A 109,122-nucleotide genomic window follows, 5' to 3' on the forward strand; every position below is an offset into this window, starting at 1 on the left:
CAGACCAACGGCCTGGTGGAGCGCTTCAATGGCCGCATCAGCGAGGTCGTGCAGCAGACCCGATTCAATTCGGGCGCCGAGTTGGAAGCCACGCTCACGGCGTACTGCAAGACCTACAACCACCACACATCCCGCAACGCTCGCTCGACCACCGCTCACCCGTGCAAGCCCTTCAAGCTTGGCAGGTCGCCAAGCCCCATTTGTTCAAGCGCGCTGTATACAAACAGGCGGGTCTTGACACATAGCCTCAACGTGCAAGCCGTCCGCTGAGCAAAAGGTTGAACCGTAGGGTTTCATTCATACGAGACCGCAACTCCGTCTGCGGTCTTCTCTTGCTTGAATATCTTCGCGCCCTGATGGCCTGTGACAACTAGCTCAGACTCCGAAATCCACCGAACTCTTAGTGCCAGCGATCCATCGGCAATAAACGTGTTTCCCGCTTCGCTGGGAAATATGTCGCCTTTTGCCAGAACCGATAGCTGCGTATTGAAGCCGGCAGTCGCCCCGCAATTGCGATTGAAGATCACTGCAACGCGCCCGCCCTGAGGTGACTCAACGGTTGAAGCGACCTCGTTGCCGCAGCCAGCGTCGCAGCCGTTCAGCGCAGCCAGAATTCCAATGCCGATGAGAACTGTGCCTAGCCGCATTGCCGCTGTTCAACGTTGAAGCTGAGCCGCGAGCGGCGATTTGCCGACGCGAGTCGGCTCGATCGCCTGGTTAGCTATCTCGGTCACCGGATCAAGCTCATTGACGAAGTACGGATCGAATTCAAAACCATGGTCTCGGATGAGTGCCATCGCCAAGATCTGAATTTCTCGCAGCGACGGAACAATCAGATCCTTACACCGTACAAAGCCAACCGTCTCCGAACCACGATCGGACGCAGAAACTTCCTCGGTGTCCAGCACTACGTGGCCGCGTGAAACACAACTCGACCACCGATTTCTCTCAGTATCAACGGCGAGGTCGCCAACCGAGAACCGCCAGCGCCTATGACTCCAGAAGTCTGCAGGCCCATAAATTCGGAGGAACAGGCAGCATGCCGCTGTGGCCATTCCATTCGAACGGTGCCGAACATCCACCCGGATCTCTGTCGCGTGCGCACTAAATCGCATGGATGGCTAACAAATGAATGGGACTTCCCCGTCCCGAACCTGCCGCGCTGCGGTCGACGCCAATCAGGTACCACGAGGGGAAGTGAGATCTGTCATCAACTCATTCAGACGGGGATCCATGACGATTTTGACCGCGGGCATCCAACCTCGCCAAGAACGTTTTCGCGGCCCGCGGCGTGAACGAGGCGGGCGAGGCGGGAGCTGGGTGGCACCGCCGTGCCTCGCAAAAGCTGCATGAGTTGATCGCGTTCGGGTTCAGCCCGCTAGCAACCGCTCCAGCCGCTGCTCCCTGAGTCCGTAGAAGCGCTTGATCTCGGCGATCTGCGCCAGCAGCTCGGGCCGGCGCGCGGCCAGCACCTCGGCCGCGGCACCCTGCGCCTTCACGGCCAGAATCATCTTGTTCTTGCTGGTGTGCTCCAGCGCGATGAACTCGAACACCTGCGTGCGGTAGCCCTGGGTCTCCAGCAGCAATGCGCGCAGCGAGTCGGTCACCATCTCGGCTTCCTGGCCCAGGTGGATGCCGTGTTGCAGCATGGGCCGCAGCACAGCGGGCAACGTCATCTGCGGCCGCAGCTCCTTGTGGCAGCAGGGCGAGCTCATGATGATGCGCGCGCCGCTTTTCAGCCCGACGTGCAGCGCGTGGTCGGTCGCGATGTCGCAGGCGTGCAGCGCGATCATCACGTCCAGCGGCTGCACGGCCTGGGTGCGCACGTCGCCCTGGTCGAAGCGGATGCCGGCGAGCTGTTCGCCGTCGATGACCGCGTTGCACAGCCTGACCATGTCGTCGCGCAGCTCGATGCCGGTGACGCGCGGCTGCAAGCCGCGCGCCTGCAGCCACTCGTGCACGGCAAAGGTCAGGTAGCCCTTGCCCGAGCCGAAGTCGGCCACCCTGATGGGCCCAGGCACGGGGCTCTGCAGTTGCGCCTCGTCGACGGCGGACGACAGGATTTCGACGAAGCGGTTGATCTGCTTCCACTTGCGCGCCATCGCCGGCACCAGTGAGGGCTCGCCTTTCACCAAGTGCGTCAGGCCCAGCGCCGACCAGACCGGGTTCGCCATCTCCAGCGGGCGCTGCTTGGCCTTGTCGTGCGCGGCCGGTGCAGGCGCGGCCTCGGCGCTGTCCAGGCGCGTCACGCGCAACGTCTCGCGGCCCTTGCGGCTGACGGCGAACTGCACCTCTTCGGCCGCCGTGTGCAGGTGCGCGTTGCGAAACCGCGCGCCCAGCAGCGTGGCGATCTCGGCCAAGCCGGCGCCGGGCGCATGATTCTTCGTGACGTCCTTGGTCCGGTACTTCCACAGAAAGCTCAATGCCGGCTCGCTGCGCAGGTCGATGGCGCGCACGGTCAGCCGCTCCACGTCTTCGTCGTCGCCCACCGGGCCCGACAGCAGCAGCTTGCCGAACTGACCGCCGGCCAGCGCCAGCCGCACCAGATGCAGGAAGCGCTCGTGCGCAGGCGCGGTGGCGGCGGGGGGCGGGGTGACGAGGGAGGTGAACAGCGGCGAGGACATCGGTGGGATTGTCGGAGATCCGGCATATCGGCCTGACCGGACAATCCGCGCATGCCCCACGCCGTGTCCCGTCTTCGCGCCGCCCGTCTGGCGCGCGCCACCAAGCCTTTCATGGTCCGCGGCGGCTTCAAGCGGGAGCGCTGCGAGAGCTGCCGGCTGCTGCCCTCGCACTGCATGTGCGCGCTGCGCACGCCGTTGGATACGCAGGCCGCGGTGTGCCTGCTGATGGCGGACATCGAGCCGCTGAAGCCGACCAACACGGGCTGGCTGATCGCGGACCTGGTGGCGGACACCTTCGCGTTCGGCTGGTCGCGCACCGAGGTTGACCCCGCCCTCATCGCGCTGCTGAGCGATCCCGTCTGGGAGGGCTATGTCGTGTTTCCCGGCGAGTACACGGCGCCCGAGCGTGTGGTGAACGCTCTTCCGCCGCGCACGCCGGGCCCCGGCGGCACGTCCCGGCGGCCGCTGTTCATCCTGCTGGACGGCACCTGGGCGGAGGCGCGCAAGATGTTCAGCCGCAGCCCCTACCTGAACCACCTGCCGGTGCTCAGCCTGGCGCCCGCCGACGCGTCGCAGTACCGGCTGCGCCGCTCCTGGTGCAGCGACCACCTGTGCACCAGCGAGGTTGCCGCGCGCTGCCTGGGCCTGGCCGGAGACGCTCGCGCCGAGGAAACGCTGCAGGCCTACCTGGGCGTGTTCATGCACCACTACTTGCAAGCGCGCAACCAGTTGCCGGTCGACGGGAACAGCGCCGAGCACCAGCGCCTGCACCGCGCGCTGTCCCCGCAGGCGTGAGCGACGCGCGCCGCGCCGCCGCGGGCCTCAGGCGTGCGTGATGAGCGCCCGCGTCTCGGCCGTGTCCAGATGCGGCAGCGTGTTGAACGTGACGAGGTGGAAGCGCTCGCGGTTGTAAGCCAGCTCGGTCAGCGACGCATTGCGCAGGCGCAGATTCAGCTCCACCAAGCTTTCGGGCGGCGCCTGCAGCACATGCGCCACCGCGGTAGCGATGGGGCCGCCGCTGCTGACCATCAGCACCTGCTTGCCCACGCCCGCCGCCAGCACGCGCGCCAGCGCGTCGACGATTCCGGCATGGAAGTCCACATGCGCGGGCATGCCCTGCGGCTGCGTCTCGCCACGCATCCAGGCCAGCAGCCCGGTGCGCAGCAGCCGGAAGTGCTGCTTGACGGTCTCGGGGTCGGTGGGCCTGGCCAGCGGCGCCGGGTGGATGGCGCGCACGACCGCCTCGCTGTCGTACTCGTTGAGGCCCGGCAGCGCAACCGTGGGCAGGTCTTCGCCGTAGCCCTCGACGATGCCGGCCAGCGACTGCGCGTGCCGCCGCAACGTGCCGGTGAACACCGCGTCGAAGCGCTGGCGGCGCTCGCGCCAGTAGGCGCCGAGCAGCCGGCATTGCTCATGGCCCCGGGCACTTAGCTGGTCGTAGTCGGCCGCGCCGAAGCTGGCTTGGCCGTGGCGGACGAGATAAAGGCTTCCCATGGCAGCCATCATGGCGCGCCGCAGCGCCACAGACTGTCGCGACAATGACGGCCATGCTGATCCGACAGGCCACCCTCGCCGACACCGCCGAACTCTGGCGCGTGCGCTACGCCGTCACCGAAAACAAGCTGACGCCTGGCCGTATCAAGGACGATGAACTGCACGCCTACCTGAACGACTACGGCCGCGGCTGGGTGGTTGAACTGGAGAACGGACGCATCGCCGGCTTCGCCATCGCCGACAACCGCGACGGCCATATCTGGGCCATGTTCGTGGACCCGCCGCTGCATGGCCGGGGCTATGGGCGCCAGTTGCACGACGTGATGGTGGACTGGTTGTTCGCGCAGGGCCACGAAAGGCTGGACCTGGGCACCGAGCCCGACTCCCGCGCCGAGGCCTTCTACCGCCGCGCCGGCTGGCAACCCACCGCTGAAGGCCTGGACGCCTATGGCGACAAGCACTTTGAACTGCTGAAGAAAAACTGGACCCGACATGCTTGAGACCCACGTCATCGAGACCGCTCCCAACCCGCGCACGACGATCATCGTGCTACACGGCCTGGGTGCCGACGGCCACGACTTCGTGCCCATCTGCGGCGAGCTGGACCTGGCGGCCATCGGCCCGGTGCGCTACGTGTTCCCGCACGCGCCGCAGCGGCCCGTGACCATCAACAACGGCTACGTGATGCGCGCCTGGTACGACATCCTCGTCACCGACCTCGTGCGCCGCGAGGACGAGGCCGGCCTGCGCGAGTCGCAGCGGCAGATCGCCGAGCTCATCGACGCCGAACGCGCAAGCGGCGTGCCGGCGAACCGCATCGTGTTGATGGGCTTCTCCCAAGGCTGCGCGATGACGCTGATGACCGCGCTGCGCTACCCGCACCGGCTGGGCGGCGCGGTAGGTCTGTCGGGCTATGTGCCGCTGGCCGCCACCACCGCAGCGGAGCGCACCGACGCTAACGCCGACCTGCCGATCTTCCTGGCCCACGGCACGCAGGACCCCATCGTCGCGCCGGCGCGCGGCACCGCCGCCCGCGATGCGTTGCGCGCGCTGGGCCACGACGTCGAGTGGCACGACTACCCGATGCCGCACTCGGTCTGCGCCGAAGAGATCGCCGACCTGAACGCCTGGCTGCTGAAGCAACTGGGCTGACTTCGGGGCGCTGTTCCGGCGGCAGCCAGAGCCGCATCTCGGGGAAGATCAAGCCGTCATGGAGCGTCTTGCCGAACAGATCGTCGACTGGCACAACCGCCACCCCCTCGCACGCCGCATCGGCGTGGCGGACGTGCACACCATCGGCGTGGTGGCCCTGCCCTTCGTGCGCGCGTCGGCGCAGGCAGGCGGGCTTGTCGAGCCGGTGCTGACTGACGCGGTCAGCGCGTTCGACGAACTGCACGGCTCGCCGCCGGTGTCGCGCGGCGCGGTCTGGCTGCAGCGGCTGAAGGCGGTGCCGGGACTGCTGTCGCGGCTATTGGGCCGGGCGCCGCGCACGCAGTGGCGGGCTTTCAACGAAAAATTCCTGCCCGGCCTCAGCCCGACGCGCATCGAGCGCTTCGCGCTGGCGCACGGCTACGCGGAGCCGCCGGCCACGCCCGAGACGCGGCCCTGGCGTGTCATCGTCATCGACGAGCAGCAGGCCGCAAAACATGGCGGCTGGCCGTTCGAGCTGTACCTGATGAGCGCCGGCGCGGACCAGGGCGAGGCCCGCACCCGCGTGCTGCTGGGGCGCGGCATCCCGTCGCAGATCATCGGCCGGCGGCTGTGGGACCCGCGCCGTGTGGCCGCGGCGGGCGTCACGCTGCTGTTGCTGGGGGCGCTGGCGGTCTGGCAACTGTGGCCACGGCCGGCGCCACCACCAGCCATGCCAGCTGCACCTGCCGCACCTGCGCAGGCCAGCGCCGCCTCGATGGCCTTGATGGCCCCTGCGCCGGCGAGCGTGCCGGTGGTCGCACCAGCCGCCTCGGTGCCGGGCGCCGAGGCCTCGGCGCCCGCCGAAGCCGCGTCCGACATCGCGCCACTGCCGGAAACAGGCGCCAGCGATGCGCCGGTGCCCGACATCCGCCCGCGCCTGGTTACGCGAACGGACGGCAAGCAGCTGCCGCCGCTGGGGGGCGGTAAGGCGCCCGAGAAGGCCGCTGAGAAGGGCGGCGACAAGGCCGCCGACAAGGCCCCGGCCCCCGCGGCCAGTTCACCGACGCCCACGCCTGCACCCGCAGCGGCGCCCTCGCCCGCCACGCCCGAACCTGCGAAGGCCGAGCCGCCGGACCCGCGGCTGGCGCAGATGGCGGGCTCGCCGGCCAAGGTGGCCGTTGCGCTGGTCGGCCCGCCCGGCAGCAAAGCGCAGGCCGAAGCGCTGCTGGCCCGCATGAAGGCCGGTCTGGTGGGCGTGCACAGCAACCCCGAGGCGCTGCAGTCCGACGTCATCCAAACGCCCGAGGGCTGGCGCGCGACGATCTGGCCGTTCGCCAGCCGCGAGCAGGCCCAGCTCATCAACGCGACGCTGGTGGCGCGTGGGCTGAAGACGAAGGCCGTGAACTTCTAGGCGCCCGCGCCGCTGAAGCGCTGGGCCAGGAAGTCCAGCAGCAGGCGCAGCGCCAGCGGCTGATACTGGCGCGACAGGTAGACGCCGTGGATGCCGTGCGATTCGGGCTCGTGCCCGGTCAGCACCCGCCGCAAGCGCCCGAGTTGCAGGTCTTCCTCGACCAGATAGTCGGGCAGGATGGCCAGGCCCGCACCCGCCAGCACCGCGCTGCGCATGACGCCGGCATCGTTGCTCTGCAGTACCGAACGCACCGGCACGCGCAGCCACCGCCCCTCACGGTCCTGCAGCGCGTAGTCGTCGCGGTTGACGTAGGCATGCGTCACACAGCGGTGCTGGGCCAGGTCTTGCGGCTGCACCAGAGGCGGCGCGGCATCCAGATAGGCCGGCGCGGCGCACAGCACGGAGCTGAAACGCCCCAGCGGGCGGGCGACGAGGTGGGCATCGAGCTGGTTGCTGATGCGCACGGCCAAGTCGATGCGCTCCTCGACGAGATTCACCGCGCGCTCCAGCACCACCAGTTCCACCTCGCAGTCGGGGTGCAGCGCCAGGAACGCCGCCATCGCGGCGGCCAACTTAGCCTGGGCCAGCGAGGCGCTGGCCGTCACGCGCAACCGCCCGCGCGGGGCCAGGCGTTGCGCGCCGGCGGCAGCCTCCGTCTCGCGCACCAGCTCCAGCATCTGGCGACAGCGCTGCAGCGCGGCAGCACCCGCCTCGGTGAGGCTGACGCGCCGTGTCGTGCGCTGCAGCAGCCGCGCGCCCAGCCACCGCTCGGCGCTCTCCAGGTAGCGCGACACCATGGCGCGGGACATCTCCAGCGCGTCGCCGGCCTGCGTGAGGCTGCCGCGCTCGGCCACTTCGACGAACACCTGCATCGCGGTCAGCCGGTCCATGATTTGCCCGATTGAATTGACAAACCATTGACTCTATCGTTATTTATCAACCAAAACAGCTTTAATAGAGTGGCGGCATTCTGTTCAACCCGAGACGACGCACGATGACCGCCTTTCAAAAGATCCTGACCCGCCTGCTGCCGCTCGCTGCGCTGACCCTGCACGCCGTGGATGCCAGTGCGCAGGCCAATGCCACCGCACCGCTGACGCTGCAGGTGTACAACGCCGACGCCGCCAGCTTTCACGTCAACGCGGTGCTGGTGTCCGGTAAGACCGACGCCGTGCTGCTGGACACCGGCTTCACGCGCGCCGATGCACTGCGGATCGCCAGCATGGTGCTGGACAGCAAGAAGACGCTGAAAACCATTTACATCAGCCAGGCCGACCCGGACTTCTACTTCGGCATCGGCGTGCTGAAGACCTTCTTCCCGCAGGCACGCGTGGTCGCGACGGCGCCGACGCTGAAGAAGATCGAAGCCACGCTGGCGACCAAGCTGCAGGTCTGGGGCCCGCGCCTGGGCGCCAACGCGCCGCAGGCCGTGCCGCTGCCTGAGGCGCTGGCCACGCCGGTGATCGAGCTGGAAGGCGAGAAGCTGGAGATCCGCGGCCTGGACGACACACTGCCGCACCGCAGCTATGTGTGGATCCCGTCGCTGCGCACCATCGCGGGCGGCGTCAACGTGTTCGCCGGCCTGCATGTGTGGACGGCCGACACGCAGACCGCGCAGGAACGCGCAGCCTGGAGCGCCAAACTGGGCACGATGGTCACACTGCAGCCGCTGCGCGTCATCCCCGGCCACAGCCGCGCCGGCGCATCGCACGACGCGACACAGCTGCGCTACACGCAGGACTACCTGGCCCGCTTCGAGACCGAGCTGCCCAAGGCCGCCAACGCCGCCGCACTGATCCAGGCTATGCAGCAGGCCTACCCGGACGCGGGCCTGGGCATCGCGCTGGACATCGGCGCGAAGGTCAACAAGGGCGAGATGAAGTGGTGAGCCTCAGTTGCGCCGGATGACGAAGGCGCGCTTGTCGCCGGGGTCGAAGCCGCAGCGCTCGTAGAACGCCCACACCGCCGGATCCTGGCGGCTGGTGGTCAGCAGCACCTTGTAGGCACCCATCGCCCAGGCCTGGTCAATGGCATGGCGGATGACGGCTTGGCCGTGGCCGCGGTTGCGGCGGTCCTCGCGCGTGACCACGTTTTCGATGACGCCGTAGCTGCGTCCACCGCGCGTCAGGTTGGGAATGACGGCAAGGTTGCAGGTGGCCACCAGCGTGTCGCCGTCGAACAAACCGAAGTGGCGCAGGCCAGGATGCGTGAACGCGGCGCGCACCGACTCGGGCGGCGGCGGTGCATCGCCCTCGTTCAACTGCTGGTAGAGCGCCAGCAGGGCGTCGACATCGCCGACGCCCAGGTCGCGGATGGCGACCGTCTCCGTCACTTGACTTCGAGCTTCATCGTATTGGCGATGAAGGCCAGCACATCGCTGCGCTCCTCGATGATCTTCGACGTGGGCTTGCCTGCACCATGGCCGGCGTTGACCTCGATGCGGATCAGCTTGGGCGCCGGGCCGGTGTCCGCAGCTTGCAGCGCAGCCGTGTACTTGAAGCTGTGCGCCGGCACGACGCGGTCGTCGTGGTCGGCTGTCGTGACCAGCACGGCCGGGTACTTCGCGCCGCTCTTGATGTTGTGCAGCGGCGAGTACGCGTGAAGCGCCTTGAACATCTCGGGGCTGTCGGCGCTGGTGCCGTAGTCCGACGCCCAGGCCCAGCCGATAGTGAAGTGCTGGTAGCGCAGCATGTCCATCACACCCACCTGCGGCACGGCAGCGGCGAACAAGTCGGGGCGTTGGTTGGTGACCGCGCCCACGAGCAGGCCGCCGTTGGAGCCGCCGTTGATGGCGAGCGTTGCCGGGCTGGCGATCTTCTGCTTGACCAGCCATTCGCCAGCGGCGATGAAGTCGTCGAACACGTTCTGCTTGCGCAGCTGGGTGCCGGCGTCATGCCACGCCGAGCCGTACTCGCCGCCGCCGCGCAGCGACGCGCTGACGTAGACCCCGCCCATGCGCAGCCAGGTCGCGGCCGTGACGCCGTAGCCTGGCGTGATGTTGATGTTGAAGCCGCCGTAGCCGTACAGCAGCGTGGGGTTGCTGCCGTCCAGCTTCAAGCCCTTCTTCGCGGCGATGAAGATGGGAAAGCGCGTACCGTCCTTGCTGGTGACGAACTCGCGGCGCGTCTCGAACTCGTCGGCGTTGAAGGCGGTCTTGGGCTTCTTGAACAGCGTGGTCTGGCCGGTCTTCACGTCATAGCGATGGATCTCGGACGGCGTGGTCAGGCTGGTGTAGCTGAAGAAGGTCTCGGTGTCGCTCCAGCGCCCGCCGAAGCCACCCGCCGTACCGATGCCGGGCAGCTTGACCTCGCTGAGGCGCTTGCCATCGGCCGCGTGCACGCGCACCAGCGTGGCCGCGTCGTTCAGGTAGCTCAGCAGCAAGCGGCCACCGACGCCCGAGGCCTGCGTCATCGCGTCCGGACCTTCGGCCACCAGCGTCTTCCAGCCGGCCGGCGCGGGGTTTTTCAGGTCCACGGTGATGATCTTGCCGCGCGGTGCGCCCTTGTCGGTGCGCAGCACCAGCCGCCCGCCGGTGACGGCGACGGGGCTGTACATCGCGTCGAAATCCAGCGTGATGGGCTGCGGCTTGCCGCCCGCGAAGGCACCCTTGGGCAACGGCAGTACCAGCAGGCCGTTCTTGCTGCCGGCGCTCTTCCAAACGTTGATGAGCAGCAGCTGGCCGTCGTCGGACACCTCGGCGCCGAAGCCCCACTCCTTGTCGTCGCGGTTCTCGGCGACGAGCACGTCATCGCTTTGCGGCGTGCCCAGACGGTGGTAATAGAGCTTCTGGAAGTAGTTGGCGCCCTTGAGCTTCTCGCCGTCCTTGGGTGCGTCGTAGCGCGAGTAGAAGAAGCCTTTGCCGTCAGCAGTCCAGGACGCGCTGCTGAACTTGACCCAGTCGATCTTGTCGTCCAGGTCCTTGCCGGTGGCGAGGTCGCGCACGCGCCAAGTCTGCCAGTCGGAGCCGGCGCCAGCGACGCCGTAAGCCAGCAGCTTGCCGTCGCGCGAGGGCACCAGGCCGCTGAGCGCCACCGTGCCATCCTTGGAGAAGCCGTTGGGGTCCAGCGCGACCTGCGGCGCGTCCTTCAGCGACGGCGCCCAGTAGATGACGTTCTGCTGCTGCAGGCCGTCGTTGCGGCTCCAGAAGTAGCGGTCACCCTCCCGGAACGGGATGCCGAAGCGCTCGAAGTTGTAAAGCTCGGTGTAGATGCGGCGCGCCGGCAGGCGCTGCGGCATGGCTTCGAGAAACTTGTCGGTGACGGCGTTCTGCGCCGTCACCCAGGCCTTGGTCTCGGCGCTGTTGTCGTCTTCCAGCCAGCGGTAGGGGTCGGTGACGGTGGTGCCGTGGTACGCATCGACCTGGTCGACCTGGCGGGTGACGGGGTAGGTCAGCGTCTGGGCGTGGGCAGCGGGGGTCAGCATGGCCGCGAGGGTAACGGCGGTCAGGGCGAGCTTCATCGTGCGAAGTCCTGGGGTCAAGAAGGCGCGGATTGTCCCGCCCTCCATCGGCGCCGCCGATGGTCATGCGATGAAGCCCTGACAGCACAAACCCCAGGGCGCAGCGCCATCAGCTCCGATAGTCGGCGTTGATGGTCACGTAGTCGTGGCTAAGGTCGCAGGTCCAGACGGTGGCGCTGGCCGCACCGCGGTTCAGGCCGATGCGGATCGTGATCTCGCTCTGCTTCATGACGCGCTGGCCGTCTTCCTCGCGGTACTCGGGCCGGCGGCCGCCGCGCGTCACCACGTGCACATCGTCCAGGTGCAGGTCGATCAGGCCCTGGTCCAGGTCGCCGATGCCGGCATAGCCGACGGCGGCCAGGATGCGGCCCAGGTTCGGGTCGCTGGCGAAGAACGCCGTCTTGACCAGCGGCGAGTGCGCGATGGCGTAGGCCGCCAGCCTGCATTCGGCCTCGTCGCGCCCGCCTTCCACCGTGATCGTGATGAACTTGGTGGCGCCCTCGCCGTCGCGCACGATGGCCTGGGCCAGCTCCTGGCTCAGCGCGATCAGCGCTTCGCGCAGCGCCTTTGCGTCGGCGCTGTCCAGCGACGTGATCTCGGTGTGTTGCGCCTTGCGGCTGGCGATCAGCAGGAAGCAGTCGTTGGTCGACGTGTCGCCGTCGATGGTGATGCGGTTGAACGACGCATCGGCGGCCTCCTTCACCAGGGGCTGCAGCAGCGCAGGCGCGATGTTGGCGTCGGTGGCGACGAAGCCAAGCATCGTCGCCATGTTGGGCCGGATCATTCCGGCGCCCTTGGAGATGCCTGACAACGTGACCGGCACGCCGCCGAGCGTGATGCGGCGCGACGCGGCCTTGGGCAGCGTGTCCGTTGTCATGATGCCCAGTGCAGCCTCGCCCCAGCCGTCGTCCCGCAGCGCAGCCAGCGCGGCCGGCAGGCCGGCGGTGATGCGGTCCACCGGCAGCGTCTCCATGATGACGCCGGTGGAGAACGGTAGCACCTGCTCGGGTGCGCAGCCGATCAGGCCAGCCAGCGCCTGGCAGGTCTCGCGGGCACGGGCCAGGCCATCGGCACCAGTGCCGGCATTGGCGTTGCCGGTGTTGATTAGCAGCGCGCGCACGGCAGCGCCGCCGGCCAGGTGCTCGCGGCACACCTGCACCGGCGCGGCACAAAAGCGGTTGGTCGTGAACACACCGGCCACGGCCGCGCCCTCGTCCAGCACGATGACGTTGAGGTCGCGCCGGTTGGCCTTGCGCACGCCGGCCATCGTCACGCCGAGGCGCACGCCCGGCACGGGCAACAGGGTGGCGGGATCGGGGGCGGTGAGATTGACAGGCATGGCGCGCTCGGTGGGTTCAGGGAAAGCGCGCGGATTGTAGAAAGCTAAAACAACAAAGACTCCCGAAGGAGCCTTGGCAAGCGGGCGACCGGTCCGGTCAGCGCGGCAGGCGCCTGCGGGCGATCATGCCGATGGCTCCCAGTCCGGCCAGGAACAGCGCGTAGGTCCCGGGTTCCGGCACAGCGGTGGCGAACACCAGATCCTGGTAGTCGCCACTGGTCAGCTTGGTGACCTGGTAGCTGCTGGTGCCCGAGAAGCTCAGCGCGGCGGCCAGGTAGCTGTCCGCCAGTGTCGTCACGGCCGACGGGCCCTGGGAAACGAAGGCGCCCGTCTGCGTGCCAAAAGTCGAGGACTCCTGCGTGAACTCCCAGACGGCGAGCTGGAAGGCCGCCTGCTGCGTGGCATTCATGCTGGTGCTGAACGACGTCTGGTACAGCGCGGCCAGGTGGCTGGCTTCGACGCCGGAGAACGACGACACCGAGTAGGTGGCAGGCAGCACGGAGTTGCCGGCCAGCGGCTCGATGCAGAAGGCTGCGAAGCTGGTGCCGCTGGTCAGGTTGGTGTACTGCAACTGGAGCGCGTAGTCGTCGAACACCGCCTCAGTGGTGCTCAGGCGCGTGTCAAACGCCTGCAGCGCCACGCCGGCCTGGGCCGCGTTGCCTTGCCAAGCGATGGAGATGTCGCTGGCGTGGGCAGCCTGCGCGCCGGCCAGCATGAACACGGCGGCGATGATCGTCGAGAGTTGCTTCTTCATGAGGATTCCTTGAGGCAGGCTGCGGCGTTCAGGCCGACTTGCGGCGACGGGAGGCGAACAGTGCGCCACACACGGCCACGAAGGCCAGACCGACGCTGCCGGGCTCGGGCAGTTCCATGGCCACGGTGTAGCCGTTGCCTTGCTTGTTGGCGTAGCTGGTGCCACTGACGCTCAGGACCCAGGTACCCGCATCCAGTTCGCGCGGCGACAGCGACCATTGCTCGAGACCGACGCGAGTCGTGGTCCAGCTGATGGCCACCAGCTCCGACCAACTGATCGTCTCGCCGGTGGTCAGGTTGGACAGCGTCACCGACTTGATGTCGGTGGCCGGGTTGGACGTCAGCGCACCCTTGGTCTTCAGCAGGCCGTTGAACCAGGTGTCCTCGGTCAGCGTGAACGTGTAGACGTTGCTGTCGGTGAAGGCGGTGCCGAACCCCGTCGGGTCCTTGTGGGTCGTGTTGCTAACCGTGACGGGGCCGGCCGACGCGCTGGTGGCCAGGACAAGTGCTGCGGCGGCTGCGAACAGGGCTTTCATGACGAGCTTTCTGGAACTTCTATCGGGCAAACCCCAGTGGCGGGGCTCTCTGGGACTGCACTCTAGGGGGGCGATGCCGGGGGGAGCACCCCCCATGCGCGTGGCGCTTGGGGCTCTATGTGCTCAAACGCACGCTTTTCCCCCCACATGGGTGGGCTCGCGGCGCGGGTCGCCCCAATCGGGATAGGGGCGGCCAGACATTCTGACCGAGCCCCTCCCACACCACCCGGCATGCGGGTCCGCACCGGGCGGTTCGAGAGTTTGAGGTCAAGAGAGCCGGGGAAGCCCCAGCCGGTCGAAGTAGCTGATGGTCAGGACCGTCTTGAGTAGCCCGTCGCTGTTTCTCCACCCGCATCGGCTGTTGCTCGCCACCCGCTTTGCCGCAGTGTCCGTGGCGCCAAGAGCTTTGAGCGCCCGGTAGATCGCGTGCGACCCACGCCAGTGTTTGAGCTGGATGGCCCGCAACCGGTGCCGCAGCCACTGGTCTAGCTTGCGCCAGACGCTCGGTGTCTGTGCCAACCCGAAGTACGCCTTCCAGCCCAGCATGTAGGGTCGCAGCGCCTGCACCACTTGCGCCATGCTGCGTCCGCCTGAGCGGCCCGTGAGTTCCCGGATGCGCGCCTTGAAGTTGTCCAGCGCCTTGTGGGCCACCGCGCATTTCACTTCGCGCCCCTTGGATACCCACAGCTCGTAGCCCAGGAATTTGCGCCCGAAGGCGCTGCACACGGCACTCTTGGCTTCATTGATCTGAAGCCTCAGCTTGCCGTACAGCGTCCTGAGCCACGCCATCACCCGCTCGCCGGCTCGTCGGCTGCCCACATAGACGTTGCTGTCGTCGGCATAGCGCGCGAAGCAGTAGCCCCGCGCCTCCATCGCCTTGTCCACTTCGTCCAGCAGCACGTTGGCCAGCAGCGGGCTCAGCGGCCCACCTTGCGGTGTGCCCTGTTGGCGCTCCACCACCACCCCGCCATCCATGATCCCAGCGTTCAGGTACGCACGGATGAGCCGCAGGACGGCCGTATCCGCGATGCGTTTCTTGAGCCTGTCAACAAGAATGTCGTGATTGACCCGGTCGAAGAACTTCGCCAGGTCCACGTCCACCACCACGCGCTTGCCCGATTGGACGTACGCCCGCGCGGCTTTGACCGCGTCGTGCGCACTTCGGCCCGGCCGGAACCCGTGGCTGTGGTCGCTGAAGGTGGGGTCGATCAGCGGTTGCAGCACTTGCAGCAGTGCCTGCTGGATCAGTCGGTCCGTCACCGTCGGGATACCCAGCTCGCGCTGGCTTCCGTCCGGTTTGGGAATCATCACCCTGCGCACCGGCGCAGGGCGGTACCGCCCTCCCAGCAGCTCTTGGCGGATCTGCGGCCATGTCGTTTGCAGCAGGCGCTGTGTGTGCTCGATGTCGAGCCCGTCCACGCCCGCCGCGCCCTTGTTGGCCTTGACCCGCTTCCAAGCCGCTTGCAGGTTCTCTCTCGTCAGCGCCGCCTCCAGCAGGGTGCCAGCCCCCGCCTCTGGCATTGCTGACCCTGTGCCCTGGTGCTCCTGGGACGGGTCGCAGGCTTCGTCGCTGGCCGGTTGGAACGCGGCTTCACCGCGCCCTTCCCCCGCCCGCCCGGCTGCCTCCGGCATCTGACGCATGGCCTTTGACATTCCCAGCTCCTCGGTCACTTGCTCTCGTTCGGTCCTTCACCTCTCGCTGGCGGCCTCGGCGGCCCCGCTACCCGGCTACTACGACCTCTGCTGAGACCTCGCTCCGGCATGGCCGTCGCCCTTTCAGGCACAAGACGAGGCGTCCCCAGGTAAGAACGCACTCCTTCATCGCACAACCGCCGCATTTACGCCGCTTCGCCTTGATCACGAGAGCTTCGTGGAATCATGCCCACTCGCCCTGCTCGGCAGCGCCTTCGATGCGGTTCTTGTTCATCGGCTCGCGATTTACGCTCCACGCTTCCTTCCCACGCTCGGTCGCCCTCACGCAGTTGCGCTTCGCTTCGTTCGTCGTGATCAACTTACGACGGGACTTGCACCCGTAAGAGTGCGCCCATGCTGGGCGCACATGAAAACGGGCCGGCAGAGCCGGCCCGTCATGGCTTGGCGTGCGGACGCTCAGGCCAGCTTGCCGTGGCAGCTCTTGAACTTCTTGCCGCTGCCGCAGGGGCACGGGTCGTTGCGGCCGACATGGCCGTACTGCTGCAGCAGCGTGGCGGGGTCGACCTCCTTGGACACCGAGCCGTCCTCGTTGGGATGCTCGTAGGTCACGTTGGACACGGCCTCGGCGCGCCGCTCGATGGCCTCGGCGGCTTGGTCAGCCTCTTCTTGGCTCTGAATGCGCACGTTCAGCAGCGTGCGGGTGACTTCCATCTTCACGACGTCCAGCAGCTGCGAGAACAGCTCGAAGGCCTCGCGCTTGTACTCCTGCTTGGGATTCTTCTGGGCGTAGCCGCGCAGGTGGATGCCCTGGCGCAGGTAGTCCAGCGCTGCCAGGTGCTCGCGCCAGCGCTGGTCGATGCTCTGCAGCAGCACCATGCGCATGAAGGGGTTGAACTGCTCGATGCCGACACGGTCCAGCTTGGTCTGGAACAGCGCGTCGCCGGCCTTGATGACGGCTTCCAGCAGGTCGTCGTCGGTAATGGAGTCGCTCTTCCTGACCAGCTCCGACAGCCCGACGTCCAGCTGCCACTCGTCCTTCAGCACCTGCTCCAGGCCGGGCAGGTCCCACTGTTCCTCGACGCTCTCGGCCGGCACGTAGGTGCGCACGACGTCGGTCAGCGTGGACGCGCGCAGCGAGGCGATCTGCGCCACGAGCTGCTCAGCCTCGAGGATGTCGTTGCGCTGCTGGTAGATGACCTTGCGCTGGTCGTTCGACACGTCGTCGTACTCCAGCAGCTGCTTGCGGATGTCGAAGTTGCGGGCCTCGACCTTGCGCTGCGCGCCTTCGATGGAACGCGTGACGATGCCGGCCTCGATGGCCTCGCCCTCGGGCATCTTCAGCCGGTCCATGATGGCGCGCACGCGCTCGCCGGCGAAGATGCGCATCAGCTGGTCGTCAAGCGACAGGTAGAAGCGCGAGCTGCCCGGGTCGCCCTGCCGGCCGGCACGGCCGCGCAGCTGGTTGTCGATGCGGCGGCTCTCGTGGCGCTCGGTCGCAATGATGCGCAGGCCGCCCTCGGCCTTCACCTTGTCGTGCAGGCCCTGCCACTCGTCCTTCAGCTGTTGGATGCGCGCGGCCTTCTCGCCCTCGGGGATGGACTCATCGGCCTCCAGGAACTTGACCTGGTTCTCGACGTTGCCACCCAGCACGATGTCGGTGCCGCGGCCGGCCATGTTGGTGGCGATGGTGATGACGCCCGGGCGGCCGGCCTGGGCGACGATCTGCGCTTCCTTCTCGTGCTGCTTGGCGTTCAGCACGTTGTGCGGCAGCTTGGCCTGGTTCAACAGGTTGGAGATCAGCTCCGAGTTCTCGATGGACGTGGTGCCCACAAGCACCGGCTGGCCACGCGTGTGGCAGGCGCGGATGTCCTCGATGACCGCGGCGTACTTTTCCTTGTCGGTCTTGTAGACCAGGTCAAGCTCGTCCTTGCGGATGGTCGGGCGGTTCGGCGGGATGACGACCGTCTCCAGGCCGTAGATCTCCTGGAACTCGTAGGCCTCGGTGTCAGCCGTGCCCGTCATGCCGGACAGCTTGCCGTACATGCGGAAGTAGTTCTGGAACGTGATGGACGCCAGCGTCTGGTTCTCGGCCTGGATCTGCACGCCTTCCTTGGCCTCGACGGCCTGGTGCAGGCCGTCGCTCCAGCGGCGACCCGACATCAGGCGGCCGGTGAACTCGTCGACGATGATGACCTCGCCGTTTTGCACGACGTAGCTCTGGTCCTTGTGATAGACGTGATGGGCCCGCAGCGCTGCATTCAAGTGATGCATCAGCGTGATGTTGGCCGCGTCGTACAGGCTGGCGCCCTCGGCGATCAGGCCGGCCTCGGTCAGCAGGCGCTCGGCGTTCTCGTGGCCGTCTTCGGTCAGATGGATCTGGTGTGACTTCTCGTCCACCGTGAAGTCGCCCGGCTCGATGACGCCCTCGCCCGTGCGCGGGTCCAGCTCGCCGATCTGCTTCTTCAGGCCCGGAACGATGCTGTTGATCTTCAGGTAGACGTCGGTGTGGTCGTCGGCCTGCCCCGAGATGATCAGCGGTGTGCGCGCCTCGTCGATCAGGATGGAGTCCACCTCGTCGACGATGGCGTAGGACGTGCCGCGCTGCACGCGGTCGGCCGTCTCGTAGACCATGTTGTCGCGCAGGTAGTCGAAGCCGTACTCGTTGTTGGTGCCGTAGGTGACGTCGGCGGCGTAGGCGGCCTGCTTCTGCTCGCGCGGCATCTGCGGCAGGTTGATGCCCACCGACAGGCCCAGGAACGTGTACAGCTTGCCCATCCACTCGGCGTCGCGGCGCGCGAGGTAGTCGTTCACCGTCACGACGTGGACGCCCTTGCCCGTCAGTGCGTTCAAGTACACGGGCAGCGTAGCCATCAGCGTCTTGCCCTCGCCGGTGCGCATTTCGGCCACCTTGCCGGCGTTGAGCACCATGCCACCGATCAGCTGCACGTCGAAGTGACGCATCTTCAACGCCCGCTTGCTGCCTTCTCGGCAGACGGCGAAGGCCTCGGGCAGGATCTGGTCGACGGTGGCGCCGTTGGCGATGCGCTGCTTGAACTCGGCCGTCTGGGCGCGCAGCTCGTCGTCGCTCAAGGCCTCGTACTTCGGCTCCAGCGCATTGATCTGCGCCACGGTGCGGCGGTATTCCTTGAGCAGGCGCTCGTTGCGGCTACCGAAAATCGACGTGAGAAGCTTGGGCAACATGCTGATTGGGGGCTGGGCGAGGGACGGCGGCGTCGACGCGGTTCGGTCGGAGGCGCGAATCTGGGGGCGCATGGGGCCAATGCAAGCAGGACTTGCCTGGCCGCGCAAAACGGTGCAGTTTAGCAGCGGGCCTCTGCAGCCTTTGACGCCTGACTACACTGCCGCGATGCCCGCGCCCCGCTACCTCACCGCCAAAGGTCGGCGCCCCAGCGTCCCCGATCCGATGCCGGTTGCACAGGCCCTGCGCGCCCACGAGAGCTTGGCCCGTCTGAGTGAACGGCTGGAGGCGTCCAAGCGCCGGTTGCGCGTCATTGCGCCGGCGCTGCCTGGCCCGCTGCTGGTCAGCATCCAGTCCGGCCCACTGGACGAGGAAGGTTGGAGCCTGCTGGTGGCCAATGCTGCCGTGGCCGCCAAACTGCGCCACCTGCTGCCGCGGCTGGAGGGGCTGCTCGCACAGGCCGGCCTGCCCGGGCGCATCCGCATCAAGCTGGCGCAGAAATAGAAAAACCCACGGTCGCAAGACCGTGGGTTTTCGTTGGTGCCGGCTATCGGATTCGAACTGATGACCTACCGCTTACAAGGCGGTTGCTCTACCAACTGAGCTAAGCCGGCGAAAACTGGGAGCGCGATTCTAGACGCTCGCAGCACGCGCCTCGCGAGAGGCGAGCGCTATTTCACGCGCTTGAGCGCCGGTCGAGGAGCGCCGCTCGGTGCGTCCGGCGACGGTGGCGTGTCGTCACCCTCGTCGTCCCCCGTCTCGCTGGCCAGCCGCAGGCCACTGCGACGCGGCTCGGCAGCGACCGGCGCGGGCTGCGGTGGCGCAGCGCCTTCGACCAGCGGCTCGGGGGCCGGGAAGGCCATGCCCTGACCGTTCTCGCGCGCATAGATTGCGACCACATGGTCCACGGGCACGACGATCTCGCGCGCCACACCGCCGAAGCGGGCCTTGAACTGGATGAACTCGTTGCCCAGGTCCAGCCCGCTGGTCGCATCGAAGCCGACGTTCAGCACGATCTCGTTGTTGGACACATACTCCATCGGCACCTGCACCGAGCGGTCGACGTGGACCGCGATGTAGGGCGTGAAGCCGTTGTCCGTGCACCAGTCGTGCAGCGCGCGGATCAGGTACGGGCGGGTGGACGTGCCGTTGCCCGCACCGCCGGGAGCGGGGGTCTGGTCCATCAGCGGCGCATGACCTTTTCAGACGGCGTCAGTGCCTCGATGTAGGCCGGGCGGCTGAAGATGCGCTCGGCGTACTTCAGCAGCGGCAGCGCGTTCTTGGACATGTCGATGCCGTAGTAGTCCAGGCGCCACAGCAGCGGGGCGATGGCCACGTCGAGCATCGAGAAGTCGTCGCCCAGCATGTACTTGTTCTTCAGGAAGATCGGGGCGAGCTGGGTCAGGCGGTCGCGGATCTGCGAGCGGGCCTTCTCCAGTTGCTTGTCGGTCGCCTTGACGGTCGTGCCACGGCCTTCGAGGACGTTCACGTGGGCGAACAGCTCCTTCTCGAAGTTCAGCAGGAACAGGCGCACGCGGGCGCGAGCCACCGGGTCGCCGGGCATCAGCTGCGGGTGCGGGAAGCGCTCGTCGATGTACTCGTTGATGATGTGCGACTCGTACAGGATGAGGTCGCGCTCGACGAGGATGGGCACCTCGTTGTACGGGTTCATCAGGGCGATGTCTTCCGGCTTCGCGAACAGGTCGACGTCACGGATTTCGAAGTCCATGCCTTTCTCGAACAGCACGAAACGGCAGCGGTGCGAGTAGGGGTCGGTGGTACCGGAGTAGAGGACCATCATGGCTTGGGCTCCCGAGGGGTCAGTCAATCAAAACGCGCGGCGGTGAGGCTGCGCTGAAAAAGCAAACGCAGTGGGTGGCTGGTTGTCCGCCCCACTGCGTGTTTGGCACCACCGTCGGGCGGTGCCGGGACTCGAAGATTTACTTCACGTCCTTCCAGTACGAGGCGTTCAGACGCCACGCAAAGATGGTCAGGAAGCCGAGGAAGATCAGCACGATCACACCCAGCTGGAAGCGCTGGCCCTGTGCGGGCTCACCCATCCACTGCAGGTAGGCGACGAGGTCGGCGACGGCCTCGTCGTACTGGCGCTCGGTCATCTTGCCGGGCGTCAGCTGCTCGTAGCCGGCGAAGACGTGGATCTTCTTGGCGTGGTCATGCGGGTCGGTGACCTCGTCAAACTTGGCGGCGCGCTGGCCCTGCAGCTCCCACATCACGTGCGGCATCGCGACGCTGGGGAAAGCCAGGTTGTTCCAGCCCGTCGCCTTGGTGTCGTCGCGGTAGAAGCTCCGCATGTAGGTGTAGAGGTAGTCCGCACCCGAGCCCTTGGACGCATCGGCGCGCGACCGCGCAATGACGGTCAGGTCCGGCGGGTTGGCGCCGAACCAGTCCTTGGCGTCCTGCGGGTTCAGGCTCACCTTCATCGTGTCGCCCACCTTGTCGGCGGCAAACAGCAGGTTGTTCTTGATCTCGGCTTCGGAGAGGCCGAGATCGCGCATGCGGTTGTAGCGGTTGAACGCCGCGGCATGGCAGTTCAGGCAGTAGTTGACGAACAGCTTGGCGCCGTTCTGCAACGCCGCCATGTCGGACATCTTCTCCTTGGGGAACTTGTCCCACTCGATGCCGCCACCGGCAGCATGGACGGCACCGCTCAGGCTCAGCGAAGCCAGCAGGATCGCAATCAGCTTTTTCATTGGTGTTCTGCTCCGCGGCTCAGTGGGCGTGGAAGGTCACGCGATCAGGCACAGGCTTGGGCGTGCCGAGCCGGCTCCACCACGGCATCAGCAGGAAGAAGCCGAAATAGAACAGCGTCCCGGCTTGCGCCACCAGCGTGCCCATGTCGCTCGGCGGCTGGATGCCCAGATAGCCCAGCACCAGGAAGAACACGACGAACACCGTGTAGACCCACTTGTGCCAGTCCGGGCGGTAACGGATGGACTTGACCGGGCTGTGGTCCAGCCAGGGCAGGAAGAACAGGATGATGACCGCGCCGCCCATGACGACCACGCCCCAGAACTTCGCGTCGAAGATCTTCAGCAGGAAGATCATCACGGCCGCGCCGACCAGCAGCGCGATCTTGGCCGGGCCACCGAACTTGCCCTTCAGGAAGCTCACGATGGCGGCGGCGCCGATCAGTGCGCACAACACGTTGACCATCGGATCGGTCGTCGCGCGGAGCATCGAGTAGAACGGCGTGAAGTACCAGACAGGTGCGATGTGCGCCGGTGTCTTCAGCGGGTCGGCCGGGATGAAGTTGTTGTACTCCAGGAAGTAGCCGCCCATCTCCGGGGCAAAGAAGATGATGGCAGTGAACACCATCAGGAACAGGCAGACACCGTACAGGTCGTGCACCGAATAGAACGGATGGAAGGGCACGCCGTCCAGCGGCTTGCCGTTCGCGTCCTTCGGGCCCTTTTTGATCTCGACGCCGTCCGGGTTGTTCGAGCCGACATCGTGCAGCGCCAGCAGGTGGGCCACCACCAGGCCCAGCAACACCAGCGGCACGGCGATGACGTGGAAGCTGAAGAAGCGGTTCAGCGTCGCGTCGCCGACGACATAGTCGCCGCGGATCATCAGCGCCAGATCCTCACCGACGAACGGCACGGCGGCGAACAGGTTCACGATGACCTGGGCGCCCCAGTAGGACATCTGGCCCCAGGGCAGCAGGTAGCCCATGAAGGCTTCGGCCATCAGGCACAGGAAGATCGCGCAGCCGAAGATCCACACCAGCTCGCGCGGCTGGCGGTAGCTGCCGTAGATCAGGCCGCGGAACATGTGCAGATAGACGACAACGAAGAAGGCCGAGGCGCCCGTGCTGTGCATGTAGCGGATCAGCCAGCCCCAGGGCACATCGCGCATGATGTACTCGACAGACGCGAAGGCCAGCGCCGCGTCCGGCTTGTAGTGCATCACCAGGAAGATGCCGGTGACGATCTGGATCACCAGCACCAGCAGTGCCAGCGAGCCGAAGATGTACCACCAGTTGAAATTCTTCGGAGCGTAGTACTCCGACATGTGGACCTTGTACGCATCGAACGCGGTCGGGAACCGGTTCTCCAGCCAGGTCATCGTCTTCACACCCACCGAGGCGCCGGCAGGGGCTTCCTTGAATTCAGCCATGTGTCGTCCCGTTTGTTCTCGTTAGGCCTTCTTGTCGTCACCGATCAGCAGACGGGTGTCGGACAGATACATGTACGGCGGGACTTCGAGGTTGTCCGGCGCAGGCTTGTTCTTGAAGACGCGGCCAGCCATGTCGAAGGTCGAGCCATGGCAGGGGCACAGGAAGCCGCCAGCCCAGTCGTTGGGCAGCGAGGGCTGGGCGCCGGTGGCGAACTTGTCGCTCGGCGAGCAACCCAGATGCGAGCAAATGCCGACCGCCACGAAGAACTCGGGCTTGATCGAGCGGTATTCGTTCTTGGCGTACGCCGGCGTCGGGTAGGCCTTGCGGTCCGAGTTGGGATCCGCCAGTTCGCCGTCGTGCTTCTTCAGGGCTTCAAGCTGCTCGGGCGTGCGGCGCACGATCCAGACCGGCTTGCCGCGCCACTCCACCGTCAGCTTCTCGCCGGGCTTGATGTTGGAGATGTCCACCTCGACCGGCGCGCCGGCCGCCTTGGCTCGCTCGCTGGGCGCGAAGGTGCTGACGAAGGGAACGGCGGTTGCAACACCACCCACGGCACCGGCACAGCCGGTCGCGATCAACCAGGTGCGCTTGCCTTGGTCCACTTGCTGGTCACTCATGAGGGTCCTCTGAAGAGACTTCTATTCGGGGCAGCCGAGGATTCTAGCGGACGCTGGTTTGCACTCCGCGGGACCGACGCCACCACGACCCACAGGTTTACCCGCCTTCTGCGGCCCGGGGCCTGCGGTCAACATCGCTGCGTACACTTCGGCCCGCCCCAAGGAGCCCCATTCATGAGTTTCTTTTCCGAGTTCAAGGAGTTCGCCGTCAAAGGCAACGTCGTCGACCTGGCGGTCGGCGTGATCATCGGCGGCGCCTTCGGCAAGATCGTCGACTCGCTGGTCGGCGACGTCATCATGCCGGTCGTCAGCAAGATCTTCGGCGGGCTGGACTTCAGCAACTACTTCATCCCGCTGGCGGGCCAAACGGCCACGACGCTGGCCGACGCCAAGAAGGAAGGTGCCGTACTTGCCTATGGCAGCTTCATCACCGTCTCGCTGAACTTCATCATCCTGGCCTTCGTCATCTTCCTGATGATCAAGCAGGTCAACCGTCTGCGCAGCGCACCGGCGCCGGCACCCGCGCCGGCCGAGCCGCCGCCCACGCCCGAAGACATCCAGCTGCTGCGAGAGATCCGCGATTCGCTGAAGCGCTAGGCCCCGACGTTCCGCCCGCCCGGTAAGCAATAGTTACCGGGCTTTTTTTTGCCAGGAAATTGGCACCTGCCGAAAACCCCTATGGGTGGCAGGCGCGATACTTTCGCAACTTCGTGCCTCATTGTTGATGACCGCGCCCGAGATCCGTCTGAATCCGCACCTCGAAGCCTCGCTGACCCGCATCCGACTGGCGGGCGAGCAGGCGGCAGAGCGCTGCGCGGAAGGTCTGGGTCTGTCGGCGCTGTCCGCAGGGCAGATCAAGCGGCGCGACGCGCTGCTGGCAGCTCAGTTCGTGTTCCGCCAGCAACAGGGCACGTTCATGCAGCGCTTCCTGCAGAGCCTGCGGCGCCAGATCACTGCCGAACAGAGCGAGACCAAGCCGGTCGCTGCTCCGTTGAAGAAGGACTGGGGCGAGTTGTCGTTGATGGACGACGACCAGGTCAACAACCTCGTCGCGGCGGACCGCATCGGGCTGGCCATCAGCCACCACTGCGAGTGGGAGTTGCGCGAGGTGGAGTCTTATGTGGCCAGCATCCAGGTCGGTGAGCGCAATCCGCTGCGCCCGGAACTGGTGGGCCAGGCACTGCTGGACGCCGTGCAGTCCATCACCGACGACGCGCTGAGCCGCCAGACCCTGACCGACGAGTTGACGCGCGCCCTGGCGCAGGAGATGCGCGCCTGCTATGGCGACATCGCCGAGCTGCTGCGTTCCCGCGGGCTGCGCCCTCAGGACCTGCGTGTCCGGGCCGCGCCCGATGGCAGCGTGTCGCGGCACGGCGGACTGGGCGCCCCGACCCAGCCCGGTGATCTCGATTCGAGCCACGGCGGCTTTTCGACGCGCGGCGGCAACTACGGTGGCTCGGGTCACGGCGGCCTCGGCCGCAGCGGCTTTGGCGCGGGCGGTTTCGGCGGAGGCTACGGCGGACGGAGCGGCGGCATGGGGAATGTCGACCCGCAGATGATGGACCTGCTGCGTCGCCTGGCCCAAACGCCGGCGGGCCACGAAAGCAGCACCGACGCCAACGCCCCGTCCAGCCGCATGGGCCTGGACACGCTCAGCAGCGAGCCCAGCGCCTGGGGGCAGATGCCGCTGCCGACCAACGTCATCCAGCAGCACCGCGACGAGCTTCGCCAGGCGGCCACGGGTCGTCTGGACCACATGGTCATCGATGTGGTCAGCAGCCTGTTCGACCAGATCCTCTCCGACCCCAAGGTGCCGCCGCAGATGGCGCGCCTGATCGCCCGGCTGCAACTGCCCGTGCTGCGCGCGGCGCTGGGCGACGAGACCTTTTTCTCGTCGCGCCGTCACCCGGTGCGCCAGTTCGTCAACCGCATGGCGTCGCTCGCCTGCGCCTTCGACGATTTCAGCGACGACCCCGGGCGCTCGTTCCTCGCGCATGTGCGCGACCTGATCCAGGACGTGGCCCAAGGTGATTTCGACCGCATGGACGTGTACACGGCCAAGCTGGACGACCTGGAAGCCTTCATCGCCGAGCAGGCGCGCAACACGCTGAAGGCGACCGGCGACGCCGCCGCCGTCGTCGAGCGGCGCGAGACCGACCTGCGTCTGCAGCAGCGCTATGCGCTGCAACTGCAGCAGCAGCTGGCACGGGTGCCGATGCAGGAGTTCCTGCGCAGTTTCCTGTCGGGCGTGTGGAGCCAGGCCATCGTGCTGGCCTCGCGCGAGGGCGCGCCGGAGCGCGCGCTGCGCCTGCGCACACTAGGCCGCAGCCTGGTCATGAGTGTGCAGCCCAAGGGCGGCACGGCAGCGCGCGCGGACTTCCTGCGCGAGTTGCCCAACCTGATGCGCACGCTCAACGAGGGGCTGGACCTGATCCGCTGGCCGGATGGCCCGCGTAAGGACTTCTTCGGCGCGCTGCTGCCGGCCCATGCCGAGTCGCTGAAGGGCCAGGCCCCCAGTGCGCTGGACACCAACCTGCTGATCAAGCAGCTGGACCAGATCTTCGGCGTCCCGCCGCCGGCCGAGGCCGACCTGAGCAAGCCCATCGCCGGCGAGTCGCAACCCGGCGAGCTGGACGCCAGCCAGCGCCTGACGCCGGCCGAGGCCAAGAGCCTGGGCCTCGTCGAGGACGCCGCCGTGGATTGGAACGGCGAACTGGATCTCGACCTGTCCGGCAACGACGCACAAGCCGAGCCGCTGCAGGCGGTAGATATTTCCATCGACGGCCTGCCCGCCGCCGAGGCCGCACCCGAGGCCGCCAGCGGGGCCACGCTGATGGACAACATGCAATTGGGCTTCGCATATCAGATGCACACCGGCACCGAGTGGCAGAAGATGCGCCTGGCCCATGTCAGCGCCGGTCGCAGCTTCTTCATCTTCACGCGCGGCAACCGCCACCAGGAAACGGTGACGATGACGGCCCGCATGCTTCGCAAGCTGTGCGAGGCCGACCGCATGCGCGCCTTCGAGCCCGCGCTGCTGCTGGAACGCGCGACAGCCCGGGCGCGCGCGCAGCTTGCGGCGCTCAGTCCGGCGCGCTAAGTCCTGGCGCCGCCGCCCAGCACGCGGGCCGGCAGCATGACGATGGCGCGCAGCAGCGCGAACACGCCGTCTACCGCGACACCCAGCAGCCGGAATGGCAGCGTGATGAACCACACCAGCGGCCACAGCAGCAGCGCGATCAGGGCCAGCGGCCAGCAAAGCACGAACAGCACACACCACAGCAGAAAACCGAACATCTCGGAACTCCAGACTTGGAAGCCCGCCTCGGGCGACAGCATCAGACTCTAGGGACGACCGCATGCGGCCGCCCTCGCCATGCGACGAAACCGCGATCCCGCGGCATGACCCGCTCAGACGCGGCGCTGGCCGGCCACATAACAGGCCGCCAGGTTGCGCTCGTCGGCCAGCGTCATCCACGCGAAAACGCGCTCATGCAGCTCGCGGGCGACGGCGTCGCGCGCCTCGGCCACCGGCCCCTTCGCCCAGTCCCACACGCAGATGTCGGCCGCCTGCCCGACCGACAGGCCGCCGATCTCGTCGCCCAGCCGCAGCGCCTCGGCCGCGCCGCGGGTGGCGGCATGCAGCGCGGTCCAGGCGGTCAGCCGCTCGCCGCGCATCGCCTGCACCTTGTAGGCATCGCCCATGTTGCGAATCAGGCTCAGCGAGGTGCCGCCGCCCACGTCGGACGCCAGGCTGACATTGAACGGCGCACCCGACCAATCGAACAGCCCGCTGCCCAGGAACAGGTTGCTGGACGGGCAATGCGCGACCTGCGCGCCGCGGTCGGCCAGCAGTCGGCGGTCGGCGTCGTCCAGCCAGATGCCGTGCGCCAGCACCGCGCGCTCATGCACCAGACCCACGCGGGCGTAGACGTCCAGGTAGCTGCGCGCATCCGGGAACAGCTGCGCCACCCACTCGACCTCGGCCCGGTTCTCGGCCACATGAGTCTGCATATAGAGGCTGGCGTCGCCCCGGCACAGCGCGCCGGCCATGGCCAGCTGCTCGGGGGTGCTGGTGGGCGCAAAGCGAACTGTCACGGCAAAGGCATTGCGGCCCCGGCCGTGGAAGCGGTCGATGAGGTCGATGCAGTCGCGCTGGGCCTGCACCACGTCGTCACGCAGCCCGTCGGGCGCATGGCGGTCCATCAGCACCTTGCCGGTGACGAGCCGCATGGCGCGCGCCGCCGCGCCCTCGAACAGCGCCTCGGCGGAGACCTTGTGCACCGTCGGGAACACGACGGCCGAGGTCGTGCCACTGGTCAGCAGCGCGTCCAGGAACACCTCGGCGCCGCGTTTGGACCGGGTCGGGTCGGCAAACGCGCACTCGGCCGGGAAGGTGTAGCGCTGCAGCCAGTCCAGCAGTTCCGTGCCGTAGGAGGCGATGACGTCCAGCTGCGGGCAGTGCACATGCGTGTCGATGAAGCCCGGCAGCACCAGCTTGCCGGCATGGTCCTTGCGCACCCAGGTGTCATCCGGCTCGGCGGCCTGGCGCCCGACGATGCGGCCGTCCTCGATCAGCAGCCAGTGGTCGCGGTCGAACCGCACCGCCGTGGCATCCACGTCGCCCCAGGCCGGTGCGGCCGTGAAGTCCAGCAGATCGCCTCGCAAGGCCCATCGGCGCGGGGCGTCGAATGATTTTTCCTGGTTAGTAAAACTCATATGGCAATTCTGAAGCAAGGCGGGAGAATCGAGGCCAGCATGAATACCCGCCCCATCCGTTTCTTCCACCGCGGCGAGGTCGTCGAGGTGGACGGTTTGCCCACGACGACCACGGTCCTGCAATACCTGCGCGAGCACGCCGCCTGCATCGGCACCAAGGAAGGCTGCGCCGAGGGCGACTGCGGCGCCTGCACCGTCATCCAGGGCGAGCTGGACGCGTCAGGGCAGTTGCAGCTACGCAATGTCAATGCCTGCACGCAGTTCCTGCCCACGCTGGACGGCCGCGCGCTGCTGACGGTGGAGGATGTGGGCGGCCCGCAGAACCTCAACCCCGCGCAGCAGGCCCTGGTGGACTGCCACGGTTCTCAGTGCGGTTTCTGCACGCCCGGTTTCGTCATGACGATGACCGCCTGCTACGAGGCCCACCAGGCTGCCGGCACGCGGCCCACGCGCCAACAACTGGCCGACGACCTGGCCGGCAACCTGTGCCGCTGCACGGGCTACCGGCCCATCCTGGATGCCGGCGAGGCCATGTTCGACGCGCCGGCGCGCTGCCTGGACCGCGCGCCCCTCATCGCAGCGCTGCAGGACCTGCGGGCCGACGGGCCGCTGGATTACACGCACGCCGGCGCGTGCTTCAACGCGCCGCAGACCGTGCCCGACCTGGCCCTGCTTTGCGAGACCTACCCCGCCGCCACGCTGCTGGCCGGCTCCACCGACATCGGCTTGTGGGTCAACAAGCAGTTCCGCGAACTGCCGCACCTGATCTACACCGGCCGCGTCGACGCGCTGCGCGAGATCCGCGACGAGTCCTTCCACGGCCAGCCCGGCCTGTGGATTGGCGCCGCCGCGTCGCTGGAGGAAGCGTGGGCCAAGCTCACCGAACTGACGCCGTCGCTGGCCGAACTGTGGCGCCGCTTCGCGTCGCCGCCGGTGCGGCATGCCGGCACGCTGGGCGGCAACATCGCCAACGGCTCGCCCATCGGGGATGGCGCGCCGGCGTTGATCGCGCTGGGTGCCGAGGTCGTGCTGCGCCGCGGTTCACAGCAACGCCGTCAGCCGCTGGAAGCCTTCTACCTGGATTACATGAAGAAGGACCTGCAGCCCGGCGAGTTTGTCGAGGCGCTGCACCTGCCCCGGCCGGACATGAGTTGGGCCATCTCGGCGCACAAGATATCCAAGCGGCACGACAGCGACATCTCCGCTGTCTGCGCCGTGCTGGCGCTGCAGCTGCGCAACGGCACGGTGCAGCAGGCGCGCTTCGTGTTCGGCGGCATGGCGGGCATCGTCAAGCGCGCCGCCCTGGCCGAGGCCGCCGTCGTGGGCCAGCGATGGGTCGAGGCCACCGCCGAAGCGGCCGCGCTGGCGCTGCCGAGGGACTTCCAGCCACTGACCGACATGCGCGCAAGCGACAGCTATCGCCTCAAGGTCGCGCAGAACCTGCTTCGCAAGCTGTGGCTGGAAACGCTCGACCGCCGCACGATCACCGTCTGGCGCTCGGGGAGGCTGGCGGCATGAACAAGCCCGACGCGCTGTTGATGCCTGCGCCCGTGGTCGGCACATCGCGGCCGCACGAGTCCGCGCACCTGCATGTCAGCGGCGCCGCACCTTACACGGACGACCTGCCCGAGCCCGCCGGCACGCTGCATGCGGCGCTGGGCCTTTCGCCCATCGCGCACGGCCGGCTGACGAGCCTCGACCTCGATCGCATCCGCCGCATGCCCGGCGTCGTCGCCGTGCTGAGCGCGGCCGACATCCCGGCCGAGAACAACTGCGGCCCGCTGCTGCACGACGACCCCATCTTGGCGGGTGACGAATTGCGCTACGTCGGCCAGCCGGTGTTCGCCGTCATCGCAACGAACCGCGAGTTGGCACGTCGCGCGGCGGCGCTCGCCAAGCAGGTCATCCAGGCCGAGCCGCTGCCGCCCGTCCTGACCGCGCTCGAAGCGCATGCGGCGGGCCAATACGTGCTGCCGCCCATGCACTTGACGCGCGGCGAGCCGGCCGCCCACCTCGCCACCGCGCTGCACCGCCTGCAAGGCACGTGGAGCCTGGGCGGCCAGGAGCAGTTCTACCTAGAGGGCCAGATCAGCCTGGCCGTGCCGCAGGAAGGCGGCGAAGGCCTGCTCGTGCACTGCTCCACGCAGCACCCGAGCGAGATGCAGCAGCTCGTCGCGCATGCCTTGGGCTGGCACGCGCACCGCGTGGCCGTGCAGTGCCGACGCATGGGTGGCGGTTTCGGCGGCAAGGAGTCGCAGTCGGCGCTGTTTGCCTGCGTCGCGTCCATCGCCGCGCTGAAGCTGGGCAAGCCGGTCAAGCTGCGCGTGGACCGCGACGACGACTTCCTCATCACCGGCCGCCGCCATGGCTTCGACTACCGCTGGGACGTGGGATTCGACGATGAGGGCCGCATCCTCGCCGTGGACATCGCCCTGATCTCCAACGCCGGCCACAGCGCCGACCTGTCCGCGCCGGTCATGGCCCGCGCGCTGTGCCACTTTGACAACGCCTACTGGCTGCCCCACCTGGCCATGCACGGCTACTGCGCCAAAACCAACACGCAGAGCAACACCGCCTTCCGCGGTTTCGGCGGCCCGCAGGGCGCCATCGCGATCGAGATGATCCTGGACGGCGTCGCGCGCCGTCTGGGACTGGACGGCACCACCGTGCGCGAACGCAACTTCTACGCGGCTGGTCAGGACACGACGCCCTACGGCCAGCAGGTCGAGGAGCTGCATGCCCAGCCGCTGACGGCGCGACTGCTGGCCAGCAGCCGCTACGCCGAACGCCGCGCGGAGATCGCCGCGTTCAACGCCGGCAGCCGCGTGTTGAAGAAGGGCCTGGCCTTCACGCCCGTCAAGTTCGGCATCTCCTTCAACGTGGCCCACCTGAACCAGGCCGGCGCGCTGGTGCATGTCTACACCGACGGCTCCGTCCTGGTGAACCACGGTGGCACGGAGATGGGTCAGGGACTGAACACCAAGGTCGCACAGGTCGTGGCGCACGAACTGGGCCTGCCGTTCTCGGCGGTGCGCTGCTCGGCCACCGACACCAGCAAGGTCGCCAACACATCGGCCACCGCAGCGTCCACCGGCAGCGACCTGAACGGCAAGGCCGCGCAGGATGCGGCGCGCAAGATCAAGGCGCGGCTGGCGGCGCTCGCGGCCGAGCGCTTCGGCTGCGCGGTGGAGCTGGTCGCGTTCGCCGACGGCCAAGTCAGCGGCGGAGGGCACAGCCTGCCTTTCACTGAGCTGGTCGCCGCGGCGTATCTGAAGCGCATCCAGCTGTGGAGCGACGGCTTCTACGCGACGCCTGGACTGCACTGGGACAGAGCCAAGCTGCAAGGCCACCCGTTCTACTACTACGCCTGGGGCGGCGCCGTCTGCGAGGCGCTGATCGACACGCTGACCGGCGAGAGCCGCATCACGCGCGCCGACCTGCTGCATGACGTGGGCACAAGCCTGAACCCGGCGCTGGACATCGGCCAGATCGAAGGCGGCTTCATCCAGGGCATGGGCTGGCTGACGATGGAAGAGCTGGTGTGGCATCCGAACACCGGCAAGCTGACCACGCACGCGCCGAGCACCTACAAGATCCCGACGGCCAACGACTGCCCCACAGAGTTCCGCACCGAGCTGTTCGGCATTGCGAACGCCAGTGAGACCATCCACCGCAGCAAGGCCGTCGGCGAGCCGCCGCTGCTGCTGGGTTTTGCGGCGCTGCTGGCCATCAAGGACGCCTGCGCGGCCTGCGGGCCCGAGCACTGCGACCCGCCGCTGCAGGCACCGGCCACGGCCGAGGCGGTGCTGGCCGCCATAGACTCCATGCGATGAAATTCATCGCCAGCCTTTGCGCCGCCCTGTTGATGGCCGGCTGCGCCAGCGTCGAGCCGCCCGCCCCGCAGATCGTCAGCGTCGAGGCCTGGGGCGGCACGCCGGCCAGCGCACCGGCGCCCGCGCAGCAGATCAGCAAGATCACCCTCCACCACCAGGGCGAGATCTGGAAGGACGGCACCGATGTGCAGAACTACCTGCGCCGGCTGCAGCAGTGGTCGCGCCTGACCAAGCGCTGGGCCGACATCCCCTACCACTACGTCATCGCGCCCGATGGCCGCATCTACGCGGCACGGCCGCTGCAGCAGGCCGGCGACACCAACACCGAGTACGACCCCCGCGGCCACGCGCTGGTCATGCTGGTCGGCAACTTCGAGGAACAGCAGCCCACGCCCGCGCAGCTGAACGCCGCCGTCGACCTGACCGCCTGGCTGGCGCGCGAAAACAAGCTGGGGCTGGACGACATCGCCAGCCACAAGGACTACAGCCGGCAGACAGTCTGCCCGGGGAAGAACCTGTACGCCTATCTGGAATCGGGCTGGTTCAAGGGCGAGGTGGGACGGCGGCTGGAGGCGAGGTGATCTGCGCGTTGCACGCAACGGCAGCGTGGTGACCCGGCGCGACCGAGCATCATGACGGCGCAACCAGCCGGGGGAAGTCGACCGCAGGCCACGTCAGACGCGACTCAATCGACGTACCAACGGAGAGTGATGACGCTCAGCTGCTCGCGAGCTGTCTGGACGCATGGAACAAATGCTGAGCGGGATTGTTGAAAATCCACACACATCAAGGTTGATCGCACAAATCACCCATGGACTGGCTCGCTGACAGCCTCAAAAAGCTGGCGCTCTCGAAAACCCTTGTCATGGCAGTCTTCGCGACCGCATCAGCGATGTACTTCGGGCCAATGCTTGCGCCCGCACACGTCCCAGCGGTGCAAAAGGAGTTCACTCCATCCTTGTTTGCGGCCATGGTGCTGACACGCTGCCTGTTGGCATTCTGGTCAATTGTTGGCGGCTGGCATCTATGCAGAGCTGGCTAAAAAAAGGCGACGGCGCTCACGAGTTCGAAGCTCATCGACGCAGAACGTGCAATCCTGTTTCTTTTGGGCCAAGAACCCCACTCAGCCGATCAACCTCGAGAACATCGACTACAGCCGCGCCCCCGGCACGAAGCTGGAGTTTCATGAACTTGCCAAGGGCCTTGAGAGCAAGGTTTTGGTGAGCATCAACGCCTGGGACGACAACCTGATCTCACTCACAGAGAAGGGCCGCGAACGTGCACTTGCCATGCGGCGCCAAGCCACGCGCACAAGTGCTGCTTAGCGACTCAAGCTGAGCCTCAACCGCGCGACTCGACCGTTGAGCCACCGCTCCCAGGCATCAACTAAGCCACGCCGCTGTCCCTCCGGGCGACAAACGACATCGGCCGCACCCAGCCCGTAGCCCCTCACCGCCCCCGCTTCTGCGTCGCAATCAGCACCGCCTGCGTCCGCGAGCTGGCGCCCAGCGCCTTCAGCACCGCGGCCACATGGTCCTTGACCGTGTCCACGCCGATGTTCAGCTCGCGGGCAATCTCCTTGTTGGACAGGCCGCGGGCCAGCAGGTCCAGCACGCCCTTCTGGCGCGGCGTCAGCGGCAGCTCGGCCCAGGCCTGCGACATGGCCGGCGCGGCGGATGCCTGCATCTGCGCCAGCGGCTTCAGCGGCGGCACGTATGTGCCGCCGGCCAGCACCAGCTGCAGGGCCTGCACCATGGTGCTCAAGTCGCTGCGCTGCGGCAGATAGCCCATCGCCCCGGCGCCCAGCGCCTGCAGCGCGTCCTCGGTGTCGTCGGTGCCCGAGATGACCACCACCGGCAGCAGCAGATGCTCACGGTGGATCTGCTGCAGCAGCTCGAAGCCGCCCTCCACCTGCAGGTCCAGCAGCACCAGGCGAGGCATGTCTTCGATCAGTGCGGCGCGCGCGGCGACGACGGTGTCGACGCCATTCACCTGGGCGCCGGCGAAGTGCTGCTCGATCAACCCGGTGAGCGCGGCGCGCACCATCGGGAACGCATCGACCAGCAAGACCTTCATTGTTGTGCTCCCTTGTGAGCACGGATGATAGTCAACGCAGGGCGGCGGCCAGCAGCGGCTTGGCCCAGGCGGGCACGCTGCGCAGCGGGGCGTGCGTGACGACGCGGCCGGCCTGCATCTGCAGCAGCAGCACCGGCTGGGGCCGCTTGCCGGCGAGCGGATCAGCCTCGAAGCTGTTGTCGTAGACGCGCAGGCTGGCGAGATGCGGCATCAGCTTGACGAGGTTGCTGCGGCTGGCGTCGAAGCGCTCGCGCACCTTGGCCTCGGGAATGTCACGCCCGCCCGCGGCCACGCGAGCGGCGATGCGGCGCAGGTGCAGTTCCGGCGTTGCCAGGCCGGCGAACCAGACGTGCACCTCGGCACCGTTGCGCGCCCCCTCCATCAGCAGCCGAGCGATGCTGTTGCCGCCCAAGGTGGTCTCGAAGGCGTAGGTCAAGCTCTCCGCCAGCGCCCGCTCCAGGCCGTGCCGGCCCAAGGTCCAGGCCAGGCCGTTGGCTTGGCTCGCCGACAGCGCCGGCTGCTGCTCGCGCAGGCGCGCCGCGGCGATGTCGGGGTTGAAAAACTCGGCGCCACTGGCATGGAGGGCGGCACCGCCCAGCGAGCTTTTGCCGGCGCCGTTGACACCCGCCAGCACAAAGAGGCGGGGCGGCACTCAGCGGGCCTTGCGGCGGGGCTTGGCCACCTTGACGGCGGAAGCGCCCATCGCCTCGGGCTTCATGTCAAAGGCGGCGGACATCGCCTCGCCCTGGCCCTGCATGCGCGCAAGCATCGCGTCGAACTCACCACTCAACGCGCCCAGGTCGGGCTCTGCCGCACGCTGCAGCTCGCGGTAGCGCGCCACCGACATCAGCACGTAGGCCGGCTGGTCATGCTTGGTGATGAGCACCGCGCCATGGGCGTCCACGGCGCGGCCGACCTTCTGGATGCCCGCCACGAGCTGCGTGGCCGACACGCTGGGCAGCTGGTCGGCGAGGGCTTGTTCGAGAACGGCGGACATGGCGACTCCTGGTCAGATGCACCTATTTTGCCCATTTTCTGAAAAATGGGGATTCAATGGGCTTCTTCCCAATTCGAGCCCACGCCCACCTCGGCCAGCAGCGGCACCTTCAACTGCGCCACGCCGGCCATCAGGCGCGGCACCTCGATGCGCATCCAGTCCAGCTCGGCCTCGGGCACCTCGAACACCAGTTCGTCGTGCACCTGCATGACGATGGTCGATTGCTTGCCGGCGCGCTCCAGCTCTGCCTGCACGGCCAGCATGGCCAGCTTGATGAGGTCGGCCGCCGTGCCCTGCATGGGCGCGTTGATGGCCTGGCGCTCGGCACCCGCACGGCGCTGACCGTTGCCGCCGCGGATTTCGGGCAGATAGATACGGCGCCCGAACAGCGTCTCCACAAACCCCTTCTCCGCGGCGCTCGCCTTGGTCTCGTCCATGTAGCGCTTCACGCCAGCAAAGCGGGTGAAGTAGCGCTCGATGTAGTCCTTGGCGGCCTTCTGTTCGATGCCCAAGGCAGCGGCCAGGCCGAACGCGCCCATGCCGTAGATCAGGCCGAAGTTGATGGTCTTGGCGTAACGGCGCTGCTCGCTCGACACGTCGGCCAGCGCCACGCCGAACACCTCGGACGCGGTCGCGCGGTGCACGTCCTGGCCCTCCTGGAACGCCTTCAGCAGGCCCGGGTCCTCGCTGATGTGGGCCATGATGCGCAGCTCGATCTGCGAGTAGTCGGCACTGACGATCTTGAAGCCCGCGGGCGCCACGAACGCCTCGCGCACGCGCCGGCCTTCCGCGGTGCGGATGGGGATGTTCTGCAGGTTGGGCTCGTTGCTGGACAGCCGCCCGGTGATCGCCACGGCCTGCGCGTAGTTGGTGTGCACCCGGCCGGTGTGGGCGTTGATCTGCAGCGGCAGCTTGTCCGTGTAGGTGCTCTTCAGCTTGGAAAGGCCGCGGTACTCCAGGATCTTGGCCGGTAGCGGGAAGTCGGCGGCCAGCTCGGTCAGCACCTCTTCGTCGGTAGAGGGCGCACCCGTCGCCGTCTTCTTGACGACGGGCAGGCCCAGCTTGCCGAACAGGATCTCGCCGATCTGCTTCGGGCTGCCGATGTTGAACGGCTGGCCGGCGATGTCGTAACACTGCTGCTCCAGCAGCACCAGGCGCTGGCCGATCTCGTGGCTCTGCGCCTGCAGCCGCTCCGAATCGATCAGCACGCCATGACGCTCGATGCGCGCCAGCAGGTCGGCCGTCGGCATCTCGATGTCACGGTAGATGCGCATCAGCCCCGCATCGGCCTCGATCTGTGGCCACAGAACGCTGTGCAGGTGCAGGCACATCTCGCTGTCCTCGCCCGAATAGGTGGTCGCCTTGTCGACCGCCACCTGCGCGAACGGGATCTGGTGCGCGCCCTTGCCGCACAGGTCCTCGTAGCTCAGGCCCTTGCGGCCCAAGTGGCGCTCGGCCAGCGCTTCGAGGTTGTGGGTCTTGTGGGCCTCCAGCACATAGCTCTGCAGCAACGTGTCGTGCTGCACGCCGGCCAGAGCGATGCCATGGTTCAGCAGCGCATGGCGGTCGTATTTCAGGTTCTGGCCGATCTTCTTGGCGGACTCGTCCTCCAGCCACGGCTTGAGCCTGGCCACCACCTCGTCGAACGGCAGTTGCTCGGGTGCGTCGGGGCCGCTGTGGTGCAGCGGGATGTAGGCCGCCTCGCCGGGCTTGTCGGCGAACGAGATGCCCACGATCTGTGCGGCCATCGGATCCAGCGAATCGGTCTCGGTGTCCAGCGCGCACAGCGGCGCGGCGCGCAGGCGGGCGATCCAGGCGTCCAACTGCTCGAAGGTCAGGATGGTGTCGTACTGGCGGGCCACATCTGTCGCGCCGGCCGGCGGCTCGGGTTCGTCGAAAAGCCCGGGGGTCGCCGCCGCGTCACCGGCCCGGGGCCTGGCCTTCGGCGCGGGCGCCTCGCCGGTCAGCTCCTCCAGCCAGGCCTTGAAGCCATTGCGCTTGTAAAACTCGGCCAGCGGCGCCTTGTCGGGCTCGCGGAAGGCCAGTTCGTCCAGCGTGGGCCAGCCAGTCACATGCTCGGCCAGCTCGCAGTCCACCTTCACCGTGACCAGCTTGCGGCCCATCGGCAGCCAGTCCAGCGCGGCGCGCAGGTTCTCGCCGGCCTTGCCCTTGATGGCGGGTGCCGCAGCGATGACACCGTCCAGCGAGCCGTACTCGGCGATCCACTTCGCCGCGGTCTTCGGGCCGACGCCGGTCACGCCCGGCACGTTGTCCACCGTGTCGCCCATCAGTGTCAGGTAGTCGACGATGCGATGGGGGGGCACGCCGAACTTCGCCAGCACGCCGACCTCGTCCAGCCGCTCGCCGCTCATCGTGTTGATGAGTTCCACGTCCGGGTTCACCAGCTGCGACAAGTCCTTGTCGCCGGTGGACACGATCATGCGGTGGCCCTGCGCGGCGCCGATGCAGCACAGCGTGCCGATGACATCGTCCGCCTCCACGCCGGGCACCGTCAGCGTGGGCCAGCCCAGCAGCTTGACGACCTCGTGGATGGGTTCGATCTGCGCGCGCAGCTCCGGCGGCATCGGCGATCGCTGGGCCTTGTACTCGGGGTACCACTCATCGCGGAAGGTCGGGCCGGAGGCGTCGAACACGCAGACGGCATGTTCCGCGCCCACATCGCTCTGCAGCTTCTTCAGCATCGCAACCATGCCGCGCACGGCGCCGGTGGGCTGCCCTTCAGGCCCGCGCAGGTCGGGCATGGCGTGAAAGGCGCGGTACAGGTAGCTGGAGCCGTCGACCAGCAGCAGGATGGGTTTGCTCATGGCGACGGATTGTCCAGGAGGCAGGACTGCGTCGCCGCCTAGAATCGGCAGCATCATGCTTCGCCCCACCGCCTTGCTGCTGCTCGCAGCCGTCGCCACCAGCGCCCTGGCCGACCCGCCGCCCGAACCCAAGGTCGAGCGCACCGTGGCCGAGGACGACCAGGTCCGCATCGAAGAGCTGAGGGTGCGGGGCGAGACCAAGAAGGTCACGGTGAAGAACAAGCTCACCAAGGCCCCCGACTACGAGATCGTCGTCAACGACGCGGGCCGCGAGTCGGCCGGCGGCACCGGCACGGGCCTGCCCAAGAGCGGCTCGGGCACGCGGGTCTGGCGCGTCTTCAAGTTCTGATCAATCGCGGCCCGCGCGGTCGCTGCCTGCACCCAATGGCCGTTTTCACCGAAGTCAGCCCCGCGCAGGCACAAGCCCTGCTGGACCACCTCCAACTCGGGACTCTCAGCTCGCTGCGCGGCATCGGTGCCGGCATCGAGAACACCAACTATTTCGTCGACTGCACGCAGAGTGATGGCCACAACGGCGGCCACCTGCACCGCTATGTGCTGACGCTGTTCGAGCGCCTGACAGCCGCGCAGCTGCCCTTCTACCTGCGGCTGATGCAGCACCTGGCGCAGCGCGGCGTGCCGGTGCCCGAGCCGCACGCGGACGCGAGCGGCCAGATCCTGTTCGAGGTGGCCGGCAAGCCGGCGGCCATCGTCGACCGGCTGCACGGCGGCCACCAGCTGGCGCCCGATGCCTTCCACTGCGAGCAGGTCGGCGCCACGCTGGCGCAGATGCACCTGGCCGGGCGCGACTACCCGCTGCAGCAGCCCAACCTGCGCGGGCTGGCCTGGTGGGAAGAGGTCGTGCCGCAGATCCTGCCGTTCCTCGACGCCCCGCAGGCGGATCTGCTTCAAAGCGAGCTGGCCTACCAGCAGCAGCTGGCCGCATCGGCCGGCTACGCCGAGCTGACGGCCCGGTGCTTCGGCCCCATCCACGCTGACCTGTTCCGCGACAACGTCATGTTCGAGCCCGGCGAGGGACCCGGCCGCGAGCGGCTGACGGGATTCTTCGACTTCTATTTCGCCGGCTGTGACACCTGGCTGTTCGACCTGGCCGTGTGCCTGAACGACTGGTGCATCGACCTCGCCGACGGCCGCCTCATCGAGGAGCGCGCCGCCGTGTTCGTGGCGGCCTACGAAAGTGTGCGACCGCTGTCCGGGACCGAGCACCGCCTGCTGCCCGCGCTGCTGCGCGCCGCGGCGCTGCGCTTCTGGGTGTCGCGGCTGTACGACCTGCACCTGCCACGCGACGCGTCGCTGCTGAAGGCACACGACCCGCGGCACTTCGAGCGCGTGCTGCGCGAGCGCATCGCCCAGCCGTGGCATGCAATGAAGGAGACCACATGAGCCGCGCCGCGCCGGGCCGCCCCAAGCAAGCGGCCATCCCTTCGGGGGATCGGATGACGTACTCGTCAGACGAGGGGCTGAAATGACCATGCAGCTGCATTTGCAGGACGTGCCGGCCCGCAACGGCCGGCTGTGGGTGCGCCACGGCTTCAAGGTGTTCCAGCGACAGCCGCTGGCGCTGGCCGGGCTGTTCGGCCTGTACCTGTTCGCGTCCTTCGTCGCGATGCTGATCCCGGGCATCGGGTCGCTGCTGATGGTCGCGTCGCTGCCGCTGCTGTCGCTGGGCTTCATGCTGGCCACGCATCTCGTGCTGCAGCAGAAGACGCCCACGGCAAGCGTCTTCATCGCGCCATTGAAGTTGACCCCCGAGCGCCGCCGCAGCCAGCTGATGCTGTGTTTTGGCTATGCGGGTGCGCTGCTGGTCGTCAGCCTGCTGGCCGACTGGGTGGACGGCGGCGCGATGGGCGCCATGCTGCGCCAGATCGGTGAGCAGGCCGACGCCGAGGCGATGGCCCAGGCGTTCGCCGACCCCCGGCTGTTCTGGGGGATGGTCACGCGTCTGGGCCTGGTGGGCCTGTTGTCCGTGCCCTACTGGCACGCGCCAGCCCTGGTGCATTGGGGCGGCCAGGGTGTGGCACAGGCGCTGTTCTCCAGCACGCTGGCGCTGTGGCGCAACCGCGCCGCCTTCGCGCTGAACATGCTCGTCTGGGGGGCGCTGATGCTGGCCATCACCAGTGCCGTCAGCCTGGTTTTCGGGCTGCTGGGCGTCGCCGGACTGGCGCCCATCGCGCTGATGACCACCATCCTCATCCTGTCGACCGTGTTCTACGCGTCGCTGTACTTCAGCTTCGTCGACTGCTTCATGTTCGGCGCGCCACAGGACGTGCTCAGCGAACCGCCGAAGCCGCCGCCTTCATCGTCCTGACACGCGAGGTTTCAAGAATGACGGGCTCCAGCAATGAGGAGCCCCTCTTGAATCTGCCTTGCCCGACCTGCCCGCCCGCTCCCAACGAATACGACGATGACACCATCGTCAACACATCGGCCAACCCGCACATGGCCGACGTGCTGGCCGCCCGCCTGAGCCGCCGCCAGACGCTGCGCGGCGGCATGTCCGTCACGGCTGCGGCCCTGCTGGGCGGCGTGGGCCTGACGGCCTGCTCGTCGGACGACGACAACAGCTCGGCCCCCGCTCCGGCGCCCACACCGGCCCCAGCGCCCACTCCGGCCACGCCGCCCAAGCTCGGCTTCACCGCCGTGGCAAAGAACAAGAACGACCTCGTCACCGTTCCGGAGGGCTATCAGGTCAGCATCCTGCACGCGCTGGGCGACCCGATGCACTGGGGCGACGAGAGCTGGAAGGACGACGGCAGCGAGAGCGCCGACTCCTACCAGCGCCGCATCGGCGACGGCCATGACGGCATGTACTACTTCGGCTTGTCCGACGCCGGCGCCTACCAGGCCGAACGCTCGGACCGCGGCCTGCTATGCGTGAACCACGAGTACGTCGTGGCGCCCTACGGCCTGCACCCGGCTGGCCGCAGTGCCGGCGCCGCACGCAACGCGGCCGAGGTGGAGAAGGAAATCTACGCCCATGGCATCAGCGTCGCCGAAGTCAGGCGCGAGACGGCCGGCACGTCCATGGTGCGCGGCTCGCGCTTCAACCGCCGCGTCACGTCGGCAACGACGATGGACTTCACCGGCCCCGCCCGCGGCGCGGCGCTGCTGGCCACCAAGTTCTCCGCTGGCGGAACGCAGACGCGCGGCACCAACAACAATTGCGCCAACGGCTACACGCCCTGGGGTACCTACCTGACCTGCGAGGAAAACTTCCTCAACGTCATCTCCCGCGCCGCCGGCGATGACGCCAAGCGCAGCGCCAAGGAAGTCGTCGGCCTGAACCGCTACGGCCTGCCACAGAACCGCAAGAGCCCCTACCTGTGGGAGACGGCCGGCACCGCCGACCTGTTCGCGCGCTGGGATTCGTCGGTCGTTGGCGCCAGCGCCGCGGACGACTACCGCAACACCATTAACACCTTCGGCTGGGTTGTCGAGATCGACCCGTTCGCGCCCGACTCCGTGCCTGCCAAGCGCACGGCGCTGGGCCGTTTCAACCACGAAGGTGCGTGGCCCGCACCTGCCGTCGTCGGCAAGCCCATCGTCATGTACCAGGGCGACGACGCACGCAACGAGTACATCTACAAGTTCGTCTCCAAGGCCGTCTGGGACGCCGCCGACGTGGGCAAGGGCCTGGTGGCCGGCGCCAAGTACCTGGACGAGGGCACGCTGTACGTCGCCAAGTTCAACGCCGACGGCAGCGGTGAATGGCTGGAGTTGACCTACGGCAAGAACGGACTGGACGCCACCAACGCGGCCTACCCGTTCGCCGACCAGGGCGACGTGGTCACCCACGCCCGCCTGGCCGCCGACAAGCTCGGCGCCACCAAGATGGACCGCCCGGAATGGGGCGCCGTGAACCCGTTGAACAGCGAGGTCTACATGACCTTGACGAACAACAGCAACCGCGTCGCCACCACCGCCACACCCACCGGCAGCCAGCTCAAGCCCGACGCCGCCAACCCGCGCTACTACGAGGACATGAAGGGCACGACCTCGCAGAAAGGCAACCCCAACGGCCACATCATCCGCTGGCGCGAGGATGCGGCCAGCGTCACCAAGTTCGCCTGGGACATCTACCTGTTCGGCGCGCAGGCCGACGCGGCAGCCGACGTGAACCTGTCGGGCCTGACCGCCGTGAACGACTTCTCCAGCCCGGACGGCCTGTACTTCGACAAGCGCGGCATGTTGTGGGTGCAGACCGACGACGGCGCGTACACCGACGTCACGAACTGCATGATGCTTGCCGCCGTGCCGGGCAAGGTGGGTGACGGCGGCGCGGCCAACGCGGCCGGCGGCACCAGCACCATCAAGGGCGCCAACGCGACGGCGGACACGCTGCGCCGCTTCCTCGTCGGCCCCAAGGAGTGCGAGATCACTGGCATCGCGATGACGCCGGACAACAAGACGCTGTTCTTCAACGTGCAGCACCCGGGCGAGGAAGGCACGCCCGACTGGGCCGCCAAGACCTACGGCAGCAACTGGCCTGCCAGCCAGACGGATGCCACCGCCAAGAAGCGCCCGCGCTCCGCGACCGTGGTCGTCACGCGCAAGGACGGCGGCGAGATCGGCGTCTGATGCCGTAGTTCAGCGGTCCCGCGGGATCGCGTACGTGCCGGTGGCGTGAGCCACCGGCTCTTCTTCTCCCTCGGAGAAGATCCAGACCTCGCCCACGGCGAGGCTCTTGCCCAGCTTCATCAGCCGACAACGCGCCACGACGCGCCGGTCCGCACGCGGCTTGCGCAGGAAGTTGATCGACAGATTGGTCGTCACCGCCAGCGGCACGATGCCGATCTTCGCCAGGATGGCGATGTAGAGCGCCACGTCGGCCAACGTCATCATCACCGGGCCCGACACCGTGCCACCCGGCCGCAGCTCGGCCTCACCCACCGGGTGGGCCACGACGACGCTGCCGTCATCGTCCAGTTCTTCCAGCGTGCAGCGGCTTTGCGGGAACTCGGCACGCAGGAAGTCGTTCAACTCTTGCAGTGTCGGCATGCGGCCTCCTTCAATCGATGGGCGTCAGCTTGGCCACCGACAGCGCCAGCCACTTCGTGCCGTGCCGCCCGAAATTGACCTGAGCGCGCGCATCGGCACCGGCGCCCTCCAGCGTCAGCAGCACGCCTTCGCCGAACTTGGTGTGGAACACGCCCTTACCGACGCGTAGGCCGCCATGTTCCTCGGAGACCTTCTGCTTCATGCTGGCCGGCACCGGCGGCTCCACCCACGCAGCCTTGGCGACGTTGCCGGCACCCACCATACCCTTCAAGCCGGAGCCGCGCTGCCAGGCGTTCTGGTACTCCCGAGCAAAGCCCGAGCCGAAGCCCTGGTTGCGCGGCGTCAGCCACTTCAGCGCCTCCTCCGGCAGCTCGTCGAAGAAGCGGCTCTTGATGTGATAACGCGTCTGTCCGTGCAGCATGCGTGTCTGGCAGAAGCTCAAGGAAAGCTTCTTGCGCGCCCGCGTGATGGCGACATACATCAGCCGGCGCTCCTCCTCCAGCCCGTCATGGTCGGACATCGCGTTCTCGTGCGGGAACAGGCCTTCCTCCAGGCCCGTGATGAACACCGCGTCGAACTCCAGGCCCTTGGCCGAGTGCACGGTCATCAACTGCACGGCGTCTTGCCCCGCCTGCGCCTGGTTGTCGCCGGCCTCCAGCGAAGCGTGGGTCAGGAAGGCCACCAGCGGCGACATGATCTCGCCCGTCTCGGCATCCGGCACGGAACCCGGCGTACCGGCGGTTTGCAGGCCCGGGGCCACCTCGTCCACCGGCAGGCCCACGGCGTTCTTGCCAAAGCCCTCCTGCATGACGAAGGCCTCGGCTGCGTTGACGAGTTCATCCAGGTTCTCCAGCCGCTCGGCGCCGTCCTTGTCGGTGCGGTAGAAGTCCAGCAGGCCGGAGGTCTCCAGCACTTGCTCGATGATCTCGCGCAGCGTCATACCCTGCGTCAGGTTGCGCGTCGAGTCGATGAGGTTGGTGAACGCCTGCAGATTGGCGCCGCCCTTGCCCTGGATGGCGCCGACGCTCTGGTACAGGCTGCGGCCGGAGGCCTTGGCGGCGTCCTGCAGGTTCTCCAGCGTCTTGGCGCCGATGCCGCGTGTCGGGAAGTTGACGACGCGCAGGAAGCTGGTGTCGTCGTTGGCGTTCTCCAGCAAGCGCAGGTAAGCCAGTGCGTGCTTCACCTCGGCGCGCTCAAAGAAGCGCAGGCCGCCGTAGACGCGGTACGGGATGCCCGAGTTGAACAGTGCCGATTCGATGACGCGCGATTGCGCATTGCTGCGGTACAGGATGGCGATCTCCTGCCGGTCCAGGCCGCCGCGATGCAGTTGCTGGATCTCCTCGATCAGCCACTGCGCCTCGGCGAAGTCGCTGGGCGACTCCTGCACGCGGATCGGGTCGCCGGGGCCGGCGTCGGTGCGCAACGTCTTGCCCAGGCGCTGGCTGTTGCGGCTGATGAGCTCGTTGGCGGCGTCCAGGATGTGGCCAAAGCTGCGGTAGTTCTGCTCCAGCTTGATGACGCGCTTGACGCGGTACTCGCGCTCGAAGTCCGCCATGTTGCCCACACGCGCGCCGCGAAAGGCGTAGATGCTCTGATCGTCATCGCCCACCGCCAGCAGGCTCTGGCCGCTGCCGCCCGGCGGCGCGAACATCTTCAACCACGCGTACTGCAGCTTGTTGGTGTCCTGGAACTCGTCGACCAGGATGTGGCGGAAACGGTGCTGGTAGTGCTCGCGCACGGCGGGGTTGTCGCGCAGCAGCTCGTAAGAGCGCAGCATCAGCTCGGCGAAGTCCACCACGCCCTCGCGCTGGCACTGGTCCTCGTAGTTGGCGTAGATCTCGACCAGCTTCTTGGTCTGCTCGTCGTGCGGCAGCACATCGCCGGGGCGCTGGCCGTCCTCCTTGCAGCCGGCGATGAACCAGCCGACCTGCTTCGGGACAAAGCGCTCCTCATCGAGCTTCATCGCCTTGATAACACGCTTGACGGCCGACGTCGTGTCGCTCGCATCCAGGATCTGGAAGGCCTGCGGCAGGTGCGCCAGCTTCCAGTGCGCGCGCAGGAAGCGGTTGCACAGGCCGTGGAACGTACCGATCCACATGCCGCGCACGTTGAACGGCAGCATCGTGGACAGCCGGGTCTGCATCTCCTTGGCGGCCTTGTTCGTGAAGGTCACGGCCATCACGCCCCCCGGGCTGACCTGGCCCGTGTTCAGCAGCCAGGCGATTCGGGTGGTCAGCACGCGGGTCTTGCCGGAACCGGCGCCGGCCAGGATCAGGGCCGGTTCGGCCGCCGCGGTGACGGCGGCGAGCTGCTCGGGGTTGAGGTTGCGCAGGAGGGGGCTGGTCGCAGCGTCGGCCGCGGTACCGACAGGGGAGAGAGTCATCGCGGCATTTTAGGGAAGCCCCCTCACCTGCCTGGCGGCAGCGCGTCAATGGCTGCAGTTACAGACCCGGCACCCCGCGCGTGCCGATCTGCCCGGCCGCTGGGGATACTCATGGTTTTCCCGCAGGAGCCCATACCCGATGTCACGACTCTCTATTGCGTTCTCCGCCGCTGCCCTCGCTTTCCCTTCTCAAGCCGCCCTGGCCCAGGACACCCCGGACGGACACTGGCACGGCGGACTCAGCGTGTCCGGCGCACTGGCCAGCGGCAACACCAGCAGCCTGACGCTGGCCGCCAACGCCGACGCCAGCCGCGCCACCGAAGAAGACAAGATCAGCCTCTACGGCATCGCGAACTACGGCCGCAACAAGGTCGACGGCATCCAGACGACCGCCGCCGACCTGCTCCGGCTCGGTGGCCGCTACGACTTCAACTACGGACCGCGCTGGTTCGCCTTCGGCGGTGCGGAGGGCGAGACCAACGAGTCCGGCGGCGTGCGTGACCGCTACAACCTCAACGGCGGTGTCGGCTATCACGTGGTGAAGAGCGACACCCACAGCTGGGACGTGTTCGGCGGCCTGGGCTACAGCGACACCCGCTTCACCGACGGCAGCCAGGCCAATGGCGCGCAGGTCCTGCTGGGTGAAGAGTCCAGCCACAAGGTTAGCGAGACGACCTCGCTGAGACAGCGCTTCGTCTATTACCCCCATGGCGGCGAACTCGATGACCGCGCCACCTTCGACGCGGGCCTCGCCACGACCATCAGCGGCGGCTGGACGCTCAATGCCGGCTTGTCCAGCCGCTACGCTGGCCGCGTGCCGGCGGGCACCAAGAAGACCGACAACCTGCTGACGATGGGCTTCGGGTACAAGTTTTGAAGCGCCTCGCCTGAGGGCCGGCTTGGGGCGGCACGGCGCTCGACCCGAATACCGCCTATCGGCCCTTGCGCACCTTGCCGGCGCGCCCGGCCTTGGACCACTCGTAGACCTCGCCGTCAGGTGTCCTGCCGCCCTCCACGGCGGACACCCCGGGGCGGCCGATGCTGCCCTCCAGCTCGGTCGAGATGCTGACGTGCGCATACCCCTGCCGGCGCCGGTCCTCGGCCCACGCCAGCGCCTGCGTCAGCTCGGTGCTGCCGAAGCCCCGGCATACCGGCAACATGTCTTCGCCCTCACCTTCCAGCCAATAGACCACGATGCCCAAAACGCTCTCCTTGCGATGCGGGCGACAGCGTAGCGCGTCGCACCGACCCGCCAGGCGGCGGCTCGCACCAGCAGCGTGCGTCGGCACGCACCCGTGCGGGGCCAGTGCAAGCGAAAGCACTGGCATGCGACTTGCGCCAGCCCGCGGATGACGACAAGCCAGAAGGGGGCGCCGATGCAAGCCCCTGCCCTCCCGGCCGGCACGCCGCGATGCGATCCCGATACCGCCATCCAGGCCGACCTGGAGCGCGCTGCCGGCTTCGGCCAGTGGTGGTACGACCCGATGACCGGGCAGAGCCTGCTGTCCGCGATGGCCCGCGAGTACCTGGAGATGCCCGGCGAATCGGCCGACGGACTGCAGGGCTGCTTCGGCCACGTGTTCGAGGACGACCTGCCCGAGCTGATCTGCCTGTGGACCGGCGCGCTGGGCCAGCGCCCGCTGGACATCCGCGTCATTGGCCTGGCGCACGGCCTGCGCTGGCTGCGCGTAACGCCATTGCCGCCCGACCCCGCCCGGCCCCGCTGGCGCCACGGTCTGCTGCAGGACATCACCGACCTCACGCACGCCGCCGTGCGCGAGCGGCTGGGCTACGCGCTGACCGAGTTCCTCGTCGGCACGCACACGCTGGAAGACGCCATCATCAACGTCATCCAGCTGATCTGCCGCAACCTCGGCTGGGAGTGGGGCGCGTACTGGCGCATGGAGGGCGGCGAGGCCGACGGCGAGCTGCACTGCCGGCATTTCTGGCACCCACCGGACCGTGACCTGGAGCAGTTCAGCGCCGTCAGCGCCGCGCTGGGCATGGCGCCCGGAGATGGCCTGGTGGGGCGCGTCTGGGCCAGCGGCAACGCCGAATGGGTGGAGGACATGTCCGCCGACCGCCGCTTCCTGCGCCGGCGCAGCGCCAACATGTGCGGGCTTTGGTCGGGCTATGTGTTCCCGGTCACCTACGTGTCGGACGATGGCGAGCGCCACCGCCCCGGCGTGCTGGAGTTCTACAGCAGCCTGTCGCGCCAGCCCGACGCGCAGCTGCCCAAGGTGTCGGCCACCATCGGCGCGCTGATCGCGCAGACGGCCCAGCGGCTGGAGACCGAGACCGTCATCCGCCGCCTGGCCCAGGTGGACGAGATGACCGAGCTGGACAACCGCGGCTACTTCTACAACCAGCTCAACCGCCACTGCGCGCTGCAGCAGCGCCAGGACGGGCGCTTCGCGCTGATCTTCATCGACCTGGATCGCTTCAAGCCCATCAACGACGCCTTTGGCCACGAGGCCGGCAACGCGGTGCTGCAGGAGTTCGCGCGCCGCCTGCGCGCGGTGGCCCCGGCGCCGGCGCGCGTTGGCCGGCTGGGTGGCGACGAGTTCGCGGTGCTGGTGCCCGACAGCAGCGGCGAGCGCCTGGCCGCGCTGGTCGACGCCATCCTGGCCGCCGCCAGCCGCCCGTTCGCCTATGCCGACGTGGCGGTCAGCATGTCGGCCAGCATCGGCGTGGCGCGCTTCCCCGAGAACGGCCTCAGCGGCCCCGAACTGCTGCGCAGCGCCGACGCGGCCATGTACCGCGTCAAGCAGAACGGACGCAACGGCAGCAACGTCTTCTCCACCAGCAGCCCCGACACGCTGGCCGAGCAGCGCGACCGGCTGGCGCGGCGCATGACGATGGAGGCCGAGCTGCGCGACGCGCTGCAGACCGGCCAGCTCAGCCTGGTCTACCAGCCCATCGTCGACATCGTCGCCGGCCAGCTGCACGGCGTGGAAGCGCTGATCCGCTGGCACAAGCCCGGCGGCGAGAGCGTGCCGCCCGACGTCTTCATCCCGATCGCCGAGCAGAGCGACCTCATCATCCACATCGGCCGCTGGGTGCTGGGCCAGACGCTGCACGACCTCTCGTCGCTGCAGGGCGGGCCGCTGGAGGGGCTCAAGGTGCACGTCAACATGGCCGCCTCGGAGTTCACCAGCAACGCGCTGCCCGAGATGCTGCGCGCCATGTCCATGCGGCTCGGCGTGCCGGCGCCGCAGGTGGTGCTGGAGCTGACCGAGGGCATGCTGATGAGCCAGCCCGAGCAGGTCATGCGCGTCATGCACCGGCTGCGCGAGATCGGCTTCGAGATCTCGCTGGACGACTTCGGCATGGGCCATTCGTCGCTGGCGATGCTGAAAAGCCTGCCCATCAGCTCGCTAAAGATCGACCGCAGCTTCGTGCGCGACCTGGCCAGCGGCGAACGCGACCGCGCCATCGCGCAGACCATCATGGACCTGGGCCAGCACCTGCAGCTGGAGGTCATCGCCGAGGGCATCGAGGACGAGGCCCAGCTGGCCGTGCTGCAGGCCTGCGGCTGCCGCCTGGGCCAGGGCTACCTGCTGGGCCGACCGCTGCCGCTGGACGACCTGCTGCACGCCTTCCCCAGCCGCCGGCATCGGCCAGGGTGACCCTCTACAGTGCAGGCATGCCTGCGCCTGCCGAGTCCATCCTGCCCTGCCCCTGCGGCCACCGCGCCGCCTACGCCAGCTGCTGCGGCGCGCTGCACCAGGCCTTCGCGGCCGGCCAAAGGCTCACCGCCGCTACGCCCGAGGCGCTGATGCGATCGCGCTATGCCGCCTACGTGCGAGACCTGCGCCCCTACCTGCTCGCCAGTTGGCACGCCAGCACCCGCCCCGCCGCGCTGGAGCCGCCCGAGCCCGGCCTGCAGTGGCTGGGGCTGGACGTGAAGCGCACCGCGCTGCAGGACGCCGACCACGGCAGCGTCGAGTTCGTCGCACGCAGCAAGCTGGGCGGGCGCGCGCACCGGCTGCACGAGGTCAGCCGATTCGTGCGCGAAGACGGCGAGTGGTTCTACATCGATGGAGACCTTCATGACTGAGCACCGGAGGACCCGCCGTGCCCTCGCCCTCTTGCTGGCTCCGCTGCTAGCCGCGACCACCGCAGCTGCCAGCGTGACGATCAAGCTCATGTCCGTGACGACCTGCCTCTCCTTCGAGGCCGACGACGGCGCCGTGCTCGACGCCGTCGGCGAAGGCGCGTGGCGTCGGTTTGCGGAGATCACGGCGCAGACGCAGGCAAGGCCCGACAGCGTCATCATTGCCATGCCGCTACGATGGAGCGAATCGCTACAGCGGGACCACTACGGCCAAGCCGTAGTCGAGGCGCAGCAGCGCTGGAACGAACGCGGTCGTCGCGTGACCCACGTGCTGCTGCGCAGCCACGCCGACTGGGCAGGCGCGCCGCTCAGCTTGCGGATGAACGAGCAGCCGAGCTACGCAGGTCGGATCTGCGGCGCACGCGTGTCGGTGCTGTTTCCCTTGAGTGAAGTGCCTCGTCTGTACCCTGACGCGACGACTGGCAGCTGCATGGTGACGTGCGACCACATCGCCTGCGAGAGACGCTGAGCAGGCATGCCGCTGATCGTCCTGCATCTCGACGACCACCTCGTCGCCATCGACAAGCCGCCCGGCCTGCTGGTGCACCGCACGCAACTGGCGGCGCAGGAAGACGCGGCGGCGTTGCAGCTGCTGCGCGACCAGTTGGACCGGCCCGTGTGGCCCGTGCACCGGCTGGACCGTGGCACGTCCGGCGTACTGCTGTTTGCGCTGTCGGCCGAGGTCGCATCGCTGCTGGGTGCGCTGTTCGAGCAGGGCCGCATGGACAAACGCTACCTGGCGCTCGTGCGCGGCTGGCCCCTCAACGACGCTGGCGTCGTCGACCACCCGCTGGCCCGCGACCCCGAGCAGCCGTCCGCCGGGCAGACGATGCTGGAAGCGCAGACGCGCTGGCGCGTGCTGCAGCGCGCGGAATGGCCGATCGCCACCGATGCGCGCTTTGCCACCACGCGCGTCGCGCTGCTGGAGGCCGAGCCTTTGCAAGGCCGGCGGCACCAGATCCGCCGCCACTTGAAGCACATCGCCCATCCCATCCTGGGCGACGCCACGCACGGCAAGGGGCCGCTGAACCGCGCCGTCGCCGCCCACCTGGGCCTCCAGCGCCTGTGGCTGCACGCGCGCGAGCTGGTGCTGGACCATCCCGTCACCGGTGCGCCCTTGCGGCTGCAGGCGCCGCCCGCCGACGGCTGGCCTTGCAGCTGAACTCAGCGGCGCGCCGCCGGCAGCCAGCGGTTGCGGATGCGCCGCAGCTCTCCTTGCGCATCCAGACGCAGGATGGCCTCGTTGAACAAGATCACATCGGACTCGTCGAAGCGCTGCCGGCTGAGCTTGTACGCGACCACGTCGCGGCGCACAGGCAGCGTCAGCTCGGTGACCGCCACGCCCGCGGCGCGGGCTGCGAACATCACGGCCAGACGGTCGCCGATCAGCACGTCGCCGCGGTCCAGCCGCAGCTGCTGCATGCCCTTGGCGTAGTCTTCGAACGCCGTCAGCCGCCCGGCCGCGGCGAAGCGGTCCACGATGGGTATGACGCTCGGGCCGCGATGCGCCAGCAGCCGCAGGCCCCCGTCCAGCACGTCCTCCAGCGTCTTAATGCCCGGCCGCAAGGGCGCGTCGGCGCGCGCGAAGGCACTGAACTCCTCGTCGCGGTAGGGCCGCGTGTACACGACCTGTTCAGGCGTGCCTGGACCGTCGTAGGACGCCGCCACCAGCAGGTCCAGATCGCCCGCGGCCAGCATGGGCAGGCGGCGGTTGCGTGGCAAGTCGGGCACGTACTCGACGCTGCAGTCCAGCTCCCGGGCAATGGCCGCCAGCAGCTCGACCTCCAGCCCGGTGCGGCGCCCGTCGGCGTCAGCGAACGCGTAGGGGCGCCAATCCTCCAGTGGCACGCGCCAGGGCCGCGCACAGGGCGCCGCCAGCAGCGGCGGCGCAATGAACAACAGGGCGATCAACAGGCGTCTGTACATCGGGCCAGGCAAGAATAGCCCGCGGGCCGGCGCCGCGCGGCACGGGTTTACCGGCGCGCCGGCATGGCCTCGCCTCGTGTCTGGAAAACGCTGACTTCGTCCGCCAGCCGCTTCGCCTGGTCGCGCAGGCTCTCGGCCGCGGCGGCCGACTGCTCGACCAGCGCCGCGTTCTGCTGCGTGACCTGGTCCAGCTGTCCGACCGACTGGTTGACCCGCACGATGCCTTCGCTCTGCTCCGACGCCGATCGCGCGATGCTGCACGCGCAAGAACCCCGGCTCCGTCAGGCAGTACACGCCCACGCCGCCGGCCTGCAGGCGGTCGAAGGCGACGTGGTGCACGGCAATGACCAGCGCACCGGTGACGATGGGCGCCCAGTGCCGGTAGGTCAGCAGGAAGGCCAGCGTGACGAACACGCCGAAGTGGAACTCGAGCATGCCGCGCGCCAGCTGGATGCGCAACGCCACCATCCCCATCGCGGCCACCGCCATCGTGTGGGCCGACAGCGCCGTGCCGCCCGCCGACAGGTGCACCGCCACCGCGACGCCGACAATCAACAGCCCCCCGCCCAGCGCCAGCGCCGTGCCGCCGAAGTAGCCCGCCAGCGCGATCAGCAGATGCAGCGAGAGGGCCATCAGCATCAGCCGGTCCGAATCGCGCCACGAGCCTGCCGGGCACTCTCGCGTGCCGGGCCAATGCGCACGTCACTTCGCGCGTCACCCCCCTTGGACGTGAGATCAACTGGCATGTCATGCCTCCTCGTTCGCGGTCGATGGCCCATGCTAGCCCGGCCGGGTTTAGCTAGCCTATGGCCTGCGACACCGGCCCAGCGAACCCGACATGCCCATCTCCACCGACGCCTTCCGCGTGCCCGCCGGCAGCGCCCGGCTGGCCTTGAGCCGCTGGGCCACCCACGTCGCGCCGCTGTACCGCGACAAGGACGACTACCAGGACCACCTGGCCGCACAGGTCGAGCGACTCAGCGAGTTGCAGAACCTGCTGTACGCGCACAACCGCTACGCGCTGCTGCTGGTGTTCCAGGCCCTGGACGCGGCGGGCAAGGACGGCGTCATTAAGCACGTGATGTCGGGCGTGAACCCGCAGGGCTGCCAGGTGTTCAGCTTCAAGCACCCCAGCGCGCAGGAGCTGGAGCACGACTTCCTGTGGCGCACCACGCAATGCCTGCCCGAGCGCGGACGCATCGGCATCTTCAACCGCTCGTACTACGAGGAGGTGCTGATCGTGCGGGTGCACCCCGAGATCCTGGCGGCGCAGAACCTGCCGAAGGAGAGCGCCCGGCCGCCGCGGCTCTGGCAGCAGCGCTTCGAGTCCATCAACACGCTGGAGCAGCACCTGCACCGCAGCGGCACGCGCGTTCTGAAGTTCTTCCTGCACCTGTCCAAGGAGGAGCAGCGCCAGCGCTTCCTGGCGCGGCTGGACGACCCGGCCAAGAACTGGAAGTTCTCGCGCAACGACCTCAACGAGCGCGAGCATTGGGCCGGCTACATGCGCGCCTACGGCGACGCACTGGCCGCCACCAGCAGCGCCGAAGCGCCCTGGTACGTGGTGCCAGCCGACGACAAGCGCAACGCGCGCCTCATCGTGGCCCAGGTCGTCACCGACGCGCTGGCCGAGTTGAAGATGAGTTACCCCGCCCCGGCGTGGGACGCCGCCGAACTGCGCAAGTTCCGCGCGAAGCTGAAGCCCTAACCGAACTTCACCGCATAGATGGGAGGCAGGTGGGACGACACGGCCTGCCAGCTGTCGCCGGCATCGCCGCTGGCCCACAAACTGCCCGTGGTGGAGCCCATCACCAGCTGCTCGCCGCTGTCGTCCACGGCCAGGCCGTGGCGGTAGATGAGGTCGTAGCAGTGCCGCTGCGGCAGGCCGGTGCGCAACGCCTCGAAGGTCTTGCCGCCGTCGCGCGTGCGGGTCACGCACAGCGCGGCATCCACGGGGATGCGCCGCTCGTCCTTCACGCCCGGCGCGAACCACGCGGTGGCGCCATCCCGCGGATGGGCCGCCACCGCAAAGCCGAAGCTGGAGGGCTGCGCCTTCAGCTCGGCCCAGTTGGCGCCGTTGTCGCTGCTGCGGAAGATGCCGTTGTGATGCTGGCACCACAGCACGTCGGGCTCGTCGCGGCAGCGGGCGATCAGGTGCGGGTCCTGCGTGTTCTCGTCGCCGGCCTGGTCGGGCGGCATGAAGTCGGCGCGCATGCCTTTGGCGCTCAGGGCCCAGGTCTTGCCACCGTCGGTAGTGCGCCACGCGCCGCCGCAGGAGATGCCCAGCAGCAGTTCGTCCGGCCGGTCGGGCCGCGGGCAGACAGAATGCAGCGCCGGCGACTCGCTGCCGCCGCCAAACCAGCCCAGCCGCAGCGGCTCGTGCCACAGCGCCTCGTTGAGCTGCCAGCTCGCGCCGCCGTCAGTGCTGCTGAAAAGGCCGCCCGGCAGCGTGCCGGCCCAGATCAGGTCGCCCGCCCGCTCCAGCGCCCAGATGTTCACCAGCTTCCACTCGGGCCCCTGCGATCCTGGAGGCTGCGGCGGGTAGGTCGGCACGCCGACCTCGCGCCACGTCTTGCCGGCATCGTCGGACGCCTGCAGCTTGGTGCCGAAGTGGCCGAGGTTCAGCGCAGCCAGCATGCGTCCGCACGCATCCGGCGGCAACAGCATGCTGACCGGGTCGGCCAGGAAGCTGACGTTCTCGATCTGCCAGAAACCAGCGCGGCGGCGCAGTTCAAAGAGGCCTTTGCGTGTTGCGGCCCAGGCACGGTCTTGCGTCATGGATCAACCTCCGGATAAGGCTTGCAGCACATGGACCCGGCTGTCGGGTCCGAGCGGGTCGGTCAGGCCGCGCAGGTCGCGCGCACGCCGGCCGTCGATGAAGACGACCACGTTGGGGCGCAGGTGCCCCTGATCGTCGAGGATGTAGCCGCGCAACCGCGCGTTCACCGCGAACGCGGCATCCAGACCGTCCCGCAGCACGACGGCCGGCGTGTCGACGACGGGCGTGTCGACGAAACGATGCAGCTGAGGGGTGAACTCGATGACGGCCATGAGTTGACGACGAACGGGACCGGCCCGATTCGACGGCGATGCCCCCGTGACAGCACCCGGGATTACCAGGGTCGAGAATGCCACCGATGAACTCCGGCATCCTCTTCGCCCTCGGCGCCTATCTGAGCTGGGGGCTGTTCCCGCTGTATTTTCGGCAGATCGCCGCCATCCCGTCGCTGCAGATCGTGGCCCACCGCACGCTGTGGTCGCTGGTGTTCGTGGCCGGCGTGCTGCTGGTGACGGGGCACCTGAAGTGGCTGCGCGACGTCAGTGCCGCCACCTGGCGGCGCTTCGCGGCGTCGGCGCTGCTGATCGCGATCAACTGGCTGACCTACGTTTGGGCGGTCGGCCACGGCCACGTCATCGACGCCAGCCTGGGTTACTTCATCAACCCGCTGGTCAACGTGGCGCTGGGCTTTGCGCTGCTGGGGGAGCGCCCGCGGCCCGTGCAGTGGTTTGCCGTGGGCCTGGCGGCGTTCGGCGTGCTTTGGCTGACGGTGGCCGGCGGGCGCCTGCCCTGGGTGGCGCTGGTGCTGGCGGTCAGCTTCGGCTTCTACGGGCTCATGCGCAAGACGGCGGCACTGGGCGCGCTGGAAGGCCTGTCGCTGGAGACGCTGATCCTCGCGCCGCTGGCGCTGGCGGGTTTTGCGTACTGGGGCTGGGACGGCCAGCTGGCCGGGCAGACGGCCGTCGACTGGGCCTGGTTGATCGGCACCGGCCCCGTGACGGCGGGGGCGCTGCTGCTGTTCGCGGCCGGCGCGCGCCGGCTGCCGCTGGCAACGCTGGGCATCGTGCAGTACGTGTCACCGTCGCTGCAGTTTCTGCTGGGCGTGTTCCTGTTCAGGGAGCCGATGGACGCGACCCGGCTGGTCGCGTTTGGCTTCATCTGGGCAGCGCTGGCGGTGTACAGCGCCGAAGGTCTGTGGCGGGCCCGCCGCCAGAACCGACGCCTGGTTACAGCAGATCAGGCCGCGCAGGTGTAAACCTCCACACGCAGCGCTACGTTATTGCCTGACCCGACACAAGCGAGTCGCCATGAACACCCTTGCCCGCACGCTGATCGCCACCACCCTGATCGCCACGACCGCACTGGCCAGCGCCGGGCCGCGCTACGGCCATCATCAACGCCACTACCACCACCATCACCACCGGGGTTCCGGCCTGGGTGCGCTGGCCGTGGGCCTGGCGGTGACGGTGCCGTTGATCGCGCTGGCGCATCACGCCGAGCGCGCACCCGAGGTGATCTACGTGCCGCCAGCGCCCCTGCCGCCGCCCGCACCGGTGTACGCCCCGAGCCACCCTGCGCCGGTCATCTACCCGCGGCAGGGGCAGGACAACGTTCAGGTCGAACAGGACAGCCGCACCTGCAACCGCTGGGCCACCACGCAGCCCGCGGCGATGGCCGATGCGTCGGTGTTCCACCGCGCCGTGGAAGCTTGCATGGACGGGCGCGGGTACACGCTGCGCTGAATCCCGCAAGGCCCGGGCTCGCACCTGGGCCCTGGAATCTCAACTCCGCATCAGATGGTCGAAGGCGCCGAGGGCGGCCTTCGCGCCGTCGCCGGCCGCGATGATGATCTGCTTGAACGGCACGGTCGTGACGTCGCCGGCGGCGAACACGCCGGGCACCGAGGTGGCCCCTTTGGCGTCCACGATGATCTCGCCGTGCTTGCTCAGCTCCAGCGTGCCACGCAGCCACTCGGTGTTGGGCACCAGGCCGATCTGCACGAAGCAGCCATCGACTTCCACGCGCTTGGCTTCACCCGACACGCGGTCGGTGTAGTTCAGCCCGTCGAGCTTGCCGTTCGTGCCGGTGAACTCGGTGGTCTGCGCGTTGGTGATGATGGTGACGTTGGGCAGGCTGCGGGCCTTGTTGACCAGCACCGCGTCCGCGCGCAGCTCGGCACCGAACTCGATCAGCGTCACGTGCTTGACGATGCCGGCGAGGTCGATGGCGGCTTCGACGCCCGAGTTGCCACCGCCGATGACTGCGACCGGCTTGCCCTTGAACAGGGGGCCGTCGCAGTGCGGGCAGTAGGCCACGCCCTTGTTCTTGTACTCGGCCTCGCCGGGCACACCGACGTTGCGCCAGCGCGCACCAGTGGACAGGATGACGGTCTTGCCCTTGAGCCTGGCGCCGTTGGCCAGTTCGACCTCGACCAAGCCGCCCGGCTGCGCGGCGGGAATCAGCTTCTCGGCGCGCTGCAGGTTGTGGATGTCGACCTTGTAGTCCTTCACGTGGCCCTCCAGCGCCGCGGCGAACTTGGGGCCGTCGGTGACGGAAACGGAGATGTAGTTCTCGATGCCCAGCGTGTCGTTGACCTGGCCGCCGAAGCGCTCGGCGGCGACGCCGGTGCGGATGCCCTTGCGGGCGGCGTAGACGGCCGCGGCTGCGCCGGCGGGGCCACCGCCGACGATGAGCATGTCGTATGGCGCTTCGGCATCCAGCTTCTTGGCGTCACGAGCGGCCGAGCCGGTGTCGAGCTTGGCAATGATCTCCTCCAGGCTCACGCGGCCGGAGATGAAGTGCTCGCCGTTCAGGTAGACGCTGGGCACCGCCATGACGTCACGTGCCTCAACCTCGGCCTGGTACAGGCCGCCGTCGATGATGGTGGTGCGCACGCGCGGGTTGACGACCGACATCAGCGACAGCGCCTGCACCACGTCCGGGCAGTTGTGGCAGGTCAGGCTCATGTAGATCTCGAACTCGTACTCGCCGTCCAGCGCCTTGGCCGCGTCGATGTGCGCCTGCTCGACCTTGGGTGGGTGGCCGCCGGTCCACAGCAGCGCCAGGACCAGCGACGTGAACTCGTGGCCCAGCGGAATGGCGGCGAAGCGCAGCGACTGCTCGGTGCCCGTGCGGCGCAGCAAGAAGGACGGCGTGCGCGTGTCGACACCGTCGGTGCGCAGCGTGATCTTGTCGCTCATGCCGGAGATTTCTTCCAGCAGCTGGCGCATCTCGTCGCTGGCCGAGGACTTGTCCAGCGACGCGATGATCTCGAACGGGAGCTTGACGTGGTCCAGGTAGCCCTGGAGCTGGGTCTTCAGTGCGGCGTCCAACATTGTGGTGTCCTTTCAGTGAGGCGTGGCGAGACAGGCCACTGCTGAAAGGGTCCCCGGCGCTGGAGGCCCTTTCAGCAGAACCGGTGCGGCTCTGCGGAAGGAAGGAGCCCTCCGGGGCTCCTTGCGAACAGCATTTAGATCTTGCCGACCAGGTCCAGCGAGGGGGCGATGGTGGCGGCGCCTTCCTTCCACTTGGCCGGGCAGACCTGGCCGGGGTGGGCGGCCGTGTACTGGGCGGCCTTCAGCTTGCGCAGCGTTTCGGACACGTCACGGGCGATTTCGTTAGAGTGGATCTCAGCGGTCTTGATGACGCCATCCGGGTTGATGACGAAGGTGCCGCGCAGTGCCAGGCCTTCTTCGGGGATGTGCACGCCGAAGGCGTTGGTCAGCGTGTGGGTCGGGTCGCCCACCAGCGGGAACTTGGCCTTGCCGACAGCCGGCGAGGTCTCGTGCCACACCTTGTGCGAGAAGTGCGTGTCGGTCGTGACGATGTAGACCTCGGCGCCCATCTTCTGGAACTCGGCGTAGCTGTCAGCCGCGTCTTCGACTTCGGTCGGGCAGTTGAAAGTGAACGCGGCTGGCATGAAGATCAGCACGGACCACTTGCCCTTCAGCGTCTCGTCGCTGACGGTAATGAACTTTCCGTTGTGGAAAGCTTCGGTCTTGAAGGGCTGGACTTGGGTGTTGATGATGGACATCGATCGCTCCGTGGGGCTGGGTGGATGGGATAGAAATAACTATATCGGACTGACGTTTTCAGTTGAAAACTTTAATCAAATCGGTCCTATTGGCTTTGCCTATCGGGCAACCGCCCTGAAGGCTCGGCAGGCCGAAAAGCGTAAGCCATCTGCGAGCCGGTCGCCACCATTCCCACAACGCGCGTGATCCCGAGGTCAGAGCTCCAGCGCCAGCAGCTCCTCGATCGTCTGCCGGCGGCGGATCAGCCTGCTCGCTTCACCGTCCACCAGCACCTCGGCGGCCAGCGGCCGGCTGTTGTAGTTGCTGGACATGGACGCGCCATAGGCGCCCGCATCGTGGATGACCAGCAGGTCGCCAACCGTTGCCGGCGGCAGCTCGCGCGTCAGCACCTCGCCGCCGGGACCTTGCGTGAACACGTCGCCCGACTCGCACAGCGGGCCGGCCACCACGGTGGGCTGAACCGCGCCGCCGGCACCGATCAGGCTCATGCCATGGAAGGCGCCGTACATGGCCGGGCGCATCAGCTCGTTGAAGCCGGCGTCGACCAGCACGAAACGGTTCGCGCCGGCGTTCTTCACAGCCCGCACCTCGGCCAGCAGCACGGCGCTTTCGGCAACGAGGTAGCGGCCGGGCTCCAGCTCCAGCGTCAGCGCATGGCCCACCACCGCCTCTGCTTCGCGGCGGGAAGCGTCCCAGAGGCCGAAGTAGTGGTCCACATCGATGCCGGCGTCGCCGTCGCGGTAGGGAATCGACAGGCCGCCACCGGCGGAGATCGCGTGCAGGTCGTGGCCGGCCGCGACGGTCTGCTTCACCAGACCCACCATGGCCTGGCCGACTTGCGCCAGATGGGCGTAGTCCACGCCGGAACCGATGTGCATGTGCAGCCCCACCAGCTTCAGGCCGTGCTGGCGGACGGCGGCCAGGGCGGCGGGCAGGTCGGTGTGCCAGATGCCGTGCTTGCTGTGCTCGCCGCCGGTGTTGGTCTTGTGGCTGTGGCCGTGGCCGAAACCGGGGTTGATGCGCAGCCAGACGGCATGCCCCGCCGACGCTTCACCCAGCTGGTGGAGCATGTCGATGGAACCGGCGTTGACCGGGATGCGGTGCTCCACGACGGTGGACAGCGTCGCGTGGTCCAGCAGGTCGGCGGTGAAGACGATTTCCTCGCTGCCAGCCTGATAGCCGGCCGCCAGCGCACGCAGCACCTCGCCGCGCGAGACCGAGTCCACGTTGACACCGGCCTCGCGCAGCAGCTTCAACACATGGATGTTGGAGCAGGCCTTCTGCGCGAAGCGCACGATGTCGAAGCGCTTCAGCGACGCAGCGCGGGCGCGGATGGTGGCGGCGTCATAGACCCACAGCGGCGTGCCGTGTTCGGCGGCCAGGGCTTGCAGGCGGGCGGGCGTGAAGGGGGTGGGCAGGGGCTTGGTCATGGTTGGCAGCATGCCCCTCGTCATCCATTCAATCAAATTGAAATTTGTCGAGAGACAATTCAGTCCTGATATGGATATCCAGCACCGCCACATCGAGGTCTTCCGCGCCGTCATGACGGCCGGCAGCGTCACCGGCGCTGCCGCGCTGCTGCACACGTCGCAGCCGACGCTGAGCCGCGACCTGGCCCGGCTGGAGCAGTTGCTGGGCTACGCGCTGTTCGAGCGCGAGCGCGGCCGGCTGAAGGCCACCGCCCGGGCACGCGCGCTGTTCGACGAGGTGGAGCGCAGCTTCCAGGGCTTGGCCCGCGTCATCGAGCGCGCGCAGGCGCTGGGACGGGACGAGGACGCGGAGCTGAGCGTGCTGAGCCTGCCCGCCCTGAGCCACGCGCTGCTACCGGCGGCGTTGGCGACGCTGCTCGGCGAGCACCCGGGCGCGCGCATCGACATCACGCCGGCCGAGCCGCCACTGCTGGACGCATGGATGAGCGAGCAGCGCTTCGATCTGGGCCTGGCCGAGCAGGCCACGCCGCTGCCGGGCGTGCGCGTGGAGCCGCTGCTGGAGGCCGACGAGGTGGCCGTGTTGCCCGCGGGGCACCCGCTGGCGGCGCATGCGCGGCTGGCGCTGGCTGACTTCAACGGTCAGGACTTCATCAGCCTCGCCACGGACGACCCCTACCGGCGCGAGATCGACGCCCGTTTCGCGGCGGCGGGCGTGGCCCGCCGGCTGCGCGTGCAGACGCACAGCGCGGTGGCCGTCTGCGAGCTGGTACGCGCCGGCCTCGGGCTGGCCATCGTCAATCCGCTGACGGCACACGCCTGCGCCAACGAGGGACTGGTGGTGCGACCGCTGGCCGTCTCCATCCCCTACCGCGTCAGTGCGTTGATCCCGCTGCACCGCCCGGCGCAGCCGTTGGTTGCGGCGCTGGTCAGCGCGCTGCGCTGTGCACGACCACAGGCTTGGCGCCAAAGCGCTTGACGATGCTGGCCTCGATACCGGCAGCGTCGAGCCCGCACAGCGACATCAGCTTGACCGGGTCGCCGTGCTCGACGAACTCGTCCGGCAGGCCCAGTTGCAACACCGGAATGCTCAGGCCGGCCGCGTTCAGCGCCTCGGTCACCGCGCTGCCTGCACCACCCATGAGGCAGCCGTCCTCGACGGTGACCAACGCGTCGTGCGTACGTGCCAATTCGCCCACCAGGTCAGCGTCCAGCGGCTTCACGAAGCGCATGTTGGCGACCGTCGCATCCAGGCGCTCGGCGGCTTCCAGTGCCGCGTAGAGCAGCGTCCCGAAGGCCAGGATGGCGATGCGTTGGCCCTGGCGTCGCACCTCGCCCTTGCCCCAGGGCTGCGCCGTCATGGCCTTCACCGGCACGACGCCGGCACCGGCGCCACGCGGGTAGCGCACGGTCACCGGGCCGTCGTGCATGAAGCCCGTGTACAGCGCCTGGCGGCACTCGTCCTCGTCGGCCGGCGTCAGCACGGCCATGTTCGGGACGCAGCGCGTGTAGGCGACGTCGTAGTTGCCGGCATGCGTGGCGCCGTCGGCGCCCACCAGGCCGGCGCGGTCCAGCGCGAACAGCACGGGCAGGTTCTGGATGGCCACGTCGTGGACCATCTGGTCGTAGGCGCGCTGAAGGAATGTCGAATAGATGGCCACGACAGGCTTGAGCCCCTCGCACGCCAGGCCGGCCGCGAAGGTGACCGAATGCTGCTCGGCGATGCCGACGTCGTGGTACCGCTGTGGGAAGCGCTTGTGGAACTCCACCATGCCCGAGCCCTCGCGCATGGCCGGCGTGATGCCCACCAGCCGCGGGTCGGCCTCGGCCATGTCGCACAGCCAGTCACCGAACACCTGCGTGAAGGTGGTCTTGCCCGGCGTGGCCGGCTTGACGAAGCCCACGGCCGGATCGAACTTGCCGGAGGCCGCGTGGTACTTGACCGGGTCGGCCTCGGCCAGCTTGTAGCCGGCACCCTTCTTCGTGACGATGTGCAGGAACTGCGGACCCTTCTTGTCGCGCAGGTTCTCCAGCGTCGGCACCAGCGAGTCCAGGTCGTGGCCGTCGATGGGGCCGACGTAGTTGAAGCCGAACTCCTCAAAGATCGTGCCCGGCACGACCATGCCCTTGGTGTGCTCCTCGAACTTGCGCGCGAACTCGTACAGCGGCGTGTTCTTCAACACGCTCTTGGCGCCCTCGCGCGCAGCCGTGTAGAAGCTGCCGCTCATCAGCCGCGCCAGGTACTTGTTCAGTGCGCCCACCGGCGGGCTGATCGACATGTCGTTGTCGTTCAGGATGACCAGCACGTCGCCCAGCAGTCCGCCGTGAGCCACGCCGGCGTTGTTCAGCGCCTCGAAGGCCATGCCGGCCGTCATCGAGCCGTCGCCGATGATGGCCACTGCCTTGCGTTCCTCGCCCTTGATCTTGGCCGCCATGGCCATGCCGTGCGCCGCCGAAATGCTGGTGGACGAATGCCCGGTGCCGAAGGTGTCGTACTCGCTCTCGTCGCGGCGCGGGAAGCCGCTGATGCCGCCCAGCTGGCGCAGGGAATCCATGCGGTCGCGGCGGCCGGTCAGCACCTTGTGCGGGTAGGTCTGGTGGCCCACGTCCCACACCAGCCGGTCGTCCGGCGTGTTGAAGACATAGTGCAGCGCCACCGTCAGCTCGACCGTGCCCAGGTTGGAGCCCAGGTGGCCGCCGGTTCTGGAAACGCTCTCCAGCACGTAGGCGCGCAGTTCGTCGGCGACGGCCTGAAGCTCAGTGCGCGGCAGGCGGCGCAGGTCGGCCGGGCTGGCAATGCTTTTCAGCAGCGTGTAGTCCATGCGAAACCTTTCAGCTGTCGCGCTCGACGACGGAGTCGGCCAGCAAGCTCAGGTGGCTGACATCGGCCAGCCCAGTGGCGGCCAATGCGGCCTTGGCCTCGGCACGCAGCTTCTGCGCCAACGTGCGCGCTGCCTGCAGGCCCAGCACGCTGACGTAGGTCGGCTTGTTGGCGTCCTGGTCCTTGCCGGCGGTCTTGCCCAACACATGGGACTCCTGTGTCACGTCCAGGATGTCGTCGACCACCTGGAAGGCCAGGCCCAGCGCGGCGCCGTAGTCGGACAGGGACTGCGTCGCCTGCGGCGATGCCGGTCCGCAGGCCGCCCCCATCATGACGCTGGCCTGCAGCAGCACGCCGGTCTTGCGGCGGTGCATGTCGCGCAGCGTGCATTCGTCCAACGGCTTGCCGATGCTGGCCAGGTCGATGGCCTGGCCACCGGCCATGCCGTCGTAGCCGGACGAGCGGGCGAGCAGCGCACACAGCCGCGCCTGCAGCGCGGGCGCGATGCCCACGTCCGGCGTCAGCACGTCGAAGGCCAGCGCCTGCATCGCGTCGCCGGCCAGCATGGCCTGGGCCTCGCCGAAGGCGACATGCGTGGTCGGCTTGCCGCGCCTCAGCACGTCGTTGTCCATGCACGGCATGTCGTCGTGCACGAGGGAATAGGCGTGGATCAGCTCGACCGCACAGGCCGCGCGCATCGCGGCGAAGCTGTCGCCGTTGACCGCCGCACAGCTGGCCAGCACCAGCAGCGGGCGCAGCCGCTTGCCGCCGCCCAGCACCGCGTAGCGCATCGCATCGCCGAGACCGGCCGGCGCTCGCGCCGGCACGAGTTCGTCCAGCGCCGCCTCGACGGCGCCGAGGGACGAATCCACCCAGTGACCAAAGTCCTTTGCATCCATGATTTCAGGAGCCCTCCCAGGCCTTCAATTCACCACTGTCCAACAGCTTGACCTGCTGCTCGACCGCCTGCAAGCGGCCACGGCACAGGGTCAGCAGTTCGGCCCCACGCTTGTAGCTCTGCAACAGTTGATCCAGCGGCAGTTGCTGGCCCTCCATGGCCGCCACCAGGCGCTCCAGCTCCTCGAGCGCCTGCTCGTAGCTGAGATCACTGCCGTCTGTTGCGGCGGCCTTGGGGCGGGAGGAGGACTTGGTTGACATTTCAGAACACGAAACGGCGATTGTAGTCAGCGGGCTCCGGCAATCCTGTGCCACGACGTGACAGCCATCAACAGAGTTGACTGGCCTGGGTAGAATCCCCAACCTTTCCTGCGGGCGCGCGCACGCGCGCCCTCCATCCCCCAACCACCTAGCAACCTGGCCGACTCGGCATTCCCGAGATGCGCCGGAGGGACGCAGCACCCCTACTCCGCCTGAAAGACCCCCCTGGATCATGTCCGACCTGAGCCTTCCCGTCTCGGCGCTCCAACGCAGCCGGACCCAGCTCCCGGTGAGCGCCTACTTCGACCCCGATCTGTTCCAGCGTGAACAGGCCAGCATCTTCCAGCGAGGGCCCCGCTACGTCGGCCATGCACTGGCCGTGCCGGAAGTCGGCGACCACTATGCGCTGCCGCAGGAGGGTGAAGGGCGGGCTTTGGTCAGGTCGTCCCAGGGAATCGAGCTGATCTCCAACGTCTGCCGGCACCGCCAAGCGGTCATGTTGCGCGGACGCGGAAACACCCGGGCCAACATCGTCTGCCCCCTGCACCGCTGGACGTATTCGCATCAGGGCGAGCTGATCGGTGCGCCGCATTTCGACCACGATCCCTGCCTGAACCTGAACCGCTATTCGTTGCGTGAATGGAACGGTCTGCTGTTCGAGGACAACGGTCATGACGTCGCCGCGGAGCTCGCGAAGCTGGGCCCGGCCGCCCAGCTGGACTTCTCGGGATACGTGCTCGACAAGGTCCAGGTCCACGAGTGCAACTACAACTGGAAGACCTTCATCGAGGTTTATCTGGAGGACTATCACGTCGGCCCCTTCCACCCGGGCCTCGGCGGCTTCGTCAGCTGCGACGACCTCGCCTGGGAATTCGGCAAGCACCACTCCGTGCAGACGGTGGGCGTGCACAAGGAACTGGAGCGCCCCGGCTCGCCGGTCTACCAGCGCTGGCACGACCAGCTGCTGAAGTTCCGCGAGGGCCGCCCGCCCGAGGCCGGCGCGATTTGGCTGACCTACTACCCGCACATCATGGTGGAGTGGTACCCGCACGTGCTGGTCGTGTCGACGCTGCACCCGGTGTCGCCGCAGAAGACTGTCAATCTCGTCGAGTTCTACTACCCCGAGGAGATCGCCGCTTTCGAGCGCGACTTCGTCGAGGCGCACCAGGCCGCCTACATGGAGACCTGCGTGGAGGACGACGAGATCGCCGAACGCATGGACGCCGGCCGCAAGGCGCTGATGATGCGCGGCGACAACGAGGTGGGGCCTTACCAGAGCCCCATGGAGGACGGCATGCAGCACTTCCATGAGTGGTTCCGGAACCAGATGGGCATGACGGCCTGATGCCCGCCCCGCTGCTCATGGTGCTGGCGACGCTGCTCTTCGCCACCATGGGCGTGTGCGTGAAGCTCGCCAGCGAGTTCTACGTGGCCAGCGAGATCGTCATGTACCGCGGCCTGGTCGGCATGGTCATGATGGCCATGCTGTGCCGCCAGCAGCACCTGAGCCTCGCGACGCGCGTGCCCGGCATGCACCTATGGCGCAGCATCTCCGGCGTCACGTCGCTGTGCCTGTGGTTCTACGCCATCGGCAAGCTGCCGCTGGCCACGGCGATGACGCTGAATTACATGTCCTCTGTGTGGATGGCGCTGTTCCTGCTGGGGGGCGCCGTGTTGATGGGCGCACAGAAGCTCGATTGGCGGCTGATGGCCTCGGTCCTGCTGGGCTTCGTCGGCGTCGCGCTGATCCTGCGGCCCACGGTGGACGAGCAGCAGCTGTGGCACGGCTTGGCCGGCCTGGTGTCCGGCATGCTCGCCGCGATGGCCTACCTGCAGGTGACGGCGCTGGGCCGCGCCGGAGAGCCGGAGCTGCGCGTCGTCTTCTACTTCTCGATGGGCGGCGCCATTGCCGGCGCTCTCATCACCGCCATCACCGAGGGCGGCCTGCAGACGCACACGCTGTGGGGCGCCGCGCTGCTGCTGGCCGTGGGCCTGCTGGCCACGTCCGCGCAGGTCTGCCTGACGCGCGCCTATGCCATCGGCAAGCCGCTGGTGAACGCATGCCTGCAGTACCTGGGCATCGTATTCTCCTTCATGTACGGCATGCTGCTGTTCAAGGATCCGCTGACCTGGCTGGCCGGCATCGGCATGCTGCTCATCATCGGCGCCGGCCTCGCCGCCACGCTGTTGCGCAACAAGGTCGCGCCGCCCCCCAAGGACAGCCAGTTCAACCCGGCCGAGTCATGACCTACACGACGCTGATCCCCCCTGCCCAGCTGCGCACGCTGGACGACCCACTTATCCTGGATTGCAGCTTCGATCTGGCCGACACCGGAGCGGGCGAACGCGCCTACGCCGCCGGCCACATCCCGGGGGCCCATTACCTGCACCTGGACCGCGATCTGTCCGGCACCAAGACCGGCACGAACGGCCGCCACCCACTGCCCGAGCGCGACGCGTTTGCCACGCGGATGCGACAGCTGGGGCTGCGGGCCGGCCGGCAGGTCGTTTGCTACGACACGCAGGGCGGCCCCTACGCCGCGCGCTGCTGGTGGATGCTGCGCTGGCTGGGGCATCCGCAGGTCGCGGTGCTGGACGGCGCCTGGGACGACGAGCTCACCACCGACGTGGCGACCACCGTGCCGACGGACTGGCAGCCCGCCGCGGCACTCGTGGCGCAGATCGAAGCCGCCACGCTGCTGAAGCAACTGGGCCGGGTGCGCCTCATCGATGCGCGCGCGCCCGAGCGCTTTCGCGGCGACGTGGAGCCGCTGGACCGGTTGCCTGGCCACATCCCCGGCGCCAGCAACCGCCTGTTCAAGAACAACCTCGCCGCGGACGGCCGCTTCAAGTCCGCAGACGAACTGCGCGCGGAGTTCCAGGTATTGCTCGCGCCGCACGGCGCCGACACCGTCGTGCACCAGTGCGGCTCCGGCGTCACGGCCTGCCACAACCTGCTGGCCATGGCGCATGCCGGCCTGGGCGACGGCGCGCTCTACGTGGGCTCGTGGAGCGAGTGGTCCGCAGATCCCGCTCGCCCTGCCGCAACGGGTTGATCTCTGACAAGCGCCGGCCCCGCTGATGGGTCAAACTGGCGCCCTCAGCAACGACGACTGGAGGACCGAATGTTCAAGCGCATCCTCGTCCCGACCGATGGGTCCGACATCACCGCCCACGCGGTAGACACAGCCATCCAGCTCGCCAAGGTGCACGGCGCCCAGCTGATGACGCTGAGCGTCATGGAGCCCTTCCCCTACAGCGCTGTTTCCGAGATCCAGCCCGTGCCACCGCAGGAGTTCATCGACGCCCAGCAGCGCGTCGCGACGCAGCGCGTAGAGGCCGTCAGCGCCGCCGCTGCGGCGCAGGGGCTTGCCTGCCGCATGCACACCGTGGAGGCACTGCACGCCTGGGAGGCGATCGTCGACCATGCCAAGACCGAGCAGGTCGACCTCATCGTGATGGCTTCGCATGGCCGCACCGGGCTGGCCGCGCTGCTGCTGGGCAGCGAGACGCAGAAGGTGCTGACGCACGTCGAGCTGCCGGTGCTGGTCGTGCGCTGACCTGCTCCTGAACACGCGCCCCCCCCAAACGCGCGGGGCTCTCAGGGCGAGACCGGCTCTTGTCGTGCGGAACGGATGCACAGCACCGCCAGCGCCGCCAGCAGGCAGGCGCCACCCGCCACGAACAGCGCCGGCGAGTAAGAGGCCAGCACGGCGCGCGAGAAGCCCGCACCGTAGGCCGCGGCTGCGGCACCCAGCTGGTGGAAGGCGAAGATCCAGCCGAACACCAGCCCCGCACGCGCGGCGCCGAAGTGCTGCGCCGTCAGCCTGACGGTGGGCGGCACGGTGGCGATCCAGTCCAGCCCGTAAAACACCGCAAAGCCCGACAGCCCAGCGACCGTGAAGTCCGAGTACGGCAGCCAGAACAGCGACAGTCCGCGCAGACCGTAGTACCAGCACAGCAGCTTGCGGTTGTCATAGCGGTCCGACAGCCAGCCCGACAGCGTCGTGCCGACCAGGTCGAAGACGCCCATCATCGCCAGCACCGACGCCGCCGGCACCGGCCCCAGGCCGCGGTCTCCGCACAGCGAGATGAAGTGGGTCTGCACCAGGCCGTTGGTGCTCAGCCCGCAGATGAAGAAGCTGCCCGCCAGCACCCAGAACGCCGGCACGCGCGCGGCGCTGGCCAACGTCTCAAACGGTAGCCGCCAGGTCGGGCGCGGCCCGGCCGGCGGCGGTGGCGTGTCCGCGGTGGCGCCATACGGCAGCAGCCCCAGGTCCGACGGCGCATTGCGCAGCAACAGCAGCACCAGCAGCGCCACCGCGGCGGTGGCGGCCACCACTGGCAGCAGCGCGCTGCGCCAGCCGTGCGTCTCTATCAGCCAGGTCGCTAGCGGCAGAAACACCAGCTGCCCGGTGGCCGCGCTGCCCGCTAGCAGGCCCATGACCAGGCCCTTGCGCTCGGCGAACCAGCGGTTCACCACCATAGCGCCGAGCACCATCGCCGTCATGCCCGTGGCCACGCCCAGCACCAGCCCCCACAGTACGAAGGCTTGGCCCAGGTTGCGCATGAACATGCCGGCCAGCAGCGCCACACCGATGGCCGCAGACGCCAGCGCCACCACGCGACGCACGCCATAGCGCATCAGCACGACGGCCGCGAACGGGCCCAGCAGCCCGTACAGCGCAAAGCGGGTCGCGAACACCGACGACAGCTCCGTCGTGCTCCAGCCGAACTCGCGGGACAGGGGCTGCAACAGCGCGCCGGGCAGGCCCAGCGCGGCCGACGTGATCAGCATCGCCAGAAAGGTCAGCCCCGCCACGACCCAGGCGTAGTGGACCCCGCGGCGTTGCAGCAGGTGAGCCAGGCGGGCAGCGAACATCAAGACACTTTTTGATTGCGGTCGATTTCAAAACAATCATAACGAGCGCAATCAAAAATGCACAATTCCTGCTGCCAGCTGGATGGAGTTGCTGCATGAAGGTCACCAAGGAACAAGCCGAACTGAACCGCCAGGCGCTGCTGGACGCGGCAGCGCGGCTGTTCAAGCAGCACGGCATCGACGGCGTGGGCGTGGCCGACATCTGCAAGGCCGCCGGCCTGACGCACGGCGCGCTGTACAAGCACTTCAACGACAAGCAGGACCTGGCCGCACAGGCCTTCGCGCACAGCTTCCGCACCGGCTTCGACAAGGTCAGCCGCACCAGCCGCGGCGAGGCAGCCGGCCTCACCCGCTACCTGGACCGCTACCTCAGCGCCCGCGTGCGCGACGACTTCTCGGCCGGCTGCCCGGTCGTGGCTTCGGCCTGCGAGACCGGCCGGCAGAGCGAGGCCGTCAGCAAGAGCTACACGGCCGGCTTCCTGGAACTGCGCTACGGCGTGCAAGCCGCGCTGGGCGATGACGACAGCGCCCAGGCCACGCTGGCCGTGGCAGCGCTTATCGGCGCAATGGCGCTGTCGCGCGGCGTGCTGAAGGCCGACGCCGCGCTGGCCGACGAGGTGTTGAAGGACGTGCGCGCCGGCATCGAACGCCTGGCGCGCGGGTGAGCCTCAATGCGCGTGGTGCAGCATCGTTGACACGACGAACGCGATGCCCAGGCCCACGGCCAGCCAGGCTACCTGGGCGACAGTCTCGCGCCACGCCAGCCGCTGCTGCAGCTGCGGCAGAAGGTCGGCCACCGAGATGTAGATGAAGCTGCTGGACGCCAGCACCAGCAGGTAGGGCAGCGCCAACTCGAACTGGCCTATCAGGAAGTAGCCCAGCACGCCGCCCAGCACCGAGGCCATGCCGGAGATCGCATTGAACAGCAGCGCCTTGGCGCGGCTGAAGCCGGCGTTCAGCAGCACGATGTAGTCGCCTACCTCCTGCGGGATCTCGTGCGCCACGATGGCCAGCGCCGTCGCCCAGCCGAGGTGGGTGTCGGCCAGGAAGGCCGCCGCGATGATGGCGCCGTCGCAGAAGTTATGGATGCTGTCTCCCACCAGCACGCTGAGGCCGCCGCGGCCCGCCTGCTCCGCGTCGAAATGGTGGTGGTGGTGGTGGCCGTCGCCCTCGTGGTGGTGCACGTGGCGGTACAGCTCCACCTTCTCCAGCAACCAGAAGAACAGCAAGCCCCCGAGCAGCACGGCGAACAGCGCCTGTGGCTCCACCGTGTGGCTCTCGAAGGCCTCGGGCAGCACGTTCAGCAGCGAGGTGCCCAGCAGGATGCCGGCCGACAGGCTGACCAGGCTTTTGACGAGACGGGTCAGCACGCCCACGGTCAGGCTGGCGGCGACCAGCACAGACAGCAGGCCGCCCGCGAAGGTCGCAAGCACGATGTAGAGAAGGGTCATGGATGCGCAAAGAAACGGGGCCGCACTGAGCAGCCCCGATGTCGATCAGCCTAGCAGAGCTGTCAAGCCCTTCAGACGACTCCGTTCTTCTTGAACCATGCAAGGCAGCGGGCCCAGCCGTCGTCGGCCGCCGCCTTCCGGTAGCTGGGCCGGTAGTCGGCATGGAAAGCGTGCGGCGTGTCGGGGTAGACAACCATCTCGCTCTTCGTGTGGCCGGCCGCCTTCAGCGCGTTCTCCAGCTGGGTCAGCGTGTCGACCGGGATGCCGCCGTCCGCTGCGCCGTACAGGCCCAGCACCGGCGCCTTGATGTCGGCGGCCAGTTCCACGATGGTCTTGTCGCCCGGGTGGTAGTTGCGCGCCACCGGCCCATACCAGGCCACGCCGGCCGCCACCTTCGGGTTGTGCGCCACGTATCGCCAGGTCGTGCGTCCTCCCCAGCAGAAGCCGGTGATGCCCAGCTTGCCCACGTCCCCGCCGTTGGCATCCGCCCAGGCGACGGTGGCGTCCAGGTCGGCGCAGACTTGCGCGTCCGACGCCTTGCTGACCACCTCGCTGATGAGTTTGGGAATGTCCGTGTACGCGCCGGCATTGCCGTGGCGCACGAACAGCTCGGGCGCGATGGCCAGGTAGCCCTGCTTGGCGAAGCGCCGGCACACGTCGGCGATGTGCTCGTGCACGCCGAAGATCTCGCTGGCCACCAGGATGACCGGCAGGCTCTTCCCGCCGGCAGGCTGCGCGCGGTAGGCCGACATCTGGAAATCACCCACCGGGACCCTGACCGGGCCGGCCTCCAGGCCCACCGTGTCGGTGCTGATGGTCTGGGCGGTCACCGGCAGCACGGCCGCCGCGAAACCACCGCCCACGGTGGTCTGCACAAAGCTGCGGCGATTGAAGTCGCGCGCCGGCGCAAGGCTGTCGATCTCGTCTTTCAACATCGAGGCTCTCCTATGGGGATGAGTTACCGGGGGGCGTCAAATTTTGCCCCGACAATCCCGGCCCATGACGACGCGCCCCGACAAAGCCGGCCAGATCTGGGCCTCTATCGACATCGGCTCCAACAGCTTCCGGCTGGAACTGGCGCGGCTGTCGGGCGATCGCTACCAGCGCGTCAGCTACATCAAGGAAAGCGTGCGCCTGGGTGCCGGCCTCGATGCCGAAGGCATGCTGACCGAGGAGGCCATGCAGCGCGGGCTGAATTGCTTGAGCGGCTTCGGCGAGCAGTTGGTGGGCATCGCGCCCGAACGCATCCGCGCGGTCGCCACGCAGACACTGCGCGAGGCCCGCAACCGCAACGCCTTTCTGGCTCGCGCCGAAGCCGTGCTGGGCCACCCAGTCGAGGTCATCGCCGGTCGCGAGGAAGCGCGCCTCATCTTCGCGGGCGTCGCGCGGCTGCAGCCGTCCGACAAGCCCCGGCTGGTCATCGACATCGGCGGCCGCTCCACCGAAATGATCCTGGGCCGCGGCCGCAAGCCGGCGCGGGCCGAATCCTTCGGCGTGGGCAGCGTGGGCTTGTCCATGCGCTTCTTCGCCGATGGTCGTTACACCGAGGAGGCCTTCCGCGCCGCGCAGGTGGCCGCGGGTGCGGAGCTGGAGGAAGCGCTGACGCTGTTCCGCCCCGAGCTGTGGCATGAAGCGCTGGGCTCGTCGGGCACCGTGGGGGCGGTTTCGCAGATCCTGGCCGCCACCGGCCAGACCGATGGCCGCATCACGCCGGCAGCGCTGCGCTGGTGCATCGCCCAGTGCATCGCCGCGGGCTCGCAGGACCAGTTACAGATCGCCGGCCTGAAGGAAGACCGCCGCCCCGTCGTGGCCGGTGGCCTGTGCATCCTCTACACGCTGCTAACGCAGTTCGGCATCGAGGAACTGCTGCCCACCAAGGGCGCGCTGCGCCAGGGCGTCATCTTCGACCTGGCCGAGCGCCTGCAGCCCAGCGGCGCGCGCGATCCGCGTGCTGATTCCGTCACCGCGCTGCAGCAGCGTTTCGATGTCGACCTGGCCCAGGCCGATCGCGTGGCCCAGCAGGCCGAGAAGCTCTACCGGCAGCTGGTTCCGAAGCCGTCGCCCGAGCTGCTGCGCGAGCTGCGCTGGGCCGCGGCACTGCACGAGATCGGCATGCTGGTGTCGCACCACGACCACCACCGCCACAGCGCCTACATCATCGGCCACGCCGATGCGCCGGGCTTCTCGACGAACCAGCTGCAGCGTCTGGGCACGCTGGCGCTGGGCCAGCGCGGCGGCCTGCGCAAGCTGGAAGAGCAACTGACCGATGCGACGCTGCTGGACCAACTCGTCGCGCTGCGGTTGGCGCTGATCCTGTGCCATGCCCGCACGCCCGTCACCGCGGCGGCGCCCAAGCTGTCGCGCAGCGGCCGACAGCTGACGCTGAGCTGCCCCAAGAGCTGGTCGGGCGAGCAGGCGCGCACGCGCTTCCTGCTGAAGGAAGAGGCCGAGGCCTGGGCCCGGACGGGCCAGCTGGAGCTGGTGATCGGCTGACGCCACCCCGCAGGTGCAGGTACGCCCCGCTCGCCGGCTCACGGCCTACAGCGTGTCCGGCCCCTGCACCGCGTGCAGCGTGACCTCCGGCTCGCCGTCGCGCTGGCGCCAGCGAAGCCACCAGACGGCGCCCTTCTTCACCGCCCAGTCCTGCTCCACGCCGCCCAGCAGGTGAGCAGCCAATTGCCCCAGCGTCGGCTGGTGGCCGCAGATCAGCACCGGCTCGCTGGCCCTGGGCCAGCGCGACGCCTCGATGAGATGAGCGAAGGACGCGGCGGGCGCAATGCTTGGCACCACGCGCACCTCGCGGCCCAGCGCCTCCACGGTCTGCCGACAGCGCAGCGCAGGGCTGGTCAGCACGCGGGTAGTGGCGGCCAGCCTCTGGTTGAGCCACGCGGCCATGCGCCGCGCCTGGCGCTCGCCCTTGGGCGTCAGGACGCGCTGCAGGTCGTCCTGGCCGGGCTGGATGATCTCGGCCTCGGCATGGCGCCACAGGATCAGGTCCATGGCAGCCGGCTCATTCCGAGAAGCGCTTCATCAGCGCCTGCTGGGCACTGACGCCACTGTCGCTGATGCGCAGCGAGCGGCCGTCCGGCCCCAGCTGCCACGCGTCCAGCGTGTCGTGCAGGTAAGGCACCAGCGCCTCGTCGATGACGCGCTGGCGCAGCTTGGGGTCCAACACCGGCCAGGCCACCTCGATGCGGCGGAACATGTTGCGGCTCATCCAGTCGGCGCTGGACAGGAACAGCGCCTCGCCGTCGTCGCCCTCAGCCCAGCGGAAGTAGCAGACCCGCGTGTGCTCCAGGAACCGGCCCACCACCGACCGCACGACGATGTTGTCGCTGACACCCGGCAGCCCAGGCGGCAGCATGCAGGCGCCGCGCACAATCAGGTCGACCTTGGCGCCGGCCCGCGCAGCGCGCAGCAGCGCGTCGATCAGCGCCACGTCGGTCAGCGCGTTGATCTTGACCACCACGCGCGCGGCCGCGTAGCCGGCCTGCGCCGCCGCTTCCACCTGGCCCAGCAGCTCCACCATGCGCTGGTGCATGTTGAACGGCGCCAGCAGCATGCGCCGCGGCGCCTTGAAGCGGCCCAGCGCGGCCAGCTGGCGGAAGACCGCGTCGGCGTCGGCTGTCAGGTCGGCGTCGGCCGTCAGCATGCCAAGATCGGTGTAGAGCCGCGCCGTCTTGGGGTTGTAGTTGCCGGTGGACAGGTGGCCGTAGCGGCGCAGCCGGCCGTTCTCGCGCCGCGTGATCAGCAGCAGCTTGGCATGCGTCTTGTAGCCCACGATGCCGTACACCACCTGGGCCCCCACCGCCTCCAGCCGCTCGGCCCAGTTGATGTTGGCCTCCTCGTCGAAGCGCGCCTTCAGCTCCACGACGGCCATGACCTCCTTGCCGCGCCGGGCCGCCTCGATCAGCAGGTCCATCAGCTCCGACTTGGCACCGGTGCGGTAGATGGTCTGCTTGATGGCGAGCACTTCGGGGTCCAGCACCGCCTCGCGCAGCAACTGCACGACCGGATCGAAGCTCTCAAACGGGTGGTGCAGCAGCACGTCGCCCTTCTTCAGCTTCTCGAAGATGGACTTGTGGCGCGGCAGCCGGCCGGTGGGCCAGGCCGGCTCGAACGGCCGGAAGCGCAGGGAGGGCGCCTCGGTCTGGTCGATCAGCTCGTTCAGGCGCACCAGGTTGACCGGCCCGTTGACGCGGTACAGCGCCGCATTGGGCAGTCCGAACTGTTCCAGCAGGAACTCCGACAGCTCGGCCGGGCAGGTGTTGACCACCTCCAGCCGCACCGCGCGGCCGAAGTGACGCGTCGTCAGGCCCGAGCGCAGCGCGTGGCGCAGGTTGGCGATCTCCTCCTCGTCCACCTCCAGATCGGAGTCGCGCGTGACGCGGAACTGCGAGAACGACTCCACCTTGCGGCCCGGGAACAACTCCTCCAGGTGCGCGCGGATGACGCTGGTCAGCAGCACAAAGGCCTGGCGGCCGTCACTGAGGTTGGCGGGCAGCTTGATGACGCGCGGCAGCACGCGCGGCACCTTGACGATGGCGATGCGCGTGTCGCGCCCGAAGGCGTCCTTGCCCGACAGCCGCGCGATGAAGTGCAGCGACTTGTTGGCCACCTGCGGGAACGGGTGCGACGGGTCCAGCCCCACCGGCACCAGCAGCGGCTTCACCTCGCGCTCGAAGAACTTGGCCACCCAGGCGCGCTGCGGTTCGTCGCGGTCGGCATGGTTCAGCACGACGATGCGCTGCTTCAGCAGCAGCGGCATCAGCTGCTCGTTGAACACGTGGTACTGCTCGTCGATCAGCGTGTGCGCGGCGCGGCCCACGCGGTCCACGTCCTGGCCCGACACCGGGCTCAGGGGGTCGCGCGCGGCGTCCAGCATGTCGGCGAAGCGCACCTCGAAGAACTCATCCAGGTTGCTGGACACGATGCAGATGTAGCGCAGCCGCTCCAGCAGCGGTACGTCCTCGCGACCGGCCTGCGCCAGCACGCGGCGGTTGAATTCCAGGATGGCCTGTTCGCGGTTCAGCAGCTTCAGCGGGGTCGGCGAATTGGCAGCGGTCATGATGAAAAGTGTATGAACGCTTTATGACAAACGTATGAGATGGGCGCGTTTGGATAATCCCCGCCCATGCACCTGATGATTCCCCATGCCAGCGCGCTGGACGAGGCCGCACGGCATGCGTTCTCGGGCCTCGCCCTGCCCCACCTGAGCGCGCAGCTGGGCCGGCTCACCGCCACCGACACTTGGGGCAGCGACGAGTTCGCGCCCCTGCCGCCCCACCACGTGGCGATGGCTGCCCTGCGCGGCCAGCCGCAGCCCAGCGCCGCCGCCTGGGCGCTCGACGCCGGGCCCGAGCTGGCCTGGGCGCTGATGACGCCGGTGCACCTGGCCGTCGGCAGCGACGGCGTGGACGTGCTGCCGCCCGCGGCGCTGGAGCTCTCCGAGTCCGACGCCGCGCAGCTGGTCGCCACGCTGCGCACGCTGTGGCCCGAAGCCGAGGGTTGGCAGTGGCGGCTGCTGGACGCGACGCGCTGGGCCATCGGCCATGCCAGCGCACTGGACGGGCTGGAAGCCGCCAGCATCGAGCGCGCCGCCGGCCGGCCCATCGAGCCCTGGCTGCCGCAGAGCCGAGTCTTGCGCCGATGGCAGAACGAGGCGCAGATGCTGCTGCACGACCACGCACTGAACGCAGCGCGCGAGGCACGTGGGCAGCACGTCGTCAACTCGGTCTGGCTCGGCGACATCGGCCGCAGCCACGGCGCGCCGTTCGACGTGAAGGTCGACGACCGCCTGGCCGCACCGCTGCTCAATGGCGACCTGGCCACCTGGGCCGAAGCCTGGCAGCGCCTGGACGCCGGGCCTCTGGCGCAGACGCTGACCAGCTTGACGCTTTGCGGCGAGCGCTTCGCCCGCCGCTTCACGGCCCAGCCGCTGTCGTTCATGGACAAGCTGAAGCGTCGCTTTCAGACGCCGGACGTGGCCGCCGTGATGGAGGCGCTATGAAGCTGGTCGAGCGTGAAGTCCCGCCCCGCACTGCGTGGGCCCTGGAGGAAGCCGGCGTCGCGCCGTTGCTGGCCCGGCTGCTGGCCGCTCGCGGCGTGCGCGAGGCCGCCGAGCTGGACGAGAACCTCAACCACCTGCTGCCGCCCGCGGGCCTCAAGGGCCTGCCCGAATCGGCCCGGCTCCTGGCCGACGCGATCCAGGCGGGTGAGCGCCTGGTGATGGTGGCCGACTACGACTGCGATGGCGCCACCGCCTGCGCCGTCATGCTGCGCGGCCTGCGGCAGTTGGGCGCGCAGCCGGAGCAACTGGGCTATGTGGTGCCCGACCGGGCCGTGCACGGCTACGGCCTGACTCCCACCATCGTCGACCTGGCCATGGCGCAGCAGCCCGGCCTGCTGGTTACAGTGGACAACGGCATCGCCAGCCTCGCGGGCGTGGCGCATGCGCGCGCGCTGGGGCTAAAGGTGCTGGTGACCGACCACCACCTGCCGGCGCTGGTCAACGGCGCGATCGTCGTGCCCCAGGCCGACGCCATCGTGAACCCCAACCAGCCCGGGTGCACGTTCGCGAGCAAGTCGCTGGCCGGCGTGGGCGTGGCGTTCTACGTGCTGCTGGGCCTGCGCGCCGAGCTGCGCGCCAGAGGCGCCCTGCCCGCGCCCGAGCCGCGGCTGGACGGCCTGCTGGACCTCGTGGCGCTGGGCACGGTCGCCGACGTCGTGAAGCTGGACGCCAACAACCGCCGCCTCGTTGCGCAAGGCCTCAAGCGCATGCGCGCCGGCCGTGCGCAACCCGGGGTCATGGCGCTGTTCAGCGCCGCCAAGCGCGACGCGTCCAAGGCGCAGGGCTTCGACCTCGGCTTCGCGCTCGGCCCACGCATCAACGCGGCCGGGCGGCTGTCCGACATGACGCTGGGCATCGAGGCGCTGACCACCGACGACCCCGAGCGCGCGCTGCAGTTGGCCACGCAGCTGGACGCCATCAACCGCGAGCGCCGCGACATCGAAGCCGGCATGCGCGAGATGGCCGAGGCACGGCTGGACGGGCTCATCGAGGCGCTGCAGGGCGAGCTGCCGCCGGCCGTCGCGCTCTTCGACGCCGACTTTCACGAGGGCGTCGTGGGCATCGTCGCGTCGCGCATCAAGGACCGCGTGCACCGCCCCACCTTCGTGTTCGCGCGCGGCGCGGACGGCAATCTGAAGGGCTCGGGCCGCTCCATTCCTGGCTTTCACCTGCGCGACGCGCTGGACCTCGTCAGCAAGCGCGAGCCCGACCTGTTGGCCAAGTTCGGCGGCCACGCGATGGCCGCGGGCGCAACGCTAGCGGTGGACGATGTCAACCGCTTCGCGCTCGCCTTCGCGCGCGTTGCCGAGGAGTGGCTGAACGAGCAGGACCTGACCCACACGCTGCGCCACGACGGCGCGCTGCCGGCCGACGCGGCCACGCCCGAGACCGCGCGGTTGCTGGACGGCCAGGTCTGGGGCCAGGGCTTCGAGGCGCCGGTGTTCTGCGACCGCTTCGAGCTGGTGTCGCAGCGGCTGGTGGGCGAGAAGCACCTGAAGCTGCGACTGCGCCAGGGCGGCAAGCTCATCGACGGCATCTGGTTCAACCACGTGGAAATGCTGCCCGAGCGCGTCACGCTGGCGTACCGGCTGAGCCTGGACGAGTGGCAGGGCCAGCAGCGCGTGCAGTACGTGGTGGAAGCCAGCGCCGACCCCTGAGTCGTGAAGGAGTTGGCAGGCGCAAGGTGAGAAATGCCATCGGTCACCCGAGTGTCACAAGGTGTTTCAAGAATCCGCGGCGCAAGCGGTACCGGCTGTTTCGGTACCTCCCGCCGACCCGGAGCCCCCAATGCGCGACACCGCGCCCGACCCCCTTGCCGACGCGCTGCACCGCCTCATCGCGCAGCGCAGCTTTGACATCCACTTCCAGCCGCTGGTCGCCATCGACCGCGCCGAGATCTACGGCTTCGAGGCGCTGACCCGCGCCCCCGCCGACGGCCCGCTGCATTCCCCGCTGGTTTTGTTCGACACCGCCGCCCGCCTGGGCCGGCTGGTGGAGCTGGAGCACCTGATCGTGCAGCGCGCCATGCAGCGCTTTAAGGCGTTGGGCCTGCCCGGCCTGCTGTTCCTGAACGTGACCGCCGACACTCTGATGGGCGCCCGCGAGCACGCCGGCCGGCTGACCGCGCAACTGGCCGAGCTGGGCCTGCCGACCTCGCGCGTCGTCATCGAGCTGACGGAGACCCGCCCCATCGACGACCTGGCTCAGCTGGACGACGCGCTGCAGGCGCTGCGCGAGCGCGGCCTGCGCATCGCGCTGGACGACCTGGGCGAGGGCTTCGCGTCGCTGCGCCGTTGGATGGAGATGCGGCCCGACTTCGTCAAGATCGACCGCCATTTCATCGACGGCATTGCACAGGAGCCGCTGAAGCAGCAGTTCGTGCGCTCCATTGTCGAGATGGCCGCCACCAGCGGCTGCGAGGTGGTCGCCGAAGGCCTGGAGCAGGAACCCGACCTGGACGTGCTGCGCCGGCTGGGCCTGACCATCTGCCAGGGCTACCTGTTCGCGCGGCCCAGCGCGACTCCGCGCGCGTCCTTGAGCGCGCAGTGGAGCGGCCGGCTCGCGGGCAATGCGCAGTCGCGGCTGCTGCAGAACGACCTGGCGCTGCCGCTCGCCCAGGGCGCCATCACCAGCGCCGCGCAGCTGGCGCGCCGCGGCCTCACGGTCACGGCCGCCGCCAACTGCCGCACCGTGGTGGACCTGTTCCATGCCGACGAGCAGCTGCTGGCCATTCCCGTGCTGGACGACCAGCAGCGCCCCATCGGCGTGCTGCGCTCGCTGCACGTGCTCAAGCGCGGCACCGAGCGCTACTTCATGGACATCTTCGACAAGCGCAGCTGCGTGGAGCTGATGGACGCGCACCCGCTGGTGTTCGACGTCGGCACGCCGCTGCGCGCGATGAGCGATGCGATGGCCAGCCTGGACGAGCGCCTGCTGATCGACGGCTTCATCGTCACGCGCGACGGCGCCTACTTCGGCTCGGGCCGCAGTTCGGATCTGCTGAAGGCCGTTTCCGACCTGCAGGTGCACGCGGCCCGCTACGCCAACCCGCTCACACTGCTGCCCGGCAACGTGCCCATCGACCACCACCTCGACCGCCTCATCGCGGCCGGCGAGACCTTCGCCGCGGTGGTGTGGGACATCGACCACTTCAAGCCCTTCAACGACGTCTACGGCTACCGTGTGGGCGACGACATCATCCGCCTGGCCGCGCGCGTGCTGACGCAGGCGGCCGACCCGCAGCTGGACTTCGTCGGCCACATCGGCGGCGACGATTTCGTCATGGTGCTGGGCAGCGCGGACTGGGAGGAGCGGCTGGCGCGCATCTGCGCCGCGTTCGACGCGGGTGTACGCAGTTTCTTCTCCGCCGAACACCTGGCCGCCGGTGGCTACATCACGCTGAACCGGCAGAACCAGCCCAGCTTCCACCCGCTGCCCACCATCTCGGCCGGCGCCGTGCAGCACCTGCCCGGCCAGTTCGACAGCGCTCGCGCGCTGAGTGCGGCGCTGGCCGAGCCCAAGCGCGTGGCCAAGGGCCGCGCCGGCGGGAGCCGTTTCTTCGTTGACCGACGCCAGCGCCCGGCCGCACTGCTCGCGGCCTGAAGACTTCCACCCCGGGGACGCAGCGCCGCGGCCCCCCTCACTTCATCGCCATGAACACCGACCAGCCCCTGAGCCTGCGTACGCGGCTCGCCGTCATCGCCTGCCTGTCACTGCTGCTGGGCGCCCTGCCCGGCGCGCTGCTGCTGAGCGGCTACGTCGCCCAGCAGCGCACGGCCGACCTGCAGCACCGCGCGCTGCCTGCCAACCAGGCCTGGCAGGACCTGCTGGCGCGCCTGCAGGCGCAGCGCGGCCTCGCTGCCGAGGCGCTGTCGACGCAACCCGACCGGCGCCCGCAGGCTGTCGCGGCAGCGCAGGAAGTGCGCGCCGCACTGGCCACGCTGGAGAGCCGGCTGGACGATGGCCTGGACGCCCCGCTGGCCGCCGCGCAGCGCGACCGCGTCACCGAGCTGCGCCAGGCCCAGGAGCAGCTCGCCAGGCTCATTGCCGAAGGGCCACTGGACGTGCCACGCCTACTGACCGCTCAGGCCGCGCTGGCAGACACCGCCTTCGAGGCGCTGGCGCAGCTGAACGCCGGCACGGGCCTGCTGCTGGACGCCGATGCCGCCTCTCGCTTCGCCATCGAGGCCGGCCTTCAGATAGCGCCGCGCGTGCAGGACGCGCTGTCCGAACTGGCCGCGCTGGCCCGCGCCGCCGCGGTGGACGACACGGCGCGCATGGCCAAGGCCCACACCCGCTACCGCGAACAGGCCGCACAGATGCAGCTGCAATTGCAGCTTGCCCTGCAGGCCGACGACCCCGACCTGAACCGGCGCCTGGCGCCGCTGCTGCAGACGGCACGTGCCCAGCGCGACCTTGTCGACAAGACGCTGGACGAGGCCGCGCGCGACGTTAACTTTCCGCTCGACCAGCTGGCCACCCGGCTGGCCGAGGCAGGCGCGCTGCAGGCGCGGCTGAGCGCCCAGGTCATGCAGGTGCTAGACGCCGGCCTGTCGGCGCGCGCCGAGCGCGCGTCGCTGCGCCGCACCCTGCTGCTGGTGCTGCTGCCTGCCGCGCTGGCGGCCATGCTGTGGCTGATGCTGCGCGCCATCCGCCAGCTGCTGGTGCCGGTGGGCCAGATGGTGGCGGCGACCGAGCGCATCGCCGCTGGCGACCTCAGCCAGCCCGTGCCGCAGGGCCGCCGCGACGAACTGGGCCGCGTGCTGGCCGCACTGGGTGACATGCAGCGTCGGCTGCGCGGGTTGGTGGAGCGCATCCACGAAGACGCCGGCGGCATCCGCCACGCCGCGCGCGAGATCGCCGCCGGCAACCACGACCTGGCCCAGCGCACCGAGGCCGCAGCCGCGCGGCTGCAACAGACCGCCGGCCATGTGCAGCTCCTGGCCGTGGCCGTGCGCCACAGCAGCGAGGCCGCGCTGGACGCCGAGGGCCTGGCCGGCTCGGCTGCCGACGTGGCCTCGCAGGGCAGCCGCGTGGTGGGTGATGTGGTGGGCACCATGCACGCCATCGCCGACGCCAGCCGGCGCATCGCCGACATCACCGGCCTCATCGACGGCATCGCGTTCCAGACCAACATCCTGGCCCTGAACGCCGCCGTCGAGGCAGCACGGGCGGGCGAGCAAGGGCGCGGCTTTGCCGTCGTCGCCGCCGAGGTGCGCGCGCTGGCCCAGCGCAGCGCAACGGCCGCGCGCGAGATCAAGACGCTGATCCAGCAATCCGTCGAACGCGTGGAGTCTGGCACGGCCCAGGCGGCCGAGGCCGGTGGCGCGGTCACAGCCATCCTGGGCAAGGTGCGCGACATGAGCGCGCTGATCCACACCATGGCGCAGCAGACCCGCGCCGAGGCGCAACAAGCCACCGAGGTGGGCCAGGCCGTGCAAGTCATCGACGCGATGACGCAGCAGAACGCCGCGCTGGTTGAGCAGGCCGCCGCGTCTGCCGACAGCCTGCGCCAGCAGGCGCTGGGCATGGACGCCACGGTGAACAGCTTCCGCCTCTGACCCCGGTGGCGGCGGGGTCGGCAGGCCCTTCCTACAATCGGCTGGTGAACCTCGATGCCGCCCTCAACGCCGACCTGCATTGCCACTCCGTCATCTCGGACGGCACGCTGACGCCCGAGGAGCTGGCCGGCCGGGCGGCGGAGCGCGGCGTGCAGCTGTGGTCGCTGACCGACCACGATGAGATCGCCGGCCAGGCCCGCGCCATCGCCGCGGCCCGCGCAGCCGGCATGGCCTACCTCACCGGCACCGAGATCTCCGTGACCTTCGCCGGCCGTGTCGTGCACATCGTGGGCCTGGGCTTCGACCACACCGCCCCCGAGATGATCAACGGCCTGCGTGCCACGCGCGGCGGCCGCGAAGCACGCGCTCGCGACATGGCGGCGAGCCTGCTGGCCGAGGCCGGCATCGCCGGGGCTTTCGAGGGGGCACTGAAGTACGTGGGCAACCCCGAGCTGATCTCACGCACTCACTTCGCGCGCTTCCTCGTCGATGCGGGTCACTGCGCCGACATCCCCGAGGTCTTCCGCCGCTTTCTCACCGAGGGCAAGCCGGGCTTCGTGCAACACCGGTGGGCGGCGCTGAAGGATGCGGTCGGCTGGATCCATCGCGCCGGCGGCGTGGCCGTCATCGCGCACCCGGGCCGCTACGACTTCACGCCCACCGAGGAGTACGCACTCATCACCGAGTTCATGGCCCACGGCGGCCGCGGCATCGAGGTGGTCACCGGCAGCCACACGACGGCCGAGTTCCAGCAGTACGCCGACACGGCCGAGGAGTTCGGCCTGCTGGCGTCGCGCGGCTCGGATTTCCACAGCCCCGAGGAAAGCCGCGTCGACCTGGGCGCGCTGCCGCCGCTGGCGGGCAAGCTGTCACCCGTGTGGGCCGAACTGGCCGACCGCATCCACGCCTGAACCATGGCCCAGCTGTTCGAAGTCCACCCCGACAACCCGCAGCCGCGCTTCCTGCGCCAGTGCGCGCAAATGCTGCAGGCAGGCGGGATCGGTGCCATTCCGACCGACTCCAGCTACGCCTTCGTTTGCCACCTGAACGACAAGACCGCCGCCGAGGCGCTGCGCCGCGTGCGCGGCGTGGACGACAAGCACCACCTGACGCTGCTGTGCCGCGACCTGTCCGAGCTGGCCACCTACGCGATGGTGGACAACCGCCAGTACCGGCTGCTGAAGCTGGCCACCCCCGGCGCCTACACCTTCATCCTGCCGGCCACCAAGGAGGTGCCGCGGCGGCTGTCCCACCCCAGCCGACGCACCATCGGCCTGCGCGTGCCGGAGCACCGCGTCACGCAGGAGCTGCTGGCGCTGTTCGGCGAGCCTCTGTTGTCCACCACGCTGATCCCACCCGGCGAGAGCGAGCCGATGAACGACGCCGGCGAGGTGGCCGAGCGGCTGGACCGCCAGCTGCAGTTCATCCTCGATGCCGGCGCCTGCCCGGCCCAGCCCACCACGGTGCTGGACTTGAGCCAGGGCGAGGAGCCCATGCTGGTGCGCCAGGGCCGGGGTGAGCTGGCGCGCCTAGGCTTACAGCTGGATTGATGGCAGCTCGGCCCGCGCGCTGCGGGGCGCGACGGGGCAAGAGGCCGGCTTCTGCGCAGCTCATCCAGCGTTTTTGCAGTTCATCCAGCGCCACCCGCGATTGATCGCAGGCGGCTGGAAGCGACCGGCTGCGGTAACGAAACTGACTCCATCGAACAAGCAATCACGCGGTTCGAAACCCACCCAACGGAGTCCATCATGAACGTGCAAGACCGCCTCTTCGCTGCCGCCATCGCCGCTGTAGCAGCCTTGTCTTTTTCCGTCGTCGCACACGCTGCGCCGCAAGATGTCGTCAAGCTGGAGCGCGTCGTCATCACCGGCAAGGCCACCCGTGAAGTCGCCCAGCTGCCCCGCGTCGTCGTGACCGGCTATGCCCAACGTGACGTGGCACAACTGCCGCGCGTGACCGTGGTCGGCTACAGCGACGCCACGCTGCTGCGCCAGATGACGCTGGCCGCCGCCAAGACCACCAACCCGCGCGCCTGAGCCCGGCGTCTGAACGCCATGCGGATGACGCCCTTTTCCATTACCGCCGAGCCGAGCCGCCAGCGCTGCAGAGTCAGCGCTGCCGATTCGGCTCTGCCTCGCGCTACTGCAGGATTTCGATGATGCGGGCGCGGTCGAAGCCCATCACCGTCTGGCCCCGCACGATCAGCGTGGGCGTGCCCATGCCGCCCAGCGCCTGGTAGTCGGCACGGCATTGCGCGTCGCGCTCTACGAAGCACTCGTCGAACGCGATGCCCTCGTCCTGCATCCAGCGCCGCGCCGCGGTGCACCAGCCGCAGGTCTCGGACGAGATCATGCGGATGTCCCCCGGCTGCACGCGCTGCGCGAGCAACTCGCCGTCCACCGACTTCACATGGCTGCGCCAGGCCCACGACGCGGCGGCAGCGAGTGCGATGACGACGAGCAGGGAGCGTGGGGGCAGGTTCATGCCCCGAGCTTAAGCGCGTGTCAGTAAATCTCGGGGACGATGAGGTCATCAGGTACGGGATGGCGGATGTAGTCCTCGCGCCGCTCGCGGGCCGGCAGCTCGATGTCGGCGTGCGGCACGTCCTGGTAGGGCATCTGCGAGAGCAGGTGGCTGATGCAGTTCAGCCGCGCGCGCTTCTTATCGTCCGCCTTGACGACCCACCACGGCGACTCGGGCGTGTGCGTGCGCTCCAGCATCACCTCCTTGGCCTGGGTGTAGGCCTCCCAGCGGCGGCGCGACTCCAGGTCCATCGGGCTGAGCTTCCACTGCTTCAACGGGTCGTGGATGCGACCCAGGAAGCGCACGCGCTGCTCGTCGTCGCTGATGGAGAACCAGTACTTGATGAGCTGGATGCCCGAGCGCTGCAGCATGCGCTCGAACTCGGGCGCGGAGCGGAAGAACTCCTCGTACTGCTCGTCGGTGCAGAAGCCCATCACGCGCTCGACGCCGGCGCGGTTGTACCAACTGCGGTCGAACAGCACGATCTCGCCCGCCGCCGGCAGGTGCGACACATAGCGCTGGAAGTACCACTGCGTGCGCTCGCGGTCGTTGGGCGCCGGCAGCGCAGCCACGCGACACACGCGCGGATTCAGCCGCTGCGTGATGCGCTTGATGACGCCGCCCTTGCCCGCCGCGTCGCGGCCCTCGAACAGAATGACGACCTTGTGCCCCGTGAGCTGCACCCAATCCTGCAGCTTGACCAGCTCGCTCTGCAGCCGGAACAGCTCGCGGAAGTAGCGCTTGCGCTGGGTGGACACCTCCGGCGGCTCGTCGCCGGCCGCCATGCCGAAGTCGCGGTCCTCCAGCTCCAACTCCAGCTCTTCGTCGAAATCGTCCTGCAGGTCACGGTGAATGCGCTTCACCAGTTCGTCTTCAAGGTGGCTCACGGGCGCTCCTGGCCGCGACAGCGGCGAACACAACAGGCTAGCGGTCTCCTATGCAACGCCTGTGACAGCACTGAGTTTGCGCGGTTCCAGCGCCGGCCTGCAGTGGGTGGACGCTTGTCGCTACAGTGGCCTTTCATGAACATACTCACCTTTCTCGGCGGCCTGATCCTACTGATCGTCGGCGCCGACCTGCTGGTGCGCGGCGCGTCCAAATTGGCCTTGTCGTTCGGCATCAGTCCGCTCGTTGTCGGGCTCACCATCGTCGCCTTTGGCACCAGCGCACCGGAGGTCGCTGTGAGCCTGGGCGCCGTGCTCGAGGGCAAGACCGACATTGCGATTGGCAACGTCGTGGGCAGCAACATCTTCAATGTGTTGTTCATCCTGGGTGTCAGTGCGCTCATCACGCCGCTGGTGGTCAACATCCAGCTCATCCGGCAGGAAGTGCCGATCATGATTGGCGCGAGCCTGCTGCTGCTGGCACTCGGACTGGACGGCCGACTGTCGGCCATCGACGGTGGCATCCTCTTCGTGCTGCTGGCGTCTTACACCGTCTTCCTGATCGTGCAATCGCGGCGTGAAACGCAGGCGGCCAAGGACGAGTTCGCTGAAGAAATCAAGCCTGCCTCAGCCGGTGCCTGGGACGATCGGCTGCTCGTCCAGCTGCTGCTGATCGGTGCCGGCCTGGCGGCGCTGGTGCTCGGGTCAGACTATCTCGTTCAGGCGTCGGTGAGCTTCGCCAAGGCGATGGGCGTGAGCGATCTCGTCATTGGCCTGACGATCGTTGCCGCCGGCACCAGCATGCCCGAGGTGGCCACCAGCATTGCTGCGGCAATCAAAGGCGAGCGCGACATTGCGGTGGGCAACGTGGTCGGCAGCAGCACCTTCAACATTCTGGGCTGCCTGGGCCTGTCGGGCCTGGTGTCGGGTCACATGGGCCTGCCCATGGCGCCGTCGCTGCTGGCCTTCGACATCTGGGTCATGCTGGCCGTGGCGCTCGCTTGCCTGCCGGTCTTCATCACGGGCCGCGAGATCGCACGCTGGGAAGGAGGCGTCTTCTTGGGCTACTACGTCGCCTACGTCGCCTACCTGATCCTCGCAGCGCAGCAGCACGATGCGCTGCAGGCGTACTCGGCCGCCATGCTCAGCTTCGTCATCCCGCTGACGGTGGTGACCCTGGTGGCGGTGCTGATCCGCCGCCCGGCGTCCACTCAGCCCGGCACGCGGTAGTTCGCCGCCCCGAACAGGTCGATGCCGCAAGCCAGCTGCTCGACCCAGTCGATGAACTCGTGCACGGCCGCGCCCACCATGGGCGAGCCGTGCTGGGGCGCAATCATCTGGATGTCCAGCTGACGCGCCATCGCCGCCCACAGGCGCAGCACCTTGTTGCTGACCATGTAGCGGCGGTGGAAGCCCTCCATGCGCGGGATGTGCGCGGCCAGCGATGTGACTGGCTGCTCGGGATTCATGCTGACGCCCATCGAGGCCCCCAGGTCACCGGAGAACAGGATGCGGCTGACCGGGTCGTAGAACTGGAAGTTGCCCTCGGCATGCAGGAAGTGCGCGGGCAGTGCCCACAGCTCGAAGCGCTCATCGCCCGTGCCCAGCCGCAGCCGCTCGCCGGCGTCCGGCAGGCCCACGATACGGCCCGCCGTCTTGCCAGGCTTGCAGAAGTGCGGCGCGAAGCGCTCCCACACGCGCGAGATGTAGACCGGCGCCTCGGTGGCCGTCATCCAGCGGTCCAGCGAGGCAATGATGTCCGGGTCCGCATGCGAGGCCAGGATGGCCGCGAGCTTGTGCGGCGAGAAGAACGCAGACATGCCCAGGTACAGCTCGTGGTAAGCGATGTTGCCCCCGGGGTCGAGGATCGCGCCGGTGTTGCCGTTGACCAGCAGGAACTGGTTGGACTGCACGGCGTCGCCGCCCTCGTCCCCCAGCCGGGCGAACATGACGCAGACATGCCGATCCTGGCGGAACAACTCGATTGACATCGTGACTACCCCGGGCGGTGATGTTGGGCACGCAGGCTACTCGGAGCGCCCGACATGGGTCTTGCGCGGGATCAAGGCCACATGCGGCAGCTGTATGCATTTACAGTCTCGCCCTTTCCGCTTGCCAGATGCCTTGATCCCATGAGCCTTGCCGACGTCCGCGCGGCGCTGAATGCCGAGCTGTCGGCCACGCCCGAGTACTACGACTTCAAGGTGCTGAAGAGCGAGCGCGACGGCAGCCTGTGGCGCGTGACGCTGGAGCCGGGCTATGTGTTCGCCGAAGGCCAGCGGCCCGGCGCGGCGTCGGCGACCGCGCTGCTGGATGACAGCCTGGACGGCGCGTCGGCCTGGTGGGGAGCGCCCGTCAAGGGCGGCGCCAGCGTGCTGGCCGTCGTCGCCGAGGACGACCAGCTCGTGCTGCAGAACGCCAGCAGCGCGCCACCGCCGGCCGACCACCTGATCCGGCTGTACCCGACGCGCTTCCTGAACGCCGTGGCCGACGCGTGGTGGGACACGGCCTGGGCTGGAACCGCCCTGGCCTGCCTGCCGGACCTGTCCCGGCCGCAAACCGTCGAGGCCGGGCCGGCACTGACGGGTTCGCCGTTCCGCTGGCTGCGCGCGGCGCAGCGTCAGGCGCTGCGCCTCATCGGCCACAGCAGCGCCTTTCTGTGGGGCCCGCCCGGCACCGGCAAGACCACCTCGCTGGGCGTGCTGCTGGCCGAGTACCTGGACACGCGGCCCCACGCGCGAGTGCTGCTGCTGTCCACCACCAACCACGCGGTGGACCTAGCGACGCTGGCGGTCGACAAGGCGCTGCAAAAGGGCCGGCGCGAGCCGCTGCGTGCCGGCGTGCAGCGGCTGGGCACGCGCTTCGACGCAGCAGCCTACGAAGGCCGCGAGCACCTGATCCCGACCGAGGACACCGCGCTCATCGCGCGCCTGGCGCGGGCCGAAAGCCAGCGGCCGTCCGCCCGCGACGCCACGGCGCTGAAGGCCTGGGCCGACCGCGTGGCCGCGCTGCGCGACGAGTTGCGTGCGTCGTCGCTGAAGGTGCTGCAGCGCTGCCGGCTGGCGGCGATGACGACCACGCGCGCCGCCTTCACGCTGAAGTCGCTGCGCGAGTTGAGCGCCGACGGCGAGCCGCCGTTCGATCTGGTCGTGTTCGACGAGGCCAGCCAGGTCAGCCTGGCGCACACGCTGGCGCTGATGCCACTGGGCCGTGCGCGGCTGTTCGCGGGCGACCCGCAGCAGCTGTCACCGGTGCTGCGCAGCGACGACCGGCTGGCGCGCCGCTGGCTGGGCCGCTCGGCTTTTGCGGAGATGCCGACCACGGGCGCCTCGGTCGCGCTGCTGGACGAGCAGTCGCGCATGGCCGCGCCCATCGGCCATCTCGTCAGCGAGCTGTTCTACGACGGCGCATTGCGCGTGGCCGCCGACGTGGCCGCCGACTGGCGGGCGGCCAGGCAGCGCGTGCTGGGCGACATCGGTGCCGACGTGCATGTGCACCTGCACCGCGTAGCGCGCGATGGGGGCTGGTCGGCGCACGAGCGCGGGCCGGTGCGGCGGGAGTCGGCCGACGCCATCGCCGCGCTGATCGCGCAGGCGCTGACGCAGGGCTGGCTGGCCGAGGAGTTGATCGTGCTGACGCCGTTCCGCGCACAGCGGGCGCTGATCCGGCAGTGCCTGCGTGCGCACGACGTGCCCGACACGGTGCGCGTCAGCACCGTGCACCGCGCGCAGGGCAGCGAGGCGCCGGTGGTGCTGTTCGACCCAGCCGATGGCGCTCAGCCCTTCCTGCAGGGCGAGGACGCGCAGCGACTGCTGAACGTCGCACTGAGCCGCGCGCAGGCCAAGCTGGTGGTGTTCGTGTCACCGGCGGACGCCGCGGGCGCGTTCTTGGCGCCGCTGGTTCGCAAGCTGCGGCTGGCGGCGGACACGCGCACCGCGCAGCCGCTGGAGGAGCTGGCGCGTGAGCCGGGCTTCCCGGCCAGCGCGGTCGGTCGCCGCGTCACGGCCGGCCGGCATGCGGGCGAGGTGGTGCGCGCCAGCACGGACGGCCGCGAGTTCTGGCTGGTCAATGAAAAAACCGGTGTCGAGCAACGCTTCGACACCGGTTTCTGGCTGCAGCGCGCCGCCGCAACCTAGTCACTTGGCCAGTTGGGGACAGGGCTACTCGCTTCGCTCGGGCGGTCTGTCCCGCAAATCATCAGATGGCCGCCGTCACGACGATCTCCACCTTCCACTCCGGGCGCGCCAGGCCCGCGATGACGGTGGCGCGCGGCGGTGCGTGGCCGTCGGCGACCCAGGCGTCCCACGCGGCGTTCATGCCGGCGAAGTCGGCGCGGTCGGTCAGGAATATCTGCGCGCGCAGGATGCGGGTCTTGTCGGTGCCGGCGCGGGCCAGCAGCTTGTCGATGGCGGCAAGCACCTGGGCCGTCTGGCCGGTCACGTCGGCGGTGGCGTCCTCGGGCACCTGGCCAGCCAGGTAGGCGACGCCGTTGTAGACGGCCATCTCGGAAAGGCGGGCGCCGATGTCGAAGCGTTCAACGGGGGCGGAAGTGCTCATGGTTTCTTTCGGGACTTGTGGGGGGGGTTGACGGCGGGCTTGGCGGCGGCAGCACTCGCCTTCTGGCCCAGCTTGCTCTCGGTGCCGGCCAGCAGCTTCTTGATGTTGGCCTGGTGGCGCCAGACCAGCAGCAGGCCCATGATGATCAGGGCGAGCGCCGTGGGTCCGGCTTCCCAAATCAGCAACTGATACATCGGCGCGAACGCGGCCGCCACGATGGCGGCCAGCGAAGAGTAGCGGCTGAACCAGGCAATGATGAGCCAGGTGGCCAGCGTCGCCACGCCCAGCAGGGGGTTCAGCGCCAAGATGACGCCTGCCGCGGTGGCCACGCCCTTGCCGCCCTGGAACCGGAAGAACACCGGCCACAGGTGCCCCACGAACGCGGCCACGCCCACCAGCGCGGCCGTGCCTTCGCCCAGGCCCCAGCGCGGGCCCCAGATGAACACGGCCAGCACGGGCAGGTAGCCCTTCAACGCGTCGAACACCAGCGTCAGCACGGCCGCGGCCTTGTTGCCCGAGCGCAGCACGTTGGTGGCGCCGGGGTTGCCCGAGCCGTAGGAGCGCGGGTCCGACAGGCCCATCACGCGACTGACGATGACGGCGAACGACAACGACCCGATCAGGTAGCCCGCGAGCGCGGCAATCAGGGGGAGGATGTTTTGCATGGGGCGGCATTGTCATGCAGCCGCCCGGGTCCGGGCGCCCCCCCCGCTCAGCGCCTGCGGTCGACGACGGCCGGCACCAGCGCCAGCACGCCCAGAGCCAGCAGCGTGGCCAGCACGGCCGTGGTCTCGCGGCCCAGGCCGCAAGCCACACCGATGGCGGCGGTCATCCAGATCCCGGCGGCGGTGGTCAGCCCCTGCACGTCTTCCTCGCTGGCGCGCTTGACGATGGCGCCGGCGCCCAGGAAGCCGATGCCGGTCACGATGCCCTGGATGACGCGGCTCATGTCGGCCACCTGCATGCCGTCCAGCTCGGGCACCAGCACGAACATCGCCGCGCCCATGGCCACCAGCATGTGCGTGCGGATGCCGGCCGCCTTCCCCTTACTTTCGCGCTCGTACCCCAGCAGGCCGCCCAGCACCGCGGCGAGCAGCATGCGGATCAGGATGCGCGTGACCTGCTCCGCGTCAGGCACATCTGAGAACTCGGCGCGCAGCGTGGTCAGGATGGTTTCCAACATGGCGGCAAGTGTGGCAAACGGCGCGCCTGCCCGCGCGACACCGCTTCAGTTCGCGCAGTTCACGGGCCGGGCACCCAGCAGCTCGGTCAGCACGCGCGGCTCGATGCCCACCAGGTAGCCGCGCCGGCCACCATTGATGCAGACCTTGTCCAGCGCCAGGATGGACCCCTCCACGAACACCGGCATCGCCTTGCGCACGCCAAACGGCGACGTGCCACCCACCTGGTAGCCGCTGTGGCGCTGGGCCACGTCGGGCTTGCAGGGCTCGACCTTCTTGCACGGGATCTGCCGCGCCAGCTCCTTCAGGCTGACCGTGCAGTCGCCATGCATCAACACGATCAGCGGGTCCGCTTTCTCGTCCTGCATCACCAGCGTCTTCACGACCGCATGCTCGTCCACCCCCAGTTGCTTGGACGACTCGGCCGTGCCGCCATGCTCGACGTAGTCGTAGACGTGCTCGGTGTAACTGATGCCGGCGCGCTTCAAGGCCTGCGTCGCCGGGGTCTCGCTGACGTGACTGCTCTTCTTGCTCATGGCGTCATTTTCGGGGTAGTGACGAATTCTTCTTAACGGCAACTATTTATTGTTTTACAGTAAGTTTTTCTCGTGACCCGAAGACCGCCATGCCTGACTCCTTCTCCGCCGACGGTCTGCGACGCATCCGGCGCCTGTCGTGGGTTGTGCGGCTGCTGAGCCTGGCGGGTGCCCTCTTCATCGGCACCATGCCCTTCCTGTTCTGGGCGCAGCCCGACTGGGTGGCCGAGGTCGTGACGCAGCAGTGGGGCATTCCCAAGATCCAGCTCGACATGCAGGCACGCCTGGGCGCGATGCTCGCGTCGCTGCTGCCCGCCGGCGTCGTCGTGTTCGCGCTGTCGCAGATGTGGGCGCTATTCGGCTGCTTCGCGCGGGGTGAACTGCTGGCGAAGCTGCCTGCCAGCCACCTGCGCCGCATCGGCGTCGCGCTGTGCCTGCTGGCGGCAGCGCAGCCCGTGGGCCGCACACTGGCCATCCTGGCGCTGACGCTGGGCAACCCCGAGGGCGAACGCCAGCTGTGGCTCGGCCTGTCGTCGGACCACTACCTGTCTCTGCTGTTCGGCCTGCTGCTGCTGGCGCTCGCGCAGGTGCTGCACGAGGCGGCCCGCGTCGCCGACGAAAACGCTGAATTCGTCTGAAGAACATGAGGCCCCCACGTTCGCTTTGCTCTCAGCCCACCGAGGGGGCGCGTCCGCGCCTCTGGACGGCCGGGCGACGCTGACATGCCCATCGTCGTCACCCTCGACGTCATGCTCGCGCGCCGCAAGATGCGTTCGCGTGAGTTGGCCGAGCGCGTGGGCATCACCGAAGCCAACCTGTCGCTGCTGAAGAGCGGCAAGGTGCGCGGCGTGCGCTTCGACACGCTCGCCCGCATCTGCGACGTCCTGCAATGCCAGCCCGGCGACCTGCTCGGCTGGGAGGCCGGCCCCGAACCTCCCGAAGACTCCTGAGATCCCCATGCGCCTGCTTGCCTGCTGCCTGATCCTCGCAGCCACCACTGCCCACGCCCAGAACGCCGTGCTGCCTCCGGTTACCACGGAGCTCAAGCGTGACGGCAGCGTGCTGCCCTACGCTACCATGAACAGCCTGCTGACCAAGCTGCGCCAGCACAGCGAGGGCCTGTTCCGCCTGGACTTCAAGGTCGACGCCGAGAAGTCGAAGAAGCCGCTGCCGGAGATGCGCATGGCCGTGCGCAGCGACGACGCCGACTACCCGATCAAGATCGAGGCCGACGGCCGCTTCGACCTTCCGGTGCTGTCGGAGGCCGAGGCCAAGACCGCAGACCTCGCGACAAACGCCGCCAAAGGCGAGATGGCGGTGCGCGGCACGGTCGAGATTACCGTGCCGCCCGAGCAACTGACCATCGCCAAGGTGCGCCAGCTCATGCGCGTGGCGCGCACGCTGCGCGAGGAACTGCTGCCCTGGTACCTGCGCTTCCTCTTCCCGCGCATGCAGGCTGTGCGCATCTGCAGCGCCACGCCGAGTTGGGAGCTGGAGTGGCGGGAGCAGAACGGCCAGCTGATGGGGCTGCCGCTGCCGCAGGCCAGCGGCGAGCGCGAACCCTTCACGCCCAAGGGCGAGGCCAGCCGACCCTGCACGCTGCTGACCGGCCAGGAGAACTGGCCCGAAGCCGCCCGCCTGGTGCCGCCACCGGGCACCAAGCTCAGCATCAAGATCTGACCCCTGCATGAACCACCGCTGGCTTGCGCGCCTGGCCGTCGTGGCCCTGCACCTGGCGCTGCTGGCCGCGCTGTGGATGCATCGCCCGCCCCGCCACGACGGGGGCGAACGCCGGCTGACGTCCGTGCGCCTGATCCTGCCCAGGCTGCCGCCGCCCCGCGAGTCGGAACGCCGCACGGCCAAGTCGTCGCCCTTGCCGCCCGCGCCCGCACGCCCCCCCGTGCTGCCCCAGGTCTCGCAGGTGCCGCCGGTCGACGCGATCACCGAAACACCTGCCCTCCCGCAGGCCGCCACCACACCACTGCCGGCGCAAGCTCCAGCCCCGCCCACCGAACCGCCCCGCACCACGCTGCGCCTGACGCTGCCGCCCGGCTACGCCGCCTCGGCCCTCGCCGGGCGCAACCCGGCGCTGGACGACCCGCGCAGCAACACCCCACGGCTGACGTTCGAGCAACGCATCGCCGACGCCCTGGGCGGCGGCGACTGGGTCGAGGAGAAGACCAGCGAGAACAACGTCCAGTCCGTCGGTGCCCTCGGCGAACACCGCACCGTCCTGCGTCGCGGCAACACCTGCGTGGAGTTGTTCCGCTCACGCATCAGCGACATGGACCCCTTCAACGGCAACGTCGCGCCGCGCGCGGCGCGCATGGTGGGCAAGAGCTACAAGTGCCGGTGAGCTGACCCACCCTGCGCGCGCTGCTGCTCCTGCAGCCGCAGCACGCGGCGCTGCACCTTGCCGGTGGAGGTCATCGGCAACGCTGCGATGAACTCGATCTCTTTGGGGTACTCGTAGGGCGCCAGCCGCGCCTTCACGTGCGCCTGCAGCGCCGCGACCAGCACCGCGTCGCCCGCATGACCGTCGGCCAGCACCACGTAGGCCTTCACCAGCGCGCCGCGCTCGGCGTCGGGCTTGGGCACGACGGCCGCGTTGGCCACCGCCGGGTGCTTCAGCAGGCAGTTCTCGATCTCGCCAGGGCCGATGCGGTAGCCGGCGCTTTTGAACTGGTCGTCGGCGCGGCCCTCATACCAGAACGTGCCATCGGCCTCCAGGCGGGCCAGGTCGCCGGTGAGGCACCAACTACTCGAAGGGTCGCCGGAGAACTTGGCGCGCGTCGCCGCCGCGTTGTTCCAGTAGCCAAGGAAGAACACCGGGTCGGGCTCGCCATGCCGGTCACGCGCGTGCACGACCACCTCGCCGATCTCGCCGGGCGCGCACTCGCGGCCGGCCTCGTCGATGACGGCCACGCGGTGGCCCGGATACGCGCGCCCCATGCTGCCGGGCCGCGCGGGCCACAAGGCCCGGCAGTTGCCGACGACGTAGTTCATCTCGGTCTGGCCGAACATCTCGTTCAAAGTGACGCCAAGCGCGTCGCGGCACCACGTGAACACCGCCTCGCCCACGGCCTCGCCGGCACTCATCAGCGAGCGCAGCCGCAGACGCTGGCCCGCCGGGCGCGGCCCGGCCTTCATCATGGCCTTCAACGCGGTCGGGAACAGGAAGCTGTGCGTCACGCCGTACGCCGCCATCAGCGCGAACGCGCGCTCCGGCGAGAAACGCCCCTGCCCCGCCACGATCGGCCGGCCGAAGTACAGCGTGGGCAGCAGCGCATTCATCAGCCCGCCTGTCCAGGCCCAGTCGGCCGGGCTCCAGAAGATGGCGTCCGAAGGCTGTTGCACATCAAAGGGATCGAAGCCGAACCAGTCCTGGCTGGCGACGAAGCCCGGAAGGTTGCCGATCAGCGCCCGCTGCGGCAGCAGCGCACCCTTGGGGTTGCCGGTGGTGCCGCTGGTGTAGAGCAGGATGGCCGGGTCGTCGGCGCGCGTGGCGACGCGCCGGAAGCTCGCGGCCTCGGCCTGCAGCGCGTCCATCCACGGCAGCTCGTCGCAGGCCGGCGGGCATTCGCCGACGACGATCACGCGGCGCAGCGCCGGGCAGGCCGCGCGAGCCTCGCGCAACGCTGGCATCGCCTCGCAGGCGGCGATGGCCAGCACGGCGCCGCTGTCCTGCAGACGGTAGGCGAGTGCGTCGGCGCCGAACAGCATCGACAGCGGCAGCACCACCGCGCCGATCTGCTGCAGCGCGATGTGCGCCACCGCCGTCTCGAAGCGCTGCGGCAACAGCACCGCGACGCGGTGACCGCGCCGCACGCCCTGGGCCAGCAGCGCGTTGGACAGCCGATTGGCGGCGCGCTGCAGCTGCGCAAAGCTGTACTGCGCGCGGCAGCCGCTCTCGCTGTCAAACCAGATGGCGGTGGCCTTCGGCGTGTCGCGCGCCCAGCGGCCACAGCAGGCCTCGGCGATGTTGAAGTCGTCCGGCACTTGCCAGCGGAAGGCGGCATGCAGCGCGGCGTAACGGTCGTCGGCCATGTGGCCCCCGGGTGCGACAAAGGCGCCGATGCTAGCCACCGGCCTCGCGGCGGGACTCGGGACTAGCCCGGGGGCCGGACGGGTTGGCGGGCCAGGTCTTGCGCGACGCGCGGCGTGGCGTTGCGCGCGGCCGGCCGCTCAGATCCCCAGCCAGCTGGAGGGCGACCACATGCTGGGACGGTCGCCGTCGGCGTAGCGCTGCAGCGCATCGCCAGTCAGGCGGCAGATGCGCCAGTCGGGCAGCACTTCGGCGCCCAGCTTCTGGTAGAAGCGGATGGCGTCCTCGTTCCAGTCCAGCACGGTCCAGTCGAAGCGGCCGTAGCCACGCTCGCAGGCCAACTGCGCCAGCTGGATCAGCAACGCCTTGCCCAGGCCGGAGCGACGATGCGCAGGGCGGACGTACAGGTCTTCCAGGTACAGGCCCGGCCGAGACAGGAAGGTGGAGAAGTTCGTGTAGAACAGCGCGAAGGCGACGATCTCGCCCTCGATCTCGCCCACCAGACACTCGACCAACGGCGAGTCGCCGAACAGGTGCGGCGCGAGCTTGTCGGCCGTCACTTCGAGCAGGTGCGTCAGGTTCTCGAACTCGGCCAGCTCCTCGATGAGCTGGACGATGGCGTGGAGGTCGCGCGGCTCGGCGGCGCGGATGTCGTGGGGTGCGGGCATGGTGGGCCATTGTCGACGGACGGCGCTGGCCTACAGTGCGGATATGCCCGATGTCTACCTTCCCCGTCGCACGCATCGCAGTGAGTTCCTGAGCCTTCGCGGCCTGCGGCATCACATCCTCCGTTGGGGCGAAGCCAGCGCGAGCCGGCCGCCACTGGTCCTGCTGCATGGCTGGATGGACGTGGGCGCCTCGTTCCAGTTCGTCGTCGACGCGCTGCGGGAAGAGCGCGAGGTCATTGCGCTGGACTGGCGCGGCTTCGGGCTCAGCGCGACGTCGGGCGCCGACAGTTACTGGTTCCCCGACTACCTGGGCGACCTGGACGCGCTGCTGGACCGCGCCAGCCCCGACGCCCCCGTCGACCTGGCGGGCCACAGCATGGGCGGCAACGTCGTGATGAGCTACGCCGGGGTGCGCCCGGGCCGCATCCGCCGGCTGGTGAACCTGGAAGGTTTCGGCATGCCCGACGTGTCGCCCGCTGCCGCGCCGGAACGCCTGGCGCGCTGGCTGGACGAGCTGAAGGCCCCGCCGGCGCTGCGCCCCTACGCCACGCTGGCCGACGTGGCCGAGCGGCTGCGCAAGAACAATCCGCGCCTGTCCGCGGACAAGGCGGCCTGGCTGGCCCGGCACTGGGCCACCGAGACGCCCGAGGGCTTCGCGCTGAACGCCGACCCCGCGCACAAACTGACCAACCCGCAGCTGTACCGCAAGGCCGAGGTGCTGGCCTGCTGGCAGCGGATCACGGCGCCCACGTTGTGGGTGGAAGGCAGCGACGACCAGCTGGCGCGCTTCTGGGCCGGCCGCTACACACGCGAGGATTTCGAGGCGCGGCTGGCGGTGGTGCCGCAGCTCGAACGCGCCGTGCTGCAGGACGCCGGCCACATGCTGCATCACGACCAGCCCGAAACTCTGGCCGCGCGGCTGGAACTATTTCTCGGTTGACCTGAGCCTGTCGCGCGCAGCAGCGGCCGCCACACCGCCAGACTCGAGAGGCCGGCAGAATTCCGGCCATGGTGGGTCACGACACGGGGACACGACAGGGTAGCGGCCGCCGCGCCTGGCTCGCGCAGGCGTTCGCGCTCGCCGCGCTGGGCGGCAGCGCCGTGGCGCAGGCTGCGGAGTGCGCGCGACCGCTGCGGGTCGCGGTGTCGGACCTGGGCGTGGGTGCCTACGTCGAGGACGGACAGATCCGCGGCCTGATTCCCGACCTGGTCCGTGAGCTGCAAGCCCGCACCGGCTGCCCGCTCCAGCTCGTCTTCATGCCGCGCGCGCGGGCGCTGCTCGATTTCGACAAGGGCGGCATCGACATCATCACCTCCATGATGCAGAGCCCGGAGCGCGACCGCATCGCCGCCTACCTGCCATACGGCTACACCAAGCACGACCTGCTGGTCGTGCCCGAAGCCGCTGCAGGCGTCGGCGGGCTGGCCGATGTCATCCGGCGGCCGGACCTGCGCCTGGGCGTGGTGCGGGGCATTCGCACCAGCAGCCGCGTTGACACGCACCTGGAGCAACTGCTCGCGATCCGCCGTGCCGAGTACTCGCCCGACTTCGCCAACCTCGCCGCCAAGCTGGCGGCCCGCCGCATCCAGGTCGCACTGATGCCCAACGCCCTGCATGTGAAGCTACGCCGCGACGGCGCGCTGCCCGCCGACCTGGTCGTCATTGACGAGCCCGAGGCCCGACCGCAGAGGCTGGGCCTGTACGTGAACCGGCAGGTGGTGCCGCCGCGCATGATCGCGCGGTTGCAGCAGCAGCTGGCGGAGATGGTGCGGCGCGGCTGGGTGCGGCAGGCCTATGTGCAGCACTTCGGCGAGGCCGAGACGCGGCGCATGGAAAGCGCGCTCGGCGCACGCTGACCCGACGCGGCGGCACGCTCAGTGCGGCCCGTCCTGGCGGTCCCGGCCCTCCTGAGCGTCCAACCGCCGCATGCGCCACGCGTAGTACACGACGATGACGCAGAAGCCCAGCAGCGCGCCCTGCGAGGCGAGCCAGAACGCCAGCGGCCAGCCAAACACCTCCACGCTGAGCTCGCGCGCGAACCACACCGGCGCGAACGCGACCAAGCACCACGCAAGCAGCAGCCAGGCCGTCAGCCGGCGGGTGCGGCGCCAGTAATCGGCGCGGGCGGCCGGCGTGCTCATTCCAACAGCCCCCACTGCTGCAGCATGAAGGCGTAGGTGCGCGCGGTCTCGCGGAGCGCGTCGAAGCGGCCAGAGGCGCCGCCATGCCCAGCCGTCGTGTTGATGTCGAACAGCACCGGTGCGCTGCCGGTGTTCAGCGTGCGCAGCTTGGCCACGTACTTGGCCGCTTCCCAGTACGGCACCTGGCTGTCGTTGATGGCCGTCTTGGCCAGCACGGCAGGGTAGGCGGCGGGCCTGAGGTTGTCGTACGGGCTGTAGGCGCGCATCCAGGCGTACTCAACTGCATTGTTGGGGTTGCCCCACTCGATGTATTCCTCGGTGGTCAGCGGCAGCGAGGCATCCAGCATCGTGTTGATGACATCCACGAACGGCACCTGCGCCACCACGGCCTTGAACAGGTCGGGACGCAGGTTGGTGGCCGCGCCCACCAGCAGGCCGCCGGCGCTGCCGCCATGGATGATGAGCTGGCTGGGCTGCGTGTAGCCCAGCTGAATCAGCGCCTCCGCGCAGGCGACGAAATCGGTGAAGGTGTTCATCTTCTTGCCGAGCTTGCCGTCCAGGTACCACTGCCGCCCGAGGTCGCCGCCGCCGCGGATGTGGGCGATGGCGTAGATGACGCCGCGGTCCAGCATGGACAGCCGCGGGCTGGCGAAGCGCGGGTCGCTGGGAATGCCGTAGCTGCCATAGCCGTACAGCCACAGCGGCTGCGGGCCGGCGCGGCGCTTGTCCTTGCGCCAGACCAGGCTGACGGGCACCTTCACGCCGTCGGTCGCCGTCACCCAGACGCGCTCGCTCGCGTACAGGCTCGCGTCGTAGCCGCCCTGCACCGGCTGCACCTTCAGCAGCGCGAGCTTGCCGGTGACCAGGTCGGCCTCGTAGGTGCTGGTGGGCGTGGTGAGCGAGTTATAGGCGAATCGCACGCGCGGCGCGTCGTACTCGCGCTGCGGCGCCAGCACGGCGCTGTAGGCGACCTCGCTGAACGCCAGCTCGCGCGGCGCGCCGCCGGCCGATGGCAGCAGCGGGTAGATGCGCAGCTTGACCGAACCGCCCTCGCGGATCTGCGCAACGGCGTGCGTCTTGAACGCCGCCACCTGCTCGATCATCGCGTCGGTGCGAGGCGCGATCAGCTCGCGGCCGCGCTTCAGGTCCTGCATGCCGAAGAGCGGCCCGGCACCCGGCTTCATGGGCAGGCGCAGCAGGCGGTAGTTGACGCCGCGGTCGTTGATGCGCAGCAGCAGCTCGCCGCCGAACGGCGTGACGGCGTACTCCTGGCCGGCCTTGCGCGGCAGCACCTCGCGCCAGCGGCCCTCGGGCTGGTCGGCCGGCAGCACGCGCCAGTCCAGCGTGTCCTTGGACCTCGAACCCAGCATCAGCGTGCGGCCGTCGAGCGACTTGCCCAGCTCCAGGTTGAACAACTCGCTCGGTTCCTCGTGCACCAGCACGTCGGGCGCGGCGGCCCCGAGGCGGTGGCGCCACAGCTGGTGCGAGCGGCGCGCCTCGTTGTGGCGGATGTAGAACAGCGTGCGGCTGTCGGCGGCCCAGACGAAGGCGTCGGCATGCGGCGTGCTGCTCAGCACGCGGTCATCGCCGGTGGTGAGGTCGCGCACGTGCAGCTCGAAGTCGCGTGCGCCGGTGGCATCCACGCCATAGGCCAGCAGCCGGTCATCCGGGCTCACCGCCATGCCGTTCAGGTTGACGAACTTGCGCGTGGCGGCCAGCTCGTTCAGGTCGACCAACAGTTGCTCGGCCGCCTGCGGATCGTGGGCGCGGTCCGCACCGCGGGCAGCGCTACGGAAGTAGATCGGGTACTGCTTGCCCTCTTCCGTGCGCGCGCCGTACCAGTAGCGCCCCTGGCGCTGCGGCACGGCCGCGTCGCGCTGCTGCACGCGGCCCTTCATCTCCTCGAACAACCGTTCCGTGGCCGCCGCGTGCGGCTTGAACCACGCATCCGCGTAGGCCGCCTCGGCCTGCAGGTGCGACTGAACCTCGGGCGCGTCCTTCTCGCGCAACCAGAAGTAGTCGTCGATGCGGCGGTCGCCGTGCACGCTGACGTCCTTCGGCTTCTTGGCGGCAACGGGGGCAGTGGGTGTATTAGCGCTGGCCAGGCTGGTGGCCAGGAGCAGGCTGGTGGCAAGCGCGGCCGTGTGAGCCAGTGCGCGCCAGCGAGGCAGAGAAGGCATGGTGAGGGTCTCCTGCCAGGCGCTGCCCGCGGCAGCCGGTCCCGGCGGCCCGGAGTTTGCCTGCTCGCCATGCAAAAATCCTCGTCTTTCCCCCGCTGTATTCCGTCATGGACATCGAACACATCAACCAAATCGGCAACACCCTGGCCGACCTCTCAGCGCGCACCGACGCGCTAAGGGGGTATCTTTGACTTCGATCGCAAAGCACTGCGCCTGAACGAGGTCAACGCCTCCCTCGAGAACCCCAACGTCTGGAACGACCAGAAGCGCGCCCAGGAGCTGGGCAAGGAAAAGCGCACGCTGGAGGTCGTCGTCGAGACGATCACGCACCTGACCAGCTCGCTGGCGGACAACGCCGAGCTGTTCGAGATGAGCCGCGAGGAAGGCGACGAGGCCGGCATGCTGGCCATCGAGGCCGATGCCGCTCAGTTGCAGGCCAAGGTGGAGGAGCTGGAATTCCGCCGGATGTTCAACAACCCGGCCGACCCGCTGAACTGCTTCATCGACATCCAGGCCGGCGCGGGCGGCACCGAGGCCTGCGACTGGGCTGGCATGCTGCTGCGCCAGTACCTGAAGTACGCCGAGCGCAAGGGCTTCAAGACGACGATGGAAGACGAGACGCCGGGTGACGTGGCCGGCATCAAGAGCGCCACCATCAAGGTGGAAGGCGAGTACGCCTTCGGCCTGCTGCGCACCGAGACCGGCGTGCACCGCCTGGTGCGCAAGTCGCCGTTCGACTCGTCCGGCGGCCGGCACACGTCGTTCGCGTCCCTGTTCGTCTACCCCGAGGTGGACGACAGCATCGAGATCGACATCAACCCGGCCGACGTGCGCACCGACACCTTCCGCGCCAGCGGTGCCGGCGGCCAGCACATCAACAAGACCGACTCGGCGGTGCGCCTGACGCACATCCCGACTGGCATCGTCGTGCAATGCCAGGATGGCCGCAGCCAGCACAGCAACCGCGACGTTGCCTGGAAGCGCCTGCGCTCACGGCTGTACGACCACGAGATGCGCAAGCGCATGGAAGAGCAGCAGAAGCTGGAAGACACCAAGACCGACGTCGGCTGGGGCCACCAGATTCGCAGTTATGTGCTGGACCAGAGCCGCATCAAGGACCTGCGCACGAACTACGAAACCTCGGCCACGCAGAAGGTGCTCGACGGCGACCTCGATCAGTTCATCACCGAGTCGTTGAAGCAAGGCATTTGATGCCCCGGGGCCGCCAGCGCGGCCCCTTGTTCTTCTTGCCGCCGCGGCGGCCCCTTCATTTTTGCCCACACAAGGAAGCCCCTCATGCGTGAAGGCACCGCCCCCCTGATCCAGCGGCTGGACTACCAGCAGCCCCCGTACTGGATCCGCAAGGTCGACCTGACCTTTGACCTCGACCCGGCCAAGACCCTCGTCACGAGCAAGATGCAGGTCGAGCGCAACACGGCCGTGCCGCACGGCCCGCTGCGTCTGCACGGCGAAGAGCTGAACCTGCTGCGCGTGCTGATCAACGGCGCGGGCGTGTCCTTCCGCCAGGAAGGCGCCGAGCTGGTCATCGACAACCCGCCGGACGAGGACTTCGCGTTCGAGATCCGCAACACCCTCTGCCCCGAGAAGAACACCGCGCTGTCGGGCCTGTACACGTCGGGCGGCAGCTTCTTCACGCAGTGCGAGGCCGAGGGCTTCCGCCGCATCACCTACTTCCTGGACCGCCCGGACGTGATGGCCGTCTACACGGTCACACTGCGCGCCGACAAGGCCCGCTTCCCGGTGCTGCTGTCCAATGGCAACCTGACCCGCAGCGGCGACCTGGACAACGGCAAGCACTTCGCCGTCTGGGACGACCCGTTCCCCAAGCCCAGCTATCTGTTCGCCGTTGTCGCTGGCGACCTGGTCGCGCGCGAGCAGCGCGTGCGCACCCGCGCCGGCAAGGATCACCTGCTGCAGGTCTACGTGCGCCGTGGCGACCTGGAGAAAACCGAGCACGCGATGAACTCGCTGATCGCGTCGATGGTGTGGGACGAAGCCCGCTTCGGCCTGCCGCTGGACCTGGAGCGCTTCATGGTGGTCGGCGTGTCCGACTTCAACATGGGTGCGATGGAGAACAAGGGGCTGAACATCTTCAACACGTCTGCACTTTTGGCCTCGCCAGCCACGGCGACGGACGCCGACTTCGCTCGCATCGAGTCCATCGTCGCGCACGAGTATTTCCACAACTGGACCGGCAACCGCGTCACCTGCCGCGACTGGTTCCAGCTGTCCCTGAAGGAAGGCCTGACAGTCTTCCGCGACCAGGAATTCAGCATGGACATGGCCGGCACGCCCAGCGCCCGCGCCGTCTGCCGCATCCAGGACGTGCGCCAACTGCGCGCGCTGCAGTTCCCCGAGGACAGCGGCGCCATGGCCCACCCGGTGCGCCCGGACAGCTACAGCGAGATCAACAACTTCTACACCGCCACCGTATACGAGAAGGGCTCCGAAGTCGTCCGCATGTACCAGACGCTGGTCGGCCGCGCCGGCTTCGAGGCCGGCATGAAGCTGTACTTCGAGCGCCACGACGGCCAGGCCGTGACCTGCGATGACTTCGCGCAAGCGATCGCCGACGCGAACCCCGGTTCTGCGCTGGACACGCGTCTGGACGCGTTCAAGCGCTGGTATGGGCAGGCCGGCACGCCGCGCGTGAAGGCGCATGGCGAGCATGACGCCGCCGCGCGCACCTACACGCTGCGGCTGAGCCAGCAGACGCCCGCGACGCCGGGACAGACGGACAAGCAGCCGCAGGTCATCCCCATCGTCATGGGCCTGCTGGACCGCCACGGCATGCCGCTGCCCCTGGACGCCGACGGCAAGAAGGAGCAAGTGCTGGTGCTCGATCAGTCCGAGCAGACGGTCGTGTTCCAGAACATCGACAGCGAACCCGTGCCCTCGCTGCTGCGCGGCTTCTCGGCGCCGGTGGTGCTGGACGACGGCCTGTCCGACGCCGCGCTGCTGGTACTGATGCGCCACGACAGCGATCCGTTCAACCGCTGGGAAGCCGGCCAGCGCCTCGCGCTGAACCGCATCCTGGCCGCCCTGCGCGCCGGCCAGCCGCTGCAACTCAGCAACGCGTTCATCGAGGCGATGCGCGGCGTGCTGAACCACGCCGAGCTGGACCCCGCGTTCAAGGAACTGGCGCTGACGCTGCCGGGCGAGAGCTACATCGCCGAGCAGCTGGACGTCGTGGACCCGCAGGCCATCCACGCCGCAGTCATCGCCGCGCAGCAGCAGCTTGCCGCCGCGCTGCGCGACGACTGGATTGCCGCCTTCGAGGCGCACCAGATCGCCGGCGGCTACACGCCCGATCCGGTCTCGTCCGGCAAGCGTGCGCTGGCCAACCTGGCGCTGTCCATGCTGGTGCTGGACGCCCAGGCCACCGGCGACACCGTCTGGCCGGGCAAGGCCTATCAGCGCTTCAAGGACGCTTCCAACATGACGGACCGCCTGGGCGCGCTGGCCGCGCTGGTCAATGCCGGCAGCAGCCTGGCCGCTCCGGCGCTGGAGCGCTTCCACGCACTGTTCAAGGACGACGCACTGGTCATCGACAAGTGGTTCTCGCTGCAGGCCCGCGCGCCCGAGGTCGAGGGCCGCGTGTTCGCCCGCGCCAAGGCGCTGACCAAGCATGCCGACTTCACGCTGAAGAACCCCAACCGCGCGCGCAGCCTGCTGGCATCGCTGTGCATGTTCAACCCGGCCGCCTTCCACCGCGCCGACGCGGCGGGCTATGTATTCTGGGCCGAGCAGGTCCTGGCCATCGACGCCATCAACCCGCAGCTGGCCAGCCGCATCGCCCGCGCGATGGACCGCTGGGCCGTGCTGGCCGAGCCCTACCGCAGTGCCGCCCGCGAGGCTGTGGCCCGCGTGGCCGCCAAGCCCGACCTGTCCGCCGACGTTCGAGAAATCGTCGAACGCGCCCTCGCCTCTGGAAACTAAGCAGTCACTCCATGTCCCGCCAGACCAGCCTGACCCAATACCTCATCGAGCAGCAACGTGAGCACGGCCACATCCCGCAGGAGCTGCGGCTGCTGATCGAGATCGTCGCGCGCGCCTGCAAGCGCATTGCCATCGCCGTCAACAAGGGTGCCCTGGGCGACGTGCTCGGCAGCGCCGGCAGCGAGAACGTGCAGGGCGAGGTGCAGAAGAAGCTCGACATCATCGCCAACGAAGTTCTGATCGAGGCCAACGAATGGGGCGGCCACCTCGCCGCCATGGCCAGCGAGGAGATGGACGGCATCTACGTGGTGCCCAACCGCTACCCTCAGGGCGAATACCTGCTGCTGTTCGACCCCCTGGACGGCTCCAGCAACATCGACGTCAACGTGTCCATCGGCACCATCTTCAGCGTGCTGCGCAAGGTGGGCCATTCGCGCGGCGTGTCGGAGGAAGATTTCCTGCAACCCGGCAAGCAGCAAGCCGCGGCCGGCTACTGCGTCTACGGCCCGCAGACCATGCTGGTGCTGACGCTCGGCGACGGCGTGGCCGTGTTCACGCTGGACCGGGAGACCGGCTCCTGGGTGCTGACGCAGGACCAGGTTCGCATTCCGGACGACACCAAGGAATTCGCGATCAACATGTCCAACATGCGTCACTGGGCGCCGCCGGTGACGCGCTACATCGACGAATGCCTGGCGGGCGCCACCGGCCCCCGCGGCAAAGACTTCAACATGCGCTGGGTGGCCAGCATGGTGGCCGATGTGCATCGCATCATGACCCGCGGCGGCGTCTTCCTGTACCCGTGGGACCAGCGCGAACCCGACAAGCCTGGCAAGCTGCGCCTGATGTACGAGGCCAACCCGATGGCCTTCCTCATCGAGCAGGCGGGCGGCGCGGCCGTCAATGGCGGCGAGCGCATCATGGACCTGCAACCCACCAAGCTGCACGAACGCGTGGCTGTGGCGCTGGGCTCGAAGAATGAGGTGGACCGTATCGCGGCCTACCACCGCGAAGCCAACCCAAAATAATGTCTATAATCGTGGGCTCTTGACGTTGTCCAGCTCACCCGCTGGCACGTGAGCCGGCATAGCTCAGTTGGTAGAGCAGCGCATTCGTAATGCGAAGGTCGGGGGTTCGACTCCTCTTGCCGGCACCAGACATGAAAAGGGCCTGATCGACGGATCAGGCCCTTTTTCTTTGTGCGCGCCGCCTGAACTGCACTCAGGCAGCGCCCACGTTCAGCCGGCGTTGCCTGGCTCCGACAGGAAGATCTCGACGCGGCGGTTGGCGGCCCGGCCGGTGTCGGTGTCGTTGCTGGCGACGGGTTCGCGCGAACCGCGGCCGGTGGTCGACACGCGTGACGGCTGCAGCCCGCGTGCGCTCAGATAGTCGCGCACCGACATTGCCCGCTCACGCGACAGCGGGTCGTTGATGGCATCGCTGCCGGTGCTGTCCGTGTGGCCCACGATGGTCACGTTCACGTTGCCATCCAGCGAACGGGCGACCTCATCCAGCACCGGGCGCATCTGCGGCTTGATGTCGGCGCGGCCCGTGTCGAACGACACGTCGCTCGGCACGTTCAACTTAAGCCGGTTGTCGTCGGTGCGAGCCACCTCGACCCCCGTGCCCTGGCTGGCACGCTCGATGGCCTCGCGGCGGTCCTGCATGCGCTTGGACCACAGGTTGCCGGCGATGGCGCCGACCGCGCCGCCGATAGCCGCGCTGCGGCCCGCGTTGCCCCCCGTGGCGGAGCCGATGACGGCCCCCGCCACCGCGCCGATGCCGGCGCCCTGCGCGGTGCCGCGCTCGCGCTCACTCATTGACGAGCAGCCCGCGGCCAATGTCATCGCGGCGGCAAGGGCCACGAGGCCGGCACGGCCCAGCGGTGAGGTTCGGGAATGGGTGGTGGTCATGGGCGGTCTCCTGATCAAACGTGCAAGACCGGCATCGTCCGCCCTGGGCGCCGCCTCACCTGTCATCAGTCACCGCAGGCCCTTGTCGGCTGCTTCCTACGGCGCGCATGAAAAAGCCGCAGACCCTGGCGGGCCGGCGGCTTTGCGCGGGCGTGCAACGAGGTTTAGATCGTGCGCGTCGTCGCGTGCTCGTCCTTGAACTTTTCCTTCACGTCGCCGACGGCCTTCTGGGTCTTGCCTTCGACCTGCTTCGCAGTGCCCTTGACCTGCTGCTCGGTGCTGCCGATGGCTTCACCGACCTTGCGCTGCGCCTTGCCGGCCACGTCCTTGATGGTGCCCTTGATTTGATCGCTGTTCATGTCGGTACTCCTTGGTAAAACCCGTCGTGGCACCCATGCCTAACGGATGCCTCCAGCGTAGAGCGAGCGTCGTGCCGCCAGCACCGGCCGAGGCCGCGCATGCACGTGGGGAGCGTCCTACGGCCACCGGCACAACGCCGCGGCCGTGCGGCTCACCTCCTACGAGCACTGCGGGCGCCGTCCGCTTCGCCGATAACGCAGGCGAAGCGATGCTTGCGTCACCACGGACTCAGGAGACCCTCATGGGCAAGTACCTTCTCGCTTGGCTGCTCGGCGTACCCGGCATCGTGTTGCTGCTCGTTTACCTGTTCTTCAATTGAAGATCAGCGGGCCGCCGCCGCCAGCTGGGCGACGGCGGCCACCAGCCCGTCCGGCGATAGCGGCTTCGCCAGATGCAACTGGTAGCCCGCCTGCAGCGCACGGTCGCGGTCGTCGCTGCCCGCATAAGCCGTGATGGCCGCTGCGGGCGTCCCGCCGCCCTCATGGCGCGGCAGCGCGCGCACCTGGCGGATCAATTCGTAGCCGTCCAGGCCCGGCATGCCGATATCGCTCAGCAGCACGGCGGGCGGCGATTGCCGCAGCAGCTGAAGTCCCTCGGCCGCCGTCTCGGCGGTCCTGACGCGCGCACCTGCGGTTTGCAGCAGCAACGCGGTGATAGTGCGCACGTCCGGCTCATCATCCACCAGCAGCACGTCCACGCCGTCCAGCCGCGAAGTAGCTACACCCCGGGTCGCCTGAGGCTCGGCGACGTCGCTGAGCAGTGGCAACGTCACCGTGAAGCAGGCGCCGCGCCCCTGACCGTCGCTCGCCGCTTCGACGTGGCCGCCGTGCAGCAGCGTCAGCTGCCTCACGATGGCCAGGCCGATGCCCAGCCCACCGTGACGGCGCGTGATGGTGGCGTCCTGCTGCTGGAAGCGTTCGAAAAGCCGGCCCGCGAATTCCGGCTCGATGCCCTGGCCGCTGTCGCTGACCGCGATGACGGCGTGCCCGTCCATGCGCGTGAGCGCAACGTCGATATGGCCACCACGCGGCGTGAACTTCATCGCGTTGTCGAGCAGGTTGCTCACGACCTGCTGCAATCGCGACGGGTCACCCAGGACCCGGCCACCGCCCGGCAGCAGGCTGGTCGCCAGCGTCAGGCCGCGCAAGGCGGCGGTGGGCAGGGCAGAGTCGACGGCCGCCGCCACCACGCCATCCAGCTCGATGCGCTGCAGGTCCAGCCGCAGCTGGCCCGACTCGATGCGCGTCATATCGAGCAGGTCTTCAATGAGCCGTGCCTGCTGGCGTGCGTTGCGCGAGATGGCATCCAGGCCGTGCTTGAGCGTGTCGGCATCGGACAGCCCGCGTTCCAGCACCTGGGTCCAGCCCAGGATGGCGGACAACGGCGTACGCAGTTCGTGCGACAACGTCGCCAGGAACTCGCCCTTGGACTGGCTCGCACGCTCAGCCTCGATGCGGGCGAGCTGCGAGGCACGCAGCGCGTCTTCGCGGGCGCGCTCTGCGGCGCGCCGGGCCGTGATGTCCTGCGTCAGCTTCAGGAAGCCCAGCAGCTCGCCGCGCGGGCCGCGCAGTGCAGTCAGCACCACGGCAACCTCCACGAGGCTGCCGTCGCGGCGCACACGCAGGCCTTCGCCCGCATATTCGCCCGCTTCCGCCGCCACCTGCAGTTCCAGCTGCGGTTGGCCGCGAGCGCGGTCCTCGTGGGTGAACAGCGCCGCGAATGGCATGCCCACGGCTTCCTCGGCCGTGTAGCCCTTCAGCCGCTCGGCACCGCGGTGCCAGGATGTGATGCGCCCCTCAGGGCTGACCGTGTAGATGGCGTAGTCGCGCACCCCTTGCAGCAAGGCCTGCAGGGTGGCGGTGCGCTCGTGCAGCACGCCCTCTACGTCCAGGTGAGGGCGGGCGGTTCCGTCCGTTGTCATCAATGCAGGCCCTCGTTCGCCCAGTGCTGCCAGCCCGTCCACGCACCTAAGTTGCCGTCAGACGCGCCCGGGTCGGACCAGCAAAGTCAGCGCATAGACAGCGGCCACGCCGATGGCGGCGTAGATGAGCCGCGTCGGCAAGGACATGACGCCGAACAGCTCGGCGATGAAGTCGATGCCGACCAGGCCTACCAGTGCCCAGTTGAAGCCGCCCAGCACGAGCAGCACCAGGCTCAGCGTGGTGGCCCAGCGGGTCGCCGGGCCTGTGCCGGTGGCCAGTTGCTGCAGCGGCTCGGCGGTAATGTCGCGTTTGCTCATGGCCGTTTGGCGGCAAGACCCATGCCCGAGTCAGGCGACACGGCGGCGCCGCTCCACGGCGTCGATCTTCAGCATCTGCCGGTACTTGGTCACCGTGCGCCGCGCCACGACCAGGCCCTGCGCGGCCAGCTGGCGCGTGATCTCGGCGTCCGACAGCGGCGCCTCCGGCCGCTCGGCCTCGATGATGTCCTTGATGAGGCCACGGATCGCCGTGCCCGAACAGGCGCTGCCGTTGGCGCTCACCATCGCGCGGCTGAAGAAGTACTTCAGCTCCAGCACGCCCACCGGTGTGGCCATGTACTTGTTGTTGGTCACACGCGAGACGGTGCTCTCGTGGATCCCGACCTCGTCGGCGATCTCCTTCAGACCCAGCGGCTTCATCGCCATCGCGCCGTAGTCCAGGAAGGCGTGCTGGCGCTGCACGATGGCCTCGGCCACGTCCAGGATGGTGGAGAAGCGCTGCTCCACGTTGCGCAGCGTCCAGCGCGCTTCCTGCAGGTGCT

The 109,122-nt window shown here is 68.6% G+C and carries 106 protein-coding genes, 2 tRNA genes and 3 pseudogenes (1 of these 111 only partly in view); 54 read left to right on the forward strand and 57 right to left on the reverse strand.

Annotation, left to right across the window (positions count from 1 at the left end):
* Nucleotides 1-245, forward strand: a pseudogene (locus ACG02S_RS20845) (integrase core domain-containing protein); the annotation flags it as partial.
* A 411-nt stretch (nt 246-656) separates the two neighbouring features.
* Here ACG02S_RS20845 and ACG02S_RS20850 read toward each other — a convergent pair.
* Nucleotides 657-908 (reverse strand): hypothetical protein, encoded by a 252-nt coding sequence (locus tag ACG02S_RS20850; protein WP_394472417.1) that lies wholly within the window; start codon nt 906-908, stop codon nt 657-659.
* Between the two features lie 325 nt (nt 909-1,233).
* On the opposite strand from ACG02S_RS20850, the pseudogene ACG02S_RS20855 reads away from it, so the two are divergent.
* Nucleotides 1,234-1,363, forward strand: a pseudogene (locus tag ACG02S_RS20855) (IS110 family transposase); the annotation flags it as partial.
* A 7-nt stretch (nt 1,364-1,370) separates the two neighbouring features.
* On the opposite strand, the gene ACG02S_RS20860 reads toward ACG02S_RS20855, so the two are convergent.
* Complete coding sequence (locus tag ACG02S_RS20860) at nt 1,371-2,624, reverse strand: class I SAM-dependent methyltransferase (protein WP_394472418.1); 1,254 nt, start codon at nt 2,622-2,624, stop codon at nt 1,371-1,373.
* A 51-nt stretch (nt 2,625-2,675) separates the two neighbouring features.
* Here ACG02S_RS20860 and ACG02S_RS20865 point away from each other — a divergent pair, with 51 nt between their 5' ends.
* Nucleotides 2,676-3,419: a tRNA-uridine aminocarboxypropyltransferase gene (locus tag ACG02S_RS20865; RefSeq protein ID WP_394472419.1), complete on the forward strand. Its 744-nt coding sequence runs from the start codon at nt 2,676-2,678 to the stop codon at nt 3,417-3,419.
* A gap of 27 nt (nt 3,420-3,446) precedes the next feature.
* Here the strand turns inward: ACG02S_RS20865 and ACG02S_RS20870 are convergent, their stop codons facing one another.
* Complete coding sequence (locus ACG02S_RS20870) at nt 3,447-4,118, reverse strand: histidine phosphatase family protein (protein ID WP_394472420.1); 672 nt, start codon at nt 4,116-4,118, stop codon at nt 3,447-3,449.
* 53 nt (nt 4,119-4,171) lie between these two features.
* Between ACG02S_RS20870 and ACG02S_RS20875 the strand changes: the two genes are divergently transcribed.
* Genes ACG02S_RS20875 through ACG02S_RS20885 form a run of 3 tightly spaced genes read left to right on the forward strand, consistent with a single transcriptional unit; the run spans nt 4,172 to nt 6,660 of the window.
* Nucleotides 4,172-4,618: a GNAT family N-acetyltransferase gene (locus tag ACG02S_RS20875; protein WP_394472421.1), complete on the forward strand. Its 447-nt coding sequence runs from the start codon at nt 4,172-4,174 to the stop codon at nt 4,616-4,618.
* On the forward strand, nt 4,611-5,270 hold the full coding sequence (locus tag ACG02S_RS20880; RefSeq protein WP_394472422.1) for an alpha/beta hydrolase: 660 nt from the start codon (nt 4,611-4,613) through the stop codon (nt 5,268-5,270). The genes ACG02S_RS20875 and ACG02S_RS20880 overlap by 8 nt, the downstream gene beginning before the upstream one ends.
* A gap of 58 nt (nt 5,271-5,328) precedes the next feature.
* The gene (locus tag ACG02S_RS20885; RefSeq protein WP_394472423.1) at nt 5,329-6,660 is read left to right on the forward strand and encodes a hypothetical protein; all 1,332 of its coding nucleotides are present in this window, start codon (nt 5,329-5,331) and stop codon (nt 6,658-6,660) included.
* Here the strand turns inward: ACG02S_RS20885 and ACG02S_RS20890 are convergent.
* Nucleotides 6,657-7,550: a LysR family transcriptional regulator gene (locus ACG02S_RS20890; protein WP_394472424.1), complete on the reverse strand. Its 894-nt coding sequence runs from the start codon at nt 7,548-7,550 to the stop codon at nt 6,657-6,659. The two genes, ACG02S_RS20885 and ACG02S_RS20890, sit on opposite strands and share 4 nt — an antisense overlap.
* 104 nt (nt 7,551-7,654) lie before the next feature.
* Here ACG02S_RS20890 and ACG02S_RS20895 point away from each other — a divergent pair, with 104 nt between their 5' ends.
* Nucleotides 7,655-8,548 carry an MBL fold metallo-hydrolase gene (locus ACG02S_RS20895; protein ID WP_394472425.1) on the forward strand — a complete coding sequence of 298 codons (894 nt, stop codon included), beginning with the start codon at nt 7,655-7,657 and terminating at the stop codon, nt 8,546-8,548.
* 3 nt (nt 8,549-8,551) lie between these two features.
* Here the strand turns inward: ACG02S_RS20895 and ACG02S_RS20900 are convergent, their stop codons facing one another.
* The 7 genes from ACG02S_RS20900 to secA all read right to left on the reverse strand — a co-directional run bounded on the left by ACG02S_RS20900 (nt 8,552) and on the right by secA (nt 18,600).
* Entirely contained in the window at nt 8,552-8,992 is a 441-nt protein-coding gene (locus ACG02S_RS20900; protein ID WP_394472426.1) for a GNAT family N-acetyltransferase, read from the reverse strand.
* A complete protein-coding gene (locus tag ACG02S_RS20905) occupies nt 8,989-11,118 on the reverse strand; it encodes a prolyl oligopeptidase family serine peptidase (RefSeq protein ID WP_394472427.1) in 2,130 nt (709 codons plus the stop codon). The genes ACG02S_RS20900 and ACG02S_RS20905 overlap by 4 nt, the downstream gene beginning before the upstream one ends.
* Before the next feature lie 109 nt (nt 11,119-11,227).
* On the reverse strand, nt 11,228-12,457 hold the full coding sequence (gene argJ / locus ACG02S_RS20910; protein ID WP_394472428.1) for a bifunctional glutamate N-acetyltransferase/amino-acid acetyltransferase ArgJ: 1,230 nt from the start codon (nt 12,455-12,457) through the stop codon (nt 11,228-11,230).
* Between the two features lie 97 nt (nt 12,458-12,554).
* On the reverse strand, nt 12,555-13,211 hold the full coding sequence (locus ACG02S_RS20915; RefSeq protein WP_394472429.1) for a PEP-CTERM sorting domain-containing protein: 657 nt from the start codon (nt 13,209-13,211) through the stop codon (nt 12,555-12,557).
* 28 nt (nt 13,212-13,239) lie between these two features.
* A complete protein-coding gene (locus tag ACG02S_RS20920; RefSeq protein WP_394472430.1) occupies nt 13,240-13,746 on the reverse strand; it encodes a hypothetical protein in 507 nt (168 codons plus the stop codon).
* Between the two features lie 267 nt (nt 13,747-14,013).
* Nucleotides 14,014-15,405: a group II intron reverse transcriptase/maturase gene (gene ltrA / locus ACG02S_RS20925; RefSeq protein ID WP_394472592.1), complete on the reverse strand. Its 1,392-nt coding sequence runs from the start codon at nt 15,403-15,405 to the stop codon at nt 14,014-14,016.
* Between the two features lie 450 nt (nt 15,406-15,855).
* Nucleotides 15,856-18,600: a preprotein translocase subunit SecA gene (gene secA / locus ACG02S_RS20930; protein WP_394472431.1), complete on the reverse strand. Its 2,745-nt coding sequence runs from the start codon at nt 18,598-18,600 to the stop codon at nt 15,856-15,858.
* A 166-nt stretch (nt 18,601-18,766) separates the two neighbouring features.
* Between secA and ACG02S_RS20935 the strand changes: the two genes are divergently transcribed.
* Nucleotides 18,767-19,102, forward strand: a complete 336-nt coding sequence (locus tag ACG02S_RS20935; protein WP_394472432.1) for a hypothetical protein — start codon at nt 18,767-18,769, stop codon at nt 19,100-19,102.
* A 34-nt stretch (nt 19,103-19,136) separates the two neighbouring features.
* On the opposite strand, the gene ACG02S_RS20940 is transcribed toward ACG02S_RS20935, so the two are convergent.
* The 6 genes from ACG02S_RS20940 to petA all read right to left on the reverse strand — a co-directional run bounded on the left by ACG02S_RS20940 (nt 19,137) and on the right by petA (nt 23,353).
* A tRNA-Thr gene (locus ACG02S_RS20940) sits at nt 19,137-19,212 on the reverse strand.
* Between the two features lie 57 nt (nt 19,213-19,269).
* Entirely contained in the window at nt 19,270-19,782 is a 513-nt protein-coding gene (locus tag ACG02S_RS20945) for a ClpXP protease specificity-enhancing factor (RefSeq protein WP_394472433.1), read from the reverse strand.
* Nucleotides 19,782-20,399 (reverse strand): glutathione S-transferase N-terminal domain-containing protein, encoded by a 618-nt coding sequence (locus ACG02S_RS20950; protein ID WP_310329329.1) that lies wholly within the window; start codon nt 20,397-20,399, stop codon nt 19,782-19,784. Before ACG02S_RS20950 ends, ACG02S_RS20945 begins: the two co-directional genes overlap by 1 nt.
* A 139-nt stretch (nt 20,400-20,538) precedes the next feature.
* Nucleotides 20,539-21,309 (reverse strand): cytochrome c1, encoded by a 771-nt coding sequence (locus ACG02S_RS20955; RefSeq protein ID WP_394472434.1) that lies wholly within the window; start codon nt 21,307-21,309, stop codon nt 20,539-20,541.
* A 19-nt stretch (nt 21,310-21,328) separates the two neighbouring features.
* Nucleotides 21,329-22,735 carry a cytochrome b N-terminal domain-containing protein gene (locus ACG02S_RS20960; protein ID WP_394472435.1) on the reverse strand — a complete coding sequence of 469 codons (1,407 nt, stop codon included), beginning with the start codon at nt 22,733-22,735 and terminating at the stop codon, nt 21,329-21,331.
* Between the two features lie 21 nt (nt 22,736-22,756).
* Complete coding sequence (gene petA, locus ACG02S_RS20965) at nt 22,757-23,353, reverse strand: ubiquinol-cytochrome c reductase iron-sulfur subunit (protein ID WP_394472436.1); 597 nt, start codon at nt 23,351-23,353, stop codon at nt 22,757-22,759.
* A gap of 174 nt (nt 23,354-23,527) precedes the next feature.
* Here petA and mscL point away from each other — a divergent pair, with 174 nt between their 5' ends.
* Together mscL and ACG02S_RS20975 are read left to right on the forward strand one after the other, a co-directional pair.
* The gene (gene mscL / locus ACG02S_RS20970; RefSeq protein WP_394472437.1) at nt 23,528-23,950 is read left to right on the forward strand and encodes a large conductance mechanosensitive channel protein MscL; all 423 of its coding nucleotides are present in this window, start codon (nt 23,528-23,530) and stop codon (nt 23,948-23,950) included.
* A gap of 127 nt (nt 23,951-24,077) precedes the next feature.
* Entirely contained in the window at nt 24,078-26,453 is a 2,376-nt protein-coding gene (locus ACG02S_RS20975; RefSeq protein WP_394472438.1) for a DUF1631 family protein, read from the forward strand.
* Here ACG02S_RS20975 and ACG02S_RS20980 read toward each other — a convergent pair.
* Both ACG02S_RS20980 and guaD read right to left on the reverse strand, forming a co-directional pair.
* Complete coding sequence (locus ACG02S_RS20980; protein WP_394472439.1) at nt 26,450-26,650, reverse strand: hypothetical protein; 201 nt, start codon at nt 26,648-26,650, stop codon at nt 26,450-26,452. The genes ACG02S_RS20975 and ACG02S_RS20980 overlap by 4 nt on opposite strands.
* Before the next feature lie 114 nt (nt 26,651-26,764).
* Nucleotides 26,765-28,072, reverse strand: a complete 1,308-nt coding sequence (guaD, locus tag ACG02S_RS20985; RefSeq protein WP_394472440.1) for a guanine deaminase — start codon at nt 28,070-28,072, stop codon at nt 26,765-26,767.
* Nucleotides 28,073-28,111: 39 nt separating this feature from the next.
* On the opposite strand from guaD, the gene xdhA reads away from it, so the two are divergent.
* From xdhA to ACG02S_RS21010, 5 genes are all read left to right on the forward strand, one after another.
* Nucleotides 28,112-29,590, forward strand: a complete 1,479-nt coding sequence (gene xdhA / locus ACG02S_RS20990; RefSeq protein WP_394472441.1) for a xanthine dehydrogenase small subunit — start codon at nt 28,112-28,114, stop codon at nt 29,588-29,590.
* Entirely contained in the window at nt 29,587-31,905 is a 2,319-nt protein-coding gene (gene xdhB / locus ACG02S_RS20995; RefSeq protein WP_394472442.1) for a xanthine dehydrogenase molybdopterin binding subunit, read from the forward strand. Before xdhA ends, xdhB begins: the two co-directional genes overlap by 4 nt.
* Entirely contained in the window at nt 31,902-32,486 is a 585-nt protein-coding gene (locus ACG02S_RS21000; protein ID WP_394472443.1) for a peptidoglycan recognition protein family protein, read from the forward strand. Before xdhB ends, ACG02S_RS21000 begins: the two co-directional genes overlap by 4 nt.
* A 230-nt stretch (nt 32,487-32,716) precedes the next feature.
* Nucleotides 32,717-32,947, forward strand: coding sequence for a hypothetical protein (locus ACG02S_RS21005; RefSeq protein WP_394472444.1), 231 nt, complete (start codon nt 32,717-32,719; stop codon nt 32,945-32,947).
* 46 nt (nt 32,948-32,993) lie between these two features.
* Nucleotides 32,994-33,230: a hypothetical protein gene (locus tag ACG02S_RS21010; RefSeq protein WP_394472445.1), complete on the forward strand. Its 237-nt coding sequence runs from the start codon at nt 32,994-32,996 to the stop codon at nt 33,228-33,230.
* Nucleotides 33,231-33,354: 124 nt separating this feature from the next.
* On the opposite strand, the gene ACG02S_RS21015 is transcribed toward ACG02S_RS21010, so the two are convergent.
* Genes ACG02S_RS21015 through polA form a run of 4 tightly spaced genes read right to left on the reverse strand, consistent with a single transcriptional unit; the run spans nt 33,355 to nt 37,803 of the window.
* Nucleotides 33,355-33,981, reverse strand: a complete 627-nt coding sequence (locus ACG02S_RS21015) for a response regulator transcription factor (RefSeq protein ID WP_394472446.1) — start codon at nt 33,979-33,981, stop codon at nt 33,355-33,357.
* A gap of 31 nt (nt 33,982-34,012) precedes the next feature.
* Entirely contained in the window at nt 34,013-34,633 is a 621-nt protein-coding gene (locus tag ACG02S_RS21020; RefSeq protein WP_394472447.1) for an ATPase, read from the reverse strand.
* Complete coding sequence (locus ACG02S_RS21025) at nt 34,634-34,978, reverse strand: type II toxin-antitoxin system prevent-host-death family antitoxin (protein ID WP_394472448.1); 345 nt, start codon at nt 34,976-34,978, stop codon at nt 34,634-34,636.
* A 53-nt stretch (nt 34,979-35,031) separates the two neighbouring features.
* Nucleotides 35,032-37,803 carry a DNA polymerase I gene (gene polA, locus ACG02S_RS21030; protein WP_394472449.1) on the reverse strand — a complete coding sequence of 924 codons (2,772 nt, stop codon included), beginning with the start codon at nt 37,801-37,803 and terminating at the stop codon, nt 35,032-35,034.
* Nucleotides 37,804-37,858: 55 nt separating this feature from the next.
* Between polA and ACG02S_RS21035 the strand changes: the two genes are divergently transcribed.
* The 4 genes from ACG02S_RS21035 to ACG02S_RS21050 all read left to right on the forward strand — a co-directional run bounded on the left by ACG02S_RS21035 (nt 37,859) and on the right by ACG02S_RS21050 (nt 42,402).
* Entirely contained in the window at nt 37,859-38,152 is a 294-nt protein-coding gene (locus ACG02S_RS21035; protein WP_394472450.1) for a hypothetical protein, read from the forward strand.
* A 35-nt stretch (nt 38,153-38,187) separates the two neighbouring features.
* The gene (locus ACG02S_RS21040; RefSeq protein WP_394472451.1) at nt 38,188-39,207 is read left to right on the forward strand and encodes a homoserine kinase; all 1,020 of its coding nucleotides are present in this window, start codon (nt 38,188-38,190) and stop codon (nt 39,205-39,207) included.
* Between the two features lie 82 nt (nt 39,208-39,289).
* Nucleotides 39,290-40,132, forward strand: a complete 843-nt coding sequence (locus tag ACG02S_RS21045) for a BPSS1780 family membrane protein (RefSeq protein WP_394472452.1) — start codon at nt 39,290-39,292, stop codon at nt 40,130-40,132.
* A 131-nt stretch (nt 40,133-40,263) separates the two neighbouring features.
* Nucleotides 40,264-42,402 (forward strand): PhoX family protein, encoded by a 2,139-nt coding sequence (locus ACG02S_RS21050; RefSeq protein WP_394472593.1) that lies wholly within the window; start codon nt 40,264-40,266, stop codon nt 42,400-42,402.
* A gap of 9 nt (nt 42,403-42,411) precedes the next feature.
* On the opposite strand, the gene ACG02S_RS21055 is transcribed toward ACG02S_RS21050, so the two are convergent.
* Both ACG02S_RS21055 and ACG02S_RS21060 read right to left on the reverse strand, forming a co-directional pair.
* Nucleotides 42,412-42,822: a PaaI family thioesterase gene (locus ACG02S_RS21055; protein WP_394472453.1), complete on the reverse strand. Its 411-nt coding sequence runs from the start codon at nt 42,820-42,822 to the stop codon at nt 42,412-42,414.
* Nucleotides 42,823-42,832: 10 nt separating this feature from the next.
* Nucleotides 42,833-45,205, reverse strand: coding sequence for a UvrD-helicase domain-containing protein (locus ACG02S_RS21060; RefSeq protein ID WP_394472454.1), 2,373 nt, complete (start codon nt 45,203-45,205; stop codon nt 42,833-42,835).
* 139 nt (nt 45,206-45,344) lie between these two features.
* Between ACG02S_RS21060 and ACG02S_RS21065 the strand changes: the two genes are divergently transcribed.
* Nucleotides 45,345-46,082: a DUF481 domain-containing protein gene (locus tag ACG02S_RS21065; protein ID WP_394472455.1), complete on the forward strand. Its 738-nt coding sequence runs from the start codon at nt 45,345-45,347 to the stop codon at nt 46,080-46,082.
* A 55-nt stretch (nt 46,083-46,137) separates the two neighbouring features.
* Here the strand turns inward: ACG02S_RS21065 and ACG02S_RS21070 are convergent, their stop codons facing one another.
* A complete protein-coding gene (locus tag ACG02S_RS21070) occupies nt 46,138-46,398 on the reverse strand; it encodes a hypothetical protein (protein ID WP_394472594.1) in 261 nt (86 codons plus the stop codon).
* A 183-nt stretch (nt 46,399-46,581) separates the two neighbouring features.
* On the opposite strand from ACG02S_RS21070, the gene ACG02S_RS21075 reads away from it, so the two are divergent.
* The 4 genes from ACG02S_RS21075 (at nt 46,582) to ACG02S_RS21090 (ending at nt 50,484) form a co-directional block, all read left to right on the forward strand.
* Nucleotides 46,582-48,834 carry a putative bifunctional diguanylate cyclase/phosphodiesterase gene (locus ACG02S_RS21075; RefSeq protein WP_394472456.1) on the forward strand — a complete coding sequence of 751 codons (2,253 nt, stop codon included), beginning with the start codon at nt 46,582-46,584 and terminating at the stop codon, nt 48,832-48,834.
* 17 nt (nt 48,835-48,851) lie between these two features.
* Nucleotides 48,852-49,265, forward strand: a complete 414-nt coding sequence (locus ACG02S_RS21080; protein WP_394472457.1) for a YchJ family protein — start codon at nt 48,852-48,854, stop codon at nt 49,263-49,265.
* A gap of 73 nt (nt 49,266-49,338) precedes the next feature.
* The gene (locus ACG02S_RS21085) at nt 49,339-49,791 is read left to right on the forward strand and encodes a hypothetical protein (RefSeq protein WP_394472458.1); all 453 of its coding nucleotides are present in this window, start codon (nt 49,339-49,341) and stop codon (nt 49,789-49,791) included.
* A gap of 6 nt (nt 49,792-49,797) precedes the next feature.
* Complete coding sequence (locus ACG02S_RS21090; RefSeq protein WP_394472459.1) at nt 49,798-50,484, forward strand: pseudouridine synthase; 687 nt, start codon at nt 49,798-49,800, stop codon at nt 50,482-50,484.
* Nucleotides 50,485-50,486: 2 nt separating this feature from the next.
* On the opposite strand, the gene ACG02S_RS21095 is transcribed toward ACG02S_RS21090, so the two are convergent.
* Nucleotides 50,487-51,248 (reverse strand): substrate-binding periplasmic protein, encoded by a 762-nt coding sequence (locus tag ACG02S_RS21095; protein WP_394472595.1) that lies wholly within the window; start codon nt 51,246-51,248, stop codon nt 50,487-50,489.
* Nucleotides 51,249-51,295: 47 nt separating this feature from the next.
* Nucleotides 51,296-51,502: pseudogene (locus ACG02S_RS21100) on the reverse strand (methyl-accepting chemotaxis protein); the annotation flags it as partial.
* A 584-nt stretch (nt 51,503-52,086) separates the two neighbouring features.
* Between ACG02S_RS21100 and ACG02S_RS21105 the strand changes: the two are divergent.
* A complete protein-coding gene (locus ACG02S_RS21105; protein ID WP_394472460.1) occupies nt 52,087-52,956 on the forward strand; it encodes an ADP-polyphosphate phosphotransferase in 870 nt (289 codons plus the stop codon).
* On the opposite strand, the gene ACG02S_RS21110 is transcribed toward ACG02S_RS21105, so the two are convergent.
* Both ACG02S_RS21110 and ACG02S_RS21115 read right to left on the reverse strand, forming a co-directional pair.
* A complete protein-coding gene (locus tag ACG02S_RS21110) occupies nt 52,953-54,026 on the reverse strand; it encodes a WD40/YVTN/BNR-like repeat-containing protein (protein WP_394472461.1) in 1,074 nt (357 codons plus the stop codon). The two genes, ACG02S_RS21105 and ACG02S_RS21110, sit on opposite strands and share 4 nt — an antisense overlap.
* Nucleotides 54,027-54,029: 3 nt before the next feature.
* Nucleotides 54,030-54,299 (reverse strand): MoaD/ThiS family protein, encoded by a 270-nt coding sequence (locus ACG02S_RS21115; RefSeq protein WP_394472462.1) that lies wholly within the window; start codon nt 54,297-54,299, stop codon nt 54,030-54,032.
* An 86-nt stretch (nt 54,300-54,385) separates the two neighbouring features.
* On the opposite strand from ACG02S_RS21115, the gene rarD reads away from it, so the two are divergent.
* The gene (gene rarD / locus ACG02S_RS21120) at nt 54,386-55,282 is read left to right on the forward strand and encodes an EamA family transporter RarD (RefSeq protein WP_394472463.1); all 897 of its coding nucleotides are present in this window, start codon (nt 54,386-54,388) and stop codon (nt 55,280-55,282) included.
* Nucleotides 55,283-55,334: 52 nt separating this feature from the next.
* On the forward strand, nt 55,335-55,769 hold the full coding sequence (locus ACG02S_RS21125; protein ID WP_394472464.1) for a hypothetical protein: 435 nt from the start codon (nt 55,335-55,337) through the stop codon (nt 55,767-55,769).
* Nucleotides 55,770-55,808: 39 nt separating this feature from the next.
* On the opposite strand, the gene ahpF is transcribed toward ACG02S_RS21125, so the two are convergent.
* Together ahpF and ahpC are read right to left on the reverse strand one after the other, a co-directional pair.
* Nucleotides 55,809-57,362, reverse strand: a complete 1,554-nt coding sequence (gene ahpF, locus ACG02S_RS21130) for an alkyl hydroperoxide reductase subunit F (RefSeq protein ID WP_394472465.1) — start codon at nt 57,360-57,362, stop codon at nt 55,809-55,811.
* A gap of 134 nt (nt 57,363-57,496) precedes the next feature.
* Nucleotides 57,497-58,060 carry an alkyl hydroperoxide reductase subunit C gene (gene ahpC / locus ACG02S_RS21135; protein ID WP_394472466.1) on the reverse strand — a complete coding sequence of 188 codons (564 nt, stop codon included), beginning with the start codon at nt 58,058-58,060 and terminating at the stop codon, nt 57,497-57,499.
* Here ahpC and ACG02S_RS21140 point away from each other — a divergent pair.
* Nucleotides 58,053-58,247: a hypothetical protein gene (locus ACG02S_RS21140; RefSeq protein ID WP_394472467.1), complete on the forward strand. Its 195-nt coding sequence runs from the start codon at nt 58,053-58,055 to the stop codon at nt 58,245-58,247. The genes ahpC and ACG02S_RS21140 overlap by 8 nt on opposite strands.
* 8 nt (nt 58,248-58,255) lie before the next feature.
* Here the strand turns inward: ACG02S_RS21140 and lysA are convergent, their stop codons facing one another.
* Nucleotides 58,256-59,479 carry a diaminopimelate decarboxylase gene (gene lysA / locus ACG02S_RS21145; protein WP_394472596.1) on the reverse strand — a complete coding sequence of 408 codons (1,224 nt, stop codon included), beginning with the start codon at nt 59,477-59,479 and terminating at the stop codon, nt 58,256-58,258.
* 82 nt (nt 59,480-59,561) lie between these two features.
* Between lysA and ACG02S_RS21150 the strand changes: the two genes are divergently transcribed.
* The gene (locus ACG02S_RS21150) at nt 59,562-60,467 is read left to right on the forward strand and encodes a LysR family transcriptional regulator (protein WP_394472468.1); all 906 of its coding nucleotides are present in this window, start codon (nt 59,562-59,564) and stop codon (nt 60,465-60,467) included.
* Here the strand turns inward: ACG02S_RS21150 and dxs are convergent.
* Genes dxs through xseB form a run of 3 tightly spaced genes read right to left on the reverse strand, consistent with a single transcriptional unit; the run spans nt 60,418 to nt 63,467 of the window.
* Nucleotides 60,418-62,310, reverse strand: a complete 1,893-nt coding sequence (dxs, locus tag ACG02S_RS21155) for a 1-deoxy-D-xylulose-5-phosphate synthase (protein ID WP_394472469.1) — start codon at nt 62,308-62,310, stop codon at nt 60,418-60,420. The genes ACG02S_RS21150 and dxs overlap by 50 nt on opposite strands.
* Nucleotides 62,311-62,320: 10 nt before the next feature.
* Nucleotides 62,321-63,208 (reverse strand): polyprenyl synthetase family protein, encoded by an 888-nt coding sequence (locus ACG02S_RS21160; protein WP_394472470.1) that lies wholly within the window; start codon nt 63,206-63,208, stop codon nt 62,321-62,323.
* A 4-nt stretch (nt 63,209-63,212) separates the two neighbouring features.
* Entirely contained in the window at nt 63,213-63,467 is a 255-nt protein-coding gene (gene xseB / locus ACG02S_RS21165; protein ID WP_394472471.1) for an exodeoxyribonuclease VII small subunit, read from the reverse strand.
* Between the two features lie 232 nt (nt 63,468-63,699).
* On the opposite strand from xseB, the gene ACG02S_RS21170 reads away from it, so the two are divergent.
* The 4 genes from ACG02S_RS21170 to ACG02S_RS21185 all read left to right on the forward strand — a co-directional run bounded on the left by ACG02S_RS21170 (nt 63,700) and on the right by ACG02S_RS21185 (nt 67,027).
* Nucleotides 63,700-64,812, forward strand: coding sequence for an aromatic ring-hydroxylating oxygenase subunit alpha (locus ACG02S_RS21170; protein WP_394472472.1), 1,113 nt, complete (start codon nt 63,700-63,702; stop codon nt 64,810-64,812).
* Nucleotides 64,812-65,714 carry a DMT family transporter gene (locus tag ACG02S_RS21175; protein WP_394472473.1) on the forward strand — a complete coding sequence of 301 codons (903 nt, stop codon included), beginning with the start codon at nt 64,812-64,814 and terminating at the stop codon, nt 65,712-65,714. The genes ACG02S_RS21170 and ACG02S_RS21175 overlap by 1 nt, the downstream gene beginning before the upstream one ends.
* Entirely contained in the window at nt 65,711-66,523 is an 813-nt protein-coding gene (locus ACG02S_RS21180) for a sulfurtransferase (RefSeq protein ID WP_394472474.1), read from the forward strand. Before ACG02S_RS21175 ends, ACG02S_RS21180 begins: the two co-directional genes overlap by 4 nt.
* Before the next feature lie 69 nt (nt 66,524-66,592).
* A complete protein-coding gene (locus ACG02S_RS21185; protein ID WP_394472475.1) occupies nt 66,593-67,027 on the forward strand; it encodes a universal stress protein in 435 nt (144 codons plus the stop codon).
* 41 nt (nt 67,028-67,068) lie between these two features.
* On the opposite strand, the gene ACG02S_RS21190 is transcribed toward ACG02S_RS21185, so the two are convergent.
* Nucleotides 67,069-68,349, reverse strand: coding sequence for an MFS transporter (locus tag ACG02S_RS21190; RefSeq protein ID WP_394472476.1), 1,281 nt, complete (start codon nt 68,347-68,349; stop codon nt 67,069-67,071).
* A gap of 95 nt (nt 68,350-68,444) precedes the next feature.
* On the opposite strand from ACG02S_RS21190, the gene ACG02S_RS21195 reads away from it, so the two are divergent.
* Nucleotides 68,445-69,014 carry a TetR family transcriptional regulator gene (locus ACG02S_RS21195; RefSeq protein WP_394472477.1) on the forward strand — a complete coding sequence of 190 codons (570 nt, stop codon included), beginning with the start codon at nt 68,445-68,447 and terminating at the stop codon, nt 69,012-69,014.
* 3 nt (nt 69,015-69,017) lie between these two features.
* On the opposite strand, the gene ACG02S_RS21200 is transcribed toward ACG02S_RS21195, so the two are convergent.
* Both ACG02S_RS21200 and ACG02S_RS21205 read right to left on the reverse strand, forming a co-directional pair.
* Nucleotides 69,018-69,800: a ZIP family metal transporter gene (locus tag ACG02S_RS21200; RefSeq protein ID WP_394472478.1), complete on the reverse strand. Its 783-nt coding sequence runs from the start codon at nt 69,798-69,800 to the stop codon at nt 69,018-69,020.
* Nucleotides 69,801-69,871: 71 nt separating this feature from the next.
* Nucleotides 69,872-70,735, reverse strand: a complete 864-nt coding sequence (locus ACG02S_RS21205) for a dienelactone hydrolase family protein (RefSeq protein ID WP_394472479.1) — start codon at nt 70,733-70,735, stop codon at nt 69,872-69,874.
* A gap of 64 nt (nt 70,736-70,799) precedes the next feature.
* On the opposite strand from ACG02S_RS21205, the gene ACG02S_RS21210 reads away from it, so the two are divergent.
* Nucleotides 70,800-72,293, forward strand: a complete 1,494-nt coding sequence (locus tag ACG02S_RS21210; protein ID WP_394472480.1) for a Ppx/GppA phosphatase family protein — start codon at nt 70,800-70,802, stop codon at nt 72,291-72,293.
* A 45-nt stretch (nt 72,294-72,338) separates the two neighbouring features.
* Here ACG02S_RS21210 and sixA read toward each other — a convergent pair whose 3' ends face one another.
* Nucleotides 72,339-72,800: a phosphohistidine phosphatase SixA gene (gene sixA, locus ACG02S_RS21215; RefSeq protein ID WP_394472481.1), complete on the reverse strand. Its 462-nt coding sequence runs from the start codon at nt 72,798-72,800 to the stop codon at nt 72,339-72,341.
* Between the two features lie 10 nt (nt 72,801-72,810).
* Entirely contained in the window at nt 72,811-74,868 is a 2,058-nt protein-coding gene (gene ppk1, locus ACG02S_RS21220; protein WP_394472482.1) for a polyphosphate kinase 1, read from the reverse strand.
* A gap of 66 nt (nt 74,869-74,934) precedes the next feature.
* On the opposite strand from ppk1, the gene ACG02S_RS21225 reads away from it, so the two are divergent.
* The 7 genes from ACG02S_RS21225 (at nt 74,935) to ACG02S_RS21255 (ending at nt 83,467) form a co-directional block, all read left to right on the forward strand.
* Nucleotides 74,935-75,810, forward strand: a complete 876-nt coding sequence (locus tag ACG02S_RS21225) for a hypothetical protein (RefSeq protein ID WP_394472483.1) — start codon at nt 74,935-74,937, stop codon at nt 75,808-75,810.
* Nucleotides 75,807-77,528: a single-stranded-DNA-specific exonuclease RecJ gene (gene recJ / locus ACG02S_RS21230; RefSeq protein ID WP_394472484.1), complete on the forward strand. Its 1,722-nt coding sequence runs from the start codon at nt 75,807-75,809 to the stop codon at nt 77,526-77,528. The genes ACG02S_RS21225 and recJ overlap by 4 nt, the downstream gene beginning before the upstream one ends.
* A 130-nt stretch (nt 77,529-77,658) precedes the next feature.
* Nucleotides 77,659-79,473 (forward strand): bifunctional diguanylate cyclase/phosphodiesterase, encoded by a 1,815-nt coding sequence (locus ACG02S_RS21235; RefSeq protein WP_394472485.1) that lies wholly within the window; start codon nt 77,659-77,661, stop codon nt 79,471-79,473.
* Nucleotides 79,474-79,523: 50 nt separating this feature from the next.
* Entirely contained in the window at nt 79,524-81,431 is a 1,908-nt protein-coding gene (locus ACG02S_RS21240) for a methyl-accepting chemotaxis protein (protein WP_394472486.1), read from the forward strand.
* A 44-nt stretch (nt 81,432-81,475) separates the two neighbouring features.
* Nucleotides 81,476-82,342: a 3',5'-nucleoside bisphosphate phosphatase gene (locus tag ACG02S_RS21245; protein WP_394472487.1), complete on the forward strand. Its 867-nt coding sequence runs from the start codon at nt 81,476-81,478 to the stop codon at nt 82,340-82,342.
* 3 nt (nt 82,343-82,345) lie between these two features.
* Entirely contained in the window at nt 82,346-82,981 is a 636-nt protein-coding gene (locus ACG02S_RS21250; RefSeq protein WP_394472488.1) for an L-threonylcarbamoyladenylate synthase, read from the forward strand.
* Nucleotides 82,982-83,179: 198 nt separating this feature from the next.
* Entirely contained in the window at nt 83,180-83,467 is a 288-nt protein-coding gene (locus ACG02S_RS21255; protein WP_394472489.1) for a hypothetical protein, read from the forward strand.
* A gap of 103 nt (nt 83,468-83,570) precedes the next feature.
* Here the strand turns inward: ACG02S_RS21255 and ACG02S_RS21260 are convergent, their stop codons facing one another.
* Together ACG02S_RS21260 and ppk2 are read right to left on the reverse strand one after the other, a co-directional pair.
* Nucleotides 83,571-83,915 (reverse strand): glutaredoxin family protein, encoded by a 345-nt coding sequence (locus tag ACG02S_RS21260; protein ID WP_394472490.1) that lies wholly within the window; start codon nt 83,913-83,915, stop codon nt 83,571-83,573.
* 20 nt (nt 83,916-83,935) lie between these two features.
* Nucleotides 83,936-84,841, reverse strand: coding sequence for a polyphosphate kinase 2 (gene ppk2 / locus ACG02S_RS21265; RefSeq protein ID WP_394472491.1), 906 nt, complete (start codon nt 84,839-84,841; stop codon nt 83,936-83,938).
* 135 nt (nt 84,842-84,976) lie between these two features.
* Here ppk2 and ACG02S_RS21270 point away from each other — a divergent pair, with 135 nt between their 5' ends.
* Nucleotides 84,977-86,068, forward strand: coding sequence for a calcium/sodium antiporter (locus ACG02S_RS21270; protein WP_394472492.1), 1,092 nt, complete (start codon nt 84,977-84,979; stop codon nt 86,066-86,068).
* Here the strand turns inward: ACG02S_RS21270 and ACG02S_RS21275 are convergent.
* A complete protein-coding gene (locus tag ACG02S_RS21275) occupies nt 86,050-86,829 on the reverse strand; it encodes an oxygen-binding di-iron domain-containing protein (RefSeq protein WP_394472493.1) in 780 nt (259 codons plus the stop codon). The genes ACG02S_RS21270 and ACG02S_RS21275 overlap by 19 nt on opposite strands.
* A gap of 141 nt (nt 86,830-86,970) precedes the next feature.
* Between ACG02S_RS21275 and ACG02S_RS21280 the strand changes: the two genes are divergently transcribed.
* Nucleotides 86,971-88,974 carry a DEAD/DEAH box helicase gene (locus tag ACG02S_RS21280; RefSeq protein WP_394472494.1) on the forward strand — a complete coding sequence of 668 codons (2,004 nt, stop codon included), beginning with the start codon at nt 86,971-86,973 and terminating at the stop codon, nt 88,972-88,974.
* Nucleotides 88,975-89,035: 61 nt separating this feature from the next.
* Here the strand turns inward: ACG02S_RS21280 and ACG02S_RS21285 are convergent, their stop codons facing one another.
* Genes ACG02S_RS21285 through ACG02S_RS21300 form a run of 4 tightly spaced genes read right to left on the reverse strand, consistent with a single transcriptional unit; the run spans nt 89,036 to nt 91,112 of the window.
* Nucleotides 89,036-89,395: a RidA family protein gene (locus ACG02S_RS21285; RefSeq protein ID WP_394472495.1), complete on the reverse strand. Its 360-nt coding sequence runs from the start codon at nt 89,393-89,395 to the stop codon at nt 89,036-89,038.
* The gene (gene plsY / locus ACG02S_RS21290; protein WP_394472496.1) at nt 89,392-90,060 is read right to left on the reverse strand and encodes a glycerol-3-phosphate 1-O-acyltransferase PlsY; all 669 of its coding nucleotides are present in this window, start codon (nt 90,058-90,060) and stop codon (nt 89,392-89,394) included. Before plsY ends, ACG02S_RS21285 begins: the two co-directional genes overlap by 4 nt.
* A gap of 47 nt (nt 90,061-90,107) precedes the next feature.
* A complete protein-coding gene (locus tag ACG02S_RS21295) occupies nt 90,108-90,578 on the reverse strand; it encodes an MgtC/SapB family protein (protein ID WP_394472497.1) in 471 nt (156 codons plus the stop codon).
* A 45-nt stretch (nt 90,579-90,623) separates the two neighbouring features.
* Entirely contained in the window at nt 90,624-91,112 is a 489-nt protein-coding gene (locus tag ACG02S_RS21300; RefSeq protein WP_394472498.1) for an aminoacyl-tRNA deacylase, read from the reverse strand.
* Nucleotides 91,113-91,201: 89 nt separating this feature from the next.
* Here ACG02S_RS21300 and ACG02S_RS21305 point away from each other — a divergent pair, with 89 nt between their 5' ends.
* From ACG02S_RS21305 to ACG02S_RS21320, 4 genes are all read left to right on the forward strand, one after another.
* Nucleotides 91,202-91,750 carry a DUF2975 domain-containing protein gene (locus tag ACG02S_RS21305; RefSeq protein ID WP_394472499.1) on the forward strand — a complete coding sequence of 183 codons (549 nt, stop codon included), beginning with the start codon at nt 91,202-91,204 and terminating at the stop codon, nt 91,748-91,750.
* 84 nt (nt 91,751-91,834) lie between these two features.
* Entirely contained in the window at nt 91,835-92,062 is a 228-nt protein-coding gene (locus ACG02S_RS21310; RefSeq protein ID WP_394472500.1) for a helix-turn-helix domain-containing protein, read from the forward strand.
* Between the two features lie 7 nt (nt 92,063-92,069).
* Entirely contained in the window at nt 92,070-92,792 is a 723-nt protein-coding gene (locus ACG02S_RS21315; protein WP_394472501.1) for a hypothetical protein, read from the forward strand.
* A 7-nt stretch (nt 92,793-92,799) separates the two neighbouring features.
* The gene (locus ACG02S_RS21320; protein ID WP_394472502.1) at nt 92,800-93,468 is read left to right on the forward strand and encodes a hypothetical protein; all 669 of its coding nucleotides are present in this window, start codon (nt 92,800-92,802) and stop codon (nt 93,466-93,468) included.
* On the opposite strand, the gene ACG02S_RS21325 is transcribed toward ACG02S_RS21320, so the two are convergent.
* Complete coding sequence (locus tag ACG02S_RS21325; protein ID WP_394472503.1) at nt 93,453-95,159, reverse strand: acetate--CoA ligase; 1,707 nt, start codon at nt 95,157-95,159, stop codon at nt 93,453-93,455. The genes ACG02S_RS21320 and ACG02S_RS21325 overlap by 16 nt on opposite strands.
* A gap of 138 nt (nt 95,160-95,297) precedes the next feature.
* Nucleotides 95,298-95,825: a GNAT family N-acetyltransferase gene (locus ACG02S_RS21330; RefSeq protein WP_394472504.1), complete on the reverse strand. Its 528-nt coding sequence runs from the start codon at nt 95,823-95,825 to the stop codon at nt 95,298-95,300.
* Nucleotides 95,826-95,868: 43 nt separating this feature from the next.
* Between ACG02S_RS21330 and ACG02S_RS21335 the strand changes: the two genes are divergently transcribed.
* Together ACG02S_RS21335 and ACG02S_RS21340 are read left to right on the forward strand one after the other, a co-directional pair.
* Nucleotides 95,869-96,765: an alpha/beta fold hydrolase gene (locus ACG02S_RS21335; protein WP_394472505.1), complete on the forward strand. Its 897-nt coding sequence runs from the start codon at nt 95,869-95,871 to the stop codon at nt 96,763-96,765.
* 68 nt (nt 96,766-96,833) lie between these two features.
* On the forward strand, nt 96,834-97,682 hold the full coding sequence (locus ACG02S_RS21340; RefSeq protein WP_394472506.1) for a substrate-binding periplasmic protein: 849 nt from the start codon (nt 96,834-96,836) through the stop codon (nt 97,680-97,682).
* A gap of 18 nt (nt 97,683-97,700) precedes the next feature.
* Here the strand turns inward: ACG02S_RS21340 and ACG02S_RS21345 are convergent, their stop codons facing one another.
* A complete protein-coding gene (locus tag ACG02S_RS21345) occupies nt 97,701-97,967 on the reverse strand; it encodes a DUF4212 domain-containing protein (protein ID WP_394472507.1) in 267 nt (88 codons plus the stop codon).
* A complete protein-coding gene (locus ACG02S_RS21350) occupies nt 97,964-100,147 on the reverse strand; it encodes a S9 family peptidase (protein ID WP_394472508.1) in 2,184 nt (727 codons plus the stop codon). Before ACG02S_RS21350 ends, ACG02S_RS21345 begins: the two co-directional genes overlap by 4 nt.
* 107 nt (nt 100,148-100,254) lie before the next feature.
* Here ACG02S_RS21350 and prfB point away from each other — a divergent pair.
* From prfB to ACG02S_RS21370, 4 genes are all read left to right on the forward strand, one after another.
* Nucleotides 100,255-101,359 (forward strand): peptide chain release factor 2 gene (gene prfB / locus ACG02S_RS21355; RefSeq protein WP_394472509.1). Its coding sequence is split into 2 segments (ribosomal slippage): nt 100,255-100,335 and nt 100,337-101,359, totalling 1,104 coding nucleotides; the frame shifts between segments, so codons are not numbered across the junction.
* A gap of 84 nt (nt 101,360-101,443) precedes the next feature.
* Nucleotides 101,444-104,107: an aminopeptidase N gene (gene pepN / locus ACG02S_RS21360; protein WP_394472510.1), complete on the forward strand. Its 2,664-nt coding sequence runs from the start codon at nt 101,444-101,446 to the stop codon at nt 104,105-104,107.
* 11 nt (nt 104,108-104,118) lie between these two features.
* On the forward strand, nt 104,119-105,135 hold the full coding sequence (locus ACG02S_RS21365) for a class 1 fructose-bisphosphatase (protein ID WP_394472511.1): 1,017 nt from the start codon (nt 104,119-104,121) through the stop codon (nt 105,133-105,135).
* Nucleotides 105,136-105,187: 52 nt separating this feature from the next.
* Nucleotides 105,188-105,263: transfer RNA gene (locus ACG02S_RS21370), tRNA-Thr, on the forward strand.
* Between the two features lie 82 nt (nt 105,264-105,345).
* On the opposite strand, the gene ACG02S_RS21375 is transcribed toward ACG02S_RS21370, so the two are convergent.
* The 5 genes from ACG02S_RS21375 to rpoN all read right to left on the reverse strand — a co-directional run.
* The gene (locus ACG02S_RS21375; protein ID WP_394472512.1) at nt 105,346-106,020 is read right to left on the reverse strand and encodes a YiaD family glycine zipper/OmpA-like lipoprotein; all 675 of its coding nucleotides are present in this window, start codon (nt 106,018-106,020) and stop codon (nt 105,346-105,348) included.
* A gap of 164 nt (nt 106,021-106,184) precedes the next feature.
* Nucleotides 106,185-106,379 carry a CsbD family protein gene (locus tag ACG02S_RS21380; RefSeq protein ID WP_394472513.1) on the reverse strand — a complete coding sequence of 65 codons (195 nt, stop codon included), beginning with the start codon at nt 106,377-106,379 and terminating at the stop codon, nt 106,185-106,187.
* Between the two features lie 323 nt (nt 106,380-106,702).
* A complete protein-coding gene (locus ACG02S_RS21385; RefSeq protein ID WP_394472514.1) occupies nt 106,703-108,301 on the reverse strand; it encodes a hybrid sensor histidine kinase/response regulator in 1,599 nt (532 codons plus the stop codon).
* A 57-nt stretch (nt 108,302-108,358) separates the two neighbouring features.
* Nucleotides 108,359-108,619: a DUF378 domain-containing protein gene (locus ACG02S_RS21390; RefSeq protein WP_394472515.1), complete on the reverse strand. Its 261-nt coding sequence runs from the start codon at nt 108,617-108,619 to the stop codon at nt 108,359-108,361.
* A gap of 30 nt (nt 108,620-108,649) precedes the next feature.
* Nucleotides 108,650-109,122, reverse strand: the 3' portion of a protein-coding gene (rpoN, locus tag ACG02S_RS21395; RefSeq protein WP_394472516.1) for an RNA polymerase factor sigma-54. 1,012 nt of this gene lie beyond the right edge of the window; 473 of the gene's 1,485 nt are visible here — the last part of the coding sequence; the start codon falls outside the window, past its right edge; its stop codon occupies nt 108,650-108,652.

The organism is Pelomonas dachongensis (assembly GCF_043555865.1).
GTDB classification, from domain to species: Bacteria; Pseudomonadota; Gammaproteobacteria; order Burkholderiales; family Burkholderiaceae_C; genus Pelomonas; species Pelomonas dachongensis.

What these genes read in the sequence shown, in the direction of transcription:
- ACG02S_RS20860 (WP_394472418.1), bottom strand. Translation starts at nt 2,624, where the DNA reads ATGTCCTCGCCGCTGTTCACCTCCCTCGTCACCCCGCCCCCCGCCGCC.
- ACG02S_RS20865 (WP_394472419.1), top strand. Translation starts at nt 2,676, where the DNA reads ATGCCCCACGCCGTGTCCCGTCTTCGCGCCGCCCGTCTGGCGCGCGCC.
- ACG02S_RS20870 (WP_394472420.1), bottom strand. Translation starts at nt 4,118, where the DNA reads ATGGGAAGCCTTTATCTCGTCCGCCACGGCCAAGCCAGCTTCGGCGCG.
- ACG02S_RS20875 (WP_394472421.1), top strand. Translation starts at nt 4,172, where the DNA reads ATGCTGATCCGACAGGCCACCCTCGCCGACACCGCCGAACTCTGGCGC.
- ACG02S_RS20880 (WP_394472422.1), top strand. Translation starts at nt 4,611, where the DNA reads ATGCTTGAGACCCACGTCATCGAGACCGCTCCCAACCCGCGCACGACG.
- ACG02S_RS20885 (WP_394472423.1), top strand. Translation starts at nt 5,329, where the DNA reads ATGGAGCGTCTTGCCGAACAGATCGTCGACTGGCACAACCGCCACCCC.
- ACG02S_RS20890 (WP_394472424.1), bottom strand. Translation starts at nt 7,550, where the DNA reads ATGGACCGGCTGACCGCGATGCAGGTGTTCGTCGAAGTGGCCGAGCGC.
- ACG02S_RS20895 (WP_394472425.1), top strand. Translation starts at nt 7,655, where the DNA reads ATGACCGCCTTTCAAAAGATCCTGACCCGCCTGCTGCCGCTCGCTGCG.
- ACG02S_RS20905 (WP_394472427.1), bottom strand. Translation starts at nt 11,118, where the DNA reads ATGAAGCTCGCCCTGACCGCCGTTACCCTCGCGGCCATGCTGACCCCC.
- argJ (WP_394472428.1), bottom strand. Translation starts at nt 12,457, where the DNA reads ATGCCTGTCAATCTCACCGCCCCCGATCCCGCCACCCTGTTGCCCGTG.
- ACG02S_RS20915 (WP_394472429.1), bottom strand. Translation starts at nt 13,211, where the DNA reads ATGAAGAAGCAACTCTCGACGATCATCGCCGCCGTGTTCATGCTGGCC.
- ACG02S_RS20920 (WP_394472430.1), bottom strand. Translation starts at nt 13,746, where the DNA reads ATGAAAGCCCTGTTCGCAGCCGCCGCAGCACTTGTCCTGGCCACCAGC.
- secA (WP_394472431.1), bottom strand. Translation starts at nt 18,600, where the DNA reads ATGTTGCCCAAGCTTCTCACGTCGATTTTCGGTAGCCGCAACGAGCGC.
- ACG02S_RS20935 (WP_394472432.1), top strand. Translation starts at nt 18,767, where the DNA reads ATGCCCGCGCCCCGCTACCTCACCGCCAAAGGTCGGCGCCCCAGCGTC.
- ACG02S_RS20945 (WP_394472433.1), bottom strand. Translation starts at nt 19,782, where the DNA reads ATGGACCAGACCCCCGCTCCCGGCGGTGCGGGCAACGGCACGTCCACC.
- ACG02S_RS20950 (WP_310329329.1), bottom strand. Translation starts at nt 20,399, where the DNA reads ATGATGGTCCTCTACTCCGGTACCACCGACCCCTACTCGCACCGCTGC.
- ACG02S_RS20955 (WP_394472434.1), bottom strand. Translation starts at nt 21,309, where the DNA reads ATGAAAAAGCTGATTGCGATCCTGCTGGCTTCGCTGAGCCTGAGCGGT.
- ACG02S_RS20960 (WP_394472435.1), bottom strand. Translation starts at nt 22,735, where the DNA reads ATGGCTGAATTCAAGGAAGCCCCTGCCGGCGCCTCGGTGGGTGTGAAG.
- petA (WP_394472436.1), bottom strand. Translation starts at nt 23,353, where the DNA reads ATGAGTGACCAGCAAGTGGACCAAGGCAAGCGCACCTGGTTGATCGCG.
- mscL (WP_394472437.1), top strand. Translation starts at nt 23,528, where the DNA reads ATGAGTTTCTTTTCCGAGTTCAAGGAGTTCGCCGTCAAAGGCAACGTC.
- ACG02S_RS20975 (WP_394472438.1), top strand. Translation starts at nt 24,078, where the DNA reads ATGACCGCGCCCGAGATCCGTCTGAATCCGCACCTCGAAGCCTCGCTG.
- ACG02S_RS20980 (WP_394472439.1), bottom strand. Translation starts at nt 26,650, where the DNA reads ATGTTCGGTTTTCTGCTGTGGTGTGTGCTGTTCGTGCTTTGCTGGCCG.
- guaD (WP_394472440.1), bottom strand. Translation starts at nt 28,072, where the DNA reads ATGAGTTTTACTAACCAGGAAAAATCATTCGACGCCCCGCGCCGATGG.
- xdhA (WP_394472441.1), top strand. Translation starts at nt 28,112, where the DNA reads ATGAATACCCGCCCCATCCGTTTCTTCCACCGCGGCGAGGTCGTCGAG.
- xdhB (WP_394472442.1), top strand. Translation starts at nt 29,587, where the DNA reads ATGAACAAGCCCGACGCGCTGTTGATGCCTGCGCCCGTGGTCGGCACA.
- ACG02S_RS21000 (WP_394472443.1), top strand. Translation starts at nt 31,902, where the DNA reads ATGAAATTCATCGCCAGCCTTTGCGCCGCCCTGTTGATGGCCGGCTGC.
- ACG02S_RS21005 (WP_394472444.1), top strand. Translation starts at nt 32,717, where the DNA reads ATGGACTGGCTCGCTGACAGCCTCAAAAAGCTGGCGCTCTCGAAAACC.
- ACG02S_RS21015 (WP_394472446.1), bottom strand. Translation starts at nt 33,981, where the DNA reads ATGAAGGTCTTGCTGGTCGATGCGTTCCCGATGGTGCGCGCCGCGCTC.
- ACG02S_RS21025 (WP_394472448.1), bottom strand. Translation starts at nt 34,978, where the DNA reads ATGTCCGCCGTTCTCGAACAAGCCCTCGCCGACCAGCTGCCCAGCGTG.
- polA (WP_394472449.1), bottom strand. Translation starts at nt 37,803, where the DNA reads ATGAGCAAACCCATCCTGCTGCTGGTCGACGGCTCCAGCTACCTGTAC.
- ACG02S_RS21035 (WP_394472450.1), top strand. Translation starts at nt 37,859, where the DNA reads ATGCTTCGCCCCACCGCCTTGCTGCTGCTCGCAGCCGTCGCCACCAGC.
- ACG02S_RS21040 (WP_394472451.1), top strand. Translation starts at nt 38,188, where the DNA reads ATGGCCGTTTTCACCGAAGTCAGCCCCGCGCAGGCACAAGCCCTGCTG.
- ACG02S_RS21045 (WP_394472452.1), top strand. Translation starts at nt 39,290, where the DNA reads ATGACCATGCAGCTGCATTTGCAGGACGTGCCGGCCCGCAACGGCCGG.
- ACG02S_RS21050 (WP_394472593.1), top strand. Translation starts at nt 40,264, where the DNA reads ATGGCCGACGTGCTGGCCGCCCGCCTGAGCCGCCGCCAGACGCTGCGC.
- ACG02S_RS21055 (WP_394472453.1), bottom strand. Translation starts at nt 42,822, where the DNA reads ATGCCGACACTGCAAGAGTTGAACGACTTCCTGCGTGCCGAGTTCCCG.
- ACG02S_RS21060 (WP_394472454.1), bottom strand. Translation starts at nt 45,205, where the DNA reads ATGACTCTCTCCCCTGTCGGTACCGCGGCCGACGCTGCGACCAGCCCC.
- ACG02S_RS21065 (WP_394472455.1), top strand. Translation starts at nt 45,345, where the DNA reads ATGTCACGACTCTCTATTGCGTTCTCCGCCGCTGCCCTCGCTTTCCCT.
- ACG02S_RS21075 (WP_394472456.1), top strand. Translation starts at nt 46,582, where the DNA reads ATGCAAGCCCCTGCCCTCCCGGCCGGCACGCCGCGATGCGATCCCGAT.
- ACG02S_RS21080 (WP_394472457.1), top strand. Translation starts at nt 48,852, where the DNA reads ATGCCTGCGCCTGCCGAGTCCATCCTGCCCTGCCCCTGCGGCCACCGC.
- ACG02S_RS21090 (WP_394472459.1), top strand. Translation starts at nt 49,798, where the DNA reads ATGCCGCTGATCGTCCTGCATCTCGACGACCACCTCGTCGCCATCGAC.
- ACG02S_RS21095 (WP_394472595.1), bottom strand. Translation starts at nt 51,248, where the DNA reads ATGTACAGACGCCTGTTGATCGCCCTGTTGTTCATTGCGCCGCCGCTG.
- ACG02S_RS21105 (WP_394472460.1), top strand. Translation starts at nt 52,087, where the DNA reads ATGCCCATCTCCACCGACGCCTTCCGCGTGCCCGCCGGCAGCGCCCGG.
- ACG02S_RS21110 (WP_394472461.1), bottom strand. Translation starts at nt 54,026, where the DNA reads ATGACGCAAGACCGTGCCTGGGCCGCAACACGCAAAGGCCTCTTTGAA.
- ACG02S_RS21115 (WP_394472462.1), bottom strand. Translation starts at nt 54,299, where the DNA reads ATGGCCGTCATCGAGTTCACCCCTCAGCTGCATCGTTTCGTCGACACG.
- rarD (WP_394472463.1), top strand. Translation starts at nt 54,386, where the DNA reads ATGAACTCCGGCATCCTCTTCGCCCTCGGCGCCTATCTGAGCTGGGGG.
- ACG02S_RS21125 (WP_394472464.1), top strand. Translation starts at nt 55,335, where the DNA reads ATGAACACCCTTGCCCGCACGCTGATCGCCACCACCCTGATCGCCACG.
- ahpF (WP_394472465.1), bottom strand. Translation starts at nt 57,362, where the DNA reads ATGTTGGACGCCGCACTGAAGACCCAGCTCCAGGGCTACCTGGACCAC.
- ACG02S_RS21140 (WP_394472467.1), top strand. Translation starts at nt 58,053, where the DNA reads ATGGACATCGATCGCTCCGTGGGGCTGGGTGGATGGGATAGAAATAAC.
- ahpC (WP_394472466.1), bottom strand. Translation starts at nt 58,060, where the DNA reads ATGTCCATCATCAACACCCAAGTCCAGCCCTTCAAGACCGAAGCTTTC.
- ACG02S_RS21150 (WP_394472468.1), top strand. Translation starts at nt 59,562, where the DNA reads ATGGATATCCAGCACCGCCACATCGAGGTCTTCCGCGCCGTCATGACG.
- dxs (WP_394472469.1), bottom strand. Translation starts at nt 62,310, where the DNA reads ATGGACTACACGCTGCTGAAAAGCATTGCCAGCCCGGCCGACCTGCGC.
- ACG02S_RS21160 (WP_394472470.1), bottom strand. Translation starts at nt 63,208, where the DNA reads ATGGATGCAAAGGACTTTGGTCACTGGGTGGATTCGTCCCTCGGCGCC.
- xseB (WP_394472471.1), bottom strand. Translation starts at nt 63,467, where the DNA reads ATGTCAACCAAGTCCTCCTCCCGCCCCAAGGCCGCCGCAACAGACGGC.
- ACG02S_RS21170 (WP_394472472.1), top strand. Translation starts at nt 63,700, where the DNA reads ATGTCCGACCTGAGCCTTCCCGTCTCGGCGCTCCAACGCAGCCGGACC.
- ACG02S_RS21175 (WP_394472473.1), top strand. Translation starts at nt 64,812, where the DNA reads ATGCCCGCCCCGCTGCTCATGGTGCTGGCGACGCTGCTCTTCGCCACC.
- ACG02S_RS21180 (WP_394472474.1), top strand. Translation starts at nt 65,711, where the DNA reads ATGACCTACACGACGCTGATCCCCCCTGCCCAGCTGCGCACGCTGGAC.
- ACG02S_RS21185 (WP_394472475.1), top strand. Translation starts at nt 66,593, where the DNA reads ATGTTCAAGCGCATCCTCGTCCCGACCGATGGGTCCGACATCACCGCC.
- ACG02S_RS21190 (WP_394472476.1), bottom strand. Translation starts at nt 68,349, where the DNA reads ATGTTCGCTGCCCGCCTGGCTCACCTGCTGCAACGCCGCGGGGTCCAC.
- ACG02S_RS21195 (WP_394472477.1), top strand. Translation starts at nt 68,445, where the DNA reads ATGAAGGTCACCAAGGAACAAGCCGAACTGAACCGCCAGGCGCTGCTG.
- ACG02S_RS21200 (WP_394472478.1), bottom strand. Translation starts at nt 69,800, where the DNA reads ATGACCCTTCTCTACATCGTGCTTGCGACCTTCGCGGGCGGCCTGCTG.
- ACG02S_RS21205 (WP_394472479.1), bottom strand. Translation starts at nt 70,735, where the DNA reads ATGTTGAAAGACGAGATCGACAGCCTTGCGCCGGCGCGCGACTTCAAT.
- ACG02S_RS21210 (WP_394472480.1), top strand. Translation starts at nt 70,800, where the DNA reads ATGACGACGCGCCCCGACAAAGCCGGCCAGATCTGGGCCTCTATCGAC.
- sixA (WP_394472481.1), bottom strand. Translation starts at nt 72,800, where the DNA reads ATGGACCTGATCCTGTGGCGCCATGCCGAGGCCGAGATCATCCAGCCC.
- ppk1 (WP_394472482.1), bottom strand. Translation starts at nt 74,868, where the DNA reads ATGACCGCTGCCAATTCGCCGACCCCGCTGAAGCTGCTGAACCGCGAA.
- ACG02S_RS21225 (WP_394472483.1), top strand. Translation starts at nt 74,935, where the DNA reads ATGCACCTGATGATTCCCCATGCCAGCGCGCTGGACGAGGCCGCACGG.
- recJ (WP_394472484.1), top strand. Translation starts at nt 75,807, where the DNA reads ATGAAGCTGGTCGAGCGTGAAGTCCCGCCCCGCACTGCGTGGGCCCTG.
- ACG02S_RS21235 (WP_394472485.1), top strand. Translation starts at nt 77,659, where the DNA reads ATGCGCGACACCGCGCCCGACCCCCTTGCCGACGCGCTGCACCGCCTC.
- ACG02S_RS21240 (WP_394472486.1), top strand. Translation starts at nt 79,524, where the DNA reads ATGAACACCGACCAGCCCCTGAGCCTGCGTACGCGGCTCGCCGTCATC.
- ACG02S_RS21250 (WP_394472488.1), top strand. Translation starts at nt 82,346, where the DNA reads ATGGCCCAGCTGTTCGAAGTCCACCCCGACAACCCGCAGCCGCGCTTC.
- ACG02S_RS21255 (WP_394472489.1), top strand. Translation starts at nt 83,180, where the DNA reads ATGAACGTGCAAGACCGCCTCTTCGCTGCCGCCATCGCCGCTGTAGCA.
- ACG02S_RS21260 (WP_394472490.1), bottom strand. Translation starts at nt 83,915, where the DNA reads ATGAACCTGCCCCCACGCTCCCTGCTCGTCGTCATCGCACTCGCTGCC.
- ACG02S_RS21270 (WP_394472492.1), top strand. Translation starts at nt 84,977, where the DNA reads ATGAACATACTCACCTTTCTCGGCGGCCTGATCCTACTGATCGTCGGC.
- ACG02S_RS21275 (WP_394472493.1), bottom strand. Translation starts at nt 86,829, where the DNA reads ATGTCAATCGAGTTGTTCCGCCAGGATCGGCATGTCTGCGTCATGTTC.
- ACG02S_RS21280 (WP_394472494.1), top strand. Translation starts at nt 86,971, where the DNA reads ATGAGCCTTGCCGACGTCCGCGCGGCGCTGAATGCCGAGCTGTCGGCC.
- ACG02S_RS21285 (WP_394472495.1), bottom strand. Translation starts at nt 89,395, where the DNA reads ATGAGCACTTCCGCCCCCGTTGAACGCTTCGACATCGGCGCCCGCCTT.
- plsY (WP_394472496.1), bottom strand. Translation starts at nt 90,060, where the DNA reads ATGCAAAACATCCTCCCCCTGATTGCCGCGCTCGCGGGCTACCTGATC.
- ACG02S_RS21295 (WP_394472497.1), bottom strand. Translation starts at nt 90,578, where the DNA reads ATGTTGGAAACCATCCTGACCACGCTGCGCGCCGAGTTCTCAGATGTG.
- ACG02S_RS21300 (WP_394472498.1), bottom strand. Translation starts at nt 91,112, where the DNA reads ATGAGCAAGAAGAGCAGTCACGTCAGCGAGACCCCGGCGACGCAGGCC.
- ACG02S_RS21305 (WP_394472499.1), top strand. Translation starts at nt 91,202, where the DNA reads ATGCCTGACTCCTTCTCCGCCGACGGTCTGCGACGCATCCGGCGCCTG.
- ACG02S_RS21310 (WP_394472500.1), top strand. Translation starts at nt 91,835, where the DNA reads ATGCCCATCGTCGTCACCCTCGACGTCATGCTCGCGCGCCGCAAGATG.
- ACG02S_RS21315 (WP_394472501.1), top strand. Translation starts at nt 92,070, where the DNA reads ATGCGCCTGCTTGCCTGCTGCCTGATCCTCGCAGCCACCACTGCCCAC.
- ACG02S_RS21320 (WP_394472502.1), top strand. Translation starts at nt 92,800, where the DNA reads ATGAACCACCGCTGGCTTGCGCGCCTGGCCGTCGTGGCCCTGCACCTG.
- ACG02S_RS21325 (WP_394472503.1), bottom strand. Translation starts at nt 95,159, where the DNA reads ATGGCCGACGACCGTTACGCCGCGCTGCATGCCGCCTTCCGCTGGCAA.
- ACG02S_RS21330 (WP_394472504.1), bottom strand. Translation starts at nt 95,825, where the DNA reads ATGCCCGCACCCCACGACATCCGCGCCGCCGAGCCGCGCGACCTCCAC.
- ACG02S_RS21335 (WP_394472505.1), top strand. Translation starts at nt 95,869, where the DNA reads ATGCCCGATGTCTACCTTCCCCGTCGCACGCATCGCAGTGAGTTCCTG.
- ACG02S_RS21340 (WP_394472506.1), top strand. Translation starts at nt 96,834, where the DNA reads ATGGTGGGTCACGACACGGGGACACGACAGGGTAGCGGCCGCCGCGCC.
- ACG02S_RS21345 (WP_394472507.1), bottom strand. Translation starts at nt 97,967, where the DNA reads ATGAGCACGCCGGCCGCCCGCGCCGATTACTGGCGCCGCACCCGCCGG.
- ACG02S_RS21350 (WP_394472508.1), bottom strand. Translation starts at nt 100,147, where the DNA reads ATGCCTTCTCTGCCTCGCTGGCGCGCACTGGCTCACACGGCCGCGCTT.
- pepN (WP_394472510.1), top strand. Translation starts at nt 101,444, where the DNA reads ATGCGTGAAGGCACCGCCCCCCTGATCCAGCGGCTGGACTACCAGCAG.
- ACG02S_RS21365 (WP_394472511.1), top strand. Translation starts at nt 104,119, where the DNA reads ATGTCCCGCCAGACCAGCCTGACCCAATACCTCATCGAGCAGCAACGT.
- ACG02S_RS21375 (WP_394472512.1), bottom strand. Translation starts at nt 106,020, where the DNA reads ATGACCACCACCCATTCCCGAACCTCACCGCTGGGCCGTGCCGGCCTC.
- ACG02S_RS21380 (WP_394472513.1), bottom strand. Translation starts at nt 106,379, where the DNA reads ATGAACAGCGATCAAATCAAGGGCACCATCAAGGACGTGGCCGGCAAG.
- ACG02S_RS21385 (WP_394472514.1), bottom strand. Translation starts at nt 108,301, where the DNA reads ATGACAACGGACGGAACCGCCCGCCCTCACCTGGACGTAGAGGGCGTG.
- ACG02S_RS21390 (WP_394472515.1), bottom strand. Translation starts at nt 108,619, where the DNA reads ATGAGCAAACGCGACATTACCGCCGAGCCGCTGCAGCAACTGGCCACC.